The sequence below is a fragment of the Curtobacterium sp. LFS079 genome, assembly GCF_047977865.1.
In the GTDB taxonomy this organism is placed as follows: Bacteria; Actinomycetota; Actinomycetes; order Actinomycetales; family Micrococcaceae; genus Arthrobacter.
Map to the genome: position 1 here is coordinate 1 of NZ_JBFPFO010000008.1, position 112,921 is coordinate 112,921.

Below are 112,921 nucleotides of genomic sequence, written 5' to 3' on the forward strand. Positions count from 1 at the left end.
GCTGTGGCCCCGGGAACCGCGGATTCCGGGGCCACAGCTGTACGTTCGCGCTTGTCTCGCGGGGGTGTTTGCGGGTGCCGGGGATCAGTATCCGGAGGTCCCGATGAAGACGTTGATGAACGCGAAGAAGATGCTCGCCACTACGGCCACGTAGAGCAGGGCCACGATGATCCAGCCGTAGTCGCCCAGCACCTTCACCAGTCCTGCCGGTGCCGGGATGACGCCGTGCACCACATTGCGGATGGTCACGAAAACGAACAACGGGATCATGCATGCCCAGACCACCATGCAGAACGGGCACAGGATGTGGATGGCGTAGAGCGCCTGAGACCACAGCCAGACAATGAAGACGAAGCCCAGGGTCACGCCAACCTGCAGGCCGATCCAGTACCAGCGCGCCAGCTTGGCACCCGCGAACAGTGCCATCGCCGTCGTGATGATCACCGCGAACGCCACGATCCCGATGAACATGTTGGGGAAGCCGAACACCGAACTCTGCGGGGTTTTCATCACGTCTCCGCAGGAGATCCACGGGTTGATGTCGCAGACTGTCGCATGGTTGGGGTTGGCCAGAACCTGGAGCTTCTCAAGAACCAGGGCACCGGATGCCAGCCAGGCGATGGCGCCTGTCAGCAGCAGGAGCCAGGCAAACGGAACATCCCGTGACATCCTTGGCAGTTCCGCCTCCGCCCGGGAGGGTCCGCTTGCGGAGGCACTTACGGGGGCCAGGTTGTCGCTGGCGGGGCTTGGCATGGGTGATGGTCCCTTTCTGGTTGCCGCGCGGGTGCCCGGCGCTGCTCAGCTCCGGAACCGGTCTTGGGAGGATTGTAGCGCCGCCGCCTTGGCGCAACTCCCAGATGGAAGCGGACACTTCCGTGCATCACGGCAGGGGTGTGAGAGAATGAACGTGGCCGGAGCCCGTTCCACATGCGGAATCCGGTCCGGCATCTTGCTCCCAAGACCGCCAGCCCTGAGCAGGGCATGCCCGGAACTGAGATCCCCGGCACGCCCGCCAAGGCATGGGACGGCACCTCGTTGTGGTACTAGAACAACGGGTTCGCAGCAGAGCCGGCTTTCCGCGATTGCCGCACCCCCACGCTGGTGCGAACCGGAAAGACAACTGACGACTTCTGTCAACGCCTGCGGGTATTGACAATATGTGCCCCACTGGGCGCCGGATGTGGCGGTTGCACAAGGGCAGGAGTGTTGCCACTTATGGATAACGATCAAGCAGTACCCGCCGCGGAAGACGCGGCAACGGCAGCCGAAGAGGCACCGAAGAAGACCACCCGGACCCGGCGCAAGGCCGCTCCGAAGACAGAAGCCCCGGCCGAAGCCGTGGCGGCTCCGGACACGGATGCGGAACCGGAAGAAGCGCCCAAGGCTCCTGTCCGGCGCAGCCGGGCCCGCAAGAAGGTAGAGACGCCTGAACTGCTTCCGGCCTTCGCCGAAACCGGCGCTGAAGCCGTCTCCGAACCACCAGCCACCTCCGAATCACCGGTCGAAGCGGAGGCTGCCCCCGAAAAGCCGGTCCGCCGTCGTCGGACCAGCAAGGCCAAGGCGGCAAGCGAGGAGGCTGTCCCGGCTGAAGAGGCACCTGAAACGCCGGCGGCCGTCGTCGAAGCGGCGGAAGCACCCGAGGCGGAGGCTCCTGCTGTGGAAGCTGTGGCCGAAGAAGAGGCCGCCCCCGAAGAAGAGACTGCTTCCGCGGAAGCAGCAAGCCCCCTCGCGTCCCTCTTCCTGGAACCCGCATCCGTCACGTCCATGATCTTCCAGGCGCCGGACCTGAGCACTGTTGTCCGCCAGGCGCCCCCCGCCGCCGCAGAAGAGGACGAGGCGGAAGAGAGCGACGAGGATAGCGACCTCGACGAGGCGGGCAACCGCCGCCGTCGCCGCAGCCGCGGCCGGCGTGGCCGCCGCAGCGTCGAACGCGAAGACGGAGGCGAAGAGGACGCCGCAGGAGACGAGGGCGAGGCCGAGGCAGGCGAGGCCCTTGAAGACGGCGTCACCTCGCGCCGCCGGCGCCGCCGTCGCCGCGGCGACCAGGATCTGGAGCTGAGCGGCGGCGGGGAAGACGACCCGCCCAACACCGTGACCCGGGTCCGTGCCCCGCGCACCCACACCGAAAGCGCCGGACCGGACCGCGTCACAAGCGTCAAGGGCTCCACCCGCCTGGAGGCAAAGAAGCAGCGCCGCCGCGAATCCCGCGAAACCGGACGCCGCCGCCAGGTCATCACCGAGGCCGAGTTCCTGGCCCGCCGTGAATCCGTGGACCGCCAGATGATCGTGCGCCAGCGCGACGACAGGATCCAGATCGGTGTCCTGGAAGACGGCGTGCTGGCCGAGCATTTCGTGTCCAAGACCCAGCAGGATTCCCTGATCGGCAACGTCTACCTGGGCAAGGTCCAGAACGTCCTGCCGTCGATGGAAGCTGCGTTCGTCGACATCGGACGCGGCCGGAACGCCGTCCTGTATGCCGGCGAGGTCAACTGGGATGCCGTCACGCTCGAAGGCAAGCCACGCCGCATCGAGAACGCCCTGAAGTCGGGCGACTCGGTGCTGGTGCAGGTCACCAAGGACCCCGTGGGCCACAAGGGTGCGCGCCTGACCAGCCAGATCTCCCTTCCGGGACGTTACCTCGTGTACGTGCCGGGCGGTTCCATGACGGGCATATCCCGCAAACTGCCGGACGTCGAACGCAACCGGCTCAAGCGGATCCTCAAGGACCGCCTCCCGGAGAATGCCGGCGTGATCGTCCGCACTGCGGCCGAAGGCGCTTCCGAGGAAGAGCTGACGCACGACATCAACCGCCTGCGCGCCCAGTGGGAGGGGATCGAAGGCCAGTCGTCCTCCAACAAGGTCCTGGCCCCGGAACTGCTCTACGGCGAACCTGACCTCACCATCAAGGTTGTCCGTGACGTCTTCAACGAGGACTTCTCCAAGCTGATCGTCTCCGGCGAAGAGGCATGGGACACCATCGAGGCTTATGTCACCTACGTGGCCCCGGACCTGGTGGGCCGCCTGGAAAAGTGGACATCCGGGCAGGACATCTTCTCGGCTTGGCGCGTGGACGAGCAGATCCACAAGGCCCTGGAACGCAAGGTGTTCCTGCCTTCCGGTGGTTCCCTGGTGATTGACCGTACCGAAGCCATGACCGTGGTGGACGTCAACACCGGCAAGTTCACCGGCAGCGGCGGCAACCTCGAAGAGACCGTCACGAAGAACAACCTCGAAGCGGCCGAAGAGGTGGTCCGCCAGCTGCGCCTGCGCGACATCGGCGGCATCATCGTGATCGACTTCATCGACATGGTGCTCGAATCCAACCGCGACCTCGTCCTGCGCCGCCTGGTGGAATGCCTGGGCCGTGACCGCACTAAGCACCAGGTGGCGGAAGTGACGTCCCTGGGCCTGGTCCAGATGACGCGCAAGCGCATGGGCACGGGCCTGCTGGAAGTCTTCGGCGAGCAGTGCGAAACCTGCGCCGGCCGGGGCGTGGTCACCCACGACGAGCCGGTGGAGCATCGCCGCGCCAACGTGGTGGCGGCCGAACACCATCGCCCGCACATCGAAACCCAGCAGCCTGCCCGCACTGAGCGCAAGCGCCGCCGCGGCAAGGGCGGGGGTCAGCCCGCCGTCGAGGCCCCGCCGGTTGCTCCCGTGCCGGAGGGTGCAGATGTTCAGCGTCAGGCCAAGGCCGACGCGACGCGCGCCGCGTTTGCCAACATCGCCGCCGCGGCGCACGCTGCGCACCTGCACGACGAGGAACTTCAGCACGCCGCCGAAGCCCAGGCTGCCGTCGCCGTCGCGGACGTGTCCGACGCCGGGTCTCCGGCTGCCGATGCCGCTCCTGCTGCTGCCTCGGACGCTCCGGTGCTGCCGGTCCTGCGTTTCGGCGGGGAGGAAGTGGCCCTGCCGCTTGGCGTCCATCACGAGGAACCCGTGCGCAACGAACCTGCGATGAGCCTTGACCTGTTGGCGCAGGCCTTCGCCGGACTTGGCCGGCCTGCTTCCGAAGAAACCGCTGCCAATGGTGCTGCTGCAGAGGCGCTGGCAGAGGGTGGCGCCGAAGATCGCCCGCGGGGACGCCGGAGCCGGCGCAGCCGCAGCGCGAGCCGTGCCCAAGGCGCTGCCAACGCAACCACTGTGGAACAGCGCGGGATGTCTGCGGCCAGTGGCGGCACCGCCCACGAGGCCAAGGTCCCTGTAAAGCAGCCGGACAGCGCGACGCAGCCGCAAAAGAAGGCCGATGAACCGATAATCCTCGGCGTAGGCGTTCCCAAGTCCGAGCTCTAGGAATCCTTGAAGGCCCCGGTGCCCCCGCTTTGATTGCGGGGGCGCCGGGGCTTTCCTGTTCCCGATGGTCTTATTCCCGGGCGCTCCGGGGGGCCGTCTAGACTTGGTTCCCTGACACGGGGTGCCGCGCACCGATGCCGGCTGAGACCAGACCCGTTGAACCTGCCCGGTTAGTACCGGCGAAGGGATGTCCGCTTCATGGCACTCGCACCACTCACCCCTGTCTATCCGGTTGACGCCGCTGCTGCCCGGCCGCCCCGCGTGCTGAGCATCGCCGGGTCCGATCCGTCCGGCGGGGCCGGAATCCAGGCGGACCTCAAAAGCATCGCGGCCAACGGCGGATACGGCATGGCTGCCATCACTGCGCTGACGGCACAGAACACCAAGGGCGTGCGCTCCGTCCATGTTCCTCCGGTCGAATTCCTGCGCGAACAATTGGACGCGGTCAGCGACGACATCACGGTGGACGCCGTCAAGATCGGCATGCTGGGCGACGCCGAGGTGATCGGGGAAGTCCGGCGCTGGCTCGTCAAGGTGCGGCCCGCCGTCGTCGTCATCGATCCGGTGATGATCGCCACCAGCGGCGACCGGCTGCTGGAAACTTCCGCCGAGGAAGCCCTCCGGGAACTGCTCCGGCTCGCGGACCTGATCACGCCGAACCTGCCCGAGCTGGCGATGCTGCTGGGCGAAGACGAGGCCCGCGACTGGGCTGCGGCATTGGCGCAGGGCAATCGCCTCGCTGCGTCCACCGGGAGCACCGTTCTGGTCAAGGGCGGACACCTGGCCGGCGAAGACTGCCCCGACGCCCTGGTGAACACCTCCGGCCTGCTCAGCCAGGATGTGGTGGAGGTTCCGGGGCCGCGCATTGCCACAAGCAACAGCCATGGCACCGGATGCTCGCTCTCGTCCGCGATGGCTACGGCCAAGGCCCGGCTGGGCAGCTGGGAGGAGGCCCTTCGCGAGGTGAAGCCCTGGCTGCAGGAAGCACTCGCCCGTTCAGAGGTGCTGGAAGTGGGCCAGGGCAACGGACCCGTCCACCATTTCCACGGACAGGAAAGGCTCCGGCCCGGTGGCTTCGCCGCGCAGCTGTGGGACGCGGCGGAGCTGGAACTTGCCGAGATCCACGCGCTGGAGTTCATCGGCGGCCTGCAGTCCGGTGCGCTATCGAAAGGACACTTCGGCTACTACCTGGCCCAGGACGCCCTCTACCTGAACGGCTACTCCAGGGTCCTGGCCCGGGCCGGGGCATTGGCGCCGAGCGAAGATGAACAGCTGTTTTGGGCGAAGGGTTCCCAACAGTGCCTGGAAGTCGAATCGGAGCTGCACCGGAACTGGCTCGGCGGCCGGATGGCCACGGAGGCCGGCCCCGTCACGAAGGCCTATGTGGACCACCTGCTCGCGGCCTCCGCATCGGGCAGCTACGGGGTGCTGGTCGCGGCCATCCTGCCGTGCTACTGGCTCTACGCCGAGGTCGGCCAGCGCCTGCACCATGAATTTGTCGCAGCCGGGGAGCCATCCGGCCACCCCTACGCGGACTGGCTGCGGACTTACGCGGATGAAGCCTTCGCCGAGGCCACGCGGAAGGCGATCGACGTCGTCGACGGTGCCGCACGTGCGGCGTCCGCCGCTGAACGGGCCGCCATGCACGAAGCATTCGCGCAGTCCTGCCGCTACGAGACTGCGTTCTTCGACGCCCCGAGGCTGCACGCCTGAGCGTGTCGGAGCGTGCCTGCACAGCTGGAGCGCCCGGAAACGGTAAGCTTGACGGGCACGGTACCGGATGGCGGCTTGGCCGCTGTGGCAGCCATCACATGGCACGTTCCGGACCCGGCCTCATTTGCAGCCGAAGGCGAAACTAGCGTAATCTGGATCTTCGGTGCTTACGCCAACACTTGGGTTATGCCCCCTGGATCTGTTCAGGGATGACTCACGGGCTTCTTTCCGAAGTTCACGGCGTTGAGGCACAGCGCGAATCAGGACCGCAATGGCTCCGGGGTTCCGCACGCAAATTTTGTAAGAAACGTCGAGAGAAGTGAGTGCCCAAGTGGTGTACGCGATTGTCCGCGCAGGCGGCCGCCAAGAAAAGGTTTCCGTTGGAGACTACGTAACCCTCAACCGCGTCCCCGGTGAAGTCGGAAGCACCTTCGAGTTGCCCGCACTGCTCCTGGTAGACGGCGACAAGGTCACCTCCGCTGCTGCGGACCTGGCCAAGGTCAAGGTTACGGCTGAGATCCTCGAAGACCTCCGTGGTCCGAAGATCGTCATCCAGAAGTTCAAGAACAAGACCGGCTACAAGAAGCGCCAGGGTCACCGTCAGGAACTGACCAAGATCAAGATCACCGGCATCAAGTAACCACTGGTTGCTTTCCGGGTTTCACCAGATTTCCCAAGAACCTTAGAGGCAGGCATTTCAAATGGCACATAAAAAGGGCGCGAGCTCCACTCGCAACGGTCGTGACTCCAACGCACAGCGCCTCGGCGTGAAGCGCTTCGGCGGCCAGGTTGTTTCCGCCGGCGAGATCATCGTCCGCCAGCGCGGCACCCACTTCCACCCGGGCGCAGGCGTCGGTCGCGGTGGCGACGACACCCTGTTCGCTCTGCAGGCCGGTGCTGTCGAATTCGGCACCCGTCGCGGCCGCCGTGTCGTGAACATCGTTGCTGCTGCAGCTGCAGAGTAACAACACATTCTGAGCGGGTGGAGCGGGCCGGACGGCCCCCTCCACTTGTCTTTTAACAGCATTAGAATCTTTTAGAGTTTTTGCATACACAGAGGAGAAAATCGTGGCCACCTTCGTAGACCGGGTAGTACTTCACGTATCCGGCGGAACAGGCGGCCACGGCTGTGTATCGGTCAAGCGGGAGAAGTTCAAGCCGCTCGGCGGTCCCGACGGCGGTAACGGCGGCAACGGCGGCGACGTCATCCTGCGCGTCGACGGCCAGACCACTACCTTGCTCGACTACCACCACGCCCCGCACCGGCACGCCACGAACGGCGGCCCGGGCATGGGTGACTGGCGCGGCGGCAAGAACGGCGAGACGCTGGTGCTCCCCGTGCCGGACGGCACGGTGGTCAAGAGCAAGGACGGCACCGTGCTGGCCGACCTCGTCGGCATCGGGGCCGAGTACCTGGCTGCCGCAGGCGGCATCGGCGGACTTGGCAACGCCTCGTTGTCGTCCCAGAAGCGCAAGGCTCCCGGGTTCGCGCTGCTCGGCATCGAAGGCGAAGCCAGCGACATCGTCCTGGAACTGAAATCGATCGCCGACATTGCCCTGGTCGGTTTCCCCTCGGCCGGCAAGTCCAGCCTGATCGCCGCCATGTCCGCCGCCCGGCCGAAGATCGCCGACTACCCCTTCACCACCCTCGTCCCGAACCTGGGCGTGGTCCAGGCCGGCGATGTCCGCTTCACCATCGCCGACGTCCCTGGCCTCATTGAGGGCGCCAGCGAGGGCAGGGGACTGGGCCATAACTTCCTGCGCCACGTCGAGCGCTGTGCCGCCCTCGTCCATGTCCTGGACTGCGGAACGCTCGAATCGGACCGGGACCCCCTGTCCGACCTCGCGATCATCGAGGCCGAGCTCGAGAAATACGCCGTGGACATGAGCTATGCCGGTGTGGACGGCGAGGTGGTTCCGCTCAACGAACGCCCGAAGCTCGTGGTGCTGAACAAGGTGGACCTGCCCGACGGCAAGGACATGGCCGAGTTCGTGCGCCCGGACCTTGAAGCCCGCGGCTACCGCGTTTTCGAGGTTTCCGCCACCAGCCACGAGGGCCTGCGTTCCCTGAGCTTTGCGATGGCCGGGATCGTCCAGGCTGCGCGCGACGCCGTGCAGGCCGCGCCGCCGAAGGTGGCTGCACCGGTGCTGCGCCCGCGCGCAGTCAACGAGACCGGCTTCACCATCCGCCGCGAGGAAAAGAACCTTGAGCCGCTCTTCCGCGTGCTCGGCGAGAAGCCCGTGCGCTGGGTCAAGCAGACCGACTTCACCAACGAAGAAGCTATCGGCTACCTGGCCGACCGCCTGGCCAAGCTCGGCATCGAGACCGAACTCTTCAAGATGGGTGCCAAGCCCGGCGACACCGTGGTGATCGGTGGCGAGGACGGTGTCGTCTTCGACTGGGAGCCCACCATGATGGCCGGCGCCGAACTCCTTGCCACTCCGCGCGGCACCGACATCCGAATCGCTGACATCGGCGATCGCCCCACCCGTTCCCAGAAGCGCGAGGAACAGATCGAACGCCGCGAGGCGAAGGCCGCTGCGCGCGCCGAACTCGAGGCAGAGCGCAAGGCGGGCATCTGGACGGAGTCCGTCAGCCGCCGTCGTGCTGCCCGCCCGGTGAGCGAAAGCGGCCTGGAAGACGGCAATGACGACTAGCGCGCAGGCGCGGCCCGTCGCTGCGGAACCTGCCGGCCGTGAGGCGCTGGCAGCGGCCAGGCGGATCGTGGTCAAGGTCGGTTCCTCCTCGCTCACCAGCATCAAGGGCGGCATCTCCGAACGCTCCCTGACAGCGCTCGTCGATGCCCTTGCGCGCAAGCGCAATGCGGGCAGTGAAATCATCCTGGTTTCCTCGGGGGCCATCGCTGCCGGGCTCGCGCCTTTGGGCCTGGCCAAGCGGCCCAAGGACCTCGCCACCCAGCAGGCCGCGGCCAGTGTGGGTCAGGGCCTGCTGATGGCCCGCTACACCCAGGCGTTCTCGGCTCACGGCGTGACAGTGAGCCAGGTGCTGCTCACGGCAGATGACCTCATGCGGCGCACCCAGCACAGCAACGCCTACCGGGCGCTGGACCGGCTGCTGAACCTCGGCGTGGTGCCGGTCGTGAACGAAAACGACACCGTGGCCACGCACGAGATCCGCTTCGGCGACAACGACCGCCTGGCCGCCCTCGTGGCGCACCTGGTGCGCGCGGACGCGCTCGTGCTCCTGTCCGACGTCGACGCCCTTTACGACGGTCCGCCGGCCAAGGGGGCTAAGCGCATCCCCTTGGTTACCGGCCCCGCGGACCTCGAAGGGGTGACGATCGGCAAGGCCGGCAAGGCCGGCGTCGGGACAGGCGGCATGATGACCAAAGTCGAGGCTGCCACCATCGCGGCCGGCTCCGGGATCCACGCCCTCGTCACCTCCACCGCCAACGCGGCAGCGGCACTGGCAGGGGAGGACGTGGGAACTTGGTTCTCGGTCAATGCCGGACGCAAGCCGGTCCGGCTGCTGTGGCTGGCGCACCTTGCTTCCGTGCGCGGCCGCCTGGTGCTCGACGACGGTGCGGTCCGGGCCGTGCGCGACCGCCACACCTCGCTGCTGCCCGCCGGAATTTCTTCCGTTGCCGGAGACTTCGAGGCCGGCGACCCCGTGGAAATGGTGGCCGGCGACGGAACCGTGATCGCCCGCGGCCTGGTTAACTACTCCGCGGAGGAGCTTCCGCGGATGCTTGGCCGTTCCACCAAGGAACTAGCGAAGGAACTCGGCAGCGGATATGACCGCGTGGTTGTCCATGTTGACGACCTCGTGCTGGTCACGTCGGCCGGCTCCACTAAACTTGGAGCATGACTGAAGCACTGACTCCCCATGCCGTTTCCGACGCAGCAACCACCGGAACTCTTTCCGGTGCCGTTCCGCCTGCGGGAACCCCGGAGTCACTGACGCCGCAGGAGCTTGAGGCTGCGGTCCACGCGATCGCCGACCGCTCCCGCAAAGCCGCCCGCCGGATGGCGCAGGCCAACCGGGCCTGGAAGGACCGGGCGCTGCGTGCAATCGCCGACGCCCTGGTGGGCCAACAGGCCGCCATCCTCGCCGCGAATGCCAAGGATGTCGAGGCAGGCCGCGCCAACGGCACGTCCAAGGCCCTGCTGGACCGGCTTACCCTGAACCCCGCACGCATCGAGGGGCTCGTGGCCGCCCTGGAAAACCTTGCCGGCCTGCCTGATCCCGTGGGTAACGTCGTGCGCGGCCAGACCCTGCCCAACGGCCTGCGTCTGCGCCAGGTCAACGTGCCCATGGGTGTCGTGGCAGCGATCTACGAGGCGCGTCCCAACGTCACCGTGGACATCGCCGGCCTTGCGCTGAAGAGCGGCAACGCAGTGATCCTGCGCGGAGGTTCGGCTGCGGCTCGCACCAACGCAGCCCTCGTGGTGATCCTGCGCGAGGCGCTGGAGTCGGTGGGCCTGCCCGCCGACGCCGTCCAGAGCGTTGACCAGTTCGGCCGCGAAGGCGCCAACGTGCTGATGCGCGCCCGCGGCCGCGTCGACGTCCTCATCCCGCGCGGTGGCCGGGACCTCATCCAGACGGTCGTGAACAACTCCTCCGTGCCGGTCATCGAAACCGGTGAGGGAAACGTGCACATCTTCATCGACGAATCGGCCGGCGAGGAAATGGCCGTGGACATCCTGCTCAACGCCAAGACCCAGCGGCCCAGCGTCTGCAATACGGTGGAGACCCTCCTGGTCCACTCGGGATCCACGGTGCTGCCCGCCGTCGCCTCCGCACTGAAGGCTGCCGGAGTGACACTGCACGTCGATGATCGTGTGGCACAGGCACTTGCGGGCAAGGTGGAGACCGTGCCGGCCGACGATGACGACTGGGCCACCGAGTACATGGACCTGGATCTCGCCGTGGCCATGGTGGACAACCTGGACGCCGCGGTGAGCCACATCCGCAAGTGGACTACCGGTCACACCGAGGCGATCCTGACGAACAACCTCGCCAACGCCGAGAAGTTCATTGCCGAGATTGACTCCGCGGCCGTGATCGTCAACGCCTCCACCCGTTTCACCGACGGCGGGGAACTGGGCCTGGGTGCCGAGGTGGGCATCTCGACCCAGAAGCTCCACGCACGCGGCCCCATGGGCCTGACGGAACTGACCACCACCAAATGGATCGTCCAGGGCGAGGGCCAGGTCCGCGCCTAAGCCACACTGGTACGGCGGGCATCGCCGTAACGCCAACGCTGTAACATAGAACAGAAGTCCGGGACGGCGGGAGGATCCGCCGTCGAAATCCTTTGAACCACTAGGGGAGAACATGCAGTTTCACCAGATCGCCATTTCGATTGCCGCGCAGGGTGGCGAAGGTGGCCATGAGGAACTGGCGCCGCTGTGGGCTGAACCGTGGGTGTTCGGTGTTTCGATGTTCGCCATCCTGTGCGTGCTGATGTTCGTGACCCTGTCCTACACCAACCTGGGCAACCGCCACGAGCCCGTCGACGAGCACTCCGATCCGCACCGCCAGCACCCGGCCAAGCACTCAGGGTTTGGCCACTAAGATTTCCGCTGCAAAACCCTTCGAGGTCACGGGGCGCAGGGTCCGCCTTGGCGTGATGGGTGGGACGTTCGATCCCATCCATCACGGCCACTTGGTTGCCGCGAGCGAGGTTGCGGCCAAGTTCCATCTGGACGAGGTAGTCTTCGTGCCCACGGGACAGCCGTGGCAGAAGTCCAGCAGGCAGGTCAGTGAGCCCGAACACCGCTACCTCATGACGGTGATCGCCACGGCATCGAACCCGAACTTCACGGTCAGCCGCGTGGACGTGGACCGTCCCGGTCCCACGTTCACCATCGACACCCTGCGTGACTTGCGCGCACAGCGCCCCGACGCCGACCTCTTCTTCATCACCGGCGCGGATGCCTTGGCCCAGATCCTGTCCTGGAAGGACGTGGATGAGCTCTGGGAGTTGGCGCATTTCGTGGGCGTCACCAGGCCCGGCCACGTGCTCGATGACATGGGCAGGGAGGACGTCAGCCTTCTCGAAGTTCCGGCCATGGCGATTTCCTCAACTGATTGCCGTGCCCGCGTCGCCGATGGAAACCCCGTGTGGTACCTCGTCCCCGACGGAGTGGTGCAGTACATCGCCAAGTATGGCCTTTACGCGGACAAGCAGTCCGCAGAGTCCATGCCGTCATTGACCGGACCAGCCCGCCGAGCACTTACTGAGTGAGTTTGAATGAGCCAGGAACAGCCCCCCATCCCTAGCCGGCGTGAGCTTCGTCGAGCCCGGGAACAGCACCTGGAACAAACGGCGCCGGCCAGTCCGGCCACCGAGGGCGCAGCCGCCGAGGCTCCGAAGAAGTCCGGCCCTGAAACCAAACGCGTCCGGCGGGTCGCCGACGTTCCTTTGGACGCGCCGACCAGCGCGGAGCGTTCGTCTCAGATCCGGGCGAGAGATCGCGCGGCGCTGCGGGCCATCAAGGAACTCGCGGACAAGGAAGGGCAGCTGTCCAAGGGCGGCCCACCCACGCGCAGGCAGCTCAGGCTCCACCAGCTCCAGGAGGAACTGGCTCCGGGTACGTCAATGATCCCGGTGATCGCTCCAGCCGCGGCGGCACCTTCTGCCGACGCGCCGGCCACAGCGATCCCGGTTGTGCCGGGCGCTGTTCCGGCCGGCGACGACGGGAAGCCTGCGCAGGCAGGTCCGTTCCGCACCGCTCCCGACGGCGCCATCCGGGTCACTGCCGGGCCCCCGGTTCCAGTCCCGGAAGCTTCCGCGAAGAAACCGGAGATGTCCGTGGAGCAGGCGCTTGCCGCCCGCGAACTGCTGACCGCCCAGGCCCGCAACCAGGCCAACAAGGTTGAACATATCGCCTCGCTGGAGGACACCTCCCGGGCGGCGGCTGAAGCGCAGGCTGGGGCAGACGCCGCCGAGGACCAGCAGGCCCTCGCCCGGCAGATTGCCCAGGCCGAGCGTGAGGCCATCCTCAACAAGCGTGCCGAAGCCAAGCAGAAGCTCGCCGAACAGGCAGGGCGTCCCGCAACGCTCAAGACAGGTCCGGCAACGGCGAACAACCTGGCCATGGTGACGCCGCTTGAGTTCATCAAGGTTCCCGGCGTCGACCGGCCCATGATGAAGGCTCCGGCAACCAGCTTCGTCCCGTTGGTCACTTCCGCTGGACCGAAACTGGACAAGGAACAGGTATCAGCCGCGAAGCAGCGCAAGCGGGGCCGGGCTTCGGTCTTGGCCCGCGCCGAAGCCGCCGCAAAGGCGGGACGGATGCGCACGGCGGGGGACGCCGTCGTCGACTCCGGGGACGGGTCGCCGGCAGCGCCCGTCTCCGCACGCAATGCCTATGGCCTCGAACCGCTCGACGCCGCAACCGCCGGCTTGGCCCGGGCACGCCGCCAGCAGCTGCTGATCCTTTGCCTGGCCGTCATCGCCGCTGCCGCCGTCATCGCCGGCATTGTGTTTCTCGCCGGCGGTATGTCCCACTGAGTTCCCAAAACGTTGGCAGGCGCCTGCCTGCACCCTATTGAACACCACACAAGGAGTCCCGTGACTGCACATGAATCATCCATCGTCTTGGCCCGCCATGCCGCCCGCGCGGCAGCCGACAAGCTCGCCGAGGACATCGTTGCCCTGGACGTCAGCGAACGCCTCGCCCTCACCGACGTGTTCCTGATCGCCTCCGCGCCCACCGAGCGCCAGGTCAACGCCATCGTCGACGGCATCGAAGAGGAACTGCTCAAGCAGGACCTGCGGCCCGTGCGCCGCGAGGGCCGTTCCGAAGGCCGCTGGGTCCTCCTGGACTACGCGGACATCGTGGTGCACGTCCAGCACAGCGAAGACCGGGTGTTCTACGCCTTGGAGCGCCTCTGGAAGGACTGCCCGGTGGTGGACCTTGAGCTCAACGGCAAGGACCGCGGCACGCCTGCCCTTCAGGAAGGCGCCTGAACCCGAACCCCGGAATGACGGGGCGGAACGGCCAAAGTATGCCCGATTTGGAATTTTCGGAAAGGCTGTTCTAAGATATTGGAGTTGCTTCGCCGAAAGGCAGGGCGGGAGAGACTTTTCCCAAGTCTTTCTGCGTTGAGGGAGCAGCGAAAATATGGGGGTATGGCGCAGTTGGTAGCGCGTCTGCATGGCATGCAGAAGGTCAGGGGTTCGAATCCCCTTACCTCCACCACAGTGGTCTTATTCGAAAAATTGGCATGACAAATGCCTCTGAATAGGTCCTGAACGAGCACTGAAGGGAACCGTCAGATTTGGCGGTTCCCTTTTTCGTGTCGGTGGAGATCTTGTGGGAGTCGCGGGTTCGCTCAAGTGCTTCTTCCATCCCTAAGGGCCTGATAGCCCTGTGCTGTGGCAGCGAGCGCGGCAAGAGCGACAGCAACCTGGCCGGCATCGTCGCGACCATCATTGCCGCCACTGCACGTGTGTGGTCCAAGATCGGGGCGCTCGGAGTCGCGGTAGTCGGCGCCGTCGCCCTGCTGGACTAGATGTAGTGCTGCTGGCCATGCGCCAAGCTTTGATCATCCTGCTTATGGCGTTCCCGGATGCGACATGGCTCAGGGGGTCTGCTTCGTGAAGTCATTTCAAGTTGAGAATGAAACCAAAGACTATGCGCTGTCTGCCTTCATTTTTGGACTCATCGCGCTACCCGCTGCAGTCTCTGCGGTGATTCCGCTTGCTGGGATCCTAACGGGCCCACCATGTTTGATTTTTCTCCACTCTCGCGATCGTTCTCGGCGTCGTCGCACTTTACGTTCGTACGCATCGTCAAGTTTTTGCGAGTGCTCGGGTGAGATTTCCGTGAGGTCACTGGGGTGTTGTTACCTGTAGGTAGGCGTTCACTGAGTCCGGCTGGCTATCGAGGCCATAGGCAAGTCTCAGAAATGTTGTTTCCAATGAGGTTCATGTTGATATCGTTCTTGCGGCAATCATCGAGCAACAAAGCTGTGCACCACAATGCCTGTTGCGAAAATAGGCGGCGTGTTACGAGTGCTCCTTCCTGCGCAGGAAGATGGTCGGTGCTTGCTAATTCCCTGATGAGAAGTGGGCGCGCGGTCAGATCCGGGCTTCTGCTTGTCTCTAACGGCGCAGAGTGATCAATGTGAAGTGCCGCGTGGTAGATGGCAACACGGAGATATCTCGAGTCTGGGTAGGCGCCGACCTTTTTGAATGCGAATGTTTCAGAAAAGTGAGAGATCACGGCACGCTTTTCATCTGCATGCGATGCTGCGGCTTTCGCGGGAACAGATGCCGTTGACAATCCTCCGAGTCACTGGCAATCTCGGACCGATACTAGGAGGATCCTGGTGCGGGAGATAGCTGCATTGGCACACATCGATCTCTGTTGCGACGACAAGTTTGGACGGGCATCTGTTTGATGATGGCCTGAGGCGGAATATATGGAGGATGGTAAGCCTCGCCCATGCTGTCTCTGCCTTATCTGAATATCTGTAATTGAATGCTTGATAAGTGGGGGAAAGTGCAAGCACATCGAAGGATCTTTTCATGTCTGCTCGCGGCTGGAGTTTTGGCCGGCCTTGTTTCTGCTTGCGCGCCGTCTTCGGATGGTGCAAGCAGTGGGGCTGGGGCGACGCCGTCCAATGCGGCGCCTGGCACGTGCGTCGACTATCTCAAGCTTACTGCGGCACAACGTGATGAGGTGTTCAAGGGGAAGACCCTGAAGGTATACGGTGAGGCGGGGCTCACGGATACGCCAGCGAGCAAGGTCTACGACACGCAGTGCCCGGGCCAATCAGGCAACGGGCAGTCGCTTTCGGACATCGACAACTCGGCGACGGATCCCAACTGCAACCGCTTCCTGAAGCTCACATCAGTCCAGCAGCAGACGTGGATCCCGGCTCTGAGGCAAGAGCAATACTGGGGAATGGATCCGGCGTTGACCACAGCTGAGAATCTCGTAAGGGCCTGTAGGGACTTTGGAGCTCAAAACATGGTCCGCCTTTCCAATGAACTCAAGGGCATCACTTCGTATGCTTCGTGGGGCAGTGAGACCAAGCTCGGATTCACCTGGCGTTCCTCGATAGCCATTGGATCACCTAAGACTGGATCAGATGTGCAGGTACTTGGTGGCGGAACTTCAATGGACAACAAGCCGATTCCGACCTATTCTCCGGGGTCTGCTTGCGGCTTCGATCCAACGACGGATGCGGTTATCCCGCTGACTCTTTTCATGGCGAACACCACGGCCGGCCGAGACACGATTCCCACCGCAGCCAAGTGGAGCCTCAGCATCGTCAAGGGGGCCACTCCGGTGACCACCGCCTACCTTGAATCGAACTTCTCCGACAGCGGTACGAAGTGCTCCGACTCTGCCGACGCGACATCAGGCGCATCGATGGGAGTCAAGTACGCCGAAACCTCAGACTTCAGAGACGCGAATTCCTACTCAGTCGTCCTTAAGAACTGGATTTCTCCACGATACCCGGAAGGGGCCAAGCAGGATCTTGCAGCGTATGTATTAACTGCGCAGTCCGATTCAACCGGTTCTGAGGACCCTGTTCTGAACGCTGGCAGCGCATCCATTCTCCTTGATGGCTCGGTAAAGCCATGAGAGGGTCTTCGCCCGCTCCCCGGTCATCGCGGGCACTTCTCGCAGGCGTTGCCATTGCCTTTGCGATCGTCGGCAGCGGATGTCAGCAGGCATCCACAACCACTTCCGCTCCGGTCGCCACTCCCACGCAGGGAGCCAGTACGGCCACGGACACCCAGGCGCCGACGAAAGAGCCAACCCCGTCCCCCACAGCGACTGCCACCGTACTGGCCTCTGACCCAGGGAACGATGTTGTAGGGCACTTCTTCGTGAACCATGTGTTCATTGACAATGGACGACCATGGGTCCGCGGCGAAGCAGATCTCACGTTTCCGACCTTGGGCAAGGTTCAAGTCTCAGCGAAGAAGCTCTTCCCTGGCAGGGAGATTACCGGACAGGTGTACACGAGCATTGGCTCAGCGGCTCGACCGCTGATCGGCGCGGTCATCGAGTACCGACAGCCGGCTACAGGTTTAGATGAGCAGAAGTACAAAACCGATGTCGTGGCAGTCGACCCAGTGAACCTGAGCGTTTTGAAGGACACAGAGGTGCAGAGTCTGGACACGAGCACCTCAAATGACACCCCGCTGTCCGGTTCAATGTCGAACGTGATGGCCGTAAGCCTGCCATCAGGGGAGGACGGCATCACGAGAGGGTATGACGCTCTGACCGGCGCGCGAGTCTGGGAGCGCGGCGGGACGTTCTATCAAGCAGCTCTCGGGACAGTTGCTATGTGGAGTGACGGCAACGGCACCTATATGAATCAGTCATGCGCGAAGGCTACCGGGGTCGACGTTGCGACAGGACGAGATGTCTTCACGGTACAGACGGTCGACGTATGGCCTGAATGGTGTACGGAGGCCAGGGGGAGCACGGAGCTGGGCAGCCTTTTGCGGTTCTCGGGGAAGACAGCGCCTCGGTACGTTGATTTCCAAACCGGGACGGTAGTGAAAGCAGCCGGCAAACCTCTCATGGTCGACCCCGAACGCAGATTCATAGTCACTGACGTGGACGGAGCTATCCAGGTCGCCGAGTTGGCCACGGGAACGGTCAAGTGGCAACTGGGGAAGGATAAGGCATCGAAACTTCAGGCGCGGGCTCTTGGGTTCTACAATGGAAAGCTATATTTGCAAACTACTGACCAAAGTCCTGTCGTGGACGTTGCCACAGGAAAGACCATTGTTAATGTTGCGGCACGATACCCGATCGCCGTGATTGACGACTGGGTCGTGTTCAGCGACCGCGCCGTTGAACCAGCGTCAATGGCTAAGGGTGAGCCGACCGCCGCGACTCCCTCAGCAGGGGCTACCCCTGGTTCAACCTCGAGCTCCGGGTGGTCTACGTTGTCTCCGTCAGGAGGATGAGGCTGCTGGCCGCGCGTCTGAAGCAAATTGATGTCCGGGTTGGTTAGTACGATGCGGCCATGCCGACTCTGAAACGGAAGACCGGCCCACCAGGATGCGGTAGCACTCGGCTCGCTTTTGGCGGTGCCCGCGGCATATCAATATTCTGAGGGATCGCCGAAACTCGAGCCAATCTCGTACATTCGGGCGAGCTCTTTGATGCCCATCCCCGCTTTGTTATACGCGACCAGCTGCTGGACCTCCTCGGGCTTCATCTGCGGGAATCGGCGGGGGAGTGACGGCTCTATCGGAAGCTTGGCTTGGAACCCTTCTTATCAAGGAATGAAGATTGACAACCTCGCTACTTGGTTTCGAGTAGTTTCTAGGACGCCCACCACAATGAAGTCCCGCGGATCGAATCCGCGGGATTTCTTGGTTTCCGGAGGGCGGGCTCCAAGGCGCCGATTGCTGTGGCCGTCGTTCTCCCTTGCTGCTACAACCGCTCGAACACCATTGTTGCCTGGAAGCGGTCGCCTCCGCCCATCCCTTTGCTTCCTGGTAACGCTGTGGAGCCGGTAACCGAGAGCAGCTTGGGCATGGAGCGCCTTTTCCAATTCGGCAGGGTTTCCGGATCCGGTTCCCCAGATTTTTTCCTTGAGGATGACCTGCAGCACAACGTAGTTCATATCTTTGCGGCGTGCGCAGCGGGATAACTCGAAGCCGAAACGTTTCGATGCGGCCGGCCATGGCCTATCAAGTTAACGAGTACGAGCCCCGTCCTTCGGGACGGGGCTCGTACTTGTTTCTTCACGCAGCGTGGGGCGAAGGCTGGACCGGGCTAACCGATCGGCGTGGGCGGCTGTTCGCCGCGGAGCACGGCGAGCGTGTTGTCGGCGGCGAGCACTGCCATGGCGGTGCGCGTTTCGACGGTGGCAGAGCCGAGGTGCGGCACGAGTGCCACGTTCTCCAGCTCGAGCAGGTCCGGGTGGACCTGGGGCTCCTGCTCGAAGACGTCCAGCCCGGCACCGGCGATGACTCCGTCGCGGAGGGCGGCGGCGAGGGCTGCTTCGTCGATGATGGGTCCGCGTGCCGTGTTGACGAGGTAGGTCGTGCTCTTCATCGCCGCGAGTTGTTCTGCGCCGATCAGGTGGTGCGTGGCGGGTCCGTACGGGCAGTGCAGCGAAATGACGTCGGAAACAGTCAGCAGTTCGTCGAGATCGACGCGGCGGGCGCCCAGTTCCGCGGCGATCGCGGGGTCGATCTCGCTGCGGGACTGGTAGACGATCTCCATGCCGAAGGCCTTGGCCCGGCGTGCGGTCGCCTGGCCGATGCCGCCCATGCCGACGACGCCGAGGGTCTTGCCCTGCAGGCTGGACCCGAGCAGGAAGAACATGCCCCATTTCCAGGCCTGGCCGGCGCGGATGAGCCGTTCGCCCTCACCGAGCCGGCGGGTGGCCATGAGGATGAGCCCGAACGCGATGTCCGCCGTCGCCTCGGTGAGCACGCCGGGCGTGTTGGTGGCGACGACACCGCGTGCGGTACAGGCCGGCACGTCGATGTTGTCATAGCCGACGGCGACGTTGGAGACGACCTTGAGCTGCGGGCCGGCGGCGTCGAGCAGTTCGGCGTCAATGCGTTCGGTGAGCAGGCTCACGATGGCGTCTGCGCCGGCTACCCGGCGCAGGAGCTCCTCGCGGCTGATGGACTCCGGTCCGGCCCAGGCATCGACCTCGTGTTCGGCGCGAAGCTTTTCGATCGCGGCTTCGGGCACCCGTCCCGTGACGACAACCCGGCTCATGCGGACTCGATCCACTGGCGCAGGCGGCCGAGGCCGTCGAGGATGTTGTCGACGTCGATGCCTGAGTAGGCGAGGCGGATGTACTGCCGCTCCTCGCCGGGCTGGCGCCGTCCGAAGTGCTCGCGCGTGCAGAAGGAGACGCCGGTGTTGTAGAGGGCGTCAGTGGCGAAGTCGCCGACCGCCGTGTAGCCCAGGCGATCCATCACCTCGGTGACGTCGGGGAACAGGTAGAAGGTCGACTGCGGCACGGCGACGTGCATGCCGGGGATGTCGTTCACGAGCTTGCATGTTGCGTCCCGGCGTTCGCGCAGGATGTCCAGCATGTTCTGCACGGAGTCCTGGGGACCCCGGAGCGCTTCGATGCCTGCCCATTGCACGTAGTGCGTGGTGCAGGACTCGTCGTTGGTGTTCAGCGTGCTGAGCACCTTGGCGATCTCGACCGGCGCGACGGCGCAGCCCAGGCGGGAGCCGGTCATGGCGAACTTCTTGCTGAACGTGTAGAGGATGACGGTACGTTCGGCCATGCCCGGGAGCGATGCGATCGAGCTCGAGACACCCTCGTAGCGGGTCTCGAAGTAGGCCTCGTCGGAGAGGACCCAGAGATCGTGTTCCTGGGCGAGCTGGGCGATGGCCTCGCGCTCGGCCGCGGTGGACTCAGCCGAGATGGGGTTCTGCAGGTCGTTGTAGATGATGGCGACCGTGTTCGCGGTGATCGACGCGCGCACCTGGTCGATGTCGATCGCGAAACCCTCGCTCGTGGGGAGGTAGCGGTAGGGCACCGCAGTGCCGCCGAGGTACTCGATCTGCGATTCGTAGATCGGGAAGCCGGGGTTGGGGTAGAGCACTTCCTGTCCGGGGTTCATGACCGCCTGCAGGAACTTCGTGATCACGGGCTTGCCGCCGGTCATCACCACCACGTTCTCGGGGGTGAACTCGATGCCGCGGCGGGAGCCGAGGTCCTCGGCAAGGGCTTCGCGCAGCTGCGGGATGCCGGGTCCGGGGCAGTAGCCGGTGTAGCCGTCGGCGATTGCCCGGTTCATCGCTTCCACGATGTTCGGGGCGGTGGGGATGTTGATATCGCCGAGATGGAAGGGGTACACCAGGTTCCCCTTCGCCTTCCAAGCGGCTGCGGCCTGCGCGACGCTGAAGGCGGTTTCGGTGCCCAGGCGTTCGAGCCGTTGCGCGAGTTGCTGCATGCTGTTCACTCCTCTTCGAGTTGACGATCGATCCTCCGGAGGATCCACATCTAGTATGTAACTAATATATCAGATTTCGATATGATCAATGTCACACGTAGCTATGGTTGTGGCTCCAGCCAATCCGTGCGTTCGGGTACCGTCCACTGGCTGGAAAGGGTATTACCTGAAATCCCGCGACCTGGGCGCGGCCGGCAGGCCAAGGGCTTCCAGCCGGTCCGCCACCAGGTTGGTTACGCCGTCCGGCGAGCGCTCCAGGAAGCCGCGCACCACCAGGGCCACTGCTTCCCGCGCCACCCGGCGGTGCCGCTTCCAGAGCCCCACGCTGCAGATCACGTTGAGGATGCCGCTTTCGTCCTCGAGGTTGACGAAGGTGATGCCCTGCGCGGTCTGGGGCCGTTGCCGGTGCGTGACGAGCCCTGCGGCTTCGATCCGCGTGCCGGAGGCAACTTCGGCAAGGCTGTCGATCCGCAGCACCCCGCGTTGCTCCAGGCTGCCGCGCACATGCCGCATGGGGTGGTCATCGGTGCTGACCCCGGTGGACCAGAGATCCTGGATGACACTCTCCTGCGGCGATAGTTCGGGCAACAGCGGCAACTGGACAGGCACCTGCGTTCCCGGCAGCTGTCCCTGCCGTTCCAAAGCCGCGCTGCCCGCCTGCCACAGAGCTTCGCGGCGGCTCAGCCCCAGGGAATCGAGGGCACCGGAGGAGGCGAGCGCTTCCAGTTGTTCGGAGCTGAGAACCGCACGGCGGGAGAGGTCCGCCATGTCCCGGTAAGGGCCGTTCTCCTCCCGCTCTGCAACGATCCGTTTGGCCACGTCGGCTCCGATGTTCGTCACCCCGTCCAGGCCGAGGCGCACGGCATGGGAGCCGTCCCTGCGGTGCAGGTGGTCTTCTGCCGGCAGTTCCGGGCGGAACGGTCCGGGCTCGGGCTGCGTGGCAAGCAGGCAGGAATCCATCCCGCCGCGGCGGGAGGCGGCGGGCGCGCCTGATTCCGGGCCGCCGTCGTTCTCTTCGAGAGGTTCAAGCGTCGCTTCGGCCCGGGAACGGAGGATATCCGGCCGGAGCACCCTGACCCCGTGCCGGCGGGCATCGGCCACCAGGCTCTGCGGTGAGTAGAAGCCCATGGGCTGGGCCCGGAGCAATGCCGCAAGGAATGCCCCGGGATAGTGCAGCTTCAGCCAGGAACTCGCGTAGACCAGCACCGCGAAACTGAGCGAGTGCGATTCGGCGAAACCGAAGTTGGCGAAGGCTTCGATCTTGGCGTAGATCTGGTCGGCGTCGTCCTTGCTGATCCCGTTGGCCGCCATCCCGGCGTACAACTTGGCCTTGAGGGACTCGATCCTTTCCACCCCGCGCTTGGAGCCCATCGCCCGGCGCAGCAGGTCGGCGTCTTCCGCGGTACAGCCTCCGACGGCGACGGCCATCTGCATGAGCTGCTCCTGGAACAAGGGGACACCCTTCGTCCGTTCCAGCACCGGTTCCAGCAGGGGGTGAAGGTAGGTGACGGCCTCTTCCCCTGAGCGGCGGCGGATGTAGGGATGCACCGCGCCACCCTGAACCGGGCCGGGGCGGATCAGGGCGATCTCCACCACGAGGTCGTAGTACTCCCGCGGCTTCAGCCGGGGCAGCGTGCTGATCTGGGCGCGGGATTCCACCTGGAACACCCCGATCGAATCGGCCCGGCACAGCATGTCGTACACCGCCGGCTCTTCCTTGGGGATGGTCTCAATTTTCCAGTGCTCCCCGAAATTGTCCGCGACCAGATCGAAGCAGTACTGCAGGGCCGCGAGCATCCCCAGACCCAGGAGGTCGAACTTGACCAGGCCCATCCATTCGCAGTCGTCCTTGTCCCACTGCAGCACCGTGCGGTCCTCCATCCGGGCATGCTCGATCGGCACCACTTCGCCAACGGGCCGTTCCGTCAGGACCATCCCGCCCGAGTGGATGCCCAGGTGCCGCGGGAAGCCCATGATCCGTTCGGCCAGTTCCAGGACGGGCTCCGGGATGCCGTCCTCCTTGCCTTCCTCGACGCCGTTCCAGCGGTCGATCCGCTTGGACCATGCGTCCTGCTGGCCCTGGCTGTAGCCCAGCGCCTTGGCCATGTCCCGGACGGCGTTCTTCGGCCGGTAGCTGATGACGTTGGCCACCTGCGCCGCGTTGAACCGCCCGTACTTGCCGTAGACGTACTGGATGACTTCCTCCCGGCGGTCGGAATCGAAGTCGACGTCGATGTCCGGCTCCTCCTCCCGGAGGCTTGAGAGGAACCGTTCGAACGGCAGCTTGTAGAAGATGCTGTCGACGGCGGTGATCCCCAAGGCGAAGCAGACGGCGGAATTCGCCGCCGAACCACGGCCCTGGCAGAGGATGCCGCGGGACCGGGCGAACTGCACGATGTCATGGACGATCAGGAAGTAGCCGGGGAAATCCTTCGCCTCGATCACGGCAAGTTCCTTTTCGATCCGGGCATGGACATCCTCCCTGGCGCCCGGATACTTCGCCGCGACCCCTTGCCGGACGAGTTCCCGGAGCCAGGAGATGGGGGTGTGCCCCGGGGGGACATCGAGCTTCGGAAGTCTCGGCCGCGCGGCCCGCAGCTGGAAAGCGAGCTCGTCGGCCAGTTCCACGGTGCGCTCCACGGCGCCCGGGTAGCGGGCGAAGCGCGCGGCCATCTCGGCTCCGCTGCGCAGGTGAGCGCCGGAACTGGCCGGGAGCCAGGCATCCAGCTCGTCCAGGCTCCGCCGTGCCCTGACCGCGGCGAGCGCCGTGGCCACGGGGTACTGTCCGGGCGCTGCGTAGTGCACGGCGTTGCTGGCCACCAGGGGAACCCGGGCCCGCGCCGCGATCCGGGCAAGGGCATCGTTGTGGTCCGTGTCCAGCGGGTTGCCGTGGTCGAAAAGCTCCACCACCACATTCCCGTGCCCGAAGCGGTCCAGCAAGGCATCCAGTTCCCGGGCTGCGGCCCGTTCGCCTTCGGACAGCAGCGCCCGGCGCACCGCTCCCTTGCGGCAGCCGGTCAGGACCAGGCAATGCCCGTGGAGTGTTCCGGCCAGGGAATCGAGGTCGTAGACAGGTTTGCCCTTCTCCGCACCGGGAGCCAGATGGGCCGCGGTCAGGGCGGAGGCCAGCCGGTGGTAGCCTTCCTCCCCGCGGGCGAGGACCAGGAGGTGTTCGCCTTCGGGATCGGCTTCGCCCTGCTGGGGCTTGCCCAGGCCGAGGGAGAGCTCGCTGCCGAACACGGTTTTCAGCTGGTAGGCCTCCGCGGCTTCGGCCATCCGCACGATTCCGTAGAAACCGTCGTGGTCGCTGAGTGCGAGGGCGTGCAGGCCCAGTCGTACCGCCTCCTCCACCAGTTCCTCGGGCGAGGAGGCGCCGTCGAGGAAGCTGTAGTGCGAGTGGGCATGCAGTTCCGCGTAGGGAACCGATCCCTGCACCAGGGGACGCGCCTGGGCGGGCAGCGGATGGTAGGGGCCGCGTTTCCGGGACCAGGCGGGACTGTCCCCGCCGTCGCCCTTGCGCCCGTGTTCCCCGGCGGGGAGCCTGCCGGAGAGGGTGCCCTCGAACTGTGCCCAGGTGAGCGGTGAATTGTGCCAGCCCATGTTCGGTCTTTCTTGCTTGGTATTGCTGGGGCCAGGGGGAACGGAGCCCCTTAGTCGTAGCGGGCTTCGGCCCACCAGCGGTCTCCGGTCAGGAGCAGGAGCCAGGCGTCGCCGTCGCCGTCGACGATTTGGAAACGTTCAGCATGACGACGGCGGCCCTCGTCCCACCAGCGCTGCCGCAGCGGCCAGGGGCCGGTCCATTCGGCCACCGGCCGGCGCTCCACTCCGCTTTCGGTGCCGGCTTCCGGGCAGAACCAGGCCGGCGGGGAAACCAAGGTGCCGCGCTGGTCAATGCGGACTGTCTCCCCGGACGCATCCAGCAGAAGGACCGGCACAGGGGAGGCGAAGACCGTGGCAGGCTGGGGATCCGGAATGCTCCCGGGCCAGGGCCGGGCCGCCTGGATGGCAGCTTCCCGCGGAACGGGGTCGCCCCAGGGGGTGAGCAACCGCCGTTCATGGAGAACCCGGCCGCCGGAGACGGCAGGAACCAGCACGGCCTCCTGCCCGAGCATGCTCTGGAGCCGGCTCAGTCCGTGGTGGATCTTTTCCTCGGCACCTTCCCCGAACAGGTCCTGCCCGTGGCCGGTAATGGAGTCGATCCGGCCGGGGACCAGTTCCACCCGGATGATCGCCGAGGTGATGCCGCCCGCGTTCTGGCTGCCGGACGGGTCCGCGGAACGGGGCTGAAGCTGCCAGCGCACGCGGTCGACGACGTCGTTCGCCGTGAAATGGCGGGGATGGCCCCATAGGCGCTCCGTGCGCGTGCCGGAGTCGTCCAGGAGGATGACCCTGAGTTCCGTGCACACCAGTCCTGCTTCCCGCAGCCCCGCAATGAACTCTCCGGCAGGTGCCCGCAACTGGAACGCGATCTGGTCGATGCGGTCCAGCCCGGGTTCGAAATCCACCTGCCGGTCCAGCTTCCGCGGCGGAACCCGGGGCACCACCGATCTGGGATCTTCGCCGCCCGCCATGGCATGGGCCAGGGCTCCGGCCTCGCCGAAGCGGGCGCGGACATCGGAAAGGGGGAGCCGGGTGAAATCGCCGAGAGTGTGGATGCCCAGCCGTTTCAACAAGGAGGCCAGCTTCGGTTGTTCCAGTGCTTCCACGGGGAACGGGGCCAGGAAATCCTGCGACGTTTGCGGCGGCAGCACCAGGAGCGCGAGGCTTTCGGTGGTGCTCCGGGCAGCCTGCACGGCGGCAAAGACGGAATCCGCAACCCCCACCCGGGCCTCAACGCCCAGGGAATCGGCTGCGTCAAGCACGGCCCCGGCTGCTGATTCCTCGCTGCCGTAATACCGGGCGGCACCCCGGACCCGGACGGCGCACAAGCCCGGACGCAGCACCTGCACCCCCGGGCTCCGCTCTTCCAGGGAGGCAAGGACAGGCTCGAATTCCCGGGCATCCCGCAACGGGTCGGCCGGGCATACCGCCAGCGAAGTGCATCGGGTCTGGGCTTCCCGGAGCCGCAGGCCCCGGACCACGCCCTCCCCGTGGGCCTCTGCCGAACACGCCGCCACCTTGCCCTGGGAAATGACTGCCGCCGGAACATCGGCCGGAAGCTCATCCGCCAGGCGGGCCGCAACAAGCGGCCAGTCCGGGAACCAGGCCACCATCACCCGTGAAACCGTTCCGCCAGGCATGTGCTCAGGCCCCGATCCGGTATGCGGAGGGTTCTTCCGGGACTCCTCCGGTAAGGTCCACGACGGCGGTCCGGGAAGCGCCCCGAAGGGCCACCTCGAGCCGGAGCTCCTGGCGGGCAAGGTGTCCGTGCCCCTGGCCCAGGCCCTCCCATTCGTGGCTGCTGACCCGCAGGATTGCTTCGCTTTGCGGCCAGTGCCCTGCCACGAGGAGAACGGAGCCGCGCTCGCGGAGCCGTGCCCCCAGGCGGGCGGCTTCTGCCGGGGCTGCCCGGGCCGGGGCGCAGGCAAGGACAACGGGGAGGACATCAGCCAGGGCGGCGAGCACCTGCATCCAGCGCTCGCCGGGATCGGGAACCAGGACCAGCCGTTCCAGTGCGATGCCGAGCCCCGACGCCGCTTCGATCCCGAAGTCCGGCAGTCCCATTACTCCGCACCAGGCACCCTGCAGCGACGGGCCGGCCAGCAGGGCCATGGCCAAGGACATGGAACCCTGCAGTGAGTACACGGCTCCGGGCCGGAGGCCTCCTGGCAGGACTCCCTTAAGCGCCGGAAGCACCGGCAGGGAATGTTCCCGTGCGCGCCTGCCCTGCATGAGGTGGATCCTGGCCTGCAGGTCCTCGCCCGGCGAAGTGCGCAGGGGGTCGGGAGGAAGATCGGGCAGTGCTGCTGGCATACTTCAATATTCGAATATATGTTCGAATACGTCAATCGGCGCGGGGCTGACGGAAGGGCAGGGGTTCCGTTCCCGTCCTCGCCTTGGCATGGTGTTGGGACAGGTGGGGCCCGTGTGTTTGAAAAACCGGGTGAACCGATAAAATTTGGACATTTACGGGTCGAGAATATGGGGCACATCGAATTGGATGAGCAGAATGCGGGCAACGGCCCGGGGCAGGCTGAAGCGCTGTTCGAATCCTCCGTGCAGCGTGGCTTGGTCCACAAGCTTTCCCTTTCGGAAGTTTTCCTCACGGACTTCGTCCAAACGGGACCGGAGCGTTTTGCGGCAGGGGCCCAATGGCCGCGCTGGCATGTCTTTTACGGATCCCGTGACGGGCTGCCGGATTCGGCGCTGATGGCGGAGACGCTGCGGCAGTCAGTGATCCTGCTGGCCCACCGCAGCGGCGTCCCCATGGACCATAAATTCCTGATGCCCAGGCTCGGCGTATCCATGGAAGACGTGATGCTGGATCCTTCGGTCCCGACGCAGCTCTCGGTGGACCTGGAGCTCCGGGACGTAAAGCTCAGCGGCGGCAAGCCCGCGTCGCTCAGCGTGGATGCGACGTTCACGGTGGAGGGCGAAACCATCGGCCGGGGCAGCGCCGGGGCCAGGATCGTCACCCCTGCCGGTTACGAACGTTTCCGCCGTTCCGCCGTGGTTGAGCAGCCGAGCTCCGAAGGTGCACTGCTTGATGCCGCGGTGGTGGGCCACTCCACGCCCAGGAACGTCATGCTGGGGGAGGAGGTCCGGCCCTCCGTCTGGCCGCTGCGCGTGGACACGAGCCATCCGATCTTCTTCGACCACCCGCTGGACCATGTGCCGGGAATGCTGCTGATCGAAGCCGCCAGGCAGGCCGTACGCGCTGCCACCGGCCGCCCGGACGCCGACTTTTCGCGCTTTGAAGCAGAGTTCGTGAAAATCGCCGAGCTCGCCGATCCGGTGGAGCTTGCCGTCACCCTGCCCGGCCCCGGGGAGGGCGGGGCACCCGCGGAACCGGGCCCGGGCGGCCAGGATTCACTCCAAGTCAAGGTGCTCAACGGCGACGACGTCCTGATGGTCATGCAGGCGGCTGTCCGGAACTGAGGCAGGGGACCCGGGGCCGGAACTCAGCTCTGCCGGTCTCCGTGCTGCCGCGGAACGATGGCGGGCATCATGAAGTCCCACATGTCATCGATCCGCTTCAGGACATCCTGCCGGCCCGTCATTACATTGGAAACCATCTGGCTTCCCGTGAATGAGGCGACCAGGTAGTGGGCGAAGTCGCTTGCGTCGAGGTCCTCGCGGATATCCCCTTCGCGCTGGGCCTGCTGGGTCAGGAACTCCATCGTGGCCATCCAGTCCCGGTAGGGCCCCTTCACGTCGCCGTTGAATGCCGAGGCTTCGAAGGTCAGGCGGATGCCTGCACGCACCACCGGCTCGTCGAGCAGCTGCTGCCCGAAGGTCCTGCACATCGTGATCATTGTTTCCAAAGCGGGAAGCCCGGCTGCCGCAATCTTCTCACCGGCAATCCGCACGATGTTGTGTTGTTCGGCGATGACTGCCAAGGCGAGGTCTTCCTTGGACTTGAAATGAAAATAGAGCGCCCCTTTGGTGACGTTGGCGCGCTTGGTGACATCGCTCAGGCTCGCATTCCCGTATCCGACTTCCTCGAAGATGGAAGCGGCTCCTTCGATGACGGCCGTTCGGGTGGCTTTGGCTCGTTGTTGCATAGTCAGCTCCAGGACCTCTCCGGTTCCCCATCCGGGATACTTGAGTTCATGATTCCATCGATAGCCGGGGTCCGTGGAGCATGACAACTGACGTTGACGGACTCCCCGGAGTCGTGGTGCTGGGCTCCTCGGGGTTCATCGGCCGCCGGGTCGTAGGGTCGTTGGCCGGGAAAGCCCGGGTGGCCGCGCTTTCCCGGAATCCGGGTGGCCGGAATCCCGATGGCCCCGCCGGGCCACAGGGACACCACGCTACCAGCACCGTGGCGGACATCGCCGTGCCGGACATCACGGTTCCCGGAGCCCTCCTGCCCATCCTGCGGGACCTGAAAGGCGCGGGCACCGTGGTCCACGCTGTCTCCTACGTCGGCTCCGATCCCGACATCGCCCGCGAGGTCAACGAGGCCGGCACCCGGAATGTCATCGAACAATGCCGGGAGTCCGGCAATCCGCGCCTCATCTACCTCAGCACTGCCAGTGTCCACGGGATGGGTCCGCACCGGGGCGTCGGTCCGTACCCTTACCTGCCGGCTTCGGCCGCCAGTGCGGCCCGCGCCGCCGCCGAGCGCATGGTCCTCGACTACGGCGGCGAAGTCGTCCGGCCGAACCTCGTCTTCGGGGAGGGCGACCGCTGGCTGGCGCCAGGCCTGCTGCGCATCATCGACGTGGCCGGCGGGTGGCCGGGGGACGGCGCCGCCCGGTTGTCGGTGATCGACGCCGGAACGCTGGGTGCCCTCGTGGCCGGACTGGCGCTCGCGGAGCCGCAGCCTGGCCGCGCCTTCTACGCCGCCTACCCGGAGCCGGTGCCGGTTTCCGTGCTCGTGGAATGGCTCTGCCGGGGGTCCTGCAGACCGCTGCCGCGTCTTCTGGGTGATGCCCCGACGGGGCGGCAGGCCCTGCTCGATGCCGGGTTCAGCAGGCACCAGATCGACCTTGTCACGGTGGATCATTTCTACCCTTCCGAACAGCTGTGGCGGATAAGCGGCCTGGTCCCCGGTGACGTGGCCGCCGTCGGGATTTTCCGGTCATGATCCGCCCGGCAAGGCGGCACCTGCCAAAACCGGATGCATGGTTTGTTTAACTAAGATTATGACCCTACACTGGAAGGCAGGCCAGTGGTGGTTTGCCCGCCGTGGGCCTGACAGCAGAAATGGGGGGAGGTGCGGCCGATTCGTCGACCGCACCTTATCTGCGTCACCTGTCGGTATGCCGTCGCCAGGACTTCCCGGCGCCGATTTCCATCTCACACCGTTGTGGTTTAGTATTGACGAGTTGCTTCGGCGGGAACGGAAAGATTCTGCCGGGTGATTTCAGGGGCTGTGGCGCAGCTGGTAGCGCACCTGCATGGCATGCAGGGGGTCAGGGGTTCGAGTCCCCTCAGCTCCACTGAAGAAGAAACACCCCGCCCTGTTGGGCGGGGTGTTTTTCTGTTCCGAGGGAAGGTGGGTCGGCCTGATGCAGGACGTGGAACTGGACCGGGTTTTCGCCCTGCTGAGGCGGTTTCCGGATGTCGAAGCCCCGAACCTCTTCGCCCACGATGCGAGCGACAGGCTGCTCCTGGAAACCGCTGCGGAACACCTGCACGCAGGAACCCGGATCGCCGTGGTCGGGGACCGCTACGGCGCCCTGACACTTGGCGCCCTGGCTGCCTTCGATATCGGCGGGGTCCGTGTAGCCCAGGACCTTCATTCCGGCCGCAGCGCCCTGCATCGCAACGCGGCAGCGGCCGGCCTCGAGGGGCGCTTCGAATCCTGTCCGCCGGGCCCAGGGCTGTTCAGCCAGGGCCTGTTCGACGGCGCGGGGCTGGTTCTGCTCCAACTCCCGCGTTCGCTCGCGGAACTGGAGGAGATCGCCGACGCCGTTGCGCGGCACGCGCCCGAGGATACGGTCCTGCTGGCCGGCGGCAGGGTCAAGCACATGTCCCTCGGAATGAACAGCATCCTGGAACGCTACTTCGACAGCGTCCGGCCCCAGCTCGCCCAGCGGAAGTCCCGCGTGCTCGTGGCCCGCGGCCCGAAGCGCCCGGTTGGCGGACCTCGCTTTCCTGTCCTGGAACAGCTGCCCGAGCTCGGCATCACCGTGGCCTCCCACGGCGCGGCCTTTTCCGGCGGGAAGCTGGACATCGGTACCCGTTTCCTGCTGTCCTTCCTGGACCGGATGCCGGATGCGCGCCACGCCATCGACCTTGGCTGCGGCACCGGGATCCTTGCCACGATGTACGCGCGCCGCCATCCCGCCGGCCGCGTCACCGCAACAGACCAGTCCGCGGCCGCCGTTGCCTCGGCCGCGGCCACGGCGGCGGCCAACGGTCTGGCGGCCCGCATCGCCGTCGTCCACGACGACGCCATGTCCGGATTCGAGGCAGGCAGCGCCGACCTCATCCTGCTCAACCCGCCTTTCCACCTGGGCGCCAGCGTCCACGCCGGAGCGGCACTGAAGATGTTCGAGGCCGCAGCACGGGTCCTCGCGCCCGGAGGCGAGCTGTGGACGGTTTACAACAGCCACCTTCAGTACCGCCCGGCCCTCGAGCGGCTGATCGGCGCCACCACGGAAATCGGCCGGAACCCGAAGTTCACGGTCACTCGCAGCGTCAGGCCCTGAAAGGGCCTAATAGTCCGTGCGTCAGCGCCCGGATTCCCCGCCGAGCAGCTGCCGGAGCGCGAAGCGCCCGGTTTCGTGCGTCACCGGGTTGTCATCGGAGTTGCTGAGCATCGCCGTGGCGAGGACCAGCGCCCAGCCCCTGGCCCGTTCCCAATCAGCCCCTCCGGCACCGCAGGCCGCCATGAAGCGCTGCCGGCCGGCGTCGTCGAACATCAACCAGGCGACGGCGAGATCGACGGCCGGGTCCCCGGCCCCGAGGTCTCCGAAATCGATCACGGCCGCCAGGCCGTGTCCTCCCGCGGCATCCCGAAGCAGCACATTTGACGGGTGCAGGTCCCCGTGCAGCCAAAGGGGAGGTCCTGCATGCAGCGGGGCGGCCACCGCTGCTGCCCACAGTTCGCGGAGCCGTGCGGCCTGCGGGTACCGAGCCGTGTCCGCCAGCCGTTCCAGCACTACCGCCGACCGTGCTGCCAGCGGCACCCCGCGGACCGGGTTGACCGGTGCACCTGCAGGGGCGGGCACGTGGATCGCCGTGAGGAATGCCGCCAGCTCCGCCGCGATGGGGCTCCGCGCGACCGGGGGTACCTGCGTGGCGGAGACGCCGTCGAACCAGGGGACGACGCTCCAGTGCCAGGGGTACCCGGAGGCGGGCCGGCCGGCGAACAGCGGGGCCGGGACCGGTACGGGGGAGCGGCGGGCGTAGTCCGGCAGCCAGCGCTGCTCATGCAGTACCAGCCCGGCCGCGGCCTCGCGGCGGGGCAACCTCACGGCCATGGTGCTGCCAAGCCGGTAGACCGCATTGTCCCAGCCGTTCGCCACAAGCTCCAGCGGCTCCCCGGCGAGAGCCGGTACCTGGGCGCCGAGCAGGCGGCGGACAAGACCGGCGGTGATTTCGACGTCGGCGGCCGGCATCAGCGCCATGGTGCCCGCGCCGCTTCGCTCGGGGCGCCTTCGCGGGGACCCGCGTGTGAGCATACCGGCGGAAGCGCGGGTGACGTACGATGCAGATGCAAGTACCGCATCCGAATGATTTTAGGGGAATCCTTGACTGAGATCCGCCAGCCCACCCCGAGGCGCGGAACGAATCTGCCACGCATGGGTGACTTCAACCTCACGGTCATCTTGGATGCGATCAGGCGTTCCACGGGCGGGTTGAGCCGGGTGGAACTCGCCCAGATCGTCGGACTGTCCCCGCAGACCATCTCGAACATCTCGCGCCGCCTGCTGGACCAGAACCTGATTGTCGAGGCCGGCAAGGAGGGTAGCGGACCGGGAAAGCCGCGGACCATCTTGCGCCTCAACCCCAAGGGCATGTACGCGGTCGGCGTGCACCTGGACCCCGCCGTCATCACCTTCGTCGTGCTCGACCTGGTGGGTGACGTCGTCAAGCATTCGCGGATCGCGACCCCTGCCGGTCCCCCGCCCGTGGTCATCGCAGCCATCGCCGACGAGATCAAGTCCCTGATCAAGGAATCCGGGGTGGACCCGGACAAGATCGCCGGACTCGGGGTCGCGGCGCCGGGCCCGATCGACCTTGACGAGGGCGCTGTCGTCGACCCGCCCCTGCTCAATGGCTGGCACCGGGTGCACCTGCGCGACGCGCTCGCCGAGGCCACCGGCCTGGAAACCTTGGTGGACAAGGATGTCACCAGCGCCGCCGTCGCCGAGACCTGGGCCGGCGGTGCCAGCGGTACCGGCAGCTTTATCTTCATGTACATGGGTACCGGCATCGGCTGCGGGATCGTGATGAACGACGAGGTGGTCCGGGGAACCTCGGGCAACGCCGGCGAAATCGGCCACATCATCGTGGACCCGGGCGGACCCGCCTGCGACTGCGGGCTCAACGGCTGCGTCAAGTCCTCCGCGATTCCCCAGGTCTTGGTGACCGCCGCCGAGGAACAAGGTGTGATCGACGGCGGGCGGCAGGGCAGCGACGGGCCGGAAGTCCAAGAGAGCTTCGCCCGCTTGTGCGACGCCGCCGACGGCGGGGACGAGCGGGCCCTGGCCATCATCGACAGGTCCGCGGTGCTCGTCTCCCGCGCGGTCGCCGTCGTGACGAACACGCTGGACGTCGAGCGCGTGGTCTTCGGCGGGCCGTTCTGGGGCCGCCTGGCGTCCCGCTACCTCGACCTCGTGCCGCCTCTGCTCGCGTCGAACAGCGCGGCCAACAGCATCCATGGCATCGAAGTGGTGGGGACGGGCGTGGGCGAGGACGTCGGCGCCATCGGGGCCGCCTGCCTCGTCCTTGAACATACCTTGGCACCCCGGGCGCAGCGCCTGCTCCTGGAAGGCTGACGGTTCCTGCCCCGGACGGCGGGAGACTCTTGAACTGCGAACATCTGAATACCGGAAATGGCTGGGCCGACTGGAGTGTGGGGGCTGCAGCCGCGTGAAGATCGGAGCGCCTTGACTAATCGAGCCCAGCCTAATCCAGCCCAAACCAATCGGACCCGGACCACCCGAGCCCAGACCACCCGAGGCAAACTCCGTACGGGCTCGGCGCTGCTGGCGGCATTCGCCCTGCTGGCTTTGTCTGCCTGTTCGCCCGGCGCACCGCAGGGAACGGAATCAAAGAGCCTGAAGGTGGTCTACCAGAAGACCGATTCCTACACTGCCCTGGACGACGTCCTCAAAGCGGCCAAGGCGGAGTTCGAGGCCGCGAACCGCGGCGTGACCGTTGAACTGGAGCCCATCCAGGCCAACGATGATGACTACGGAACCAAGCTCGCCCTGTCCCAGCGATCGGCCGAAACAGCACCGGACGTGTTCTACGAGGACACCTTCAAGGTCCGCTCCGACGTCGACGCCGGCTATCTCCTCAAGCTGGACGATTACCTCGCGTCCTGGGCTGAATGGGGGAACTTCACCGAAGCGGCCAAGGCAGCTGGGCGGGCCGACGACGGCGGCATCTACGCCGTTCCGCTGGGCACCGACACCCGGGCCATCTGGTACAACAAGACCGTGCTGCAGAAGGCCGGCATCCCGGTGCCCTGGCAGCCGAAGACCTGGGATGACATCCTCACGGCGGCGCGGAGAATGAAGACTGCCGATCCTTCGCTGGTGCCATTCAACATGTACGCCGGCAAGGCCACCGGCGAGGGGACCGTGATGCAGGGCTTCTACGAGCTCCTGTACGGGACGGGCAGCAGTCTCTATGACGAGCAGGAAAAGAAATGGGTGGTCGGCTCGCGGGGCTTCACCGACTCCCTGCAGTTCCTGAAAACCCTCTACGACGAAAAGCTTGCCGTCACGCCGGCCGAGGCGCTGGATGCGAATGTCTGGAAGCGGGTGTTCGGCGAGTGGCTGCCGAAGGGCAGGATGGGCGCCACCGTGGAGGGTTCCTACACGCCGTCGTTCTGGCAGAAGGGCGGCGCCTACGAATGGCCCGGCTACACCAAGGACATGGGCGTGGCGATGTTCCCCACCCAGCACGGCCAGGCGCCGGGCGGGGTGAGCATGTCCGGCGGCTGGACCCTGGCCGTCGGCGCGAAGTCGAAGAATCCGGACCTTGCCTTCAAGTTCCTCTCCACCGCCCTGAACCGCAAGAACGCGCTGGCCTTCGACGTCGACAACTCCCAGATCGCCGTCCGCAGCGACGTCGCGGCGGATGCCGGCTACCAATCCGCCAATCCCTTCGTGAAGGACGTCTCCGCGCTGGTCGGCGTCACCCACTTCCGTCCGGCGACGGCGGATTACCCGCGGATTTCCAGTGCGGTGCAGGAAGCCACCGAAGCAGTGATCACCGGCAAGCAGAGCCCCGCCGAGGCGGCGGCGTCCTATGACGCGGCCGTGACGAAGCTCGTCGGCGAGGGCAAGGTCATCCGGAAGTGACCCATGGCCTCCCCTGAGGGCCGGCCTTCCAGTAAGGGCCGGCCTTCCCCCGGAAGCCGGCGCACAGGCAGGATCCGGCGCCGGCTCCGTCTGCTGCCGGTCCTTCCCTCGGTGCTGCTGCTCGCCCTTTTCCTGCTGGCGCCGGTGGCGTGGTCCTTCTACGCCTCCTTTACCAACGTCGCCCTGAGCGGCAAAGCAGCCCGGGACCCCTCGTGGATCGGACTGGACAACTACACGCGGATGTTCAGCGAACCGGGCTTCCCGCTGTCGCTTTGGCTCACCGTTGTGTTCGTGGGCGCGTCGGCCATTGTGGGCCAGAACGTCCTGGGCCTGACCCTGGCCCTGCTGATGGCCCGCGGAAACCGGTCTGTGTCCCGCGCGGTGGGGACCGCCGTCGTCGCGGCATGGGTGCTGCCCGAGATCGTGGCGGCATTCGCTGCCTACGCCTTCTTCAGCCGGGACGGCACGGTCAACCAACTGCTGGGTTTCGCCGGTGTGCAGGGGGCTGACTGGCTGTACTCGTTCCCCATGCCCGCCATCGTCCTGGCGAACGTCTGGCGCGGGACCGCCTTTTCGATGCTGGTCTACCGTGCGGCGCTGGCCGAAGTCCCGGGGGACGTCATGGAGGCGGCCGTCATGGACGGCACGGGAAGCCGGCAGCGGCTGCTTTTCATCACCCTGCCGATGATCCGCAGCAGCATCGCGAGCAACCTCATGCTCATCACCCTGCAGACACTCGCGGTTTTCACGCTCATCTGGGTGATGACCGCAGGCGGCCCCGCCGGCGCGAGCACCACCTTGCCGGTGCTTGCCTACCAGGAGGCGTTCAAGTTCGGCGACATCGGCTACGGCACGGCCATCGCCTCCGTGCTGATCGTCATCGGCATGGTTTTCGGAATCATCTACGTCCGCGTGCTCCGTGAGGCGAAACGGTGAGGACCGGGCCGACGACGGCGGCCCCGGCCGTGCGCGGGCGGCGCCGTGTCCGCTGGGCTGCCAATGCCGCACTCACCGTACTCGGAGCGTGCTTCGTGCTGCCGCTGCTGTGGTTGGTTCTTGCGTCCCTGGATGCTGAAGCAGGATACGGCACGAAGCTTCCCCGTCAGCCGTCGCTGGAGAACTTCGCGGCGGTTCTGACTCCCGACCTGTTGTTCGTGCCGCTGCTCAACAGCTTTCTGCTCGCGGCCGGGACAGCCGCGGTGAACCTGCTCGCGGCCGTGCTCGCCGCGTACCCCCTGTCGCGTCACCGTTCGCGGTTCAACACACCGTTCCTGTACTCGGTGTTGTTCGGCACTTCGCTGCCCGTCACGGCGATCATGGTTCCCGTGTATGGCTTGTTCGTCCAGCTGAACTTCCTGGATTCCGTTCCGGCGACCGTCTTCTTCATGGCAACAACCACGCTGCCCATGGCGATCTGGATGACCAAGAACTTCATGGACTCCGTGCCGCGTGAGGTGGAGGAAGCGGCCTGGGTGGACGGGGCCTCCGGAATGGCGGCCTTGCGGACCGTGGTGCTCCCGCTGATGCGCCGGGGCCTCGGCGTGGTGTTCATTTTCGTGTTCATCCAGGCCTGGGGGAACTTCTTTGTCCCGTTCATCCTGCTCTTGTCCCCGTCCAAGCAGCCGGCAGCCGTCTCGATCTTCAGCTTCTTCGGCCAGCACGGCGCCATTGCCTACGGTGAGCTGGCCGCCTTCTCCATCCTGTTTTCGCTGCCCGTCCTGCTGCTCTACACGGTGGTGTCCGGCCGTTCCGGGGACGCCTTTGCGATGGCCGGTGCGACCACGGGCTGACCGATCCTGCGGAACGGTTGCCAGGAGGTTGTTGAGCAGGATCGTCACCGGGGCATTGGTTCAGTCGATGTCCTCCACGATGGTCCCGAAAGGGAGGTTTTCGTCGAGGTGGGCCTGGTGGCCTGTCGGTCCGGGGTTGTAGGAGATCCGGACGCCGTGGAGCTTGTCCGCGGCTGATTGCATCAGGACCGGGCGGATGGCCTGGACAACCCGCTCGCTCTGGCCGTCGAGGTACGTCTTGTAACTGTCTGGGAGCTCAATCATGGCTAAAGGATAGTCCTGCGGCCCCCGCATGGGGAGGGCTCCCCATTGCCGCTTCAGGCAGGAACGGTTTGGCTGTTAAAACCGGTCTCCTGCCCGTCCGCGGCCAGGAAGGCCGGGTTTCACATCGGGAAATCCAGCGGAGGGACCACGGGTGCTTCAAAACACCGCCACTGTCAGCATTGGGGCGAATGAGATGGCCCGGGCCCAGCAGCTTGTTGCCGCCATTTCACGCAGTTTCGAAGCCAAGGTGGTGGGCCAGGCCAGGCTGCGGGAAACCCTCCTGATTGCCCTGCTCACCGGCGGACACGTCCTGCTGGAAAGCGTGCCCGGGCTGGCGAAGACCACCGCCGCGCAGGCCATCGCGGAGTCCGTCAGCGCTGACTTCCGCCGCATCCAGTGCACCCCGGACCTGCTTCCGAGCGACATCGCCGGCACCCAGATCTACGACGCCGCCAAAGGCACCTTCGCGACACAGCTCGGACCGGTGCACGCCAACATCGTCCTTCTCGACGAAATCAACCGCTCCAGCGCAAAAACCCAAAGCGCCATGCTCGAAGCCATGCAGGAACGCCAGACCTCCATCGGCGGGCAAAGCCACCCCCTGCCGTCCCCGTTCCTGGTGCTGGCCACCCAGAACCCGATCGAGCAGGAAGGCACCTACCGCCTCCCGGAAGCCCAAATGGACCGCTTCATGCTCAAGGACGTGCTCGACTACCCGGACCCGGCCGAGGAAGCGGAAATCATCCGCAGGATCGACGCCGGTGTCTACAGTCCGGCGCAGAAGCTCCCGGCCGCCGTGTCCCTTGGCGCCGTGATCGAGGCACAGGAACTGGTGCGCAGGATCTACATCGACCCCGCGATCGTGCGCTACATCGTCGGGGTGGCCTATGTGACCCGCAATGCGGCCCAGTACCTTGATCCACGGCTCGCTTCCCTCGTGGAATTCGGGGCCAGCCCCCGGGCCAGCATCGCCTTCAGCCAGGCGGCCCGGGCGCTGGCGCTGCTCAACGGTCGTGACCACGTGATCCCGGAGGACGTGAAGGACCTCGCCCACCGCGTCCTGCGCCACCGGGTGGTACTGGGCTTTGACGCCGTCGTGGAAAACATCCGGGTGGAAGCGGTCATCGACGCCGTGCTCGCCTCGGTGCAGACCCCCTGAGGCTCCTGTGGCGAGTCTCCTCAAACGGGTGCAGTCCAAGATGTTCGTCTTCGCGCACCGCAAGGCCCTCGGTCTGCTGGACGGCGAATACGGTTCCGTCTTCAAGGGCCGGAGCCTGGACTTCGATGAACTCCGCGCCTATATACCGGGGGACGAGGTGCGTGACATCGATTGGAAAGCGACGGCGCGGCACGGTGCGCCCCTTGTGAAGCGCTACGTCGCAATCCGGCGGCAGACCCTGCTGCTGGTGACGGACACCGGACGGAACATGGCCGCGCTCGCAGCCTCGGGGGAACGCAAGTGCGACATCGGCGTGCAGGCCCTCGGCGTCTTGGGCTATCTCGCACACCGCCACGGGGACGTCGTCGGGCTCGTTCACGGCAACGCGGCGGGATCGCGGATCCTTCCTCCCCGAAGCGGCGAAGACCATCTCGAACGCCTCCTGCAGCAGGTGGACCGCAGCACAGTGCTCGACGGCGGCCCCAGCGGGATCGCGTGCCAGCTCGACTATGTGCTGCGAAACTTCATGCGCAGGATGCTCGTGGTGGTGGTCGCCGATGAGCTCCTGCCCGACGCGGCCGTGGAATTGCTGCTCCGCCGCCTCCAGGCCCGTCACGAGGTCCTGTGGTTCACCGTCCGCGACGCCGAACTGGCAAGCCACCCGGGTGCCGACGCGTTCGAGGTGGCGGACGGCTCGGGCATCCCGGCAGCCATCGCCGCAGACCCCGCAGTCCGTGCCGCATACCTTCAGGCCGGGCTCGGGCGCGAACACCGCAGGCAGGGGATCTTCCGGCGGCTGGGGATCGCCGAAGGCAGCGCCGGCAGCAGCGCGGAGGTGCTGCCGGCACTCTTCGCCCTGCTGGAACGCCACAGATCCCGCGCAAGGCACAATTCAAGGGAGCAACGGCATGCAGGATGAAGCAGGCTTCTACGCACCCATCCAGTACGGGGCGCATTGGATGTGGCTGGGCCTGCTGCTGCTCGTGCTTCTCGCCTCAGGCCTCGTCTGGCTCCTCCGCCCGGCCCGCAAGGCCGGCAAGCCCGCCCGGCCGGCCGGGCCGCCGCCTGACCTGCCCGGCCTCCGGGCACGCTACCTGGCGGCCATTGACGCCGTCGTTGCCGACGCCGGATCCGGCCGCCTCCCGCACAGGGAAGCGCACCAGGTGCTCAGCAGGGTGCTGCGCGGGTTCGCGGGGGAGGTGCGCGGGATCCGCGCCACCCACATGACCTTGGCGGAACTGCAGACCCACGGGTTCGGCCAGGTAGCTGACGGCGTCGCCGGGATGTACCCTGCCGAATTCGCAGCAGCCATGCCGGATACGCTGGAACGCTCGGCCGAGCTCGCCCGCCAGGCGGTGCGCACATGGAGCTGAGCTTCTGGTGGATCCTGCCCCTCGCCGCCGTCGCGCTGGCCGTCGCCCTGTACCTGGCCCGACGGCACATCCGCGGCAAGGAGGTACGGCCCGTTGCGCACAGCCAACGGCTCACCGCCCTTCCCGAATACCGGCGTGCGTTCCGCCGGCACCGCATGTGGCTCGCAACCGCCGTCGCTTCCTGCTTCGTGTTCCTGGCGGCGACGGCGCTCGCCGCCGCCCGCCCGGCCGAACGGAGCACCACCAGCCCCGAGCAGCGGAACCGGGACATCATCCTGTGCCTGGACGTCTCCGGCTCCATGGCCGGTACCGATGCCGCCATCACAGGAGTTTTCGAACGGCTCGCCAAGGAATTCGACGGCGAACGCATCGCCATGGTCATGTTCGACAGCCGGGCTGTGCAGCTCTTCCCCTTGAGCGACGACTACGAGTACATCGCGGGGGAACTGGCAGCCGCACGGAAAGCCTTCGACGACGGCGGGGATTCCTTCTTCAGCGGCACCTGGGGAGGCAACGGGTCGTCCCTGGTCGGCGACGGGCTGGCCAGTTGCATCCGCAGCTTCCCCGGCTCCGGCAACGGCCAGGACGCAGGCCGCTCCCGCAGCGTCATCCTGGCCACGGACAACTACGTCTCCGGGGCGCCGGTCTTCACCCTTGAGCAGGCCGCCCAGCTCGCCAGACCCAGGGGAATCAGGATCCACGCCCTCAACCCCGGCGACCTCGACTACGGGAACGACAGGAACCAGCCCGGAACCCGGCTCAGGGCGGTGGCCGAGGCGAGCGGTGGCGGCTACTTCGCGCCGGACAGTCCGGACGCCGTCCCCGGAATCGTGCAGAAGGTCCAGGAAAGCGAAGCCACGGCGCACCAAGGCGCACCGCAGCTCGTTGTCCCGGTCCGGCCGGAAATGCCGATGCTCGTGGCCCTGCTTGCCGGCGCCGTGCTCCTGCTCGCCGGATGGAGGTTGGAGCGGTGAATCCCGTCCCGGTCACCTTCGTTCCCGTGCTGCCGTGGTGGATCATCGCCGCTGCGGCGCTCGCCGTCGTCGTCTCCGCCGCCGTCCTGCTGTCCCGGAAAAGGGGCACGAAGCTTGCCGTAATGCTGCGCACTGCCGCCGTGCTGCTCCTCCTCGCAGCGGCCTTGCGGCCCGGCTGGCCCGGCGGGGATGCCCGCATCGCCGCCGCCGAACTGGACGTCTTCTTCGTGGTGGACAGCAGCACCAGCATGGCCGCCGAAGACTATGGCAATGCAGCCCCGCGGATGGACGGTGTCCGAAACGACATTGCCGCCATTGCCCGGGAACTCGCCGGCGCCAAGTTCGCCCTCATCGCCTTCGACGGGACCGCGGGGGTGCGGGTGCCGCTCACCCAGGACGCAGACGCCCTGGCCGCTGCCGTGGAAGTGCTGCAGCCACAAGCCGTCCTCTACGCCCGGGGGAGCAGCGTCACCGTCGCCGGCCCCCTGCTCAAGGAACGGCTCACGGCGGCCAAGGAACAGCACCCCGGCCGTCCCGCCGTCGTGTTCTATCTGGGCGACGGGGAGGACACCGCCGCGAAGCAGGGCGCAGCGGACCTCGGGCTTGATCCCGGCCTCGTGGCCGGGGGAGCGGTGCTGGGGTACGGCACCAGCCAAGGCGGACGGATGAAGGACACCGGCAGGGACGGCGGGTACCTGAAGGAGAACGCCGACGGCGGCAGGCGGGACGCGCTTTCACGCATCGATGAGGGGCAGCTCCGCCGGATCGCGGACGGACTCGGCGTCCCGTACGTGCACCGCGAATCCGGGGACCCCGTCGGCCCGGCCCTCAGCAAATCCAGGCCGGGGACCCTCAACGCCACGGAGCAGGACGGCCGGGGCCGGACCGAGTTCTACTGGGTTTTCGCGCTCCTGGGCTTCGCGGCCGCCCTGCCCGGGGCAGTGCGGCATGCCGTGGCCTTGAATCGTCTCCGCGGCGGCAGGCTCCGGACGAAACCCCAGGGAAGGGCGGCATGAGTTCCGTCGAAAGGGCGCGCGGAACCGCCGGAACCAGGGGGCACCGGCTGCTGCGGGCTGCAGTCCCGGCCGCCGTGCTGCTCGCCGCCGCCGCCAAGCTGCTCTCGTTGGCCCCCTTGGGAACGGCGGCAGAAGCCGCCTTCAAAGCCGACGACAGGGCTGCCGTGGCCGCAGCCGCGGACTGGCTCGGAACCGTCAACCTGATCGAGCCCTACAAGGCGGACTTCGCAAGGGGAGACGCGCACGTGCTCCGCGGCGACTTCGCCGCGGCCAGGACCTCCTTCGAAACGGCGCTCCGCGCGGCACCGGAAAGTGATAGCTGCAGGATCCGGGTCAACCTGGCGCTCAGCATCGAGAAGCTCGGCGACGGCCGCCGCGACGCCGGTGACGACGCGGGCGCCCAGGCGCTGTACCGGGACGGGCAGGCAGTCATCAACGCCGCCCCTCCGGGGTGCTTCGAATCCGGCGGGCCGGGCAACGCCACCGGGGAAGGGGATGCCCTGTCCGACGCCCGGGAACGCCTCGAAGCCAAGGCCCGCAACGGCGGGAGCAAGGGCGACGACAGTAGCGGAAACAAGCCGGAAAACCCGGCCACGCAGGAACGGCTCGAACAGCTCGAAAAGGCCGAACGGAAGGCCCGGCAGGAACGGCTGGAGAGCGAGCAGCGCGGCGAATACCTGCGGAACACGGATGACGGAGTTCCCGTCGAGCGGCCTTGGTAAGGCGGGCATCGAACAATATTCTGGAAACCGGGGCAAGACGGCCGTAAGAATGCGTCTTAATTCGGTCAAAGATTTGTGGGCCCGCGGCTCCGGTCATAGAGTCATACACAAGTTACCGCGGTAACGTGTCAGCGATCCTCCTCAGGAGGGTGTGGGTGCCCCCATGTGGGCCTGACATTTGCACACGGTCGGCTTCATTCCAGGCGTAACAGTCGCGGCTGCGTCCTGCTGAAGCCCGTCCCGTGTATCCCCAAACTAAATTCACGGACCTCCCGCCGGATCCATGGCAACCCCTGTCAAAGGGCAAACCCTGGTTGAGCACGGTCCGATGACTCACAGCCAAGGACGCAAATGTCACCACCAAGCCTCATTGAAGCACATCCCAACCTCGCCACCTCGGCGCCGCTCGCCCTGTCCTACGAGCTTTTCCCGCCCCGTTCCCCCGCGGCCGCGGAATCGCTCTGGACTACCATCGGCGAACTCGAAGCCACTGATCCTGACTATGTCTCGGTCACCTACGGCGCCAGCGGCTCGAACCACGACACCGCCATCGAGCTCATCAACCGGCTCCTGCTGGAAACCACTCTCCGTCCGCTGGCCCACCTGACCTGCGTGGGCAACACCCCGGAAGAACTGGCAGAAATCATCGGCGACCTGCTCGACCAGGGCGTGCGCGGCATCCTGGCCCTGCGCGGGGATCTGCCCAAGGACAGCGGCAAGCCCGTGGACGGTTCCCTGCGCTACGCCCAGGACCTCATCGAGCTGATCCGCCGCGTCGAACAGCGCCGCTCGGCACTGCTCTGCGCCGGCAAGATCGCCGTGGGCGTGGCCGCATACCCCACGCGGCACCCGGAATCGCCGAGCGAGGCCCATGACGTCGAGGTGCTCCTGGCAAAGCAGCGCTCCGGTGCCGACTTCGCCATCACCCAGGTGTTCTTCCACCCCGAGCAGTACACCGACCTGCTGTCCCGTGCCCGCCGTGCGGGCGTCACCATCCCGATCATTCCGGGCGTCATGCCCCTGACCAGCCTGCGCCGCCTCAAGCGGCTCGGTGAGCTGGCCGGCGTCGAGCCCGCCGCGGAACTGATCGACAAGCTCGCCGCCGCGGACACCGACGCCGAACGGCGCCGGATCGGTGTCAGGGCCACGGTGGACCTGGCCAATGCAGCGCTGGATGCCGGGGCCCCCGGCATCCACCTGTACACCTTCAACGAGCACACCTGCGCGCTGGACGTGTTGGACAAACTGGCCCTGCCCCGGCCGGCACGTCCCGCCAGCCGGCTCAACGCGTTCGCCCGCCGCCAGGAACTGGTCAGCTGACCCCTGCCTGGCATCTGCCGTCCCTCCATCCTCTGGGGTGACGTGACCCGTTCGGCCCCCATCACGGTGGCCTGGGCCGAATATGCCCAGTCCCTCACCGAGAAGCCGATGAAGGGCATGCTGACCGGCCCGGTCACCATCCTGGCCTGGTCCTTCGTCCGCGACGACCAGCCCCTCGGTGAGACTGCCAACCAGGTGGGCCTGGCCCCTGCGCGACGAGATCGCGGATCTGGAAGCCGCCGGTATCAAGGTGATCCAGGTGGACGAGCCCGCCCTCCGCGAGCTCCTGCCCCTGCGCAAGGCCGACCACGCCGACTACCTGAAGTGGTCCGTGGACTCCTTCCGCCTGGCCACCGCCGGAGCAGGGGACGCCACCCAGATCCACACCCACCTCTGCTACTCCGAGTTTGGTGTGATCATCGACGCGATCGACGGCCTCGACGCCGACGTTACCTCCATTGAAGCAGCCCGTTCCCGCATGGAGGTCGTCCACGACCTCGAGTCCCACGGTTTCGGCCGCGGTGTCGGTCCGGGTGTCTACGACATCCACTCGCCGCGCGTTCCGGGCGAGGCTGAGGTCACCGAGCTGCTCTCCACCGCCGTCAAGCACGTGCCGTCCCGTCAGCTCTGGGTCAACCCGGACTGCGGCCTGAAGACCCGCGGCTACGCCGAGACTGAAGAGTCCCTGCGCAACCTGGTCAAGGCAACCAAGGCTGTCCGCGCGGACCTGCTGGAAGCCGCCAAGTAAGGCGGACAGGAACACGGCGTCGGCCGCTCACCGGAAGGTGGGCGGCTGTCGTCGTTGTTAAGCAGTCGTTGTTAAGCAGAATCCTCAGGATTCCCAGAGGATCTCGTCGTCCACCACTCCGTCCTCGTCGGCGGCCACCACCAGGACTTCGTCCGTGAAGTGGGAGCCGAGGGTGAAGTCGAGGACGAAATAGCGCTCGGGCTGCCCGGGGTAGATGGCTACGTGCCCGAGCTTGAGTGCCTTGAGGAATACGTCGTGGGTCAGTTCGTCCCTGTCGCGGACGCCGAACACGGCCTCCAGCTGCTCTTCCTTGAGCTGCGTGGAGTGGAAGTGCAGGAACTGCTGCGAGTTGGTGCCCTCCTGTTCGAGTTCGCCCGCGATCATGTCGCGGACCTGCTCGACCAGTTCGGAAAGATAGCCCAGACGGTAGTCCACCTTGTGCATGGCGCGCTCGTCGAAGTGGTCGTGCGCACCCACATTCAGGTCAAGTTCCAGGGGAGCTCCGGCGAGCTCGTGCGAGGCCACATAGCAGTGTTCACGCCCGTGGTTGAGCTCAATCTCCCCGAAATGTTTGCTCGCTACCTTGCTCATGCCATCAATCTAGACCCAAGAACCAGCCGGTTCCAGCATCCCGCGGGAATTCACGGACGGCGTCCTGACTGTGACTTTGGAGCGGGGCGCCGGGCCCCGGGCTGTGTTTTTGCCGCGGGGGCCTGCGAGGTGTTGTGCAGCGTGTCGGCCAGCAGTTCCGTGAAGAGCTGCACCTGCGCGGTGCGCTTTTCGTTGATGAGCAGCGCGAAGACGTTCCGGGCCAGCCGGATGTCCGGCACGTCCAGGACGACGACGCCGGCCGGCCGGTGCCGCAGCGCCAGCTCCGGTACCAGCGCGGCGCCGAGGCCCGCTGCCGCCATTTCGAGGCTGGCGTGGAAGTCGTCGCTGTAGGCCACCACTCGCGGATGCAGGTTGCAGCTGGCGAAAAGCCGCTCGATCACCAAGGCATCGCTGGTGCCCGGGTGGTGGATGATCCACGGCATGTCCGAAAGCTGGGTCGCCTGCATCTCGGCATCCTCGCGGATTCCCCAGGTGGCGGGCAGGACAACCCGGAAGTCGTCGTCGCCGATCCACTGGCGGTCCAGGGTGTGCGGCCAGGCCAGTCCGGACTGGCCAACCTGGTAGACGAGCGCAACGTCCAGCTCGCCGCCGGTGCGCAGGCCCTGGATGGTCTGGGCCGGCTCGGCCACGGAGACCCGCAGTTCGATGCCGAGGTCGTTCCAGCGCGGGTTCCGCAGGATGTCCGGCAACACGTAGGTGGCCAGGCTGGGGAAGATGCCCAGCCGGAGTTCCTGGGTGGGGGAGTCCTGGCTGCGGGAGGCCGCGGCCAGCAATGCCTCGACGTCGGTGAGCACCTTCGAAGCGTGCCGGACCATGGTGAAGGCTGCTTCGGTGGGCACCACGCTGCGGGCGGAGCGGTGGAAGAGCTCGACGCCGGTGTCGCGTTCCAGCGCCGCCATCTGTTGGGAGACCGCCGACGCCGTGTACCCCAGCCGTGCGGCCGCGGCGGCAAAGGATCCAAGCCGCGTCACTTCGAGGAGCGTGCGCAGGTGGAGGAGGTTGACCATCAGTGATCCTTCGGCTGGGGCAGGCGGATTTCCGTGCCCAGCCAGTGTAGCCGGGTCCCTCCGGCTTCCTGCGGCCCACCTCGGGCCAGGGCCTGCGCCGTCCACGACACGCCCGGCGCGCCGCGACACGCGGGAACCCGACATGTGATTAACCCATCCACAGGGTGTGGATTGAACTACCACTTTTGGCGGATTTCCGGCCATTTTCCGCACCCCTGCCTGTGGACTACCGGTGAGTTAAATGACATACTTGTAATACATCATCTTGGGGTCCACGCCAGCCGCTTGCACTACATGTAGTATCGATTTACGGATTGGGCGGGAAACCAGTGCAAGACACACCCAAGACAAAACAGAGCATTGGCTGCCATAGCAGCAAGTGGGCCGGCATCGGATTCAGCAACCGACACGGGCCTGCCGAATACGAAGAAGACTCCAACTGAGGGGACAGGGATCATGACCGTCACGGTTTACACGAAGCCGGCCTGTGTTCAGTGCAACGCCACCTACCGGGCGCTGGACAAGAAGGGTATCGCCTACCAGAGCGTCGACATCTCCCAGGATGTCGAAGCCCTTGAGCGGCTGAAGGCCCTGGGCTACATGCAGGCCCCCGTTGTGGTGACCGAAAAGGATCACTGGTCGGGATTCCGCCCGGACAAGATCGAAGAGCTGGCCGTCGCGGCCGCTTCCGTGGCCTAGTTTTCCGGTGATTTGATCCCGGTACCGGCCACCACCAAGGATTTACAAGGATGAGGTGACCCCATGGCAGCGCTGGCAACAGCATCTGCGCGTGCTGACGCTGAAGCCGTCAGCACGAGGAGTCACCTCATCTATTTTTCCTCCACCTCGGAGAACACGCGGCGCTTTGTCCGGAAGCTGGGCAGGGACGCGGCCCGGATTCCCCTTTATGCCAAGGACGCCCCGCTGCTTGCACTGGAGCCCTACGTATTGGTGGTGCCCACATACGGCGGCACCAACGGCGAAGGCTCGGTGCCCAAGCAGGTCATCAGGTTCCTGAACAACCCGCAGAACAGGGCGCTGATCCGCGGCGTCATCGGAGCCGGGAACACGAACTTCGCGGACAACTACTGCGCTGCGGGCGACATCATCGCCGCAAAGTGCAAGGTTCCGCACCTCTATAAATTCGAACTCATGGGAACCCCGGAAGACGTTAGCCGGGTGAGCCAAGGATTGGACAAGTTTTGGACACTACTGTCGCAGAAGCAGAAGTAACGCAGTCCGTGGAAACCGGCCAGGACAAGAAGCCGCTTCCTGAGGCCTACAAGGGCCTGGGCTATCACGAGCTCAACGCGATGCTGAACCTCTACGGTCCGGACGGCAGCATCCAGTTCGAGGCCGACCGTGAGGCTGCACACCAGTACTTCCTGCAGCACGTCAACAACAACACGGTTTTCTTCCATGACTTGGAGGAGAAGCTCGACTACCTGGTGAAGAACCAGTACTACGAGCGCGAAACCCTCGATCAGTACACGATGAACTTCATCCGTGAGCTGTTCAACCGTGCCTACAAGAAGAAGTTCCGCTTCGAGACCTTCCTGGGCGCCTTCAAGTTCTACACCTCGTACACGCTGAAGACTTTCGACGGCAAGCGTTTCCTGGAGCGCTACGAAGACCGCGTCTGCATGGTCGCCCTGCACCTGGGTCGCGGCGACGAGGAACTTGCCACCCGCCTGGTGGACGAGATCATCGACGGCCGCTTCCAGCCTGCCACCCCCACGTTCCTCAACGCGGGCAAGGCCCAGCGCGGCGAGCTGGTCTCCTGCTTCCTGCTGCGCATCGAAGACAACATGGAGTCGATCGCCCGCGGCATCAACTCCGCCCTGCAGCTGTCCAAGCGCGGCGGCGGCGTGGCGCTGTCGCTGACCAACATCCGCGAGCACGGCGCTCCGATCAAGCAGATCGAGAACCAGTCCTCCGGCGTCATCCCCGTGATGAAGCTCCTCGAAGACAGCTTTTCCTACGCCAACCAGCTCGGTGCCCGCCAGGGCGCAGGCGCCGTGTACCTGCACGCCCACCACCCGGACATCTACCGCTTCCTGGACACCAAGCGCGAGAACGCGGACGAAAAGATCCGCATCAAGACCCTCTCGCTCGGCGTCGTGATCCCGGACATCACCTTCGAGCTCGCCAAGAAGAACGAGGACATGTACCTGTTCTCGCCGTACGACGTCGAACGCGTCTACGGTGTGCCGTTCTCCGACATCTCGGTCACCGAGAAGTACTACGAGATGGTGGACGACTCCCGGATCAAGAAGACCAAGATCAACGCCCGCGAGTTCTTCCAGACCCTCGCGGAGATCCAGTTCGAATCCGGCTACCCGTACATCATGTTCGAGGACACCGTGAACCGGGCCAACCCGATCGCCGGCAAGATCACCATGAGCAACCTGTGCTCGGAGATCCTGCAGGTTTCCACGCCGTCCATCTACGGCGAAGACCTCAGCTACGAGACCGTCGGCAAGGACATCTCCTGCAACCTGGGTTCGATGAACATCGCCAAGACCATGGACTCCCCGGACTTCGGCGCCTCCATCGAGACGTCCATCCGTGCGCTGTCCGCTGTGTCGGACATGTCCTACATCAACTCGGTCCCGTCCATCGCGCAGGGCAACGCCCAGAGCCACGCGATCGGCCTCGGCCAGATGAACCTGCACGGCTACCTCGCCCGCGAGCGGGTCCACTACGGTTCCGAAGAGGGCCTGGACTTCACCAACATCTACTTCTACACGGTGCTGTTCCACGCCCTGCGCGCCTCGAACAAGCTCGCCATCGAGACGGGTGAGAAGTTCGGCGGTTTCGAGGACTCCAAGTACGCCAGCGGCGAGTTCTTCGATAAGTACACCGAGCAGGAATGGGCTCCGGAAACCGAGCGCGTCCGCGACATGTTCGCCGGCCACCACATCCCCACCCAGGATGACTGGCGCGAGCTGAAGGCCTCCGTCATGGAGCACGGCATCTACAACCAGAACCTGCAGGCCGTGCCGCCCACCGGTTCCATCAGCTACATCAACAACTCCACCTCGTCGATCCACCCGGTGGCCGCCAAGATCGAAATCCGCAAGGAAGGCAAGATCGGCCGCGTCTACTACCCGGCGCCGTACCTCACCAACGACAACCTGGACTACTACCAGGACGCGTACGAGATCGGCTACGAGAAGATCATCGACACCTACGCCGCCGCCACGCAGCACGTGGACCAGGGCCTGTCGCTGACGCTGTTCTTCAAGGACACCGCCACCACGCGTGACATCAACAAGGCCCAGATCTACGCCTGGCGCAAGGGCATCAAGACGCTCTACTACATCCGGCTCCGCCAGCTCGCGCTGGAAGGGACCGAGGTTGAGGGTTGCGTCAGCTGCATGCTCTGACGCGCTTTCTTGTGGGGGACCAAAACTGAAGAGTACGACGCCGGGCGCGTGCCCGGCGTCGTACGCTTACCTTAAAGAACACATACGTTAAGGGGACGAAATGACCGAAAAGGTCAAGCTGCTCAGCCACGTCGAGGCGATCAACTGGAACCGCATCCAGGATGACAAGGACGTGGAGGTGTGGAACCGCCTGGTCAACAACTTCTGGCTGCCGGAAAAGGTGCCGCTGTCCAACGACGTCCAGTCCTGGCACACGCTTACTCCGCAGGAGCAGCAGCTCACCATGCGGGTGTTCACCGGCCTGACGCTGCTGGACACCATTCAGGGCACGGTCGGTGCCGTGTCGCTGATCCCGGACGCGCTCACCCCGCACGAAGAAGCGGTGTACACGAACATCGCCTTCATGGAGTCGGTGCACGCCAAGAGCTACTCCTCGATCTTCTCCACCCTGTGCTCCACCAAGGAGATCGACGACGCCTTCCGCTGGTCCCTCGAGAACGAGAACCTGCAGAAGAAGGCCCAGATCGTCATGGACTACTACCAGGGCGACGACCCGCTGAAGCGCAAGGTGGCCTCCACGCTGCTGGAAAGCTTCCTGTTCTACTCGGGCTTCTACCTGCCCATGTACTGGTCCTCCCGCGCCAAGCTCACGAACACGGCCGACCTGATCCGCCTCATCATCCGCGACGAGGCCGTGCATGGTTACTACATCGGCTACAAGTTCCAGAAGGGCCTCGAGAAGGTCTCCGAGGAGAAGCGCCAGGAAATCAAGGACTACACTTTCGAGCTGCTCTTCGAGCTGTACGAAAACGAAGTCCAGTACACGCACGACCTCTACGACGGCGTCGGCCTGGCCGAGGACGTCAAGAAGTTCCTGCACTACAACGCCAACAAGGCCCTCATGAACCTCGGCTACGAGGCCATGTTCCCGGCCTCTGTTACCGACGTGAACCCGGCGATCCTGTCGGCCCTGTCCCCGAATGCCGACGAGAACCACGACTTCTTCTCCGGCTCTGGCTCCTCCTACGTGATCGGCAAGGCCGTGAACACCGAGGACGAGGACTGGGAGTTCTGAGTCTCACGTTCCAGTGAACGACGGCGGTAACGCCCCTGCGATGCCCGGCACCTTTGGAGATGCCGGGCATCGCTGTTTCGCTGATCTGTCTCGGGACCCGTCGACCGCTGCCGCGAAGGGAACCATCTGGTTTGCCATGTTCTCTTGGGCTTTACTGAGATTGTCCGTACAGCCCAGCAAGAAAGAGGGAAGCGTCGATGGACACAACCACAGTTCTTTGGATTGTCGTCGGGATCGTCGTCCTACTCATCGTTCTAGGATTGGTCTTTTTCTTCGCCCGCAAACGCAGGCAGGAACACGAACGTGCCCAGCGGGCCGAGGATCAAAGGCGGGCAGCCGAGTTGCGCAAGCAGGCCGAGGATGCCGAGCTGAACGCCCGCGAATCCGAGGTTCAGGCGGCCAGGGCCCAAGCGGAGGCCGATCAGGCCGCGCTGGACGCCGAGCGGCTCCGCAAGGAGGCCGAACAACACCAGGCGGACGCCGGCGACCTCCACCGTGATTCCGCGGACCAGATGCAACATGCTGACGCCATGGACCCGGATGTCGATGCCGGTATGGCTGCCGGCGGGAACCCCGAAAGGGAGCGGCAAGCGGCTGATCCGCGCCGGGCTGACGGTGGGTCCTCGGATGCTGATGGCAACCCGCCGGAGGGTCCCAACCGGCAGCCCGGCCCCTGAAATCTGATCCTCTTCCACCAGGCATGCCCCGGGCGTAGATTGCTGGTATCACAGCGCTGACTCCCGCGGCGTGTCTGTGGGACGGGCAGCGCCCGAGTAGAGGGAGGAATAGTCATGGGTGACTTCATGCGGAACCTGCCTTTCGAGGTTCCGGAGCAGCTGCGCCGTTTCCTGCAGGGAGAAGGCGGTGCCTGGCTGCGTGCAGAGGAATACCGCGATGGGTCCGTAATGGTGGTCCGGGTCGAGGTGCCCGGCGTCGATCCCGAACGGGACATCGACATAACCATCTCGGGACGCACACTCACCATCGAGGCCCGCCGCGAAGAGGAATCCTTCCGTGAGACCAAGGGCGATTACCGCACGGAATTTCACTATGGCGCATTGACGCGTAGTTTCCAGCTCCCGGCCGGGGTCAACGAGGACGACATCCAGGCCTCCTACAACAGCGGGATTCTTGAAGTCCGCGTGCCCTCCGCCGGACAGGATTCCGGACCGCGACGGAAAGTGCCGGTGCACCGCACCGACACAACGGCAAGCAGGGCCCCTGACGGTTGGGACGCCGGGCTGGACGGCATGGGCAGCAAGGTCGATCCGGACTTCATCCCTGATGAAAGCGGTGAAACTCCGGAGCAAAAGCGGGCCAGGGAGCACCCCGAAGAGACCGGAAGCTGATCCCGCTACTCTCCCGGCCAGGCTGGGAGCCTTCCGACGCGGCTGCCGTCCAAGCCCCGGAGTAGGGCCTTGGGATCCGCATGGACTTCGACGGCGCCGGCCGAGAGGAGTTCTGCTTCGCCGATCCCTCCGCGAGTCAGGCCGGGGGGTGCCCGTGAAGCAAGATACTAAGTAGACTTAGTTATGTCCTTTCATGCGTTGGTAAACATCGATGAACCAGGAGGAGGACAACATGTCAGGGTATTTCGAACTGGTTGACGCGCCCGGCGGCGGCTTCAGAGTCGCGCTGGTGGGCGGCGATGGCGAGCTGCTGGCGATGTCCATCACGTACCCGAGCAAACAGGCCGCGGTCAAAGGGATCTGGCGAACCAGGGAGGTTGCCGGTACAGGATTGATCCGTGACCGCAGCCACGGGCACGGTGAGGTGGCCGCAATCCGGCACTCACACGGACTTCGCCTGGTTCCCGACCATGGCCGGGCCGCACACGGTGTGTGGAGCAACAACGGCCACTAGCTCGCTGCCGCTTGGAGGCGGCACCGGCCATAACGGAAACAACTCCTATGTCCAAAACCAAAGGAGCCGACACCATGCCCAATAAGAAGAATCCCAGCTTGAAGGACCCCGAGCTCTACGAGGAACTGCGCGACGAAGGCGCATCGAAGGAAAAGGCGGCGCGCATCTCCAACGCTGCAGCCAAGGAAGGGCGCAAGAAAGTCGGCAGCAGGGGCGCGAACGCGAAGGACTATGACGAGCGCACAGTCCCCGAGCTCAAAGCCCGCGCCAAGGAACTGGGCCTGAAGGGCTATTCCTCCAAGACCAAATCCGAACTGATCGACGCCCTCCGCAACCACTGACACAAGCACCCGAACACCTGCACCGGCCCGCGAAAGCCGCGGGCCGCCGTCGGACCACAAGGGCCTGGACGGCAAACCCAAAGGAAGCGAGAACATCATGGGATTCTTCGGATTTCTCCTGCTCGGCCTGATCGCCGGCGCCATCGCCAAGCTGCTCATTCCCGGAAAGCAGGGCGGTGGTTGGTTCATCACCCTGATTCTTGGCGTGCTCGGCGCTTTGCTGGGTGGCTGGATTGGCGGACTCATGTTCGGCGGCGGTCTCCAGGAATTCTTCTCCTGGCGGACCTGGCTGCTGGCGATCGGCGGTTCCGTGATCGTGCTGTTGATCTACGGACTGATCGCCGGACGGCGAAGCCATGTCTGAAGAAGCAAAGCCTGAAGACCGGCGGGAAGTGCGGCCGGAAGACGAAGAACGGGGCCGCTACACCGAAGACGACTACGGCGAGACCGGCTATGTCGCCCCTGAAGACCGGGAACCGGCGGGCGACGACCCCGATATCGCCGTCCGGCCGCCGGACGAGTAGGACTGTATGCCAGAGCTGATGTCCAGTACTGCAGGGAGCCGGCACGGCTATGCCGCGTCGGCTCCTTGCAGCCCGGGATCGTAAGCGCTGAACCCTTCGCGCAGCGTGACCGTCTCCGGTCCCATCACCTCAATGTCCTCCCACAGGACAAGGAACGATCCCCGGTGCCACCACTCCAGGGTCTGCGCCAACGGCCATGGGCGGTTGACGCTGGTGCGCTCGTAACCCATGAACGAACCTGCGGAATGCGGGCTGACGATCAGGCCCAGCAGGCGGGCCCCGGCGAGCAACTGCCCGGGAGGCGACTGGTCCAGGACGAACCGTGCGTCCGCCACGCGCCCCAGCAATGCGCCATCGGAATCGCGCACGTGCGAGCCGATGATGTCACTTAGGATCATGCCTTCCTCCCGGTATCCGCGTGATGATCTTGTCCCGGATCCAGCGCTCCACCCAGCTCGCGGCGAGGCCTTCGCCGCGCACACCCAGCCTGATGGTGATATCGACGGCGGACACGTCCCGCCAGGGCAGGCGGATGAGCCTGCTCGACGGCGGCCGCCCGCCGAAGATCCGGGTGCCGAGCACCGGCCCGGTCAGGAGAGCTGAAATCACCGGAGCCGGGGAGCCCAATGTAATAGGGGTGTCCTCCTCGACTCCATCGAGTTCGAGGTCGTCCACAGTGGTGACAGGGAGGCCTTCGACGTCGATAACTTGCCGGTCCAGCAGGTGTAGCTGGGCATCGAGTACCTGCCCGCTCACGGGCGGCGTTGGCTTCAAGGTGGCCGGGGTCTTCCGTGGCTTCTTCATGCTCCGGCTCCGGTGATGATCATGAGGGGAATGGCGCAGATGGATGCCGCGAGGATGACCACCAGATAGATGTTGGCGACCAGGTTGATCCCGCGGTTGTTGACATTCGAGCCCATGTATTGCGGATCGTTGGCAACGATCAGGATCGGCAGATAGGTCAGCGGGAGGGCTATCGCGGAGAAGACCACCGAATATTCGGTGATCAGGATCGGATCCGCACCCGTGGCCAGTACCGCCAGCGCCACCAGCACACAGACGATCATCGACAAATGGAAGCGGGCGGCCCGGACCGGGCTTCGGAACTTTCCCCACGACCAGCCGAAGAACTGGGCAAGCGTGTAGCCGCTGGAGAGGGTGGTCTCCAGTGCCGCACCAAAGGTGGCCGCCGTGATGCCGACGAGCGCGAACGCCAATGCCAGCTTTCCGCCTGCCTCGGCCACCGGAAGGACGATCTGCGACAGGGAGGTCACCTCGATGCCCGCGGGCAGCAGGACGACGGCGGCGCATCCGGCGATCGCCACCGACAGCAATCCGCCGAGCGGGAAACCGGCCAGGACGTTGATCCGTGACTGGATCAGGTCCTTGGGTTTCCATCCTTCCTCGACAGCCCCGGAAGAGAAGAAGAACACCTCGTACGGCGTCATTGCCGCGCCGAACAAGCCAACAGCGTAAAACCAGTACACGGCGCCGTTTTCGGTTTGCGGGACGGAAGGAGCCAGGGCCTGCCCGGCCAGCTGGCCCCAGTCCGGATTCAGCAGGAACAGCGCCACGGCGAACACCACCAGGCACAGTCCCAGCAGCCCGGCCACGTTTTCCATGATCTCGAAGCGCACCCGCCAAATCACCAGCCACACCGCGAACGCTGCCAGCGGAATCCAGAGCAGGTAGTTGACGCTCGTGGCCAACTGAAGAGCCAAGGCCATGCCGCCGATTTCGGCTGTTACGGTCATCAGGTTGATGAAGAAGGATGCACCGAGATTGGCAAGGCCGGCCCGCGGTCCCAGCCTCTCGCGGATCACCTCGAAGGTTGCCCTCCCGGACACGGCGGCCACTCTGCCGGACATGTCGGCGAACAGGCAGATGCCAACCACCCCGATGCCTACCACCCAGACCAGCGACATGCCGAAACGGGAGCCCACGACGGCGTTTGTCACCAGGTCGCCGATGTCAACGAATCCGCCGATCGCCGTCAGGACCCCGAGGGCGACTCCGAGGAGGCGCTTCACCGTCCGGTCCCTAACTGTTGCCGGAGTTCGTCGAGCTCCTTCGCGGAGTCCGCCAGCGCGGTCCGCGCGTTTTCCAAGGCAGGAGTGCTCTGCGCTCCGTCGGGGGAGTCCTTCGCCGCCAACGCCTGCCGGGCAAGGCTCAGCGCGCCTTGCGCCCGCTCGAGTGCGCTGTCCACTTCCCGGTGAAGGCTGCGCTCGTCGGCGGTGGCGGGCACGTTGTCGAGGAAGTCCTTGCGGACCTTCTCCAGTTCGTCCGCCATGTCCTCAAGGCTCGTCTCGACCACGGGCTTTCCGGCCCGTTCCCGCGCGAGGAGGTCGAGTGACAGGGCGCTGGCGCCGACGGCCGACGAGCCTTGGTTGACGGCGCTGGCCGCCGCCTGGTCCAACGGAGCCGAGCAGCCGCTGATCCCCTGGGCCAAGGCGAAGAACAGGACGGCGGTGGACAGAAATCGTCCGCCAGGCCGTCCTGGCTCTTGTTCGGGTTCTGCGGAGCAGTTCAAACGCGTTCCTCAACTTCCCGCGAGCGGATCCTGCCGATCAGCGCGAGGGCTGCGGCAATTCGCACCCCATCTTCGGGTTCACGCCGAGATAGTTCAGCGGACCGGCTACTATGACCACGGCTATGGTTGCTGCCTGGGAGCAGCGTTCCGGCGGTTCCCGGAAGTAGCCCCGTTGGGCGGCCGCGGCAATCCCCGAGACCAGCCACAGAATGACCACGATCCCGAGGATGCCGCGGAAGATTCCCATCTGTGTCCCGCTACGGTACCCGGCTACCCCGGCTTCGGCCGAGGATCCAGCCGAGCACGGCGAGGACCAGGAGGATCAAGCCAACCCAGAGGAGGAAACTGAGGGCCTGGTTGATCCCTCCGACGAGCAGCAAAACGATCGCGATGATGCCCGCGATCACCAACAGTGTGTTCATGACGGGTGCTTCCTTTCGGGTGGGGGAATGGGATGCTGCGGTCCGGGTCAAACGGATGCGGTTCCAGTCCTGCGCGAATGTCAGTCCTGTTTGAACGCGTCCTTTGTGTCCTTCGCGGCGTCCTTGATCTTTTCCCCGGCCTGTTTCACGTTCGCCTTCATCTGGTCGGCCTTGCCTTCAGCTTCGAGCTGTTCGTTGTCCGTAGCCTCGCCGGTCTTCTCCTTGACCTTGCCGGCTGCCTCTTCGGCGGTATTCCTGATCTTGTCGTCCAGTCCCATGGGGTTCTCCAACGGTCTCTTTCAGCGATCGGTGCTCTTGCACCCAAGAATGATTATAAGCATGCTTACTAATCAGCGGAAGGCTGCACTCATTCTTCGGGGGCGTCGGGCTCGGGAGGGGTGCCGGGTCAGTGGCGGCCCGCGGGTGCAGGGAGTTGCTTCCCGCCGTCGGCCGCTTGATCTGCCGGGCGCCTCCCTCGCCGGACGGGAGCCGGAAAAGTCAGGACGAAGAGGCTGCCGATGATAAGCGCAGCACCCGTCCACGCCAGTGCGGAGAGCTGTTCGCCCACCACCAGGACAGCCAGCACCGCGGCCACCGCGATTTCAGACAAGGTCAGGGTGGTGGCGGTTCCGGCGCCGACCCGGGCGAGGCCCCAGCCGAATAGGACATAGCCGATGAACATGGGCACCGCCGCCATGTAGGCGCCGACCGCAAGGTTCTGCCAGGAAGCAAACAAGGGAGCGCCGGTGACTGCGAGCACGGGCATCAGCAGCAGGCCTCCGATACCGAAGACCGAACCCATTGCCGCCGCCGAAGGGATTCCCGTGTCGATCACGCGGTGGGCCGCCCAGGAGTAGACGGCATAGCAGAGCCCGGCGATCAGTCCGAGGCCAATACCGAGGCTTGTGGCCCAGCCGGGGGTCTCCGCGCCGGATCCCGCGTGGACAGGCCCCGCGAGGCACAGCAGCAAGGCGCCGCCCAGGCCGGATGCGCTGCCGAGGGCCCACCGTGCGGTGAAGCGACGTTTGTCCATGACCCGTTCGATGACGGCCGATGCCAGGGGAGCGGAACCCAGTGACACGACGGTTCCGATCGCCACCCCGGCCAGCCGCATCGAGGAGTAGAAGGCCAGCGGATAGGCTGCGACGGCGAGGGCGCCGACGGCGACCACGGGCCAGTGACGGCTGAGGTGCGAACGGAAGGCGGCGATGGACCGGGCGGCAATTGCCGCCTGCAGCAGGCCGCCGACGCCCATCGCTGCGGCTCCGATCGCGAGCGAGCCGACCTCGGGGGCGAAGCTGGCCACGGTTCCGGTGGTGCCCCACAGGACGGAGGCAAGCAGGATTGCCAAGGCGCCCCATCCCCGCCCCGCATAAGCCGAGGCGTTCACAGTGCGCCGATCAGGTCCAAGGCGATCCGGCGCGCTTCCCGGATGCACCGGTCATTGCCTTCGAGTCCCGCACGGGCCATCGACCCTTCCAACAGGAACGCAAGGTGGCGTGCCATCGGGGCAACGCCTCCGGACTCCGGAAGAAGCTCTGCAAGGTGCTCCGCAAGCAGGGCCTCAACCTCCTCCTTGTGACCGCGGACGGCTGCCCGGCCGGGATCGCCTGCAGGCAATTCGGCGGCGGCGTTGAGAAGCCCGCAGCCGCGAAAACCGTGCTCATAGGCCAGGCCCGCGTGATCCGCATAGGCGTCAAAGACCGCCAAGATCCGTTCCCTGCCGTCGGCTGCGCCTTCCAGCCGTGCATGGTAGAGCTCCAGCCATTCGGCGTGGCGGGCTTCCAGGTAGGCACCGACCAATTCGGCTTTGGACGAGAAGTTGTTGTAGAGGCTCTTCTTGGCCACTCCGGCTTCGGCCGTGATGGCATCGATGCCGGTTCCGGCCAGCCCGTCGGCATAGAAGCGCCGGGCAGCAGCCTGCAGCAGGGCCTCGCGCGCCCGTTTGCGGGGTTGCTTGCCCGTTGGAAGATCCTGCTTGGTTGCCGGCATGCTTTGTTCCCCTCGCTAGTAGGTAGGCCAGTCTACCTACTAGCTGGGTTTGGCACTAGCCTTACTCCGCACCCTGCCGCCGGAGCTCCGACTCCAGCAACGTGATGCTGGGCAGGGTGGAGGCAAACTCCTCGGGGAGGGAGGCCACGATTTCGGCCTCCCATTCCGCGACGCCGATGGGTTTACTGAATCCCCGAAGCGCGTACTCGGCCACCACGTTGTTCTTGGTCTTGCACAGCAGCAGGCCGATGGTCGCTTGGTCGTCCGGATGCCCGAGCAGGTCATCGACGGCGGACATGTACAGGTTGATCTGCCCCAGGTATTCGGGCTTGAACGCGGTGGCCTTGAGTTCAACGACCACGAAGCAGCGCAGCTTGAAGTTGTAGAAGAGCAGGTCCGCGTAGAACTCGTCGCTGCCTACGGTCAGCCGCACCTGGCGTCCTACGAAGGCGAAGCCCCGGCCCAGTTCCAGCAGGAATTTTTCCACGTGCACGATCAGCTGGTGTTCCAGGTCCCGCTCATCCCGTTGCCCGGTCATCGCCACGAAGTCGAAGACGTAAGGGTCCTTGAAGGCCTGCACAGCAAGGTCCGAACCCGGCGGGGCCAAGGTCTCCCGGAAGTTCGTCACGGCCTTGCCTGAGCGTTCCCGGACCTTGCTGTCGATTTGGAGGGCGAGGACGTTGCGGGACCAGCCCTCGGCCAGAGCCCGTTCCGCGTACCAGAGGCGGCTCTCCTCTTGGTCCAGTTTGTCCAGCAGGACGACGTTGTGGCCCCACGGCAATGTTGCAACAGGCTGTTGCAACATTGGGAAGTCCGGCCAGGCCTGGGCGAATGACTTCATATAGCGCAGGTTGCGGGGCGAGAATCCCTTGGCCTCCGGGAACGCGGATCGCACGTCCGCTGAGAGCCGGGTGACGACCTTGCTGCCCCATCCTTCCGCGTTTTCCCGTGCGGACAGTTCCCTTCCGATGTTCCAGTAGGCCAGCAGCATTTCCCGGTTGGCGGCGGAGATGGCCCGTGACCGGCCGGCATTGATCTGGCTCGAAACCGAGGCGAGCAACTCCGGGTACCAAGCGGGCATGGAGGACGCTGCGGGGGTGGCTTCGAAGCGGGCTGTTTCAGACATACGGACGGTTCCTTCCGGAAAAACGGGTTCAACCGGAACCTAGCCTGCACCACCGACATTTCTGCAGGTGGTGCAGTACCGCTGCTTTCGTGGCCCGATCCCATTCCCTCGGCGCGCCGGGGCCCCTACGCTGATGTACGGAGGTGGTTGCCGTGGAGGCTTCCCAGGGAGACCGGATCATCATCCGGGGCAGGACCGTAGGATCGAGTGACCGTCACGGGGAAATCCTCGAGGTGAAAGGCGAGAACGGGGCGCCGCCTTACTTCGTGCGCTTCGACGATGGGCATGAAACGATGCTCTACCCAGGCGGCGATTTCGCCGTCGAGCGCAAAACCACCAGCTAGCGCGGGATCCCCGAGCGAGCGCAGCGAGATTTGGGCAGCGCGATGCGCTAGCCCGCCAGGACTGCCGGTTCCTGTCCGTACTCTGCCGTGACCATGATCGGCAGGTGGTCAGACCTGCCCTGCGGAAGGGTCTCCACCTTGCTGATGTCCAGGCCGAGGGACGTGGCAAAGTCGAAATGGCCCCGGAAGACTTTGTATCGCAGATAAGTCTTACGATCGCTCAGCGACACTGAATAGCCCGAGTTCTTCACGTGTGCATGCAGTTTGTCCGTGAAGAACGGGTAGTTGAAATCGCCGACCATCAGTGTCATGAGCCCGTCGCCCATTGCCATCAGTTCGGCGTGGGCCGCGTGGATCTGCTTGCGGCGCAATGAGTTCGATGCCGTCAAGGGTGCGGCATGGAAGGAACCGATCACCAACTCGTGGCCCGTGCTGTGGTCCGTCATCCTGGTGCCGAGCAGCCTTTCGTGCGCCGGCGCCAGCACCCGGTCATGGATGGATTTCTGCAGGGCGAAGGATTTGCTTTCCAGCGGGCTGAAGCGCTCGGCGCGGTAGTAAATGGCCAGGCCCAGGCGGTTTCCCTTGGTGGAGTCGGCCATGCGCAGCGGGCCCAGGCTCGTCGGGAGATCGGCGGCGTCGCATTCCTGCAGGCAGAGCGCATCGAGATCGAACTCACCGGCAAGCTGGTTCAGCTCGTTGCTGGCCCTGTGCTTGCGGAGGTTATAGCTGATTACCCGGATCAGAAGAAAACCTCCTTGGACTTGCAGCAACGGATTGTCCCTTCGCCAAAGTTAGCAGCTTTCCATGGGTTACCCGGGAATCCGAAGCAAGGGAAAAATTCTTCCACGCCTGGCCGGGCCACCTCCACGCAGCCGGTCCGGGCCAGCTTGCAAAAGCTGAGACACTGGAGGATGGAAGCGCGTTTGATTGGCTGGGAGGCCGGACCATGGATGACATTCTGAAGCTCCCGTTCGGCGTAGCGTTGGCCATCCTGTTCGGCATTGTGATGATCCGGGTCAATGTCACCTACTGGTTGGGCAGGGGAGCCGCCGCCGGCGTCGAACGGAGCCGCTTCGCCGCCCGCTTCCACACGTCCAAGGCAGCCAAAGCCCAGGCGCTGATCCAGCGCTGGGGACCGTTCGCCGTCGTGCTTTCCTTCCTCACGGTGGGAGTCCAGACGGCCATCAACTTCGCCGCGGGCGCCGCCGTGATGCCCTTGCGGCGCTACCTTCCCGCCGCCGTCGTCGGTTCCGCGGCGTGGGCCTTGCTGTACGCGACGATCGGCTTTGCGGCGATTGACGCCTGGCTGGCCCTCGGGGCCGGTTCGCCAGTGACCGGAGTGCTCCTCCTTGTCCTCGCCGCGGGTGTGGTGGTGTACGTCGTTGTGCGGCGGCGGCGCCGTGCTGCCGTGGCGACCGACGCCCCCGCCGCAAGGGATACAGTGGTCTGAGTTCCAGCAATTACGAGGATCCGGCAACGGGCGTTGAAAGGGCATGCGTGGGCACTGAGCTTCCCGAACTCGCAGAGGGCAATTTCTACTACGAGACGCTTGGCGGCGGGCGCTACCGTTCAACTATCCACGTCCAGGGGGCCTGGAACCCCCACGAGCAGCACATGGCGCCGGCTTCCGGAATTCTGGCCGAGGTCCTGCTTCGCCACGAGCCCCGCGACGACATGCGGATCGCCCGGATCAGCTACGAGATCCTGGGCTTGATTCCAGGCGGTGAATTCACAGTTACGAGCACCACCCTGCGTCCCGGGAAGACGATCGAACTGATCCAGGCCGAGCTTTCCGCCGGCGGACGGACCGCCATCCGGGCAACCGCCTGGCGGATGGCCACCAGCGACACCAGCGCGGTCGCGGCCATCGAAGATGAACCCATGCCCCCGCCCGACGAATGCAAGCCCTGGGATGGAGCCAGTGTGTGGCCTGGCGGCTATATCCGTTCCCTTGAGATGCGCATCGCCGAAGGCCACCGCCCGGGCTCGGGCAAGGTGTGGATCCACACGGACGTAGCTTTGACGGACGCCGGGGACAGCCGCGACTTCGCCCGCCTGATCGGTCTCGTGGACACCGCCAACGGGATTGCCGCGCGGGTTTCTCCCGGCAAGAACAGCTACCTGTTCCCGAACCTGGACCTTCAGGTCCACATGTACCGGGAACCTGCGGGGGACTGGCTTGGACTGGACAACAAGGTTTCCTTCGGTACCGACGGGATCGGCCTGACGTCGACCGTACTGCATGACCTCAAAGGCCCCTTCGGCAGGGCTGAGCAAATCCTCACCCTGAGGCGCAGCTGATGACCGCCGCAGTGACCGGCGGTGCCGGAACCCTGACCGTGATGCGGCAGGGCGAATCCCTGGGTGCACCCGAAGACCTCGATTTCGGCATCGAGCTGCTTAACCGCGCCCGCCGCGGGCAGCTGGAGCCGACCCTCAGGCTGTACCGGCCGGAGCCGACCGTTGCCTTCGGGCAGCGCGACGCCAAACTGCCCGGCTTCGGGGCCGCGGCCCAGGCCTGCCGTGACCTCGGCTTCGAACCCCTGGTACGAAAGGCCGGCGGCCGGGCAGCTGCCTACCATCAAGGCACCCTCGTGGTGGACCACGTGGAGCCGCATCAGGACGCGATCGCCGGCGCGAAAGGGCGCTTCGCGTACTTCGGCGAGTTGCTGGCAGGTGCGCTGCGAAGCGTCGGGCTCCACGCCGCCGTCGGCGAAATTCCCGGGGAGTACTGTCCCGGCGAGTTCAGCGTGCACGGCGTGGACCCGGAGTTTCCTGCCCACAGGGTCAAGCTGATCGGCACTGCCCAGCGCGTTGTATCCGGCGCTTGGCTGTTCAGCTCGGTGGTGGTGGTCCAGGATTCTGCTCCGATCCGCGCGGTGCTGGCGGCGAGTTATGAGGCGCTCGGCCTTGACTGGGATCCGGCAACAGCGGGCGCCGCGGACGACCTCCTGCCTGGAGTGGATGTTCCGGCGGTTGAGGAAGCCATCATCAAGGCGTATGCGGGGCATGCGGAACTGCGCGACGGCGACTTCCGGACACTGCTGGGCTGACGCGCCCGCCCGCATCTCCCGCCCGGGCCGGACGTTGTCGCCGGCCGGTGCCGGGACTAGGCTTGGTGCCGGAACGCGCGATTCCCATGGTCTTCCCGGCGAGGGAGGTGGTGCACCGTGGATCGGAAAGCACCGGAAGTCCAAGACTCTGACGCACGGCTCAAGGTCGGCGCCCCCGGGCGTTCGGCAGCGGGGCTGCCCAGCCTGGCCGAGACGGTGCCGCGCGCCGTCGGCGAAATGGGAGTCGGCCGGGCCTGGAAGGCACTCCGCGCCGTCAACCAGAAGGACGGCTACGACTGCATGGGGTGCGCCTGGCCGGATCCGGACCACCGGAAAGCAGCGGAATTCTGCGAGAACGGCGCCAAGGCAGTCGGCTGGGAAGCGGGCATGCTCACGGTCCCCGCGACTTTCTGGGAAGAGAACGACGTCGGATCCCTCGCCTCCCGCACGGAGTACTGGCTTGGCCAGCAGGGCCGGCTGACAGAGCCCGTCTACAAGCCGGAGGGATCGGACCACTATCACCCGGTTGCGTGGGACGAGGCGTTCCGGATCATCGCCCAGGAACTGAATGCGCTGGATTCTCCCGACGAAGCGGCCTTCTATACGAGCGGCCGCACCAGCAACGAGGCAGCCTTCGCCTATCAGCTCTTTGCACGCGCCTTCGGAACCAACAACCTGCCGGACTGCTCCAACATGTGCCACGAATCGTCCGGCGTGGCGATGACGGAGACCATCGGGGTCGGCAAAGCCGCTGTGAGGTACGCCGATTTCGCCAAATCCGAGTTGATCATCGTGATGGGACAGAACCCGGGAACCTGCCACCCGCGGATGCTCACGGCATTGGAAGAAGCCAAACAGGCCGGTGCTTCGATCGTGGCAGTCAATCCGCTTCCGGAGGCCGGACTGATCAATTTCAGGAATCCGCAGAGCGTGCGTGGGCTGGTGGGCCGCGGGACCGACCTCGCCGATCAGTTCCTGCAGATCCGCCTTGCCGGCGACATGGCCCTGCTGCAGGCTCTGTCCAAGCGCGTCCTCGACGCCGAAAGGTCTGCGCCCGGAACCGTCCTGGACCACGATTTCATCAAGAAGCACTGCCAGGGCCTGGACGGGCTCCGGGCGCACCTCGAAAACCTCGACGAGCAAGAGGTGCTGGCCGCAACGGGCCTTGGCGCAAGCGAGATCGATGAGCTCGCGCAGCGGTACCTGGGCGCGCGGCGCGTCATCGTCACCTGGGCCATGGGACTGACCCAGCACCGCAAGGCGGTGGACACGATCAAGGAGATCATCAACCTGCTGCTGCTCCGGGGAAACATCGGCAAGGCAGGGGCGGGGCCATCGCCCATCCGGGGTCACAGCAACGTGCAGGGTGACCGGACGATGGGTATCTGGGAGAAGATGCCGGCGTGGTTCCTGGATGCCCTGCAGCGCGAGTTCGGCTTCGATCCGCCCCGCACGGACGGCGTCGATGCCGTGGACAGCATCAGGGGCATGCGGGACGGCAGGATCAAGGTCCTCGTTGCACTCGGCGGGAACCTGGTGCATGCCATCTCCGACACCGGATCCGCGGAGGCCGCAGTGCGCAGGACCCGGCTCTCCGTGCAGATCTCGACCAAGCTGAATCGTTCACATGCCGTGACCGGCGCTCAGGCGCTGATCCTGCCCACCCTGGGCCGCACCGAGATTGACATGCAGGCATCCGGGGCGCAATTTGTCACGGTAGAGGACACGGTCTGCGCGGTGCACCGTTCAGAAGGGAACCTGGAACCGGTCCCGGCCGACGCCAGGTCCGAGGTGGCGATTGTTTGTGCGCTGGCGCGGGCGGTGCTTGGCGGCAAGGTCGCCGTCGACTGGGAGGGCCTCAGCGCCAACTACGACCGCATCCGGGATCACATTTCGCGTGTGGTGCCCGGTTTCGAAAACTTCAATGCCCGGGCGCGGACCCAGGACGGCTTCGTCCTGCCGCACGGGCCGCGGGATTCGCGGACGTTTCCCACTGCGAGCGGCAAAGCCATGTTCACCGTGAACAGGCTTGAGACCATCCATGTGCCGGCCGGCCGTCTGTTATTGCAGACCGTCCGCTCCCACGACCAGTTCAACACGACCACTTACAGCATGAACGACAGGTACCGGGGCGTGAAGAAAGGGCGGATGGTGCTCTTTGTCCACCCGCAGGATCTTGCGGATCTTGGCTTGGCCGACGGCGGCTACGTGGACGTCCACAGCGAAGCGGCCGACGGCGTCGACAGGGTCCTGCGCCAGCTGCGCCTGATTGCGTACCCCAGCGCCCGCGGATGTGCCACCGCGTACTACCCCGAGGCGAACGTCCTGGTGCCGCTGGATTCAACCGCCGAGGGAAGCAACACCCCGGCGTCGAAATCCGTGATCATACGGCTCGAAGCGGCCGCCGCCCCGGACCTGGTCCGGGTGGCCGGATCCACTTAGGCTGCGAGGCGCTCGACGATCTCCGCGGCGGAGGGATTGGTGGCGGCGGTTCCATCCGGGAACAGCACCGTGGGAACGGTGCGGTTGCCGCCGTTGATCTTCTCCACGATTTCGGCAGTGCCGTCGACCTCTTCGATGTTGATCTCGGTGTAGCCGATGCCCTGCACATCCAGCTGCTTCTTCAGCCTCTTGCAGTAGCCGCACCAGGTGGTCGAGAACATGGTGATGGTGCCGGAATCGGGGGTGAAGTCCAAGATTGCTCCTGTCGCCGTTGTTGTGAACTACTCGCACCAACGGTACCCCGGGCCAGGCTATTCCCATGCGCAACGGCAGGCGCCGGACGTCACATGACGTCCGGCGCAGCAGGACCGGTGATTTCAGAGGCTTTCGGTCACCGGAACACCGGACTGGAACTCCCGGCCGTCCGCTTCGCTGAAGGCGGTGATCACGTGGCCTTTGCCCAGGCCGTTGATGGCCGAAATCGGGAAGTTCGCGGTGATCGTGTTGCCGGTGTGTGCAACGTCCTTGAGGTCGTAGTTTTCCTCGGTGCCCTGGTCGTGGTTGAAGGCGAAGAACGCGATCGCTTCGCCGTTCATGAATTCGACGCCGAGCCTGCGCTGCGAGGAATAGTCCGGGCTGGCGGCCATGAGGCCCACTACATAGGCGCCCGAGCCGGGAATACTGCCGTCGATCTCAAAGCGGGCCACCAGGGTGGCCTCGGTTGCCGTGATGCTTGCCTGCTTCAGGAATGCGTCATGGGTACTCATGGCTCAATCCTGCTCCCCGGCCCCGCCGCCGTCCACCCCTAAAAGGGTTCCGGTCCCGCTTTCCGGCGGCCCGCAAGACAGTCTGCCCGGGGCCCGCGGGGCAGCTTTGGACGCCCTCGGCCGAACCGATACGATGGACGGTGGCTGGCTGTGGTCCCCGTACGCCACAAGCTATGAAGCCTCAACAATGAATAGGAGACCCCCGTGTCAGATGCCCAGCAGATCACCCTCATCGTCGATGGCGAAGAGACCAAGGTGACGGAGGGGACTACCGGGGCGGAACTCTTCTTCGAACGGCGCGACGTCGTCGTCGCCCGGGTGAACGGTGAACTCAAGGACCTCGACCAGGTGCTGCCCGAAGGCGCCGACATCGAAGGCGTCACCATCGACTCCCCGGACGGACTCAACGTCCTCAGGCACTCCACCGCCCACGTCATGGCACAGGCCGTGCAGCAGTTGCGTCCCGATGCGAAACTCGGCATCGGCCCGTACATCACAGACGGCTTCTACTTCGACTTCGACGTTGCCGAACCCTTCACCCCGGAGGACCTGCGCACCCTCGAAAAGATGATGCAGAAAATCATCAACCAGAACCAGAAGTTCGTGCGCCGTGTGGTCAACGAGGACGAAGCCCGCGAAGCGATGAAGAACGAGCCCTACAAGCTCGAACTGCTCGGCAAGAAGAATGACGCCTCCGACGCCGGGGAGGGCGTCAATGTCGAGGTGGGCGCCGGAGACATCACCATCTACGACAACGTTGACCGCAAGAGCGGAGAAGCTGTCTGGTGTGACCTCTGCCGTGGCCCGCATCTGCCTAACACCAAGCTGATTTCCAACGCCTTCGCGCTGACCCGTTCCTCGGCGGCATACTGGCTGGGCAACCAGAACAACCAGCAGCTGCAGCGCATCTACGGCACCGCATGGCCCACCAAGGATGCGCTCAAGGCCTACCAGGAGCGCATCGCCGAGGCCGAGCGCCGCGACCACCGCAAGCTCGGCGCCGAACTGGACCTGTTCTCCTTCCCGGACGAACTGGGCTCCGGCCTGCCCGTGTTCCATCCCAAGGGCGGCATCATCCGCAAGGCCATGGAGGACTACTCCCGGCAGCGCCATGTGGACGCCGGCTACGAGTTCGTCTACACCCCGCACATCACCAAGGGCCACCTCTACGAGGTTTCCGGACACCTTGACTGGTACCGCGACGGCATGTTCCCGGCGATGCACATCGACGCCGAGCTGAACGAGGACGGCACCGTGCGCAAGCCCGGCCAGGACTACTACCTGAAGCCGATGAACTGCCCCATGCACAACCTCATCTTCCGCTCGCGCGGCCGCTCCTACCGCGAGCTGCCGTTGCGGCTCTTCGAGTTCGGTTCCGTCTACCGCTACGAGAAGTCCGGCGTCGTGCACGGCCTGACCCGGGTCCGCGGCATGACACAGGACGACGCCCACATCTACTGCACCAAAGAGCAGATGAAGGACGAGCTCACCTCCACCCTGAACTTCGTCCTGGGCCTCCTGAAGGACTACGGGCTGGATGACTTCTACCTGGAACTGTCCACCAGGAACGAAGACAAGTTCGTCGGTGACGACGCCATCTGGGAAGAGGCAACCCGCACCCTGGCCGAGGTGGCCGAGGCCTCCGGGCTGGAGCTGGTTCCGGATCCGGGCGGAGCGGCGTTCTACGGCCCGAAGATCTCCGTGCAGGCGAAGGACGCGCTGGGCCGGACCTGGCAGATGTCCACCATCCAGTTGGACTTCAACCTGCCCGAGCGTTTCGAACTCGAGTACCAGGCCGCCGACGGCACCCGCCAGCGCCCGGTCATGATCCACCGCGCGCTCTTCGGCTCCGTGGAGCGTTTCATGGGCGTGCTGACCGAACACTACGCGGGAGCCTTCCCGGCATGGCTGTCACCCGTCCAAGTGGTCGGCATCCCGGTCGCCGAAGCGTTCAACGACTACATGTTCGACGTCGTGGACCAGCTCAAGGCCGCAGGCATCCGCGCCGAAGTGGATATTTCCTCGGACCGCTTCCCGAAGAAGATCCGCACCGCCAGCAAGGACAAGATCCCCTTCGTCCTGATCGCCGGCGGCGAGGACGCCGAGGCCGGGGCAGTGTCGTTCCGCTTCCGCGACGGCAGCCAGGACAACGGCGTGCCCGTTGCCGAAGCCGTCCGCCGGATCGTCGACGCCGTCAAGAACCGCGAGAGCTGACGGGCAGCCAGCGTCCACGTCAGGAGAACAGTGCAGGAGGACACAGGCGTGAGCCCTGAATACCCTGGTGATGCCGAAGTAACCGACGACTTCGGCCTGGCAGGCGTTCCCGACGCCTTCCAGCGCCTGTGGACTCCGCACCGCATGGCATACATCAAAGGCGGCCAGCAGCAGTTCAAGGACCAGGACGACTGCCCCTTCTGTGTGGCGCCATCCCGCAGCGACGAGGAGTCGCTGATCGTGCACCGCGGCAAGACCTGCTTCGTGGTACTCAACCTCTTCCCGTACAACCCCGGACACCTGTTGGTCTGCCCGTACCGGCACGTCCCCGACTACACGGACATCACGCTCGAGGAAACCGCGGAGATGTCCGAGCTGACGCAGACCGCGATGCGCGTGCTGCGGAAGGTGGCCAACCCCAGCGGCTTCAACCTGGGCATGAACCAGGGCGTCACCGGTGGCGCGGGAATCGCAGCCCACCTGCACCAGCACGTTGTTCCGCGCTGGGGCGGGGACGGGAACTTCTTCCCCATCATTGCCCAGACCAAGGCCATCACCCAGACCCTCGACGAGGTCAGGCAGCAGGTGGCCGACGCCTGGCCGGGGGAGTCGGATGCTCAATAGGCATGCCCGCGGCTTCTTCACCGCGATCTTCGCCCCCATAGCCCGTTTCCTCCTCAAACACGGAGTCTCGCCGGACGCCGTCACGATCGTCGGCACGTCCGGCGTCGTGCTGGGTGCCATCGTGCTTTATCCGCTCGGCGAGCTCTGGTGGGGATCCCTGCTGATCGCGGTCTTCGCCTTGTCCGACGTCGTGGACGGAATCATGGCACGCCAGCAGGGCCGCAGCGGTGCATGGGGAAACTTCCTTGACTCCACCCTGGACCGGATTGCGGACGGGGCGATTTTCGCCGGCGTCTCCATCTGGTTCTTCACCGGCGGCGCTGACCGCCCGATCGCCCTTGCCTCCCTCGCCTGCCTGGTGCTGGGCATGGTGGTTTCCTACGCCAGGGCGAAGGCGGAATCCCTTGGCTTCCACGCCAACGTGGGCATCGCGGAGCGCGCCGAGCGGTTGATTTCGGTGCTTCTGGTCACCGGCCTCACCGGGCTCGGGCTGCCGCCGGTGGTCCTGTTCGTGACCCTTGTTGCCCTCGCCGCCGCCACAGCCGTCACCGTCGTGCAGCGCATGGCGGCCGTGCGCCGCCAGTCCCTCGCGGCAGTCGACGGCGGCGCCTCAGCCTGAGCCGGACCCGCGCCTGCCGTCCCGGAACAGCGGCAACGGGCACCTTTCCCGCGCCCGTTCATGAAGTGCAAACGCCCTGCCGCTGGGGACTAGTATGGAAGTACTTGGTCAATACGGCCTGGAAATCCGGCGCGCTTCGAGTGGCTCCCGTCCGCATGCGCCCCGGGCAGAAGGTCTTCTATCTACCCATAGGGGTTTTTGTGTCTACACCAGATGTAAGCAACGAAGCCGGCTCGTCCGCAGCGTCCGTGACGGGCAGCAGCCGCGTGAAGCGGGGCATGGCTGAGATGCTCAAGGGCGGCGTCATCATGGACGTTGTCAACGTCGAGCAGGCCCGCATCGCCGAAGATGCCGGTGCCGTGGCGGTCATGGCCCTCGAGCGTGTTCCCGCTGACATCCGCGCCCAGGGCGGCGTGTCCCGCATGTCCGATCCGGACATGATCGATCAGATCATCGAAGCCGTGTCCATCCCGGTGATGGCCAAGGCCCGCATCGGCCACTTCGTCGAAGCCCAGGTGCTGCAGTCCCTGGGTGTGGACTACATCGACGAGTCCGAGGTCCTGACCCCGGCCGACTACGTCAACCACATCGACAAATGGAACTTCACCGTTCCCTTCGTCTGCGGTGCCACGAACCTGGGTGAGGCGCTGCGCCGCATCAACGAGGGCGCCGCGATGATCCGTTCCAAGGGCGAGGCCGGCACCGGCGACGTGTCCAACGCGACCGGGCACATGCGCCAGATCCGTGCCGAGATCGCCAAGCTCTCGGCCCTGCCCGAGGACGAGCTGTACGTCGCGGCCAAGGAACTGCAGGCCCCGTACGAGCTGGTCAAGGAAGTTGCTGCGACCGGCAAGCTTCCCGTGGTGCTGTTCACCGCCGGCGGCATCGCCACCCCGGCCGACGCTGCGATGATGATGCAGCTGGGCGCTGACGGCGTGTTCGTCGGCTCGGGCATCTTCAAGTCCGGCAACCCGGCCCAGCGTGCCGCCGCCGTCGTGAAGGCCACCACCTTCTACGACGACCCGGACGTCATCGCCAAGGTCTCCCGCGGACTGGGCGAAGCCATGGTCGGCATCAACGTCGACGAGATCCCCCAGCCGCACCGCCTGGCCGAGCGCGGCTGGTAGGGCTTACCTAGGTCTCGGGTAGCGGCAATCCTCTGCGTGCTATCCCCGCGCTCTGTTAGCACCTAGGTCTCTGCTCAGGGCGCGGGGCCCTTTTACGCAGGGTGCGTTTTTACGTCCCGCCCTCTGCTTGTGGTTTTTTTTTTATTGAGGTGGGGGGGCTGACCCTTTTTGTGCGCCCGCCCGCCGTCGTTGGTTTAAGGGGTGGGGACGTTACTCCAGGCCGCGGCGCTTTAGGAGCGGGGTGATGTCCGCGTCGCGTCCGCGGAAGGCCCGGAAGGAATCCAGGGGGTCGCGGCTGTTGCCGCGCGAGAGGAGCTCGGCGCGGAAAGTGTCGCCGTTTGCGCGGGTGAGGCCGCCGTTGTCCTTGAACCATTCGACCGTGTCGGCATCCAGCACCTCGCTCCAGATGTAGGAGTAATAGCCGGCCGAATAGCCGTCGCCCGCGAAGATGTGCTGGAAGTAGCCTGTGCGGTAGCGCGGCGGGATCAGGGCGTGCGCCACGCCGGCAGCGGCAAGGGCCTTGGCTTCGAAGTCGAGGACGTCTTCCGGGATGCTGGAATCGTCGAGCACATGCCACGCCAGGTCCAGCAGCGCGGCTCCGAGGTATTCCGTGGTGGCGAAGCCCTCGCCCCAGAGCCGGGAATCCTCCAGGCGGGTGACGGTTTCGCGGGGGAGCGGCTCGCCGGTGCGGTAATGGCGCGCGTAGTTGGCAAGCACTTCCGGCCACATGATCCACATTTCGTTGACCTGGGAAGGGTACTCCACGAAGTCCCGCGGCACCTCCGGCCCGGAAAACCGCGGGTAGATGACCTTGGAAAGCAGGCCGTGCAAGGCGTGGCCGAACTCGTGGAAAACGGTGCGGACTTCGTCGAGGGTCAGGAGCGTTGCCTCTCCGGCCGGCGGTTTGGAGATGTTCAGCGTGTTGACCACCACCGGCTTGGCGGCCAGGAGAACCGACTGTTCCACCAGGGCATTCATCCACGCCCCGCCGCGCTTGGTGTCCCTGGTGTAGTAGTCACCCAGGAAAAGGCCCAGGCCGGTGCCGTCTGCGTCGAAGACTTCCCAAACCCGCACGTCCGGGTGGTAACCCGAGAGGTCGCTGCGCTCCTGGAATGTCAGGCCATAGAGCTTGTTCGCCGCGAAGAAGACCCCGTCCGTGAGCACGCGGTCCAGTTCGAAGTACGGCCGCAGGGCCTGCTCGTCCACCTCGTACCGTTCACGCCGCACCTTGGCTGAGTAGAAGGCCCAGTCCCACGCCTCCAGGGGGTGCCCGGCGCTTTCCGCCAATGCGGCGGCTTCGGCGTCGGCGTTTCGGACGGCGGCCGGTGCCAGGCGGTTCAGCATGCTTTCGACGGCGGCATAGTCCGGCGCGGTCTGCCGTTCCACCACCAGTTCGGCGTAGTTCGCGAACCCCAGCAGTGCCGCCTTCGCCGCGCGCAGGCGGACCAGGGCGAGGACCAGTTCCCGGACGTCCAGCGCCCCGCCGTCGGTGCCCCGGCCAATGGACGCCTCGTAAAGGCGCCGCCGCAGCTCCCGGTTTTCGAGCGAGGCCATCGCTGCCTGGTTGCTCGGCTGGATCAGCGTCAGCAGATATTTCCCGTCGTGGCCGGCCGCCCGCGCGGCCTCGGCAGCGCTGGCGATGTCGTCTTCAGGGAGTCCAGCCAGTTCTTCAGGGTCCGCCGCGAGGACCGCGCCCGCCTTCATTGCCTCCTTGGTCCGCTGGCCAAACTCGGTGCCGAGCCGTGAAAGCTCCGCGTTGAGATCCCGGAGCCGGTTCTGGCCCTCCGCGTCCAGCTGGATCCCGGACTGCCGGAACTCGCGCAGGTATTCCTCCACCAGGCGGCGCGACTCGGCGTCAAGACCGGTGGTGTCGATCGCGGCGAAACGCTCGTACAGCGCTTTGTTCAAATAGATCGCATCCCGGTGCGCCGCCAGCTTGGGCATGAGCGCAGTTTCGAGCTCCCGGATCGATTCACTGGCGTCTGCCGAAACAAGGGTGAAGAAGGAGTTCACGGCACGCCCCAGGAGCTGGCCCGAGCGTTCCATGGCGGCAGCGGTGTTCTCGAAGTCCGGCATCCCGGAGCCGGCAAGGATCGCGTCGATTTCCGCAAGCTGCCCGGTCAGCCCGGCCTCGATGGCTTCCGCATAATGGCTGTCTTCAATCGCTGCGAACGGCGGCAACTGGTAGGGAAGATCGCTGGGTGTGAGCAGGGGATTGCTGCTGGAAATCGTCATGAAGGAACACTTTCACGGCTGCGGTCCAGCTCACAAGGCAATGTCCCCGGGATGCAACAATTGGCCCTATGGCGGACAACTCCACGGAAAGCAGGGCACCGAGGATTGCGGTCATCGGCGGCGGAATCGCCGGACTCGCAACGGCGGCAGGGCTCGCCAGGACGGGGGCCGCCGTCGAGGTCTACGAACGTGCCTCACGGTACGCGCTGCCCGGGGCCGGGATCTCGCTGTTCCCGAACTCGCGGGCCGCGATGCGCACCCTCGGCCTGTTGGACGGCTACGATCAACTGCCGCACGGCCCGGGTCCCGGAATCCGCACCGTCATGCGCCGGCCCAGCGGCAAGGTTGCGCTGTCCTTCCCTGCCTGGGCGCGCCCCAAGGTGCGCATGTTCCACCGCAGCGCGCTGCGGGAGTTCCTGCTCGAGTCCTGCCGCGGTATCCCCATCCACTGGGACACTGCGGTCACCGTGGACGACGACGGCGATAATCTCCGCCGCGCCGTGCTCACCGCCGCTGACGGGCAGCAGAGTTCCTGGGACCTTGTGGTTGCGGCCGACGGCCTGCGCAGTGCGACCCGGCGCTTCCTGTCGCTGGACCCGGGCCTGCGCTACGCCGGATACACGGCCTGGCGCGGAGTGACCCGCGACCCCGCGGACACCGGCGGGATGGCGGGCGAAGACTGGGGCAGCCGCCAGCGCTTCGGCACCGTGCCCTTGGCGGACGGCCGGGTCTACTGGTTCGCCGTCGCCACGAAGGACGAAGGCAGGACGGCGGACGTTGAGGGACTGGCCTCGGAAAAGGACGCCGTGGGCCGGGAATTCGCTTCCTGGTATCCGGCAGCGAGGGCCCTGATCGCAGGCACCGACGAAGCCGACGTCCTGCGGCACGATCTCTACGACCTCACCAGGCCCCTGTCCGTGTTCCACCGCGGGCGGGTGGCGCTTGCCGGAGACGCGGCGCACGCCATGACACCCGACCTCGGGCAGGGCGCCGGCGCCGGCCTGGAGGACGCGGCTGCACTGACCGCACTGGTGCGGAGCGCGCTGGCGGGCAGGGCTGCGGGAGCGGGCGCCGACGTCGTCGGGCTGCTTGGGAAGTATTCGCGCCTCCGGGCGCCCAAGGCCGCGAGGATGCTCCGCGCCTCCAGGCTCATGGGCCGGCTGGCCCAACGCGAACGGAAAGCCTGGAGGCCCGGCGGCTAGTTCTGCTTGAAAACGCTAGTTCTGCTTGAAAACCAGGGACATCGGGGTTGCCTGGGCGCCCTGTCCCTGCGGGTTGTCCTTGAAGATCGCCTGGATGGTGTCCTTCGGCAGGTCGGTGTCATGGCCCATCGCCACCACGCCGAGGTCGTTGGCGTCCATGATCGACGTTCCTGCGAAGTTCGCGGCGTACTCGGCCGGGACCCGCTCCCGGACCAGGGCGCTGATCCGGCGCGCGACAGCTTCGGGGTCCTTCGGCGCCAGCTTCACCGAGTTGGCGGAGGAACCAAGGCTGTAGGGCGTGGCGCCGTCGATCGCGTTGATGTTGTGGCCGACCACGTCGTAGAAGACGCCGCTTTTGCCCTGCAGCTTGCCGACGACGCTCGCGGCGGCGGCCTTCGCGATCAGGGGCAGGCCGACCTCGTTGATGGCGATCTGCATGGACCAGGGACTGCCCAGGCCGATGCCGGCAGGAGTCCGCTTGACGAACTTGCTCAGCACCCGGGCGGCGGGGGTCACCTTGATTTCCCACACCGGGAAGGAGCGGCCCTGGGTGATGGCCACGATCTTCTCGCTTACCAGCAGGTACCACGGGGCCGAGGCGACGGCTTTGCGGGTTGCCTCGTCGGCCGCTTCCAGGCCGTCGAAGAAGCGGTTCACGTAGGACAGCACTTCCGGATCAAGGTCGGTTTCGCGCTTGAACACGCCGGTCTGCAGCGGGTAGCGGCGGAACGTCTCGCCACCCACGGCCTCCGGCACCGTGATGTCCAGTTCCTTGCCGGGGTTCGCCTCGTAATCGCTCTTGTTCTCCTTGACGTCCGCGGGCGTTTCGTTCTCGTCGATGAACTCGCGGAACCACAGCTCGACGTTCAGCAGGCGCCAGAAAATCATGGTGTCGGCGTCGTTCTTGTCGTTGAGGTACTCCTCGAACGCCGTCAGGACGGCCTCACGGTTCCAGTACGGGCGCTCGGCGAAGGAGTTGGACATGAAGATCTTGTACAGCCGCTCCTTCATCAGCTTGAACCATTCGGCCTCGGGCGTGGTGAAGCCGATCTTGTTCCGGCGGTTGCTGATCTTCTCCGGCAGCAGGCCCCGGGTGGCATCGCGCAGGATCCGCTTGTTCCAGCCGCCCTTGATGATGGCCTCGTCGGAGAGGCTGAAGAGGAATTTGACCACTTCCTTGTCCAGGAACGGCACGCGGCCCTCCAGGGAGAAGCGCATGGTGTTCTTGTCCTCGTAGCGCAGCAGCGAGGGCAGCGACTTGTGGAAGAGGTCGTCGATCAGGCGCAGCTTCATGTTGTCCGGGATGTTGCTGAAGCTTTCGGCCTTGAAACGGCCCGTGAAGCTCTTGTTCAGCAGGGAAGACATGGCCACGGTCTTTTTCGCGGTCAGCTTGCCCTGCAGGCGGAAGCGGCCCAGTCGGTAGAAGATGTCCAGGGAGGAGGTGGCCTCCTTCAGGAGGGTCTTGTAGTCGCCCTTGGCTTTGAGCTGGCGCAGGTAGGCGAAGTAGTAGGGGATATACCCGGCCATCATTTCGTCCGCGCCCTGGCCGTCCAGGAGCACTGTGACGTGCTTGGACGCTTCCTTCATCACGCAGTACTGGGCGTAGGGGCCCGAGGAGATGATGGGCTCCTCCATGGTGCGCACGAAGTCGTCAAGGTCCGCGGCGAAGCCGTCCGGCGTCGGCAGGATCTTGTGGGCCTGGATGTTGCCGCTGCACTTGGCGATCGCGGCGTCGGCGTAGTGTTCTTCGTCGTTGATGGAGTTCGGGAAGACCGCGCTGAAGGTGTTCTGCTTGGCGCCCAGGGAATCGGTGGCTTCGGCCTTTTCCTGCATGAGCTTGTTGATCGTCACCACCACGGCGGAGGAATCCAGCCCGCCGGACAGCGCCGAGCCCAGCGGGACCTCGGACTTCAGTCGCATGCGGATGGCCTCGGTGAAGCGCGTCCGGTACTCCTCGGTGACCTCGGGTGTGTACGGGCGGTCGACCTTGGAAAGCTCCTCAAGTTCTTCGCGCAGCCGGGTGTAGGCGCTGATGCTGTATTTGCCCGTGGCGTTGTCGATGGACATCATCTCGCCGGGCTGCAGCTTGGAGACGCCGGCGAAGAAGGTCTCGGCGGAGTCGTCGTGGATGCGGTACTGCAGGTAGCGGTACAGGATCCGCTCATTGGGCTTGCGTTCGATCTTGCCGCTCTGCAGCAGGGGCTTGATCTCGGAAGCGAAGATGATCTTGGGAGCTTCGTCCGTGCCGGCGTTGGCCCAGTACACCGGCTTGATGCCGAAGTGGTCGCGGGCCAGCACAGTGACGTTCTTCTTCTTGTCCAGGATGGCCAGGCCGAACATGCCGTTGAAGCGGTCGAACGCCTCGGTGCCCCACTGTTCGTAGGACTGCAGCACCACTTCGGTATCCGACTGGGTGGCGAAGGCGCGTCCCAGCCCTTCGAGTTCGGCGCGGAGCTCCAGGTAGTTGTAGACCTCGCCGTTGTAGACCAATACGGTGTCGCCATCGGCGCTGATCATCGGCTCCTGGCCATGCGCAACGTCGATGATGGACAGCCGGCGGTGGGCCAGGCCTACGTTGCCTTCGGTGAAGTAGCCCTCGCCGTCGGGGCCGCGGTGCTCGATGCAGTCATTCATGACCTTCAACAGAGCTTCGTCTTCCCCAAAACCGTGGTAACCGGCGATTCCGCACATAGTGCCTACCTCTTCAATCGTCCTCTGAATCCTTGTCAATGCTACTTGCTGACCGCCGGCGGGCCTCGCGGCGACCGGCCCGCGTGCCCTCCACCCCTAGAATGTTCTGGTGAACATTCCACAGATTTCCTCCCCGCTGGTGGGTGTGCTCGCGCTGCAGGGCGACGTGCGCGAACACCTCCACGCCCTCGAAGCAGTGGGCGCACGCGCCGTCGGCGTCCGCCGCCCGTCGGAACTTGCCGCCGTCGACGGCTTGGTGATTCCCGGCGGGGAATCGACCACCATCGACAAGCTCTCGCGCATCTTCGAACTCGCTGAGCCCATCAAGGAACGGATCGCCGCCGGAATGCCGGTGTACGGCTCCTGCGCCGGCATGATCCTGCTCGCCAACGAGATCGCGGACCCTGCCAAGGACCTCGAAGGCCGGCCGCAGCAGAGCTTCGGCGGCCTGGACATCACAGTGCGCCGCAACGCCTTCGGCCGGCAGCGGGAATCCTTCGAAACGGACCTTGACTTCAAGGGCCTGGATTTCAGCGCGGGCGAGGCCGGCGTGGACCCGGTGCACGCCGTGTTCATCCGCGGCCCGTGGGTGGAACGGGTGGGCCCGGAGGTCGAAATCCTGGCCCAGGTGGACCCGGACAACGCACGCCACACGGATACTTTGCACGGATTGGCTAGAATTGTTGCCGTGCGCTCCGGCCGTTTGCTGGCCACCTCCTTCCATCCGGAAGTGACGGGGGAGAAGCGTATCCACGAACTTTTCATTCGAATGATCAGAGGAGAAGCGTAAGAGCATGTCAGGCCACTCCAAATGGGCGACCACCAAGCACAAGAAAGCCGTCATTGACGCGAAGCGTGCAAAGTCGTTCGCCAAACTGATCAAGAACATCGAAGTCGCCGCCCGCATGGGCGGCCCGGACCTCGCGGGAAACCCGGGCCTGGAACTGGCGGTCACCAAGGCCAAGAAGACCTCGGTGCCCAACGACAACATCGACCGCGCCATCAAGCGCGGCGCCGGCCTCACCGGCGAGGTCATCGACTACACCGAAATCATGTACGAGGCCCGCGGCCCGCAGGGTTCGGCGCTGCTCATCGAATGTCTGACGGACAACAAGAACCGTGCGGCCTCCGAAGTCCGCCTGGCGATTTCCCGCAATGGCGGCACCATCGCCGACCCGGGTTCCGTGAGCTACCTCTTCACCCGCAAGGGCGTCGTCAGCCTGCCGAAGAACGGCCTGGGCGAAGACGACATCCTCATGGCCGTGCTCGAAGCCGGCGCCGAGGAAGTCAAGGACAGCGGCGACAACTGGGAAATCCACTCCGAACCCGGTGACCTCCAGGCCATCCGCGACGCCCTGGCCGAGGCCGGCATCGAGTACGAAAGCGACGAAGCCGAGTTCGTGCCGTCCATGGAGGTCCAGCTCGACCTTGACGGCGCCAAGAAGTTCCTCAAGCTCGTCGACGCCCTCGAAGAACTCGACGACGTCCAGAACGTCTACACCAACGCCGACATGAGCGATGAGGTCCAAGCAGCCCTCGACGCCGAATAAGCTGGGAGCTCCAACAAGCAGCAACAGGAAGGCCCGGAATTGACTCTTCGCGTATTGGGAGTCGATCCGGGCCTTACCCGTTGCGGCATCGGAGTCGTCGACGTCGAACGGAACCGCCGGGCGACGATGGTCGCCGTCGGGGTCGTGGGGACGTCCCCGGACGAGACGCTCGACCGCCGCCTGCTGGTGATCGCCGAGGCGATCGACGAATGGCTCGATCTGCACAAGCCGGACGTGATGGCCGTGGAACGGGTCTTCTCGCAGCTCAACGTCAGCACGGTGATGGGCGTGGCCCAGGCGTCCGGCGTCGTGATCGCTGCCGCCGCGCGCCGCGGCATCCCGGTGGCGCTGCATACGCCGTCGGAAGTCAAGGCCGCCGTCACCGGCAGCGGCGGCGCCAACAAGGATGCCGTCACCAAGCTGATCACCAAGATCCTGCGCCTTGACGCGCCTCCGCGTCCCGCCGATGCCGCTGATGCCCTCGCGTTGGCCGTGACGCACGCCTGGCGCGCGGGAAGCGGAGCCGCCGCGGCCACCACCGGACCGGGCAGCAGCGCCTTGACACCGGCCCAGCGCGCCTGGGCCGAGGCCGAGGCCAAAGCGCGCCGCGGCCGCTGAATGTCTGCGGCCCTTGCTAGGGTATTCGTAGATATGTTCGGATAGTCAGTTTTGACTTCAGTTGACGCAATTCAGTTCAGGAGCCGGCTTTGATCAGTTTTCTTCGCGGAACCGTGGCGCACGTGGGCCTGTCCACGGCGGTCATCGACCTCAACGGCGCCGGAATGGCTGTGTTCGCTACGCCGCAGACCCTCAGCCGCCTGCACGTCGGCGAGGAAGCGAAGCTGTTCACTTCCCTGATCGTCCGGGAAGACTCGCTGACCCTTTTCGCCTTTGCCGACGACGACGAACGCGAGGTTTTCGAGGTTCTGCTCAGTGTGAGCGGGGTTGGGCCCCGGCTGGCCCTGGCGGTTCTGGCCGTCCACGATCCCGAGACAATCCGCGTAGCCGCGCACAGCGGAGACGGCAAGGCCTTCACGAAGGTTCCCGGCATCGGGCCGAAGGTGGCCGGGCGGATCGTGCTGGAACTGTCCGGCAAGCTGGTGCCCCGTGGCACGGGCCCGGCACCCGTTCAGGCAGCTGCCTCGCAGGCCGAATGGAAGCCGCAGGTCGTCGCGGCGATGACCAGCCTCGGCTGGTCCGAGAAGGACGCCGGCGGCAGCATCGACAAAGCCATGGCCGATTCCCCGGACCTCGCCCAGGCCGGCGACGTCGCCCAGATCCTCCGCGCCACCCTGCGTTGGCTCGGCCAGGATGGCGCGCGCGCAGGCAACAGAGTAGGCAGCCGTGGCTGAGGCCTCCCTCGTCTCCGGCGGCGAAGAGCCGGAAGAGCGGATCATTGAGGCGGCCCTCCGCCCGAAGAACCTGCACGATTTCGTGGGCCAGCACCGCGTACGCAAGCAGCTCGCACTGGTGCTGGAAGCCTCCCGCATGCGCGGCCGCAGCGCGGACCATGTGCTGCTCTCCGGACCGCCCGGCCTCGGCAAGACCACGCTGTCGATGATCATTGCTGCGGAGATGAACGTACCCCTGCGGATCAGCAGCGGCCCGGCCATCCAACACGCAGGTGACCTCGCCGCGATCCTGTCTTCCCTGTCCGAAGGCGAGGTTTTGTTCCTCGACGAAATCCACCGGATGTCCCGGCCGGCGGAGGAAATGCTCTACATGGCCATGGAGGACTTCCGTGTGGACATCGTGGTGGGTAAGGGTGCCGGTGCTACGGCCATCCCGTTGGAACTGCCGCCGTTCACCCTGGTTGGCGCCACCACCCGTGCGGGCCTGCTGCCCGGGCCGTTGCGCGACCGTTTCGGTTTTACCGGGCATCTGGAGTTCTACTCCGTTGAGGAACTTGAACTCGTCCTCCGCCGTTCGGCCGGGCTGCTCGACCTCAGGGTGAATTCGGCGGGCTTCCGCGAAATCGCAGGCCGTTCGCGGGGAACCCCCCGTATCGCCAACCGTCTGCTCCGCCGCGTGCGCGACTGGGCGCTCGTGCACGGTGTCGAGCAGATCGACGCCCGCGCCGCGTCGGCCGCCCTGGACATGTACGAGGTGGACCAACGAGGGCTGGACCGCCTGGACCGTTCAGTCCTGGAGGCCCTCATCACCAAGTTCAACGGTGGCCCGGTGGGCCTGTCCACCCTGGCGATCGCCGTCGGCGAAGAACCCGAGACCGTCGAAACCGTCGCCGAACCCTTCCTGGTACGGGAGGGGCTGCTGGGGCGGACGCCGCGCGGGAGGATCGCCCTGGGCCCGGCTTGGACGCACCTCGGCTACGCAGTGCCGGTCGGCGTGTTCGGCCAGGACCCGCTGGAACTTTTCGGCGAGGAAGGCAACGCGGAACAGCCCGTCGAATCCGGTTTGTAACCCTGCTCCCAGCTTTTCCCCCTAGACTGGTATGACGCTCGGCACGTTCGAGCCCATGGAGCCATGCCCGCCATCCGGCGGTGCACCGTCCGGCCTGTCGGGGGATTTCCCCGCTGCTGGACCCCAGGGGAGCGATGCCGTGAACCTCAACGTATGCAAAGAAATGGAACTTCCCCGTGGATGTAATGAACATTCTGCTGTTTGTCCTTCTTGGCGTCTTCATCTTCATGATGTTCCGCCGCAACAAGAAGACCCGGGAGCAGCAGACCAAGCTGCAGTCCCAGTTCGCCCCGGGCGTGGACGTCATGACCAGCTTCGGGCTGTTCGGCCGCATCGTGTCGATGGATGACGCCGAGAACAAGGTGGTCCTCGAACTGTCTCCCGGAAACCTCGCCACCGTGCACCGCCAGGCCGTGACCAAGGTCATCGAAGCCCCCGAGGCCGTCGACTCCGTCGAGGTCCCGGACGACGCATCTTCCCTTGCTGAGCCGTCCCTCGGTGAGCGGGCCCAGGCCGGTCCCGTGGTGGATCCCGCGGAGACTCCCGAGGAGTCCATCAAGCGCCTCAACGGTGAGGACAAGAAGGACAACTAGTCCTGCGCCTCTTTCAGGGCAGACACGTTCCAAGGCAATGACCTGCCGCCGGCCAGTGCTTACAAGTGACGGCCGGCGGTAGATCCGTCACAACAGGAAGATCGAACATGGCACGAACCGGCCGCAAGAACCCAGCCCGCAGGGTGCTGATCTGGCTTGTCGCAATTTTCGCTGCGCTGACCGCCGTCCTTGGCGGCGGTGTCATCGCGGGCCACGCAAGCTGGGCTCCGAAGCTCGCACTGGACCTCGAAGGCGGGACCCAGATGATCCTGGCGCCCAAGGTCGAGGGTTCGTCGGAAATCAACGAGGACCAACTGAACCAGGCTGTGGCGATCATCCGCCAGCGCGTGGACGGCTCCGGCGTCGCCGAAGCCGAAATCAGCACCCAGTCCGGACGCAACGTGGTGGTCAGCCTCCCGGGTACCCCGTCCAAGGAAACCCGCGCCCTGATCCAGGCTTCTGCCGACATGAACTTCCGCCCGGTCATCGCAGCCGGGGACGGTGCCGCCGTGCCCGTGGCGTCCCGGACCAAGGAAAAGGACCTGCCCAAGCCGACGGCGAAGCCCACCAACGCCAGCGACAACAACTGGGTCACGGCCGACGTCTACAAGGCTTTCGAGGCCCTGGACTGCGTCAACCCGTCCCAGGACAAGCAGGAGCGCTCCGACCCGGCCAAACCGCTCGTCACCTGTGAACCTGCCACTGCCCAGTCCCCGGCCGTCAAGTACATCCTCGGCCCGGTTGAAGTGAAGGGCCAGGACATCACGTCCTCGACCTTCGGCCCGGTCCAGGGTGCCCAGGGTTCCGTGACCAATGACTGGGGTGTGAACATCACCTTCAACGAGGCGGCCACCAAGACCTTCAAGTCGGTAACCGAGCGCCTCAACCAGTTCTACGTCGCATCCCAGGCCCAGGGCGGCAACGACCCCAAGGCCCAGTTCGCCATCGTCCTGGACGACCAGGTCATCTCCGCGCCCCGCTCGCTCGCCGTCATCACCGACGGCCGCCCGCAGATCACCGGCAACTTCACCGAGCAGACCGCCAAGGCACTGTCCGATCAGCTGCGCTACGGTGCGCTGCCCATCAGCTTCGACATCCAGTCCGAAGAGCAGATTTCGGCGACCCTCGGCGGCGAGCAGCTCCGACTAGGCCTCCTGGCCGGCGTCATCGGCCTGCTGCTCGTGGTGGTGTACTCCCTGTTCCAGTACCGGGCGCTCGGCTTCGTCACCATTGCCTCGCTCGTCGTGGCCGGCGGCCTGACCTACCTCGCCATCGCCATCCTCGGCTGGACCGAGAACTACCGCTTGTCCCTGGCCGGCGTCGCGGGCCTCATCGTCGCCATCGGCCAAACGGCGGACTCGTTCATCGTCTACTTCGAACGCATCCGCGACGAACTGCGCGAAGGCAAGGGCCTGGTCTCTGCCGTCGAGAACGGCTGGAAGCGCGCCAAGCGTACGGTGCTGGCCTCCAAGGCGGTCAACCTCCTCGCCGCGCTCGTGCTGTACTTCGTGGCCGTCGGCAACGTCCGCGGCTTCGCGTTCACCCTCGGCCTGACGGCCCTGGCCGACCTCCTCGTGGTCTTCATGTTCACGCACCCCACCCTGCAGGTGCTGGCGCGCACGAAGTTCTTCGGCGAAGGCCACCGATTCTCCGGACTGGACCCCGCGCGGCTCGGCGCTGTCCCGCTGTACCGCGGCGCCGGCCGGCTCCGCACGCCTGCTGAGAAGCCCGCCGTCGTGCGCCCGCGCAATACCGGTGCGGCCGCCGAGGCCGAACGCCGCATGACCATTGCCGAACGCCGCCTTGCCGAGAAGCAAGGCGAACTGTCCGGATCTTCGAAGGGCAGCCGTTCTTCCAGCGGAACCAAGGAAGGCAAGTAATGACCAGCAGCTTTGCACGCTTCGGCAACGAGCTCTACACCGGGAAACGCTCCTACGACTTCGTCGGAGCCAAGAAGATCTGGTTCCTGGTCGCGGCCGTAGCAATGGCCGTGTCCATCTTCCTGCCGGCCGTCAAGGGCGGTTTCAACCTTGGCATCGAGTTCCGTGGCGGCTCGGAGTTCACCGTCTCGAACGTCAAGACCACCGACTCGACGCTCGGCGAAAAAGCCGTGCACGCTGTGGTTGCCGGTGCCGTGCCGCGCGTGGCCAACGTCGCGGGCAGCACCATGAGGATCCAGACGGACAAGCTCAGCGACGACGAAACCCTGCGGATCAAGGAAGGCCTGACTTCTGCCTACGGCGTCACCGAAAACGAGGTCACGTCGACCTTCATCGGTCCGACCTGGGGCCAGGACGTCACCAAGCAGGCCCTGATCGGCCTCGCGGTGTTCGTCGGCCTCGCCGCCGTCCTGATGGCGTTGTACTTCCGTACCTGGAAGATGTCCGTCTCGGCCCTCGCGGGCATGGTGGTGACGATGGTCATCACCGCCGGCGTGTACTCGGCGAGTGACTTCGAAGTCACTCCCTCGGCGATCATCGGCTTCCTGACGGTGCTGAGCTATTCGCTGTACGACACCGTGGTGGTCTTCGACAAGATCCGCGAAAACACCTCGGACATCGGGAGCTCCACGCGACGGACCTTCGCTGGAGAGGTGAACCTCGCAGTGAACCAGACCCTGGTCCGTTCCATCAACACCATGATGGTCGCCGTCCTGCCGGTTGCCGCGATCCTGTTCATCGGCGCTGGCCTGCTCGGCGCCGGCACCTTGCGTGACCTGTCGCTGGCCCTGTTCGTGGGCATCCTGATCGGTACGGCTGCCACGATCTTCATCGCAGCGCCGCTGTACGCCTGGCTGCGCCAGGGCGAACCGGAGCTGGTCAAGCAGGCCAAAAAGGTCGCCTCCCGCCGGGCCGAAGGTGCAGCCCAGGCAGGCGAACCCGCCACCGCCTGAGCCCTCCGCTCCCATGAAGGGCCGGCCACCGCACGCCGCGGTGGCCGGCCCTTCGGCGTTTGGTGTTTCCGTCATGTTGACGGCGGTTCCCGAAGGATGCCCGGGCAGGAATAGACTGGGTTAATTAATTCGTTCGTGAGGGGACACTTGTGGAGGAACGTACGACGTCGGCGCCACCGGCTGGCGGGGACAACGGCCTGGACCGTGCCTCCGGAGTTGCCTCCGCACCGTCGGCAGGTACCGCAAGCGGGGTGCCTGTGGACAGCTTCGGCATCCGCCCGACCTTCCCCGGCCGGCGCGAACGGACGCGGTCCCGGCTCGCGCGGCTGACGGGCCGCGGCGTCGCCAGCTACTCGCCGATTCTCGAACCCCTCCTGCGGACCGTGCGCGCGAACAACCCGAAGGAAGACTTCGACCTCATCCAGCGTGCCTTCGCGGTGGCCGAGCGCAGCCACCAGGGCCAGAAGCGCAAGAGCGGCGACCCGTACATCACCCATCCGGTCGCCGTAGCCACGATCCTGGCCGAGCTCGGCATGACCGGAACAACGCTCGCGGCGGCCCTGCTCCACGACACGGTCGAGGACACCCCTTATACCCTGGGTGACCTCACCCGGGATTTCGGACCCGAAGTCGCCATGCTGGTGGACGGCGTGACCAAGCTGGACAAGGTCCAGTTCGGCGACGCCGCCCAGTCGGAGACTGTCCGCAAGATGGTCGTAGCCATGGCCAAGGACATCCGGGTCCTGATGATCAAGCTCGCCGACCGCCTGCACAACGCCCGCACCTGGCGTTTCGTCTCTGCTGAATCCTCCTCCCGCAAGGCCCGCGAGACCCTGGAAATCTTCGCGCCCCTGGCCCACCGCCTCGGCATGAACACCATCAAGTGGGAACTTGAGGACCTGTCCTTCGCGGCTCTGTACCCCAAGGTGTACGAAGAAATCGTCCGCATGGTGGGGGACCGCACCCCTGAGCGCGAGAAGAGCCTCAGTGTCATCCGCAACCAGATTGCCGATGACCTGCGCCTGGCGAAGATCAAGGCCACCATCACCGGCCGGCCCAAGCATTACTACTCCATCTACCAGAAGATGGTGGTCCGCGATAAGGACTTCGACGACATCAACGACCTCATGGGCGTGCGCGTCCTGGTCGATACCGTCCGGGACTGTTACGCGGCACTGGGCACCCTGCACGCGCGCTGGAACCCGCTGCCCGGCCGGTTCAAGGACTACATCGCGATGCCGAAGTTCAACATGTACCAGTCGCTGCACACGACCGTCATCGGGCCCGGCGGCAAGCCGGTGGAAATCCAGATCCGCACACATGAGATGCACCGCCGCGCCGAATATGGTGTGGCCGCGCACTGGAAGTACAAGGACCAGCCCAACCGGACCGCCGTCGGACCCGGCAGCCCCCGCGACGGCGACATGGGCTGGCTGCGCTCCCTGGTCGACTGGCAGCAGGAAACCTCCGATCCAGGCGAGTTCCTCGATTCCCTCCGCTTCGAGATCAACGCCCGCGAAGTCTTCGTGTTCACCCCGAAGGGCGAGGTCATGGCGCTGCCAGCGGGCTCCACGCCCGTGGACTTCGCCTACGCCGTCCACACCGAGGTGGGCCACCGGACCATTGGGGCCCGTGTCAACGGCAAGCTCGTTCCGCTCAACAGCGAACTCAACCACGGCGACTGGGTGGAGATCTTCACCTCCAAGGCCGAAGGCGCCGGTCCCAGCCAGGACTGGCAGCATTTCGTCAAGAGCGCCCGGGCACGCAACAAGATCCGTCAGTGGTTCAGCAAGGAACGCCGCGAGGAAGCCATCGAACGCGGCAAGGACCTCCTGACCCGCGCGATGCGCAAGCAGAACCTGCCGCTGCAGCGGCTTATGACCCATGACGCCTTGTCCACCGTCGCGGAGGACTTCCACTACGTTGACATCTCCGGCCTGTACGCCGGGGTAGGTGATGGGCACACCTCTGCCCAGTCCGTCATGGAAAAGCTCATGGAGCACCTTGGCGGGCAGGAATCGCCGGACGAAGAACTGGACGAGGTCAGCGTCCCCACCCAGGTTGCCAAGACCCGCTACTCGGATTCCGGCGTCATTGTCCGGGGAGTGGGCGATGTCTGGGTGAAGCTGGCACGCTGTTGCACCCCGGTGCCACCCGATCCCATCCTCGGCTTCGTCACCCGTGGTTCAGGTGTCTCGGTGCACCGCACCGACTGTACCAACGTGGCCGGGCTCCGGGACGAGCCGGACCGGATTGTGGAAGTGGAATGGGCGCCGACCCAGTCGAGCGTGTTCCTCGTGGAGATCCAGGTGGAGGCCCTCGACAGGAAGTCGCTGCTCTCCGATGTGACCCGCGTGCTCTCGGACAACCACGTCAACATCCTCGCCGCGTCCGTGCACACCTCGAGCGACCGCGTCGCGATTTCCCGCTTCGCCTTCGAAATGGGCGACCCGAAGTACCTGCACCACGTCCTCAGCGCCGTCCGCAGGATCGACGGCGTTTTCGATGTCTACCGGACCACCGGCAACCGGCGCCGCAGCTGACAGGTCGCCGAGGCTGGCATTCATCGGGCTCACGCCGCGGTAACCGCTGGCAGCAACGCCAGTTTTGCCAGGGCGGCCTTCTTGTGGGGCACCCTGGGGGTGGCCTCCACGGCGAGGGTGACCAGGCGCAGCCGGATTCCCAGTTCAGCCTTCTCCAGGAGCGCCCGCAGCGCCGGGACGGCCCGTTCGGCCTCCACATGGAGGGCGACGTCGACGGCGGTGCGCAGCGGGCTGGTGACCAGCAGCCCGCCGATGCTCACCACGTCCAACTGGCCGAGACGGACCTCGTGCAGGATGCAGCCCCGCGTTGAACGGAGGCTGGAAACCCGGTGCTTGGCATCCACCAGCAAGGAGAGGCGCTCCGGGACGCCTCCGCACCCGTAGATCCAGGCCGCCGTCATGCGCCCTGCAACCACCTTCTGCCGGATGTTCTCCGGCACCACCAGCCCTGCCGCCCTGGCACGCAGGCGAGGCGTGACACTTACATCCTGGGTGGTGAAGCTTTCGCCGTACAGGGGTTGCAGGACGCCGTCGAACGCCATGGACTGCAGTTCGGCGTGGCTGAACACGTCGTTGGGGGAGTACAGCTCCTGGAACGGGGGTCCCGGCTCCGTCGGCGTTGGCGTGGCGTTCATTGAGCCATCATGGCCCGCCGGCCTTAACGGGTACAGGCCAGGTTCCGGTTATGTGGATAACCGGAACCTGGCCTGTACAGGCGGTTCGGAGGCTTAGCCGAGGTCGCTGGCGGAGCGCTGGATCTGGTCGAGCCAGGCCTGCCGGGCCTCCAAGGCTTCGCGTGCTTCCTTGATGCCGCGGGCATCCCCGGACTCCTCAGCTTTCTCCAGGTCGTCCTTCAGCCCGGCGATGGCGGCCTCAAGCTGGGCGAGGGCGCTGTTGGTGCGTGCCTTGGTTTCCGGGTTGCTGCGACGCCACTTGTCGTCTTCGGCCTCACGGACGGCGTCCTCAACCTTGCGCAGGCCCGCTTCGATCCGGCCCATGTCGGCGCGCGGAACCTTGCCTGCTTCATCCCAGCGGTCGCGGATGGACTGCAGGGCCTTCTTGGCGGCGGCAAGGTCGGAGATCGGCAGCAGCGCCTGCGCCTCCGCGATCAGTTCTTCCTTGACCACGAGGTTCGCCGCGAACTGCTGGTCGATTTCCTCGTTGGCGGCCTGCCGCTTGCTGAAGAAGACGTCCTGGGCGGCGCGGAAGCGGAGCCACAGGGCGTCGTCGTCCTTGCGGCTCGCGCGCGGGGTGGCCTTCCACTGGTCCATCAGGCGGCGGTATTCGCCGGCGGTGTATCCCCAGTCCGTCGAATCCGACAGGGCTTCGGCTTCGGCAATCAGCTTCTCTTTGGCAACTTTCGCAGCGGAGTTGGTGCTGTCGAGCTGGGAGAAGTAGGCGCGGCGGTGCCGGTCGAACACTGTGCGGGCGGCACGGAACCGCTTCCACAGCGCGTCTTCGTTGCTGCGCCCGAGGCGGATGCCGTTCTTCTGCGCCGTCTTCCAGCTTTCGAAAAGCTCGTTCATGCGGGCGCTGGAGGTCTTCCACTGCACCTGCGACGGGTCCTGGCCGGAAATGGCTTCGGCTTCGGCGACGATGGCCTCGCGCGCGGCGAGTTCGGCGGTGCGTGCGGCGTCGTGCGCCGCCTTCTCGGACTTCTCAAGCTCGGTGATCTGGGCGGTCAGGGTGTCGAGCCGGGCCTCCGCGGAGCGGATGTCGCCAACCATGTTGCGCTCGGCGAGTTGCTCGCGCAGGTGGTTTACGGTCTTCTGCATGTCCGTGGCCGGGGCCTTCGATTCGACGCGGTGTTCCAGCAGCACGACCTGTGCCAGGATGTCCTCGAACTTGCGTGCGAAGTAGCCTAGGGCCTCCTCGCGGCTCACGCCGGGGTACTGGCCCACCGGCTGCTCGGCGCCGTCGATGGTCAGGAAGACATGGCCGTCCTCCTCGGCGCGGCCCCACTTGGAAGCCTCCGCCAGCGAAACTGCGGACGGAGCGGCAGCAGGAGCTGCGGGGATGACGCTCGGTGCGGCCTTCGGCCGGGCTGCGAACGCGGCCGGCGACGGGGCGGCCGGACGCGGAGCCTGGGGGGCCTCGGGCGCGGGCGTTTCCGTTGCAGGGAGCTGCTCTTCTTCGTTGGCCGTTACTGCAGTTTCGTCGGATTGCTGACTGTGTGTCACCGCTAAAAGTCTTTCGCTTGGAGGGATTACTAAGGTAAGGCGCCGCGCGTGGTGGCCCGGCTGTTTACTTCAGGGAAAACGAGTCTATCGTGACTGTTGCCACAGGGGCGCCGTCCGTGCCGGATCCGCCGGCCTTGATCCCTGCCTTGGCGATTTTCGCCACGGTGTCCAGCCCACTGGTCACCTTGCCCACAATTGTGTAGCCGCCCGCGCTGTCCGCCGGGATCACTGTGTCCTTGTAGACGATGAAGAACTGGTGCCCGTTCCCGTAGGCGTTGTCACCGCTGCGTGCCACCGCGATGGTGCCTGCCGGGTACTTGTTGTCCGCGGGGGTGTTCTCCAGGGGGCCCCAGCGGTAGCTGGCGTCGTCGCCGGTATCCGCGGGCTTGGTGCCGCCGCATTGCAGCACGGCGAACGTGCTGCCCGTGGTGACCCGGGGGCAGAACAGGCCCTTGTAGTAGCCGGAGTCGGCCAGGGACTTCAAGACGGCGGCGGCCTGCGGGGCCTTCTTACCGTCCAGCGAAACACCCAGGGTGGCGCCGTTGAGCTTGAGTTCACCGGTGAAGGTCTTGCCGGCCGCTGTCTCAGGCTTGGGGATGTCCGGTCCGTTCGACGGCGACGCACTTGCCGTCGGCGAGCTCAGGCCGGCCTGCGCGGCGGCGTACTCCGCCTCCGTGGGGTTGGAGTTGAAGACCGTGAGCTGGAGGACGACGGCGGCAGCCAGGACGGCGGCACCGCCGGCGGCCGCGACAATGTTGTCGAAGCGGCGGCGTTTGCCTTGCTCCTGCCGCAGCTGGCGCCTGGCCTCCATCTGCCGGATGCGCCGTTTGGCTTCACGGGTCTCCCGTGGCCTTGTTGCCAAGAGTCCTCCTGCTTGTCTGGACAGCTTCCATTCACGCCGGCCGGCCCGGGCCCGCCGCATTGGATGTGCGGGCACCGGGAAGCATAAACTGGCTGCCGCACATAGTTTATGCATGACTGACTGGACGCACGCAGGACACGGCTGCTGATTCGGCGCCTGGTCCCGGCCCGTCCCGCTGCGCGCAACCTTTGAGGAGAAAATTCCACCATGGCACGTACCGCCTCCCTGTCCGGATTCCCCGAGTGGCTTCCCCAGGAGCGGTTGGTGGAGCTGCATGTGCTCGACACCCTGCGCCGCGTCTTCGAACTCCACGGGTTTTCGTCCATTGAAACCCGCGCGGTCGAAACAGTCGGCCAGTTGCTGCGCAAGGGCGAGATCGACAAAGAGGTCTACGGCCTCAGCCGCCTCCAGGAAGAAGAGGAAACCGCAGGAAACGGCAAGGGAGACCCCAACGCGCTTGCCCTGCACTTCGACCTGACGGTGCCGTTCGCCCGTTACGTCGTCGAGAACGCCGGCTACCTGGCCTTCCCGTTCCGCCGCTACCAGATCCAGAAAGTCTGGCGCGGCGAACGCCCGCAGGAAGGCCGCGCCCGCGAATTCACCCAGGCCGACATCGACGTCGTCGGCGACGGCGAGCTGCCCTTCCGCTATGACGTCGAGATCGCCCTGGTGATTGCCGAGGCCCTGAGCGCCTTGCCGATCCCGGACTTCCGCCTCCGGATCAACAACCGCAAGCTCGCCGAGGGTTTCTACCGCGGCATCGGCCTGGACGACACCGCCGGGGTGCTGCGCAGTATCGACAAGCTTGAGAAGATCGGCGCCGAAAAGGTCGCGGAACTCCTCAAGAGCGAACTGGGCGCCAGCGATGAACAGGCACAGCTCGCCCTCAGCCTGGCGACGATCCGCACCGAAGACACCTCCTTCGTGGAGCAGGTCCGTGCCCTCGGCGTCAAGCACGAACTGCTTGAGGAAGGCCTCAGCGAGCTGGAGCAGGTCATCGCGGCAGCCGTCCTGCGCGCGCCGGGCAAGGTCCTCGCGGACCTCAGCATCGCCCGCGGCCTGGACTACTACACCGGCACCGTCGTCGAAACCGTGCTGGTCGGCCACGAGCAGCTCGGCTCCATTTGCTCCGGCGGCCGCTACGACGCCCTCGCCCGCAAGGGCAACCGCACGTTCCCGGGCGTCGGTCTGTCCATCGGCGTGACGCGTTTGGTCTCGCGCATCCTCAGCCAGGAATTCGCCACGGCATCACGTTCGGTCCCGACCGCCGTGCTCGTCGCGCTGAACAATGACGACAGCTGGATCAGCGCCCAGGACGTCGCCGCACAGCTTCGCGCCCGCGGGATCTCCACCGAGGTGGCCGCCAAGGCCGAGAAGTTCGGCAAGCAGATCAAGTTCGCTGACCGCCGCGGCATCCCCTTCGTCTGGTTCACGGACGACGACGGCAAGCACCAGGTCAAGGACATCCGCAGTGGCGAGCAGACCGACGCGGACCCGGCCAGCTGGTCGCCGCCGGCCGAGGACCTCAACGTCCGCATCACCACCGCCTGACGACACGGCGGCGATGGCAAACAACTCCGGCGGGACACTCGCCCGGCGCCTCGGCACCGCCGACGCCGTGACGATCGGGCTGGGGTCGATGATCGGCGCCGGCGTGTTCGCGGCCTTCACCCCCGCTGCCCAGTCCGCGGGAGCCGGGCTGCTCCTCGGTCTGTTGATCGCTGCCTTCGTCGCGTATTGCAACGCCACCTCCTCGGCACAGCTAGCCGCCGCGTACCCGAGCTCCGGCGGCGCGTACCTGTACGGCCGGAAGCAACTGGGGGAGTGGCCCGGTTTCCTGGCCGGGTGGGGCTTCGTGATCGGCAAGACCGCAAGCAGCGCGGCGATGGCCCTCACCTTCGCCGCGTATCTCGCACCTGCAGGCTGGGAACGGCCCCTTGCCATAGCCGCGGTGCTGGGTCTGGCCGCGGTCAACTACCGCGGCGTCACACGGACCGCCCGGCTGGCGCGGATCATCGTGGCCGCCGTGCTCCTGGTGCTGGTTCTGCTCGTCGTCGCGTGCTTTGCGGGCGCGGCATCCGGGCCGGGTTTTGGCAGGATGTTCGACGGCGGACTGCCCGCGGCAGGCTGGTACGGAACCTTGCAGTCGGCGGGACTGCTGTTCTTCGCCTTCGCCGGCTACGCGCGGATCGCGACGATGGGCGAGGAAGTCATCCGGCCCGAACGCACCATTCCCCGGGCAATCACCGCCTCCCTTGGCATCACGGTGCTGGTCTATGCGGCCGTGGCGACGGGCATCCTCGCGGTGCTCGGACCCGGCGGAGTGGCCGGCACGCCCGCGCCCTTGGCTGCCGCTGTCGCCGCTGGTCCCTGGCCCTGGCTCGTACCCTTCGTGTCCGTCGCTGCGGCACTCGCGGCGCTGGGTGCCCTGCTCGCGCTCATCGCCGGGATCGGCAGGACCGCCCTCGCCATGGCCAGGGACGCCGAGCTGCCCGTCTGGCTCAGCGCAGTGCACCCCCGCTTCAAGGTTCCGCACCGGGCCGAGGTGGTCCTCGCCGTCGTCGTCTGTGTGGTGATCGCGGTGGCGGACTTGCGCGGCGCGATCGGTTTCTCGTCCTTCGGGGTCCTGCTGTATTACCTGGTGGCGAACCTCGCCGCCCTCACGCAGACGGGGGCGCAGCGGCGCTACCCGAAGGCACTCCAGGTGCTGGGGGCGCTGGCGTGCGTGCTGCTCGTGGCGACCCTTCCGGCGTCGTCGTTGCTTGCCGGGGTGGCGGTATTCGCCGTCGGGATCGTGTACCGGCTGGTGCGGCTGCGCCTCGCTGGCGCCCGATCCTGAACCCGGTGGCGGCTGCCGCGCATCCGGGCGGGTAAACTCAGACGGGATCGTTTCGCCGCGATCGGCCAAAAATCATGCTGAAAGGAATGCTGTGCTGCGCACACATGACCTCGGATCGTTGCGTTCCGAGCACATTGGACAGACCGTTACCCTGGCAGGCTGGGTCGGCCGCCGCCGTGACCACGGTGGTGTGGCCTTCGTTGACCTGCGGGACGCTTCCGGTGTCGCCCAGGTGGTTGTCCGCGAGGAAGAGGTCTTCCACGGGCTCCGCAACGAGTACGTGCTGCAGGTCATCGGCACCGTGAACAAGCGCCCCGAAGGCAACGGGAACCCGGCCCTGGCCACCGGCGAGATCGAAGTCATCGCCGAAAAGGTCGTGATCCTCAACACCTCGGACCCGCTGCCGTTCCAGATCGACGAGCACGTCGAGGTCGGCGAGGAAGCCCGCCTCAAGCACCGCTACCTGGACCTGCGCCGGCCGGGCCCTGCCCGCAACATGCGCCTGCGTTCGGAGGCGAACCGTGTTGCCCGCGAGCTGCTGCACCAGCAGGGTTACGTGGAGATCGAAACCCCCACGCTCACGCGTTCGACGCCGGAAGGCGCCCGCGACTTCGTGGTCCCCGCCCGACTGGCGCCGGGTTCCTGGTACGCCCTGCCGCAGTCCCCGCAGCTTTTCAAGCAGCTGCTGCAGGTGGGCGGTTTCGAGAAGTACTACCAGATCGCCCGCTGCTACCGCGATGAGGACTTCCGCGCGGACCGCCAGCCCGAGTTCACCCAGCTGGACATCGAGGCGAGCTTTGTTGAGCAGGACGACATCATCGAACTCGGCGAAGCACTGATCAAGGTGCTGTGGCAGCTGATCGACGTCGAAGTACCCACTCCGATCCGCCGCATGACCTACTGGGAAGCCATGGCCAAGTACGGTTCCGACAAGCCGGACCTGCGCTTCGGCCTCGAACTGACGGAACTGACCGAATTCTTCAAGGACACCAACTTCGGCGTCTTCAAAGCACCCTATGTTGGTGCCGTCGTCATGCCCGGCGGTGCCTCGCAGCCCCGCCGCACCCTGGACGCCTGGCAGGAATGGGCCAAGCAGCGCGGGGCGAAGGGCCTGGCCTACGTCCTGTACAAGGAAGACGGCGAGCTTGCCGGCCCCGTGGCGAAGAACCTGACCGACACCGAGCGTGCCGGCCTGGCCGAGGCCGTGGGCGCCAAGCCCGGTGACTGCATCTTCTTCGCAGCCGGCGAGGTCTCGCCGTCGCGCGCGCTGCTCGGCGCGGCACGCGTGGAGATCGGCCACCGCACCGGCCTGATCGATCCCAAGGACTGGGCTTTCGTCTGGATTGTCGACGCACCGATGTTCGAGTCTGCAGCCCAGGCCACGGCGTCCGGCGATGTGGCCCTCGGATACTCCGCCTGGACGGCCGTGCACCACGCCTTCACCTCGCCGAAGCCGGAGTTCCTGGACACCTTCGACGAGAACCCCGAAGCCGCCCTGGCGTACGCCTACGACATCGTGTGCAACGGCAACGAGATCGGCGGCGGGTCGATCCGTATCCACCAGAGCGACGTCCAGGAACGCGTCTTCAAGGTCATGGGCATCAGCCACGAAGAAGCACAGGAGAAGTTCGGCTTCCTGCTCGAGGGCTTCAAGTACGGCGCACCTCCGCACGGCGGCATGGCGCTTGGCTGGGACCGCGTGGTCTCCCTGCTGGCCGGCGTCGACTCGATCCGCGACGTCATCGCGTTCCCGAAGTCCGGCGGCGGCTACGATCCCCTGACTGCCGCGCCGGCACCCATCACGGCGCAGCAGCGCAAGGAAGCCGGCGTGGACTTCAAGCCCGAGGCCAAGCCGGCAGCCAAGTCGGAATAACGAACATCCCAAAGCTCCCCGCTCCGCGTCCTGCGGAGCGGGGAGCTTTGGCTTTTTCATTCAGGAGTGTTCATGGGGCCGGAGGCGGCTGCGACGGAAACCGGGGTGCTCGGAGAACTCATGGACCAGGCCTGGCCTGCACCGGACCGTGAAGAACTCTCCGGTTGGGTGATGCGTGCCGCGGGCGGCGTCACCCAGCGAGCCAACTCGGTGTGGCCGCGCGGCACTGCCGTCGATCCCGCCGCGCTCAGCAACGCGACGCTTTGGTACCGGCGCCGGCGCCTGCCGCTGATCTTCCAAGTATTCGACGATCTCCGGTACGCGGAGCTGAATGACCTGCTCGATGCCGGACGCTTCACACGGCAATCGGAAACCCTCATCATGGCCCGCGCGGCGGAGGGGATTCTTTCCGGGAGTGTGCCCGGCGTCGAGATCTCCGGCACGCCTTCGGAGGAATGGCTTCGGCTCTGGTGGTCGGTGGACGGCCGCGGCGGCGACGGGGAACTGGAGATAGCCCGCCGCATCCTCGCCGGCTGCCCGTCGCTTTACGCATTGCTCAGGGACGACGGCGGCGTGCCCGCCGCCGTCGGGCGCCTCGCCCTGCCGTCGGGTGCTCTTCCGGTGGAGGCTGCAGGGGGCTGGGGCGGGCTGTACTGCATGGCGACCAGCCGGGAGCACCGCCGCCAGGGCTTCGCCCGGCGCATCCTGGACGCCCTGCTGTCCGCCGGCGTCGACGGCGGAGTGGCGAACTTCTGGCTCATGGTGACCGCCGGCAACAGTGCGGCGCAGGCCCTGTACACCGGGGGAGGTTTCCGTGAGCAGGGCCGGTATCTGTACCGTCAGGCGCCACTGCAGCGCGCAGTGAGCGGTTGCTGACGCCAGGCGACCGGCGGCGGTGGCGGCAATTACCGGGGCACCTCCAAGGTGAGGGCGAATTGCTTGCGGTCGCCGGGTGCTCCCGCGAAACCGCTGAAAAGGAGTTTGCCATCGTGGATGATGGCTGCTCCGATGTCCAGGTTTTCGCCCGAGAGCGCCTCGTGCTTGAGCTCCTTGGGCTGGAACGCCGTGCCGTCCGGGCTTGTGTAGAGGAATGGTTTGCGATCCTGCGCCGTTCCTTGCGTCCCGACGACAGCGAAGCCGTCCCCGTCGCTGAGGAGATGGACTGAGCCGTAGGCGGCTTCGCCGAGGGCTTCGGGCAGTGCGGTGCCGGCCGTCCAGCCCTTGCCCTGGTCCGTGCTGCGGTAGAGGGTGTAGCGCGTTCCCTTGCCTTCCTGTTGCGCGTACACCAACGCCACGGTGGTCTTCGTACCGGACTCAAGCGCGAGGACCTCGGAGTCGGTGTATCCCGGGACCTTGGCCAGAGCCACCGGTGCCCAAGTCTTCGCATCCGTCGAGCGCCAGACCACCGGGGCGTTCTTGACGTCCTTTTCCATGAAGCCACCGGCGAGCAGTGTCTTTCCGGAGGTTTCCGCCAAGGCGTGGATGGCGCGGTCGTTGTCGTACTTCCCCTCAAAGGAAGGCACAGTGATCCTCGTCCAGGTTCGTCCGTCCTTGGACATGGCCAAGGCCGCACTGGTGGAAATCTGCCGTGCATCCGGATGACTTCCCGCTGCGAGGAAGCCACGGGAGGTGGCCAATGCTGCGTTCACCGGAGGAGTGTCCCGCGGGCTTCTCGCCCCGAACACATCGCCGTTGTAGGAGAACCAGTCACCGCCAGGTTTCCGCGTCCACAAGAGGGGTTTTGTGCTGTTCCATGCGTCCTCGTACCCGAACAGCAATTCCCCATGGACTGTGCTGCTCAGGCCGGAGAGAATCTGCGGCCCGGCGAGTTTCAGCGCCGTACGGTCTTTGAAGTTCCTTCCGTCCTCCGATCTCCACAGTCCGGCATCCAAACCACGGGAACCCAGGGCGAGCAGGGTTCCCTCGGATACAGCAAACTGGCTCAGCGCCGGCGATTCCGGAACAGGGCCGGCCAGCGAAGGGGTGCGGTCCTGGGCTGATCCCTTTCCGTCCAGCAGCAGTACCTTCGGGGCGACGGTCCCCTTCCCGGAGACGGTGCTGGCGACGAGCGTGCCGTCAGCGACCTGGGCAACGTCGGCGAGATAATTGTGCTGGCCCTTGTCCGGCGCCGGTACATGCACTTGCTTCCATGGCTGCGCGCCACGACGCTCGAACAGGCGGTAATCGGCGAGCGTCCCGTCCCCGGTGCGGGTCATCAATGCCTGCCGGGAGTCGGACCCCGTAAATTCCTTAACCGTGGGGAACTGTTCCTTCCCGTCCGCCCACTGCGCGTCGACGGCCAGGGTCCATTTGCCGCCCGGGACCCAGTGAGCGTCCAGACCCCGCGCCTGGCGTTCCGCGGTCTGCAGTCCGTAGGCAGTCACGGGCGGGTACCCGAAGCCCAGCAGCCGGAACGCCTTGCCATCCCAATGCGCGGCCCGGAAACCGCTGTTGCCTGGCGCGATTTTGGATGCATCAGGACTGATGTCCTTCCAGCTCAAACCGCCGTCAGCCGAGGAATAGGCAATGGCGTCGATCGCCCCTGATGCGTCGCCCCGTTGACCGGCGAGGATCATGGTGGTGCCGTTGCTCGCCGCAGCGAGCAGGTGGATCCCGCGACCGACCGGAAGCCCCTTCGCCTTGACGGTGGTCCACTCGGCGTCGCCGTTGCTGCGGTGCACGCGGAAGGCGCCATCCGACTTGCTGAGCACTGCCCAGTCCTGGCCCAGGCGAAACGCCATCGCGCCGTCGTATTGAGGATCCAGCACGATTCCTTTTCCGATGGCCGTGAATTCCCGCCCGTTCGTGCTCACATAGGGCATCAGCCGGGTGTTTTCCTGGGCGAGGGCAAGCCATTCTTTGCCTGCGTGCTCGAAACTGTTCGGGGCATGTTTCGCCTCCCTGCCGCCGAACCGGACTTCTTCCCAGCTCTTGCCACTGTCCGAAGAATGCCTGATGACGGAACGGGCCCCACCTGCGTCTCTGCCCGACATGCTTAGCATTACCTCGGGCCCGTCGCTGGCAATGACATCGGCGCCGATCCGCACGAACGGCGTCTTCGCAGCCTCCGAGTCCATACCCGAGGTATTGAACTCCAAACGGTCCTGCTGGAAGATCCCGCCGCCGGTGCAGCCCGTGAGGGCAAGGACAAGTACGGCAGCCGCCGCGGCAAGAGGGCGTCGCGTGGTTTTCATGTGTTCCCCCGAAAATCTGTGAGGACCTCCGGCCCCCGGCTTTTCTGGAGTCTAGGCAGCCGGGCGCATGGTTCGCGCGGGGGAGACGCCCGCTTGTGGATAACTTGCCCGAAAATGCCGCCTAGTCAGGGTCGGTCACCAGGATACGGAGCGAACAGGCATCGAGCGCCGCTTGCCGGAGCACAGCGAAGTTGGGGTCCGGTACTGCCATGAAGGCCAGCCTGCTCCGGCGCGCGTGCCCGCGCAGTGCCGGATCGGCAAGGACGGCCGCGGCCAGGGCAGCGTCTCCGCCGGGCAGGAGGTATTCGATGGCGTGGCCGTCGAAAACGGTGGCGGCGTGTGCGGCAACGGCTGACGCCAGGGCGTCGGCCTGGTTGGCGCGGCGACGGGCGAAGCGCTGCTGGGAACTGCCGCCGGCCGCGGAGCGGGACTGCACGTAACGGCTGCCGGTCTTGGAGGCCAGGAGCTTCCCTCCGCTGGCGACGCCGACCGCGAACCCGCCGCGCCGTACCAGGACGAGGCCGATCTTCCGTTCCTGGGACGCGAGGGAAATGAGCCGTTGCACGCCGTCGGCGCCGCGTCCCGGGCGCCCGTCGTCAGGCCACGGTGCCTGGAGCGCCGCAGTGGCGCCGTCGGACGCGCGCAGCAGCAGCCCGCCGTCGTACAGTTCCTCCCGGACGCTGCCGTGGCTGGCCGCGAAACGCTCCACCCAGCCGGCGAGCCTGGGCGCCGGAACGACTGCGGTCCTGGACGGTGCCGCCTTGGATCGGCTGCTGTCCACTGCGATGCCTCCTTCGCCGGAATCCATGAGTAGCCTAGTCGGTGTGGAAGATCTCTTTGGTTCCGGCGACGACAGCATGGACGACTCAGTCGGCCGCTACACGGACCAGGACACAGGCGACAAGGGCAGGCAGGCCCCGCCGCTGGCCGTCCGAATGCGCCCGAAGAACCTCGACGAGGTGGTCGGCCAGCAGCACCTGCTCGGACAAGGCTCGCCGCTGCGTCAGCTCGCCGCCGGCGCCGAAGCTGTGGGACCGGCCGGTCCCAGCTCGGTGCTGCTCTGGGGTCCTCCGGGCACGGGCAAAACCACGCTCGCGCATGTGATCGCACGCGGGCCCGGCCGGAAGTTCGTGGAGCTCTCCGCCATCACGGCGGGTGTCCGGGATGTCCGCCGGGTCATGGACGAGGCCCTGACCGCGCGGGACCTGTACAAGACCACCACAGTCCTCTTCCTCGACGAGATCCACCGCTTCAACAAGGCACAGCAGGACGCGTTGTTGCCCGGCGTCGAAAACCGCTGGGTGGTGCTGGTGGCGGCCACCACCGAAAATCCGTCCTTCTCCGTGGTGTCCCCGCTGCTGTCCCGGTCGTTGCTGCTCACTTTGAAACCGCTCACCGATCAGGACATCGAAGGACTGTTGCTGCGCGCCGTCAGCGATCCGCGCGGCCTCGGCGGGACGGTGGAGCTGAGCCCCGAGGCGCTCGAGCATCTCGTCCGGCTTTCGGCCGGCGACGCCCGCCGGGCCCTGACGGCGCTGGAAGCGGCCGCGGGCGTCGCCTTCGGTGACCGGCACGACCACCCGCAAAAGGACGACGACGGCGGCGCTCCGGCGGGTGCCGGCGCGGACTCCGCGCTCGTCGTCGAACTCCGGCACACCGAACGCGCGCTGGATTCGGCCGCCGTGCGGTATGACCGCGCGGGCGACCAGCATTACGACGTGGCCAGCGCATTCATCAAGTCCATCAGGGGCTCGGACGTCGACGCGGCCCTGCACTACCTGGCGCGCATGCTTGAAGCGGGTGAGGATCCGCGCTTCATTGCCCGCCGCATCGTGATTTCGGCGTCCGAGGACATTGGCATGGCCGATCCCACCGCACTGCAGACCGCGGTCGCGGCCGCCCAGGCAGTCCAGCTCATCGGCATGCCCGAAGGGCGCATCATCCTCGCCGAAGCGGTGGTGCACCTCGCAACAGCGCCCAAGTCCAATGCCGCTTATATGGGCATCAACGCGGCGATTGCCGATGTCAGGGCCGGCCTCGGCAGCGGGATCCCCATGCATCTTCGCGATGCCCATTACCAAGGCGCCAAGGGCCTCGGGCACGGGCAGGGCTACAAATACGCCCACGATGCCCCGCACGGAGTGGCCCCCCAGCAGTACCCGCCCGACGACCTGGTGGGCAAGGACTACTACAAGCCCACCGCGAACGGCGCCGAACGGGAGATGGCTACCCGGTTGGAGAAGCTGCGCCGCATCATCCGGGAGAAATAGCCGCGTCGCGCCGGGAGAGAATGCTTGGCGCCGCGCCGGGCGGGGCGCCCGGCCGGGGGATGCTAGGATGGATGTTTGTCTGGCATGGTCCGGGCGCAACCTCCTTCGAAGATTTCTGTGACGGAGCTGTGCCGCGGAGCAGTAGCAAAAGGCAGCGGTTGGCCGATGCTCTCCCACATGGAGGCCAGTTACATCAACACACCGCAGTAATTTGGAAGGACACAAGTGGCTAACAACACTCGTGCTCGCCGTACCGCACGCCTTTCGCGTGCGCTCGGCATCGCTCTGACTCCCAAGGCCGCCAAGTACATGGAGCGCCGTCCGTACGGCCCCGGTGAACACGGTCGCGCCCGCAAGAAGCAGGACTCCGACTACGCCGTTCGTCTGCGCGAAAAGCAGCGTCTGCGTGCCCAGTACGGCATCCGCGAAGCCCAGATGACCCGTGCCTTCGAAGAAGCACGCCGCACCAAGGGCCTGACCGGTGAAAACCTGATCGAACTGCTCGAAATGCGTCTCGACGCCCTCGTGCTGCGTGCCGGTTTCGCCCGTACCATCGCCCAGGCCCGCCAGCTGGTTGTGCACCGCCACATCCTGGTTGACGGCGTCCGCGTGGACCGCCCGTCGTTCCGCGTTTCCGAAGGCCAGCTCGTCCACGTCCACAGCCGCAGCGAGGTCATGGCTCCGTTCCAGGTCGCCGCAGCAGGTGCACACGTCCTGAACGTGACCCCGCCGTACCTGGATGTCAAGATCGACGCGCTCCAGGCCCGCCTGGTTCGCCGCCCGAAGCGCTCCGAGGTCCCCGTGACCTGCGAAGAGCAGCTCGTCGTCGAATTCTACGCACGCTAAATTCCAGCGAACGTATACAAAGAAGCCCGTGGCACGCGCCGCGGGCTTCTTTGTATGTAAGGTACTTGGGGGAGAACAGCAGGACAGCCGCGGGAATTTCCGCAGCCGGCCCGCCAAACACGTAACGCAAGGAGATGAGAGAACATGACTGGTGGCGATATCGCAGGACTGATCGCAGCCGGGGTTTTCGCCCTCCTCGTCCTCCTGCTGGCGGTGCCGATCCTCAAGCTCGGACGGGTTTTCGACGAGGTCCGCACCTCCATCCGAAGCATCAGCGACGGCGCCACCCCCCTGATGGACGAAGTGACGGCCACCGTTTCCACCACCAACCAGCAGCTGAAGAAAGTCGACGGCATCGCCTCGAACGTCTCGGACGCCTCGGCCAACATCTCGGCCCTTTCTTCCTTGGTCGCTGCCACGCTCGGATCCCCGCTCATCAAGGTCGCTGCCTTCAGCTACGGCGTCCGTTCCGCGTTCACCGCCCGCCGCAAACCCGCATCCGGCCGCCGCAGCCGCTGAACCGCATCAACCAGGACCCGTAAGTCAGGAACATCGTGAAAAGAATCGTCTGGATGGGAATCGGCGTTGCGATCGGCGTGATCGCGTTCCGAAAGATCAGCGAAGCCAAGGACGGCCTCGGCCCCGAAGGCCTCAACCGAGCCGTGGCCAGGCTGGCCGACGGCATTTACGACTTCGCCGATGCCGTGCGGGCAGGAATGGGCGAACGGGAAAGTGAGCTCCGGGCCGCCTTGGGCTTGGAGGACGACGGCGCCACCCGCCGCTAGGCCCCGCGGTTCGCCCTACCGCCAACAACAGGGCAGAATTGGAAGCTGCGGGAATGGCATCTGCCGCCCGCGCATTGAGTCAGGTTTCAGAAGGGTAAGTAATCAGCTAATGAAGTCGCAGGAGATCACCAAGCGCTGGGTGGACTTTTTTGTCAGCAAGGGCCACACCGCTGTTCCTTCGGCGTCGCTCGTGTCCAGCGACCCCTCGCTGCTCTTCACCGTGGCCGGCATGGTGCCCTTCATCCCGTACCTGACCGCACGCGAAGAGCCAGCCTTCAATCGTGCCACGAGTGTGCAGAAGTGCATCCGCACCGGCGACATCGAAGAAGTGGGCAAGACCGCCCGCCATGGCACCTTCTTCCAGATGTGCGGCAACTTCTCCTTCGGCGATTACTTCAAGGAAGACGCCATCAAGTTCGCCTTCGAACTGCTCACCAGGAGCGTTGACGACGGCGGTTACGGCCTGCCTGCCGAGCGCCTTTGGGTGACGGTCTACGAAGAGGACGACGAAGCCAAGGAACTGTGGCTGAAGAACACCGCCATCCCGGCCGAGCGCATCCAGCGCATGGGCAAGGCCGACAACTACTGGTCCACCGGCCAGCCCGGCCCTGCGGGCCCGTGCTCCGAGATCTACTACGACCGCGGCCCTGCATACGGCGTCGAGGGCGGCCCGATCGCCGACGAAACCCGCTACATCGAAATCTGGAACCTGGTCTTCATGCAGTACCAGATCGAGAACGTGCGCTCCAAGGTGGACTTCGACATCGTGGGCGAACTGCCCAAGAAGAACATCGACACCGGCCTCGGCATGGAACGCCTCGCCATGATCCTGCAGGGCGTCGAGAACATGTACGAGACCGACCAGGTCCGTCCGGTCATCGACAAAGCCGCCGAGCTCTCCGGCAAGGAATACACCTCGGCCGAGTCCGACGACGACCCGCACCACACCGACGACGTCCGCATGCGTGTTGTGGCCGACCACATCCGCTCCGCCCTCATGCTGATCTCCGACGGCGTGGTCCCCTCCAACGAGGGCCGCGGTTACGTGCTGCGCCGCCTCATCCGCCGCGCCGTCCGCGCCATGCGCCTCCTCGGTGTCGAAAAGGCCTGCCTGCCCGATCTGCTCCCCGCCTCCCGCGACGCCATGAAGGGTGTCTACCCCGTGGTGGAGACCGACTTCGAGCGCATCAGCCGCATCGCCTACGCCGAGGAAAGGGCGTTCCTGCGCACCATCGCCTCGGGCACCGCGCGGCTCGAGGAAGCCGTCGTGGCCTCCAGGGCCGCGGGCACCCCGCTCTCGGGCGAGGACGCCTTCACCTTGCACGACACCTACGGTTTCCCGATCGACCTCACCCTCGAAATGGCGGAGGAAGCCGGGCTGAAGGTCGATGAAGCCGGATTCCGTGGCCTCATGCTCGAACAGCGCCAGCGGGCCCAGGCCGATGCCAAGGCCAAGAAGGGCGGCCACGCCGACGTCGCCGTGTTCCAGGAACTCCTGGGCGAGGGCGCGACCGTCTTCACCGGCTACGGTGAGCTGGAAAGCGAGTCCCGGGTCCGCGGCATCGTCAGCGGCGGCAAGCGCCTCGGCCACGCCTCCACCGGCGACGAGATCGAGCTCGTACTCGCCGAAACCCCGTTCTACGCCGAGGCCGGCGGCCAGTCCGCAGACCAGGGCCTCATCACCGGCGACGGCTTCGTCGTCGAGGTCCTCGACGTGCAGCGCCCGGTCAAGGGCCTGAGCGTGCACAAGGCGATCGTCCGCGAAGGCGAGATCGCCGAATCCTCGCTGGTGCACGCCGCCGTCGACCGCGAACGCCGCCATGCCGCCGAGCAGGCGCACACCGGCACGCACATCGTGCACGCCGCCCTGCACCAGATCCTCGGCCCGGAGGCCACCCAGCGGGGTTCCTTCAACAAGGCCGGCTACCTGCGCTTCGACTTCGCCTGGGGCGAGGGCCTTAGCCCCGCCACAAGGTCCGAGATCGAAGAAGTCTCGAACATTGCCATCCGCAACAACTTCCGCGTGGACACCAAGGTCATGGGCCTGGCCGAGGCCAAGGCCCTTGGGGCCATGGCCCTGTTCGGCGAGAACTACGGCAGCGAGGTGCGCGTTGTCGAGATCGACGGCGCCTGGTCCCGGGAACTCTGCGGCGGCACCCACGTGGCAAACACCTCGCTGATCGGCAGCCTCTCGCTGCTGGGCGAGCAGTCCGTGGGGTCCGGAAACCGCCGCGTCGAGGCCTTCGTCGGCCTTGACGCCTTCCGCCACCTCGCCGCTGAGCGTGCCCTCGTCACCGAACTGACCGAAATGCTCAAGGTCCCGTCCGGTCAGCTCGCCGACCGGATCTCGGCCACCCTGAACAAGCTCAAGGCCACCGAGAAAGAACTCGACCGCCTCCGCAAGGAGCAGCTCGCCGCGCAGGCCGCGAACCTTCTTGCCAGCGCCCGGGACGCCGCGGGCGTGCGTGTCATCGCGCACGACGCCGGCCAGGTCGGGGGAGCGGACGACCTCCGCGGCCTCGCGATGGACCTGCGCAACCGCCTCGGCTCGGAAGCCTCCACCGTGGCGGTGGCCGGCGTCAGCAACGACCGTCCGGTCATCATCGTGGCCACCAACGAAGCCGCCCGCAGTGCCGGCGTGAAAGCCGGTGCCCTGGTGCGCGTGGCCGCCGGGATACTCGGCGGCGGCGGTGGCGGCAAGGACGACGTCGCCCAGGGCGGCGGCACGGACGCGGCCAAGGTCGGGGCCGCCCTCACCGCCGTCGTGGACGCGATCACCGCGCGGTGATCCCGGACTCCATGCCGGACAACAGTACCTACCCCCGGGGCGTGAAACTGGGGGTCGACGTCGGAACCGTCCGGGTCGGGCTTTCGGCCTGCGACCCGGACGGCATCCTGGCCACTCCGATCAGGACGTTGAGCCGGGACGTGAAGAAGAATTCCGACGTCGGAGTCATCGTCAAGCAGGCAGCGGAGCGCGGTGCCGTGCAAATTTTCGTCGGGCTTCCGCGGACCTTGAAAGGCCAGGAAGGGCCGTCCGCCCGGATGGCCGCCGACTATGCGCTGCTGCTCGCGGAGGCCATTGGACGCGCCGGTTTGGATGTTCCCGTCAACCTCATCGACGAACGCCTCAGCACGGTTTCGGCGCACCGGAGCCTGCATGAAGCTGGATTGAGCGGCAAAGATCACCGTAAAGTGGTGGATCAGCTTGCTGCGGCCGGAATCCTGCAGCACGCCATCGAGATGCAGAAATCCAGAGGCCAGGATGTCGGCCGGCGCGTGTTGGCGCCCGCGCCGGCCGAGAAGTCTGTGCAGCCCGGGGGAGCCGGCGCGGACGGGTCTGGTCCAGCAACTGAGACAGATTTCCAACGAGCGGAAGGCAATCGTGAGCCCGGTCAATCATGACCCCTCCGGTGAAACACCCGAGCCCGACGGACGTCCCCTGACGCGCCGGGAAATGCGTGCCAGGGAGCGCTACCTGGAAACCCAGCAGCAATTGCTGGTTCCCCTCCCCGCACCAGTGCCCGCCGTTTCCAACGGCCCGGCCCCCGAGGTTCCCGAAGCCGCTGGTTCTCCGGCGCCTGTCGGGCACCCGGAGGTTCCCGGGCATGCCGGGCACGGCGCACATGCCGCGTTGCCGGAGTACGTGGAACCTGCCGTGCAAGAAGGCTTTGCCGTGCAAGAAGACGCTGCCCTGCATCCGGATCCTGTTGTGTACGCCGATCCTGCCGTGCACGCGGAGCCGCTTGTGCACGCGGAGCCGCTTGTGCACGCGGAGCCGCTTGTGCACGCGGAGCCGCTTGTGCACGCGGAGCCGCTTGTGCATGCGGAGTATGTGGGCTACGACGAGGAGCGGGGAGCCGTGGCGCATCCGGAACCCGCCGCCTACCGCGAACCCATTGAAGAGCCGGCCGGCCAGGACCACGCTGCGTTCCATGGCCACGACGGCCACGGGTTGCATGCCGGTGAGGCCACCTATACCTTCGATGATCCGCACGCCGTCCACTACGACGATGCACAGCACCATGACGCCGGGTATGGGAACTTCCACGAGGAGCTCCACCACGACGATCACGAACCGCACCCGGTGCTGGCCTCCGTCGACGCCCACCCCCAGCCTTCCAAGAAGGTGCGCCGCCGTCGTCGCGGCCTCGCGTTGTTCCTGACGTTCGTAGTGTTCGTCGCGGCCGTCGCGCTTGGCGCGCAGCTGCTCAAGCCCTTGCTCGGCATGGACAGGTTGAAGGATTACCCCGGGCCCGGAACCGGCACGGTTTCGGTGACGGTAATGCCTGGCGCCGGGCCGAAGCAGGTCGCCGATCAGCTGCAGAGCGAAGGAATCGTGGCCGATTCCAGCAGTTTCCTTGAGGCGTTCTCGGCCTCCGGCGGAGAACTGTCGCCCGGTGAGTTCACGTTCCGCAAGGAAATGAAGAATTCGGATGCCGTGGCGGTCCTGGTGAAGAACGATGCCGGCAAGGTCATCTACTTCGCCCTGAGCGCGGGGCTGCGCATCGGAGAGTCACTGGATGCCATTGCGCAGGGCTCGGGAATCCCGTTGGAGCAGCTCAAATCGCTGAGTGACAGCCCGGCGCAGTTCGGGGTGCCCGCCAAGGCGAAGAATCTTGAAGGCTTCCTCGCTCCGGGAGAATACCGCTTCCCGCTGGGCACCAGTGCCAAGGACATCCTCCAGAAGCTTGTCACGGGCACCATGAACGAACTCAAGGCGCAGGGGATCACGGATCCCACCAAGCAGTACCAGACCATCATCGTGGCAAGCATCGTGCAGGCCGAAGGCGGCCAGGCGGATTACCGGAACGTTGCCGGTGCCATCTACAACAGGCTCAAGCCCAGCAACAAAGAAACCAACGGCCTGATCCAGTCCGATGCCACCGTCACCTACGGCCTGGGCACCAAGACCTTCCACCTGACCGATGAACAGAAGGCGGACAAGGGCAACCCCTACAACACCTACGCCAACGCCGGTCTTCCGGTCGGACCGATCGGTTCACCGGGGAAGACCGCCATCGACGCCGCTGCCAAGCCCGCTGCGAACAACTACCTGTACTGGGTGACCATCAACCTGGACACCAAGGAAACGAAGTTCTCCAGCACCCTGGCCGAGCACAACAAGTACGTCGCCCTGTACACCGCGTGGTGCACCGCCAATCCGGGACGGTGTGTATGAGCCGCCGCGCGGCGGTTCTCGGGCACCCCATCGGCCATTCGAAGTCCCCGGCCCTGCACCGCGCCGCGTACGCTCAGCTTGGAGTGGACATCAGCTACACGGCGATCGACGTGACCGCCGGGCAACTGCCGGAATTCATGGCCGGCATCGCCGGCCAGCCGGAGTGGTGCGGCCTGTCCGTGACCATGCCGCTCAAGACCGCCATGATGGCGGAAATAGACGAAGTCAGGGGTGCCGGTGCACACCTTGGCGTGATCAACACGGTCGCATTCGAGAACGACGGCGGGACGCCCCGCCGGATCGGCTACAACACCGACGTTGCCGGCATCGTCCGGGCTGTCGGCTACGCGGGCGTCGCTGAGCGTCCCGACGCCGTCGTGCTGGGTGGCGGTGGAACGTCCGCCGCGGCGATCGCCGCGCTCCGCGAGCTCGGCTGTGACAGTGCGCGGGTCTATGTGCGCGACGCCGGACGGGCAGGTGAAGCGGTCAAGTCCGCCGCCGCCGTCGGGCTGGCCATTGAGCTGCTTCCCATGGAGGACGCCGCGGAAGGCATCGCCGGCGCGGGGCTGGTGGTTTCCACCCTGCCGCCGCGTGCGGCCGACGGCATCGCCGAACGGCTGTCCGCCCTTGGCGCGGACTCTGCCGGCGGAGTGCTCCTTGACGTCGCCTATGACCCATGGCCCAGCCGGATCGCCGAGGAATGGCAGCGGCGCGGGGGAACGGTGGTTCCGGGCCTGGAGATGTTGCTGTACCAGGCGGTCGAGCAGATCAGGCTGTTCAGCGCCCGTGACGTCGGCGCCGATGTCATAGATGTGATGTGCGACTCAGTCGGGCTTCCCCGGCGGGTCTACTAACCCCCTTACATGGCAGGATTGGATATATGTTGCGTTGGTTGACTGCCGGAGAATCCCATGGGCCGGCACTGCTCGGAATTGTTGAAGGCGTCCCCGCCGGTGTGGAACTGGCCAGTGATGACCTGCGCGAAGCGCTGGCCCGCCGCCGCCTCGGTTACGGCCGCGGCGCCCGCATGAAGTTCGAGCAGGATGAAGTCAGCATTCTCGGCGGTGTCCGCCACGGCCTCACCCAGGGCGGACCGGTGGCGATCCAGATCGGCAACACCGAGTGGCCCAAGTGGGAGCAGATCATGTCCGCCGATCCGGTGGACCCTGAGATCCTTGCCGACCAGGCCCGTAACGCCCCGCTGACCCGCCCGCGCCCCGGCCACGCCGATTTCACCGGCATGCAGAAGTATGGCTTCGACGAGGCACGTCCGGTCCTGGAGCGCGCCAGCGCCCGCGAAACCGCCACGCGCGTTGCCCTGGGCACCGTCGCCGCCCGTTTCCTCAAGCAGCTCGGCATCGAGCTCGTCAGCCACACCGTGTCCATCGCCAGCGTCTCGGTTCCGGAAGGCCGGCCCCTGCCGCTGCCCTCCGACGTCCTGGCCCTGGATTCGGACCCGCTGCGTTGTTTCGACCGTGAAACCTCGGACGCCATGGTGGCCGAGGTGGATGCGGCGCACAAGGAAGGCGAAACCCTCGGCGGCGTCGTCGAGGTACTTGCTTACGGCCTGCCGCCGGGACTGGGAAGCTACGTCCACTGGGACCGCCGCCTGGACGCACGGCTCGCCGCCGCCCTGATGGGCATCCAGGCGATCAAGGGCGTGGAAGTCGGCGACGGTTTCCGGACCGCAGCCCGCCGTGGATCGGCAGCCCACGATGAGATCGTCCGTGACGACAACGGCCGGATCATCCGCAAGACCAACCGCGCCGGCGGCGTCGAAGGCGGCATGAGCATCGGCGAGGTGCTCCGCGTCCGGGCTGCCATGAAGCCGATCGCCACCGTGCCGCGCGCCCTGAAGACCATCGATGTGCGCACGGGCGAAGCTGCCAAGGCCCATCACCAGCGCTCGGACGTCTGTGCCGTCCCCGCTGCCGGCGTGGTCGCCGAAGCGATGGTGGCCCTGGTGCTCGCTGAAGCCGTTACTGAGAAGTTCGGTGGCGACTCCGTGGCCGAAACCGCCCGCAACCTCAAGGCCTACCTGGAGAACATCCCGGCGACCCTGGACACGGTCGGCAACTAGTGGTCCGTGGTAACTCCGGTGCCGGCGACCGTTCCGTCATCGTCCTGATGGGACCGATGGCTGTCGGCAAGTCCGTCATCGGTCATCAGCTGGCACAGCACCTGGGCCTGCCGTTCATCGACACCGACGCCGTCGTCGTCGAACAGCACGGTGCGATCGCCGACATCTTCGCGGGCCGGGGCGAGCACGCCTTCCGTGAAATCGAGGCGCGCACGGTGGCGCGCGCCGTCGAAGGTTCGCGTCAGGGCGGTGCCGTCATCTCGCTGGGGGGCGGTGCAGTCCTCGATTCGGGGACGCAGCAGCTGCTGGCCGGCTGCACCGCCGTCTACCTTGACTGCGACGCGGACACGGTCGCCGAACGGATCTCCCGGAACAGCGGACGCCCGCTGCTTGCCGGCGACGCCATGGCCCGCTGGGAGGCGCTGTTCGCGACCCGGAAGCCGGTCTACACCCGCCTGGCGGACATCACCATCGACGTCCGCAGCGGCACCGTCCCGGAGATCGCCCTCCGGGTGGAAGAAGCGCTGCAAAGCTTCATGGCCTTGAAAGAGGAAGTTCAACAATGAGCACTGGATCGACAATCATCAAGGTCACCGGACAGGCTGCCAACGACAATTACGACGTCGTGATCGGGCGCGGTCTCCTGTCTTCCCTCCCGGAAACCTTGGGGGAGCGGGTCAAGCGCGTCCTCGTGATCCACCCCCGGGCGCTGCGCCTCACCGGTGACGCCGTGCGCGCCGAACTCGACGCCGCGGGCTTCACCGCCGTCACGGCCGAAATCCCGGACGCCGAGGAAGGCAAGCACATCCAGGTGGCCGCGTTCTGCTGGCAGGTGCTGGGCCAGAACGACTTCACCCGCTCCGACGCGGTGGTGTCCGTGGGCGGCGGCGCCGTCACCGACCTCGCCGGCTTTGTGGCCGCGACTTGGCTGCGTGGCGTGAAGGTCGTCCACATGCCCACCAGCCTGCTCGGCATGGTGGACGCCTCCGTGGGCGGAAAGACCGGCATCAACACGGCCGAGGGCAAGAACCTGGTGGGGTCGTTCCACCCGCCGGCCGCCGTCCTGGCCGACCTCGACACCCTGCGCACCCTGCCGAAGAACGAATTGATCTCCGGCATGGCGGAGGTCATCAAATGCGGCTTCATCGCCGATCCCGCTATCCTCGACCTGATCGAAAACAAGGGCTCCGAAGCACTGGACGCGGAGTCCGACGTCGTCCGTGAACTCATCGAACGGGCCATCGCGGTCAAGGCCAAAGTGGTTTCCGAGGACCTCAAGGAATCGGGCCTTCGGGAAATCCTCAACTACGGCCACACGCTGGGCCACGCCATCGAACTGGTGGAACGCTACTCCTGGCGCCACGGCGCCGCTGTGTCGGTGGGCATGATGTTCGCCGCCGAACTCTCCCGCAGTGTCGGGCGGCTTTCCGACGCCGACGCCGACCGGCACCGAAGCATCCTTGAAGGCTTCGGGCTGCCGGTCACCTACCGCAAGGACCGCTGGCAAGGACTGCTCGACGGGATGCGGCGGGACAAGAAATCCCGCGGCGACCTCTTGCGCTTCGTGGTCCTCGACGGCATCGCCAAGCCCGGCATCCTTGATGTACCGGACACCTCCCTGCTGTTTGCCGCCTACCAGGAAATCGCATCATGACACCGACAACCCCGGATGGCATGACGGATTGGCCCACCGCCGGGTTCCCCGGCGTCCGCGTCAACCCGGACACCCTGCTGCCGCATGTGGTCAACGAAGACGCCATGGAAGCTGCCCTCGCCGAATCCACGGACCCGGCCGACCGCATCATGGCCCTGCTGCTGGAAGGCCACTTCGGCGACGCCGCCGAGGAACTGGCCGAGGCGCGCTGCCACGACCCGGAGTCCTTCAAGCTGCGGATCTACGAGGCCGAACTCCACCGCGCCACCAACCGTTTCGACCGCGCCGTGGAGTTGTTCCGGCAGCTTCTGGGCGAAGTGCACGGTACCAGCCGCGAACCGCTGGTCCACCAGTTCCTGGGCCGGGCCTACTTCGTGGCCGGCAATGTGGCCGCCGCAGCTGAATCCTTCTCCAAGGCGCTGGACCTGCGGGTCGCCCAAGCCGCGGACGCGTCCCTGATCTACTCCTCGGCCGTTGCCCTGCAGCGCGCGCGGAACGTGCTCGAACTGGCTTCCTGAGCCGGCCGGACGGCCCCGGACCGCGGCATCTGAACATTGCCGCTAGAATGGTTGTGGACTTTTCACGAAGTACGGGATTTTTGACAATTAAGCGCTGGCGGCCTGTATGGCATACCTGGCGGGCATAGCGGTCTGCGCGAGAAACCAAGAGGATACGAGTGGCTACCACAAACGACATCAAGAACGGAACCGTCCTGAAGCTTGAGGGCAACCTCTGGAACATCATCGAGTTCCAGCACGTCAAGCCGGGCAAGGGCGGCGCCTTCGTCCGCACCAAGATGCGCAACATTCTCTCCGGCAAGGTGGTCGACAAGACCTTCAACGCCGGCGCCAAGATCGAGACCGCAACGGTTGACCGCCGCGACTACACCTACCTGTACCAGGACGGCGCCGACTACGTCTTCATGGACATCCAGGACTACGACCAGCTGACCGTTTCCGGTGAGGTCGTCGGCGATGCCAAGAACTTCATGCTGGAAAACCAGCAGGTCCTGATCGCCATGCACGAGGGTGCCCCGCTGTACCTGGAACTGCCGCCGAGCGTTGTCCTCGAAATCACCTACACCGAGCCCGGCCTGCAGGGCGACCGCTCCTCCGCCGGCACCAAGCCTGCCACCGTGGAGACCGGCTACGAGATCCAGGTTCCGCTGTTCCTGGAGCAGGGCACCAAGGTCAAGGTCGACACCCGCGACGGCAGCTACCTGGGCCGGGTCAACGACTAGTGAGCGCCCGTGGCAAGGCCCGCACCAGGGCCCTCGAAGTGCTCTTCGAGGCGGAACAGCGTTCCGCCCCGGCGCTTGAGGTCATCAAAGCCCGGCGCGAAAAGATGGACCTCATAGTCAACCCCTACACGATGGACATTGTGGAGGGCGTGCTGGCCATGCAGGCCACCATTGACGAGTTCCTGCAGACGTACGCCCAGGGCTGGACCCTTGAGCGCATGCCCTCTGTTGACCGGATCATCCTGCGGATCGGCGCCTGGGAGCTGCTCTACAACGACGACGTCCCGGACGGCGTTGCCGTCAGCGAAGCGGTCGCACTGGCGAAGACCATGTCCACCGATGAGTCCCCGGCATTCATCAACGGACTCCTCGGCCGGCTCCAGAAGCTGAAGCCTTCGCTGCTGGCCTAGCGTCCGCAGCACGCAAAAGGAGGCGGGCATCCCCGTAAGGGATGTCCGCCTCCTTTGCCTTTCCCGCCGTTTCCGCGCGGGCCCTCAGCCCAGCACGGCGGCCCTCAGGGCGGCAACCTCGGCCAGCTGGCGGACCTCGTCCCCCTGGTGCTGGCGGACATCACGTCCGCTCAGGATGCGCTGCCGGGTACAGGCAAGCGCCGTGGCCGCCTTGACGAACTGCCGCATCTGCGCCTCGCGGCCGCGGCCCTGCGCCCAGCGGATGGCCTGCCGCCTGCCGCGCGCGGTGGCAAGCATGTCGACCTCCACCGGGGAGAACCAGCCGGCCCGGGCATATTCGAGCAGCCGCTGCCGGGTCAGCTTGCTTTCGGCGACCCGCAGCAGGATGATCCCGACGGCGGCGGCAAGGAAGAGCGGCACCTGCACCAGGACGTACTGGACCAGGAAATCCCCGCCCATGCTGTTCCAGCGGTTGTGCAGGAACATCGCCGGAAGCAGGCCCACGAAGAATGCAAAGACTGAGTAGCCCGTGTGCCATTTCCGGGCGGCGAAGCCCATGATGAGGCCCGTGGTACCGGTGAAGATGGCATGGGCGAACGGCGACATGATGCCGCGCAGGATGAAGATCCGCACCAGGTCCGTCCTCGGATCCGTGGAATCGGCGATCTCCCGGCCGAAATAGAGGATGTTCTCCGTGAACGCGAAGCCGCCGGCGATCGTGAAGGCGAACACCACGCCGTCCACCGGGCCGTCGAAGTATTTGCGGGCAGCCAGCAGCAGGAGCAGGAGCCCGAGCGACTTCGTGAACTCCTCCACGACCGGCGCTTCAACCGTTGCCATGAAGAGGCGGTACTCCGCCTCGCTCGTCCGTGGCGCCGCGAAGGCGAACAGCGGTTGGATCAGCAGCGTGCCGGCGATGGACACTGCCGCGCCCCACGTGAACGCGAAGCCCAGCAG

The 112,921-nt window shown here is 65.9% G+C and carries 107 protein-coding genes, 2 tRNA genes, 1 pseudogene and 1 riboswitch (1 of these 111 cut by a window edge); of the genes and pseudogenes, 77 read left to right on the plus strand and 33 right to left on the minus strand.

The window, feature by feature from the left end; all coding sequences use genetic code 11:
• Positions 1-84 precede the first annotated feature (84 nt).
• Positions 85-753, minus strand: coding sequence for a vitamin K epoxide reductase family protein (locus ACNQPB_RS13700; RefSeq protein WP_498752556.1), 669 nt, complete (start codon positions 751-753; stop codon positions 85-87).
• Positions 754-1,215: 462 nt separating this feature from the next.
• On the opposite strand from ACNQPB_RS13700, the gene ACNQPB_RS13705 reads away from it, so the two are divergent.
• The 15 genes from ACNQPB_RS13705 to ACNQPB_RS13775 all read left to right on the plus strand — a co-directional run bounded on the left by ACNQPB_RS13705 (position 1,216) and on the right by ACNQPB_RS13775 (position 17,918).
• Entirely contained in the window at positions 1,216-4,293 is a 3,078-nt protein-coding gene (locus tag ACNQPB_RS13705; RefSeq protein ID WP_498752557.1) for an Rne/Rng family ribonuclease, read from the plus strand.
• 107 nt (positions 4,294-4,400) lie between these two features.
• A riboswitch (TPP riboswitch) is annotated at positions 4,401-4,498 on the plus strand.
• Positions 4,492-6,006, plus strand: coding sequence for a bifunctional hydroxymethylpyrimidine kinase/phosphomethylpyrimidine kinase (gene thiD / locus ACNQPB_RS13710; protein WP_498752559.1), 1,515 nt, complete (start codon positions 4,492-4,494; stop codon positions 6,004-6,006). (Overlaps the previous riboswitch by 7 nt.)
• Before the next feature lie 331 nt (positions 6,007-6,337).
• Positions 6,338-6,646 (plus strand): 50S ribosomal protein L21, encoded by a 309-nt coding sequence (rplU, locus tag ACNQPB_RS13715; RefSeq protein WP_498752829.1) that lies wholly within the window; start codon positions 6,338-6,340, stop codon positions 6,644-6,646.
• 61 nt (positions 6,647-6,707) lie between these two features.
• Positions 6,708-6,971, plus strand: a complete 264-nt coding sequence (gene rpmA, locus ACNQPB_RS13720; protein WP_070347479.1) for a 50S ribosomal protein L27 — start codon at positions 6,708-6,710, stop codon at positions 6,969-6,971.
• A gap of 103 nt (positions 6,972-7,074) precedes the next feature.
• A complete protein-coding gene (gene obgE, locus ACNQPB_RS13725) occupies positions 7,075-8,664 on the plus strand; it encodes a GTPase ObgE (RefSeq protein WP_498752561.1) in 1,590 nt (529 codons plus the stop codon).
• Positions 8,654-9,835: a glutamate 5-kinase gene (proB, locus tag ACNQPB_RS13730; protein WP_498752562.1), complete on the plus strand. Its 1,182-nt coding sequence runs from the start codon at positions 8,654-8,656 to the stop codon at positions 9,833-9,835. Before obgE ends, proB begins: the two co-directional genes overlap by 11 nt.
• On the plus strand, positions 9,832-11,193 hold the full coding sequence (locus ACNQPB_RS13735) for a glutamate-5-semialdehyde dehydrogenase (protein ID WP_498752564.1): 1,362 nt from the start codon (positions 9,832-9,834) through the stop codon (positions 11,191-11,193). The genes proB and ACNQPB_RS13735 overlap by 4 nt, the downstream gene beginning before the upstream one ends.
• Positions 11,194-11,305: 112 nt before the next feature.
• Positions 11,306-11,545 carry a hypothetical protein gene (locus ACNQPB_RS13740; RefSeq protein ID WP_498752565.1) on the plus strand — a complete coding sequence of 80 codons (240 nt, stop codon included), beginning with the start codon at positions 11,306-11,308 and terminating at the stop codon, positions 11,543-11,545.
• Between the two features lies 1 nt (position 11,546).
• Complete coding sequence (nadD, locus tag ACNQPB_RS13745; RefSeq protein WP_498752831.1) at positions 11,547-12,218, plus strand: nicotinate-nucleotide adenylyltransferase; 672 nt, start codon at positions 11,547-11,549, stop codon at positions 12,216-12,218.
• A gap of 6 nt (positions 12,219-12,224) precedes the next feature.
• A complete protein-coding gene (locus ACNQPB_RS13750; RefSeq protein WP_498752567.1) occupies positions 12,225-13,487 on the plus strand; it encodes a hypothetical protein in 1,263 nt (420 codons plus the stop codon).
• 60 nt (positions 13,488-13,547) lie between these two features.
• Positions 13,548-13,946, plus strand: a complete 399-nt coding sequence (gene rsfS / locus ACNQPB_RS13755) for a ribosome silencing factor (protein WP_498752568.1) — start codon at positions 13,548-13,550, stop codon at positions 13,944-13,946.
• Between the two features lie 156 nt (positions 13,947-14,102).
• Positions 14,103-14,178 (plus strand) — tRNA-Ala (locus ACNQPB_RS13760).
• A 79-nt stretch (positions 14,179-14,257) separates the two neighbouring features.
• Positions 14,258-14,491: a hypothetical protein gene (locus ACNQPB_RS13765; protein WP_498752570.1), complete on the plus strand. Its 234-nt coding sequence runs from the start codon at positions 14,258-14,260 to the stop codon at positions 14,489-14,491.
• 971 nt (positions 14,492-15,462) lie between these two features.
• Complete coding sequence (locus tag ACNQPB_RS13770; protein ID WP_498752572.1) at positions 15,463-16,575, plus strand: hypothetical protein; 1,113 nt, start codon at positions 15,463-15,465, stop codon at positions 16,573-16,575.
• A 317-nt stretch (positions 16,576-16,892) separates the two neighbouring features.
• Complete coding sequence (locus ACNQPB_RS13775; RefSeq protein WP_498752574.1) at positions 16,893-17,918, plus strand: hypothetical protein; 1,026 nt, start codon at positions 16,893-16,895, stop codon at positions 17,916-17,918.
• Positions 17,919-18,735: 817 nt separating this feature from the next.
• On the opposite strand, the gene ACNQPB_RS13780 is transcribed toward ACNQPB_RS13775, so the two are convergent.
• The 5 genes from ACNQPB_RS13780 to imuA' all read right to left on the minus strand — a co-directional run bounded on the left by ACNQPB_RS13780 (position 18,736) and on the right by imuA' (position 26,804).
• Positions 18,736-19,695 carry a 2-hydroxyacid dehydrogenase gene (locus ACNQPB_RS13780; protein ID WP_498752575.1) on the minus strand — a complete coding sequence of 320 codons (960 nt, stop codon included), beginning with the start codon at positions 19,693-19,695 and terminating at the stop codon, positions 18,736-18,738.
• Positions 19,692-20,891, minus strand: coding sequence for a pyridoxal phosphate-dependent aminotransferase (locus tag ACNQPB_RS13785; protein WP_498752577.1), 1,200 nt, complete (start codon positions 20,889-20,891; stop codon positions 19,692-19,694). The genes ACNQPB_RS13780 and ACNQPB_RS13785 overlap by 4 nt, the downstream gene beginning before the upstream one ends.
• A 162-nt stretch (positions 20,892-21,053) precedes the next feature.
• On the minus strand, positions 21,054-24,491 hold the full coding sequence (locus ACNQPB_RS13790) for an error-prone DNA polymerase (RefSeq protein WP_498752579.1): 3,438 nt from the start codon (positions 24,489-24,491) through the stop codon (positions 21,054-21,056).
• Between the two features lie 50 nt (positions 24,492-24,541).
• Complete coding sequence (locus ACNQPB_RS13795; protein ID WP_498752581.1) at positions 24,542-26,131, minus strand: DNA polymerase Y family protein; 1,590 nt, start codon at positions 26,129-26,131, stop codon at positions 24,542-24,544.
• Positions 26,132-26,135: 4 nt separating this feature from the next.
• A complete protein-coding gene (imuA', locus tag ACNQPB_RS13800; RefSeq protein ID WP_498752583.1) occupies positions 26,136-26,804 on the minus strand; it encodes a DnaE2-dependent mutagenesis accessory factor ImuA' in 669 nt (222 codons plus the stop codon).
• A gap of 183 nt (positions 26,805-26,987) precedes the next feature.
• Here imuA' and ACNQPB_RS13805 point away from each other — a divergent pair, with 183 nt between their 5' ends.
• Entirely contained in the window at positions 26,988-27,929 is a 942-nt protein-coding gene (locus tag ACNQPB_RS13805) for a ScbA/BarX family gamma-butyrolactone biosynthesis protein (protein ID WP_498752584.1), read from the plus strand.
• 23 nt (positions 27,930-27,952) lie between these two features.
• On the opposite strand, the gene ACNQPB_RS13810 is transcribed toward ACNQPB_RS13805, so the two are convergent.
• Positions 27,953-28,555 carry a ScbR family autoregulator-binding transcription factor gene (locus ACNQPB_RS13810; protein WP_498752586.1) on the minus strand — a complete coding sequence of 201 codons (603 nt, stop codon included), beginning with the start codon at positions 28,553-28,555 and terminating at the stop codon, positions 27,953-27,955.
• Between the two features lie 80 nt (positions 28,556-28,635).
• Here ACNQPB_RS13810 and ACNQPB_RS13815 point away from each other — a divergent pair, with 80 nt between their 5' ends.
• The 3 genes from ACNQPB_RS13815 (at position 28,636) to ACNQPB_RS13825 (ending at position 31,153) form a co-directional block, all read left to right on the plus strand.
• Positions 28,636-29,583: an NAD-dependent epimerase/dehydratase family protein gene (locus ACNQPB_RS13815; RefSeq protein WP_498752588.1), complete on the plus strand. Its 948-nt coding sequence runs from the start codon at positions 28,636-28,638 to the stop codon at positions 29,581-29,583.
• 282 nt (positions 29,584-29,865) lie between these two features.
• Positions 29,866-29,938 (plus strand) — tRNA-Ala (locus ACNQPB_RS13820).
• Positions 29,939-30,007: 69 nt separating this feature from the next.
• Positions 30,008-31,153 carry a class I SAM-dependent methyltransferase gene (locus ACNQPB_RS13825; protein WP_498752590.1) on the plus strand — a complete coding sequence of 382 codons (1,146 nt, stop codon included), beginning with the start codon at positions 30,008-30,010 and terminating at the stop codon, positions 31,151-31,153.
• Positions 31,154-31,174: 21 nt separating this feature from the next.
• On the opposite strand, the gene ACNQPB_RS13830 is transcribed toward ACNQPB_RS13825, so the two are convergent.
• A complete protein-coding gene (locus tag ACNQPB_RS13830; protein ID WP_498752591.1) occupies positions 31,175-32,074 on the minus strand; it encodes an aminoglycoside phosphotransferase family protein in 900 nt (299 codons plus the stop codon).
• A 174-nt stretch (positions 32,075-32,248) separates the two neighbouring features.
• Here ACNQPB_RS13830 and ACNQPB_RS13835 point away from each other — a divergent pair, with 174 nt between their 5' ends.
• The 4 genes from ACNQPB_RS13835 (at position 32,249) to ACNQPB_RS13850 (ending at position 36,774) form a co-directional block, all read left to right on the plus strand.
• Positions 32,249-33,448, plus strand: coding sequence for an ROK family transcriptional regulator (locus ACNQPB_RS13835; RefSeq protein ID WP_498752593.1), 1,200 nt, complete (start codon positions 32,249-32,251; stop codon positions 33,446-33,448).
• 207 nt (positions 33,449-33,655) lie between these two features.
• Positions 33,656-34,984, plus strand: a complete 1,329-nt coding sequence (locus ACNQPB_RS13840) for an extracellular solute-binding protein (protein ID WP_498752833.1) — start codon at positions 33,656-33,658, stop codon at positions 34,982-34,984.
• 3 nt (positions 34,985-34,987) lie between these two features.
• A complete protein-coding gene (locus ACNQPB_RS13845; protein ID WP_498752595.1) occupies positions 34,988-35,920 on the plus strand; it encodes a carbohydrate ABC transporter permease in 933 nt (310 codons plus the stop codon).
• 29 nt (positions 35,921-35,949) lie between these two features.
• Positions 35,950-36,774, plus strand: coding sequence for a carbohydrate ABC transporter permease (locus ACNQPB_RS13850; protein WP_498752835.1), 825 nt, complete (start codon positions 35,950-35,952; stop codon positions 36,772-36,774).
• Positions 36,775-36,834: 60 nt separating this feature from the next.
• Here the strand turns inward: ACNQPB_RS13850 and ACNQPB_RS13855 are convergent, their stop codons facing one another.
• On the minus strand, positions 36,835-37,038 hold the full coding sequence (locus tag ACNQPB_RS13855; protein WP_498752596.1) for a hypothetical protein: 204 nt from the start codon (positions 37,036-37,038) through the stop codon (positions 36,835-36,837).
• 151 nt (positions 37,039-37,189) lie between these two features.
• Between ACNQPB_RS13855 and ACNQPB_RS13860 the strand changes: the two genes are divergently transcribed.
• The 8 genes and pseudogenes from ACNQPB_RS13860 to ACNQPB_RS13895 form a co-directional block, all read left to right on the plus strand.
• Positions 37,190-38,197: an AAA family ATPase gene (locus tag ACNQPB_RS13860; RefSeq protein WP_498752598.1), complete on the plus strand. Its 1,008-nt coding sequence runs from the start codon at positions 37,190-37,192 to the stop codon at positions 38,195-38,197.
• Between the two features lie 7 nt (positions 38,198-38,204).
• On the plus strand, positions 38,205-39,116 hold the full coding sequence (locus ACNQPB_RS13865; RefSeq protein WP_498752600.1) for a DUF58 domain-containing protein: 912 nt from the start codon (positions 38,205-38,207) through the stop codon (positions 39,114-39,116).
• Positions 39,106-39,570 carry a hypothetical protein gene (locus ACNQPB_RS13870; protein ID WP_498752601.1) on the plus strand — a complete coding sequence of 155 codons (465 nt, stop codon included), beginning with the start codon at positions 39,106-39,108 and terminating at the stop codon, positions 39,568-39,570. The genes ACNQPB_RS13865 and ACNQPB_RS13870 overlap by 11 nt, the downstream gene beginning before the upstream one ends.
• Positions 39,561-40,544 (plus strand): vWA domain-containing protein, encoded by a 984-nt coding sequence (locus ACNQPB_RS13875; protein WP_498752603.1) that lies wholly within the window; start codon positions 39,561-39,563, stop codon positions 40,542-40,544. Before ACNQPB_RS13870 ends, ACNQPB_RS13875 begins: the two co-directional genes overlap by 10 nt.
• Positions 40,541-41,560: a vWA domain-containing protein gene (locus ACNQPB_RS13880; RefSeq protein ID WP_498752605.1), complete on the plus strand. Its 1,020-nt coding sequence runs from the start codon at positions 40,541-40,543 to the stop codon at positions 41,558-41,560. Before ACNQPB_RS13875 ends, ACNQPB_RS13880 begins: the two co-directional genes overlap by 4 nt.
• Positions 41,557-42,282, plus strand: coding sequence for a hypothetical protein (locus tag ACNQPB_RS13885; protein ID WP_498752607.1), 726 nt, complete (start codon positions 41,557-41,559; stop codon positions 42,280-42,282). The genes ACNQPB_RS13880 and ACNQPB_RS13885 overlap by 4 nt, the downstream gene beginning before the upstream one ends.
• A gap of 351 nt (positions 42,283-42,633) precedes the next feature.
• Positions 42,634-43,602: a methylenetetrahydrofolate reductase gene (locus ACNQPB_RS13890; protein ID WP_498752609.1), complete on the plus strand. Its 969-nt coding sequence runs from the start codon at positions 42,634-42,636 to the stop codon at positions 43,600-43,602.
• An 18-nt stretch (positions 43,603-43,620) separates the two neighbouring features.
• Positions 43,621-44,350 (plus strand): annotated as a pseudogene (locus ACNQPB_RS13895) (5-methyltetrahydropteroyltriglutamate--homocysteine S-methyltransferase); the annotation flags it as partial.
• Positions 44,351-44,434: 84 nt separating this feature from the next.
• Here the strand turns inward: ACNQPB_RS13895 and ACNQPB_RS13900 are convergent.
• Positions 44,435-44,941, minus strand: a complete 507-nt coding sequence (locus ACNQPB_RS13900; protein ID WP_498752611.1) for a DUF2004 domain-containing protein — start codon at positions 44,939-44,941, stop codon at positions 44,435-44,437.
• A 50-nt stretch (positions 44,942-44,991) separates the two neighbouring features.
• On the minus strand, positions 44,992-45,969 hold the full coding sequence (locus ACNQPB_RS13905) for a LysR family transcriptional regulator (RefSeq protein WP_498752613.1): 978 nt from the start codon (positions 45,967-45,969) through the stop codon (positions 44,992-44,994).
• Between the two features lie 456 nt (positions 45,970-46,425).
• Here ACNQPB_RS13905 and nrdH point away from each other — a divergent pair, with 456 nt between their 5' ends.
• The 4 genes from nrdH (at position 46,426) to nrdF (ending at position 50,433) form a co-directional block, all read left to right on the plus strand.
• Positions 46,426-46,668: a glutaredoxin-like protein NrdH gene (nrdH, locus tag ACNQPB_RS13910; RefSeq protein ID WP_070348093.1), complete on the plus strand. Its 243-nt coding sequence runs from the start codon at positions 46,426-46,428 to the stop codon at positions 46,666-46,668.
• A gap of 63 nt (positions 46,669-46,731) precedes the next feature.
• Complete coding sequence (nrdI, locus tag ACNQPB_RS13915; RefSeq protein ID WP_498752615.1) at positions 46,732-47,202, plus strand: class Ib ribonucleoside-diphosphate reductase assembly flavoprotein NrdI; 471 nt, start codon at positions 46,732-46,734, stop codon at positions 47,200-47,202.
• Between the two features lie 8 nt (positions 47,203-47,210).
• Complete coding sequence (nrdE, locus tag ACNQPB_RS13920) at positions 47,211-49,358, plus strand: class 1b ribonucleoside-diphosphate reductase subunit alpha (RefSeq protein WP_498752837.1); 2,148 nt, start codon at positions 47,211-47,213, stop codon at positions 49,356-49,358.
• Between the two features lie 100 nt (positions 49,359-49,458).
• Positions 49,459-50,433, plus strand: a complete 975-nt coding sequence (nrdF, locus tag ACNQPB_RS13925) for a class 1b ribonucleoside-diphosphate reductase subunit beta (protein ID WP_120521948.1) — start codon at positions 49,459-49,461, stop codon at positions 50,431-50,433.
• A 254-nt stretch (positions 50,434-50,687) separates the two neighbouring features.
• Here the strand turns inward: nrdF and ACNQPB_RS13930 are convergent, their stop codons facing one another.
• Entirely contained in the window at positions 50,688-51,128 is a 441-nt protein-coding gene (locus ACNQPB_RS13930; RefSeq protein ID WP_498752617.1) for a hypothetical protein, read from the minus strand.
• Positions 51,129-51,224: 96 nt separating this feature from the next.
• Here ACNQPB_RS13930 and ACNQPB_RS13935 point away from each other — a divergent pair, with 96 nt between their 5' ends.
• The 5 genes from ACNQPB_RS13935 (at position 51,225) to ACNQPB_RS13955 (ending at position 53,161) form a co-directional block, all read left to right on the plus strand.
• Entirely contained in the window at positions 51,225-51,782 is a 558-nt protein-coding gene (locus tag ACNQPB_RS13935) for an Hsp20/alpha crystallin family protein (protein ID WP_498752619.1), read from the plus strand.
• A 232-nt stretch (positions 51,783-52,014) separates the two neighbouring features.
• Positions 52,015-52,296, plus strand: a complete 282-nt coding sequence (locus tag ACNQPB_RS13940) for a YegP family protein (RefSeq protein ID WP_498752621.1) — start codon at positions 52,015-52,017, stop codon at positions 52,294-52,296.
• Positions 52,297-52,370: 74 nt separating this feature from the next.
• On the plus strand, positions 52,371-52,637 hold the full coding sequence (locus tag ACNQPB_RS13945; protein ID WP_498752623.1) for a DUF7218 family protein: 267 nt from the start codon (positions 52,371-52,373) through the stop codon (positions 52,635-52,637).
• 97 nt (positions 52,638-52,734) lie between these two features.
• Positions 52,735-53,001, plus strand: a complete 267-nt coding sequence (locus ACNQPB_RS13950; protein ID WP_498752625.1) for a GlsB/YeaQ/YmgE family stress response membrane protein — start codon at positions 52,735-52,737, stop codon at positions 52,999-53,001.
• Positions 52,994-53,161 carry a hypothetical protein gene (locus ACNQPB_RS13955; protein ID WP_498752627.1) on the plus strand — a complete coding sequence of 56 codons (168 nt, stop codon included), beginning with the start codon at positions 52,994-52,996 and terminating at the stop codon, positions 53,159-53,161. The genes ACNQPB_RS13950 and ACNQPB_RS13955 overlap by 8 nt, the downstream gene beginning before the upstream one ends.
• Before the next feature lie 47 nt (positions 53,162-53,208).
• Here the strand turns inward: ACNQPB_RS13955 and ACNQPB_RS13960 are convergent, their stop codons facing one another.
• The 10 genes from ACNQPB_RS13960 to ACNQPB_RS14005 form a co-directional block, all read right to left on the minus strand.
• The gene (locus ACNQPB_RS13960) at positions 53,209-53,559 is read right to left on the minus strand and encodes a PRC-barrel domain-containing protein (protein WP_498752628.1); all 351 of its coding nucleotides are present in this window, start codon (positions 53,557-53,559) and stop codon (positions 53,209-53,211) included.
• Positions 53,546-53,965, minus strand: a complete 420-nt coding sequence (locus ACNQPB_RS13965) for a hypothetical protein (protein WP_498752629.1) — start codon at positions 53,963-53,965, stop codon at positions 53,546-53,548. The genes ACNQPB_RS13960 and ACNQPB_RS13965 overlap by 14 nt, the downstream gene beginning before the upstream one ends.
• Positions 53,962-55,191 carry an Nramp family divalent metal transporter gene (locus ACNQPB_RS13970; protein WP_498752631.1) on the minus strand — a complete coding sequence of 410 codons (1,230 nt, stop codon included), beginning with the start codon at positions 55,189-55,191 and terminating at the stop codon, positions 53,962-53,964. Before ACNQPB_RS13970 ends, ACNQPB_RS13965 begins: the two co-directional genes overlap by 4 nt.
• The gene (locus ACNQPB_RS13975; RefSeq protein WP_498752633.1) at positions 55,188-55,691 is read right to left on the minus strand and encodes a hypothetical protein; all 504 of its coding nucleotides are present in this window, start codon (positions 55,689-55,691) and stop codon (positions 55,188-55,190) included. The genes ACNQPB_RS13970 and ACNQPB_RS13975 overlap by 4 nt, the downstream gene beginning before the upstream one ends.
• Positions 55,692-55,728: 37 nt before the next feature.
• On the minus strand, positions 55,729-55,938 hold the full coding sequence (locus tag ACNQPB_RS13980; RefSeq protein ID WP_498752635.1) for a hypothetical protein: 210 nt from the start codon (positions 55,936-55,938) through the stop codon (positions 55,729-55,731).
• Between the two features lie 10 nt (positions 55,939-55,948).
• The gene (locus ACNQPB_RS13985; RefSeq protein WP_498752637.1) at positions 55,949-56,113 is read right to left on the minus strand and encodes a hypothetical protein; all 165 of its coding nucleotides are present in this window, start codon (positions 56,111-56,113) and stop codon (positions 55,949-55,951) included.
• An 80-nt stretch (positions 56,114-56,193) separates the two neighbouring features.
• Positions 56,194-56,391 carry a CsbD family protein gene (locus tag ACNQPB_RS13990; protein WP_498752639.1) on the minus strand — a complete coding sequence of 66 codons (198 nt, stop codon included), beginning with the start codon at positions 56,389-56,391 and terminating at the stop codon, positions 56,194-56,196.
• A 128-nt stretch (positions 56,392-56,519) separates the two neighbouring features.
• Positions 56,520-57,464: a DMT family transporter gene (locus tag ACNQPB_RS13995; protein ID WP_498752641.1), complete on the minus strand. Its 945-nt coding sequence runs from the start codon at positions 57,462-57,464 to the stop codon at positions 56,520-56,522.
• A 35-nt stretch (positions 57,465-57,499) separates the two neighbouring features.
• Positions 57,500-58,105 (minus strand): TetR/AcrR family transcriptional regulator, encoded by a 606-nt coding sequence (locus tag ACNQPB_RS14000; protein ID WP_498752643.1) that lies wholly within the window; start codon positions 58,103-58,105, stop codon positions 57,500-57,502.
• A 61-nt stretch (positions 58,106-58,166) separates the two neighbouring features.
• The gene (locus ACNQPB_RS14005) at positions 58,167-59,231 is read right to left on the minus strand and encodes a PDDEXK nuclease domain-containing protein (RefSeq protein WP_498752645.1); all 1,065 of its coding nucleotides are present in this window, start codon (positions 59,229-59,231) and stop codon (positions 58,167-58,169) included.
• A 152-nt stretch (positions 59,232-59,383) separates the two neighbouring features.
• Between ACNQPB_RS14005 and ACNQPB_RS14010 the strand changes: the two genes are divergently transcribed.
• A complete protein-coding gene (locus tag ACNQPB_RS14010; RefSeq protein WP_498752647.1) occupies positions 59,384-59,575 on the plus strand; it encodes a DUF1918 domain-containing protein in 192 nt (63 codons plus the stop codon).
• 47 nt (positions 59,576-59,622) lie between these two features.
• Here the strand turns inward: ACNQPB_RS14010 and ACNQPB_RS14015 are convergent, their stop codons facing one another.
• Entirely contained in the window at positions 59,623-60,315 is a 693-nt protein-coding gene (locus ACNQPB_RS14015; protein ID WP_498752838.1) for an endonuclease/exonuclease/phosphatase family protein, read from the minus strand.
• 206 nt (positions 60,316-60,521) lie between these two features.
• Between ACNQPB_RS14015 and ACNQPB_RS14020 the strand changes: the two genes are divergently transcribed.
• The 4 genes from ACNQPB_RS14020 (at position 60,522) to ACNQPB_RS14035 (ending at position 65,070) form a co-directional block, all read left to right on the plus strand.
• Positions 60,522-61,025 carry a DedA family protein gene (locus ACNQPB_RS14020; RefSeq protein WP_498752649.1) on the plus strand — a complete coding sequence of 168 codons (504 nt, stop codon included), beginning with the start codon at positions 60,522-60,524 and terminating at the stop codon, positions 61,023-61,025.
• A gap of 47 nt (positions 61,026-61,072) precedes the next feature.
• Entirely contained in the window at positions 61,073-61,876 is an 804-nt protein-coding gene (locus ACNQPB_RS14025) for a thioesterase family protein (RefSeq protein WP_498752651.1), read from the plus strand.
• Positions 61,876-62,628, plus strand: a complete 753-nt coding sequence (locus tag ACNQPB_RS14030; RefSeq protein ID WP_498752653.1) for a lipoate--protein ligase family protein — start codon at positions 61,876-61,878, stop codon at positions 62,626-62,628. The genes ACNQPB_RS14025 and ACNQPB_RS14030 overlap by 1 nt, the downstream gene beginning before the upstream one ends.
• Before the next feature lie 117 nt (positions 62,629-62,745).
• Positions 62,746-65,070 (plus strand): FdhF/YdeP family oxidoreductase, encoded by a 2,325-nt coding sequence (locus ACNQPB_RS14035; protein ID WP_498752655.1) that lies wholly within the window; start codon positions 62,746-62,748, stop codon positions 65,068-65,070.
• On the opposite strand, the gene ACNQPB_RS14040 is transcribed toward ACNQPB_RS14035, so the two are convergent.
• Positions 65,067-65,324, minus strand: a complete 258-nt coding sequence (locus ACNQPB_RS14040; protein ID WP_498752657.1) for a mycoredoxin — start codon at positions 65,322-65,324, stop codon at positions 65,067-65,069. The genes ACNQPB_RS14035 and ACNQPB_RS14040 overlap by 4 nt on opposite strands.
• A 123-nt stretch (positions 65,325-65,447) precedes the next feature.
• Positions 65,448-65,837, minus strand: a complete 390-nt coding sequence (locus ACNQPB_RS14045; RefSeq protein WP_498752659.1) for a hypothetical protein — start codon at positions 65,835-65,837, stop codon at positions 65,448-65,450.
• A gap of 204 nt (positions 65,838-66,041) precedes the next feature.
• Here ACNQPB_RS14045 and thrS point away from each other — a divergent pair, with 204 nt between their 5' ends.
• From thrS to pdxS, 4 genes are all read left to right on the plus strand, one after another.
• A complete protein-coding gene (thrS, locus tag ACNQPB_RS14050) occupies positions 66,042-68,051 on the plus strand; it encodes a threonine--tRNA ligase (RefSeq protein ID WP_498752661.1) in 2,010 nt (669 codons plus the stop codon).
• 30 nt (positions 68,052-68,081) lie between these two features.
• On the plus strand, positions 68,082-68,675 hold the full coding sequence (locus ACNQPB_RS14055; protein WP_498752663.1) for an HIT family protein: 594 nt from the start codon (positions 68,082-68,084) through the stop codon (positions 68,673-68,675).
• Entirely contained in the window at positions 68,665-69,294 is a 630-nt protein-coding gene (pgsA, locus tag ACNQPB_RS14060) for a phosphatidylinositol phosphate synthase (protein WP_498752665.1), read from the plus strand. Before ACNQPB_RS14055 ends, pgsA begins: the two co-directional genes overlap by 11 nt.
• A gap of 200 nt (positions 69,295-69,494) precedes the next feature.
• The gene (pdxS, locus tag ACNQPB_RS14065; protein WP_120521924.1) at positions 69,495-70,421 is read left to right on the plus strand and encodes a pyridoxal 5'-phosphate synthase lyase subunit PdxS; all 927 of its coding nucleotides are present in this window, start codon (positions 69,495-69,497) and stop codon (positions 70,419-70,421) included.
• Between the two features lie 210 nt (positions 70,422-70,631).
• Here the strand turns inward: pdxS and ACNQPB_RS14070 are convergent, their stop codons facing one another.
• A complete protein-coding gene (locus ACNQPB_RS14070) occupies positions 70,632-72,656 on the minus strand; it encodes a M3 family metallopeptidase (RefSeq protein ID WP_498752667.1) in 2,025 nt (674 codons plus the stop codon).
• Between the two features lie 68 nt (positions 72,657-72,724).
• Between ACNQPB_RS14070 and ACNQPB_RS14075 the strand changes: the two genes are divergently transcribed.
• On the plus strand, positions 72,725-73,858 hold the full coding sequence (locus tag ACNQPB_RS14075; protein ID WP_498752669.1) for an FAD-dependent monooxygenase: 1,134 nt from the start codon (positions 72,725-72,727) through the stop codon (positions 73,856-73,858).
• Positions 73,859-73,873: 15 nt separating this feature from the next.
• Here ACNQPB_RS14075 and asnB read toward each other — a convergent pair whose 3' ends face one another.
• A complete protein-coding gene (gene asnB, locus ACNQPB_RS14080) occupies positions 73,874-76,549 on the minus strand; it encodes an asparagine synthase (glutamine-hydrolyzing) (RefSeq protein WP_498752672.1) in 2,676 nt (891 codons plus the stop codon).
• A gap of 109 nt (positions 76,550-76,658) precedes the next feature.
• Here asnB and pdxT point away from each other — a divergent pair, with 109 nt between their 5' ends.
• The 9 genes from pdxT to ACNQPB_RS14125 all read left to right on the plus strand — a co-directional run bounded on the left by pdxT (position 76,659) and on the right by ACNQPB_RS14125 (position 86,549).
• Positions 76,659-77,339 carry a pyridoxal 5'-phosphate synthase glutaminase subunit PdxT gene (gene pdxT / locus ACNQPB_RS14085; protein ID WP_498752674.1) on the plus strand — a complete coding sequence of 227 codons (681 nt, stop codon included), beginning with the start codon at positions 76,659-76,661 and terminating at the stop codon, positions 77,337-77,339.
• A 4-nt stretch (positions 77,340-77,343) separates the two neighbouring features.
• Positions 77,344-78,099 (plus strand): YebC/PmpR family DNA-binding transcriptional regulator, encoded by a 756-nt coding sequence (locus ACNQPB_RS14090; RefSeq protein ID WP_498752676.1) that lies wholly within the window; start codon positions 77,344-77,346, stop codon positions 78,097-78,099.
• Between the two features lie 39 nt (positions 78,100-78,138).
• Positions 78,139-78,717: a crossover junction endodeoxyribonuclease RuvC gene (gene ruvC, locus ACNQPB_RS14095; RefSeq protein WP_498752678.1), complete on the plus strand. Its 579-nt coding sequence runs from the start codon at positions 78,139-78,141 to the stop codon at positions 78,715-78,717.
• An 89-nt stretch (positions 78,718-78,806) separates the two neighbouring features.
• Positions 78,807-79,451 (plus strand): Holliday junction branch migration protein RuvA, encoded by a 645-nt coding sequence (ruvA, locus tag ACNQPB_RS14100; RefSeq protein ID WP_498752679.1) that lies wholly within the window; start codon positions 78,807-78,809, stop codon positions 79,449-79,451.
• Entirely contained in the window at positions 79,444-80,520 is a 1,077-nt protein-coding gene (gene ruvB, locus ACNQPB_RS14105; protein ID WP_498752681.1) for a Holliday junction branch migration DNA helicase RuvB, read from the plus strand. Before ruvA ends, ruvB begins: the two co-directional genes overlap by 8 nt.
• A 185-nt stretch (positions 80,521-80,705) precedes the next feature.
• Positions 80,706-81,113 (plus strand): preprotein translocase subunit YajC, encoded by a 408-nt coding sequence (yajC, locus tag ACNQPB_RS14110; RefSeq protein ID WP_498752839.1) that lies wholly within the window; start codon positions 80,706-80,708, stop codon positions 81,111-81,113.
• Positions 81,114-81,220: 107 nt separating this feature from the next.
• A complete protein-coding gene (gene secD, locus ACNQPB_RS14115) occupies positions 81,221-82,993 on the plus strand; it encodes a protein translocase subunit SecD (RefSeq protein WP_498752683.1) in 1,773 nt (590 codons plus the stop codon).
• The gene (gene secF, locus ACNQPB_RS14120) at positions 82,993-84,006 is read left to right on the plus strand and encodes a protein translocase subunit SecF (protein WP_498752684.1); all 1,014 of its coding nucleotides are present in this window, start codon (positions 82,993-82,995) and stop codon (positions 84,004-84,006) included. The genes secD and secF overlap by 1 nt, the downstream gene beginning before the upstream one ends.
• Before the next feature lie 149 nt (positions 84,007-84,155).
• The gene (locus ACNQPB_RS14125; protein WP_498752686.1) at positions 84,156-86,549 is read left to right on the plus strand and encodes a RelA/SpoT family protein; all 2,394 of its coding nucleotides are present in this window, start codon (positions 84,156-84,158) and stop codon (positions 86,547-86,549) included.
• 29 nt (positions 86,550-86,578) lie between these two features.
• Here the strand turns inward: ACNQPB_RS14125 and ACNQPB_RS14130 are convergent, their stop codons facing one another.
• The 3 genes from ACNQPB_RS14130 to ACNQPB_RS14140 form a co-directional block, all read right to left on the minus strand.
• Entirely contained in the window at positions 86,579-87,184 is a 606-nt protein-coding gene (locus ACNQPB_RS14130; protein ID WP_498752688.1) for a hypothetical protein, read from the minus strand.
• 93 nt (positions 87,185-87,277) lie between these two features.
• Positions 87,278-88,729: a DUF349 domain-containing protein gene (locus ACNQPB_RS14135; protein WP_498752690.1), complete on the minus strand. Its 1,452-nt coding sequence runs from the start codon at positions 88,727-88,729 to the stop codon at positions 87,278-87,280.
• 64 nt (positions 88,730-88,793) lie between these two features.
• Positions 88,794-89,591, minus strand: a complete 798-nt coding sequence (locus ACNQPB_RS14140) for a peptidylprolyl isomerase (protein WP_498752692.1) — start codon at positions 89,589-89,591, stop codon at positions 88,794-88,796.
• A gap of 207 nt (positions 89,592-89,798) precedes the next feature.
• Here ACNQPB_RS14140 and hisS point away from each other — a divergent pair, with 207 nt between their 5' ends.
• The 4 genes from hisS to ACNQPB_RS14160 all read left to right on the plus strand — a co-directional run bounded on the left by hisS (position 89,799) and on the right by ACNQPB_RS14160 (position 95,179).
• A complete protein-coding gene (gene hisS / locus ACNQPB_RS14145; protein ID WP_498752694.1) occupies positions 89,799-91,142 on the plus strand; it encodes a histidine--tRNA ligase in 1,344 nt (447 codons plus the stop codon).
• A gap of 13 nt (positions 91,143-91,155) precedes the next feature.
• On the plus strand, positions 91,156-92,430 hold the full coding sequence (locus ACNQPB_RS14150) for an APC family permease (RefSeq protein ID WP_498752696.1): 1,275 nt from the start codon (positions 91,156-91,158) through the stop codon (positions 92,428-92,430).
• A gap of 91 nt (positions 92,431-92,521) precedes the next feature.
• On the plus strand, positions 92,522-94,303 hold the full coding sequence (gene aspS / locus ACNQPB_RS14155; protein WP_498752699.1) for an aspartate--tRNA ligase: 1,782 nt from the start codon (positions 92,522-92,524) through the stop codon (positions 94,301-94,303).
• A 72-nt stretch (positions 94,304-94,375) separates the two neighbouring features.
• Positions 94,376-95,179 carry a GNAT family N-acetyltransferase gene (locus ACNQPB_RS14160; RefSeq protein WP_498752701.1) on the plus strand — a complete coding sequence of 268 codons (804 nt, stop codon included), beginning with the start codon at positions 94,376-94,378 and terminating at the stop codon, positions 95,177-95,179.
• Between the two features lie 29 nt (positions 95,180-95,208).
• On the opposite strand, the gene ACNQPB_RS14165 is transcribed toward ACNQPB_RS14160, so the two are convergent.
• A complete protein-coding gene (locus tag ACNQPB_RS14165; protein WP_498752703.1) occupies positions 95,209-97,497 on the minus strand; it encodes a WD40/YVTN/BNR-like repeat-containing protein in 2,289 nt (762 codons plus the stop codon).
• Positions 97,498-97,618: 121 nt separating this feature from the next.
• A complete protein-coding gene (locus tag ACNQPB_RS14170) occupies positions 97,619-98,305 on the minus strand; it encodes an acVLRF1 family peptidyl-tRNA hydrolase (protein WP_498752705.1) in 687 nt (228 codons plus the stop codon).
• Positions 98,306-98,354: 49 nt separating this feature from the next.
• Between ACNQPB_RS14170 and ACNQPB_RS14175 the strand changes: the two genes are divergently transcribed.
• The 14 genes from ACNQPB_RS14175 (at position 98,355) to nusB (ending at position 111,964) form a co-directional block, all read left to right on the plus strand.
• Positions 98,355-99,767, plus strand: coding sequence for a replication-associated recombination protein A (locus ACNQPB_RS14175; RefSeq protein ID WP_498752841.1), 1,413 nt, complete (start codon positions 98,355-98,357; stop codon positions 99,765-99,767).
• Between the two features lie 225 nt (positions 99,768-99,992).
• Positions 99,993-100,613, plus strand: coding sequence for a 30S ribosomal protein S4 (rpsD, locus tag ACNQPB_RS14180; RefSeq protein ID WP_498752707.1), 621 nt, complete (start codon positions 99,993-99,995; stop codon positions 100,611-100,613).
• A gap of 144 nt (positions 100,614-100,757) precedes the next feature.
• Positions 100,758-101,132 carry a DUF948 domain-containing protein gene (locus tag ACNQPB_RS14185; protein WP_498752709.1) on the plus strand — a complete coding sequence of 125 codons (375 nt, stop codon included), beginning with the start codon at positions 100,758-100,760 and terminating at the stop codon, positions 101,130-101,132.
• A gap of 53 nt (positions 101,133-101,185) precedes the next feature.
• The gene (locus ACNQPB_RS14190; RefSeq protein ID WP_498752843.1) at positions 101,186-101,398 is read left to right on the plus strand and encodes a hypothetical protein; all 213 of its coding nucleotides are present in this window, start codon (positions 101,186-101,188) and stop codon (positions 101,396-101,398) included.
• Between the two features lie 109 nt (positions 101,399-101,507).
• A complete protein-coding gene (alaS, locus tag ACNQPB_RS14195) occupies positions 101,508-104,186 on the plus strand; it encodes an alanine--tRNA ligase (protein WP_498752710.1) in 2,679 nt (892 codons plus the stop codon).
• Between the two features lie 11 nt (positions 104,187-104,197).
• Positions 104,198-104,803 (plus strand): Holliday junction resolvase RuvX, encoded by a 606-nt coding sequence (gene ruvX / locus ACNQPB_RS14200; RefSeq protein ID WP_498752845.1) that lies wholly within the window; start codon positions 104,198-104,200, stop codon positions 104,801-104,803.
• Positions 104,784-106,580, plus strand: a complete 1,797-nt coding sequence (mltG, locus tag ACNQPB_RS14205) for an endolytic transglycosylase MltG (protein WP_498752712.1) — start codon at positions 104,784-104,786, stop codon at positions 106,578-106,580. Before ruvX ends, mltG begins: the two co-directional genes overlap by 20 nt.
• Positions 106,577-107,434, plus strand: a complete 858-nt coding sequence (locus ACNQPB_RS14210; RefSeq protein WP_498752713.1) for a shikimate dehydrogenase — start codon at positions 106,577-106,579, stop codon at positions 107,432-107,434. The genes mltG and ACNQPB_RS14210 overlap by 4 nt, the downstream gene beginning before the upstream one ends.
• A gap of 26 nt (positions 107,435-107,460) precedes the next feature.
• Positions 107,461-108,660 (plus strand): chorismate synthase, encoded by a 1,200-nt coding sequence (gene aroC, locus ACNQPB_RS14215; RefSeq protein WP_498752715.1) that lies wholly within the window; start codon positions 107,461-107,463, stop codon positions 108,658-108,660.
• Between the two features lie 47 nt (positions 108,661-108,707).
• Positions 108,708-109,226 carry a shikimate kinase gene (locus ACNQPB_RS14220; RefSeq protein ID WP_498752846.1) on the plus strand — a complete coding sequence of 173 codons (519 nt, stop codon included), beginning with the start codon at positions 108,708-108,710 and terminating at the stop codon, positions 109,224-109,226.
• The gene (gene aroB / locus ACNQPB_RS14225; protein ID WP_498752716.1) at positions 109,223-110,314 is read left to right on the plus strand and encodes a 3-dehydroquinate synthase; all 1,092 of its coding nucleotides are present in this window, start codon (positions 109,223-109,225) and stop codon (positions 110,312-110,314) included. Before ACNQPB_RS14220 ends, aroB begins: the two co-directional genes overlap by 4 nt.
• Positions 110,311-110,832 carry a tetratricopeptide repeat protein gene (locus ACNQPB_RS14230; RefSeq protein ID WP_498752718.1) on the plus strand — a complete coding sequence of 174 codons (522 nt, stop codon included), beginning with the start codon at positions 110,311-110,313 and terminating at the stop codon, positions 110,830-110,832. The genes aroB and ACNQPB_RS14230 overlap by 4 nt, the downstream gene beginning before the upstream one ends.
• Positions 110,833-110,990: 158 nt before the next feature.
• Complete coding sequence (efp, locus tag ACNQPB_RS14235; RefSeq protein WP_498752720.1) at positions 110,991-111,554, plus strand: elongation factor P; 564 nt, start codon at positions 110,991-110,993, stop codon at positions 111,552-111,554.
• Complete coding sequence (gene nusB, locus ACNQPB_RS14240; protein WP_498752722.1) at positions 111,554-111,964, plus strand: transcription antitermination factor NusB; 411 nt, start codon at positions 111,554-111,556, stop codon at positions 111,962-111,964. Before efp ends, nusB begins: the two co-directional genes overlap by 1 nt.
• Before the next feature lie 84 nt (positions 111,965-112,048).
• Here nusB and ACNQPB_RS14245 read toward each other — a convergent pair whose 3' ends face one another.
• A protein-coding gene (locus ACNQPB_RS14245) for a PrsW family intramembrane metalloprotease (protein ID WP_498752724.1) crosses the window boundary here: on the minus strand, positions 112,049-112,921 show its 3' portion. Its footprint extends 381 nt past the window's final position; only the last 873 of its 1,254 coding nucleotides appear in the window; its start codon lies beyond the right edge, outside the window — the gene reads right to left on this strand; the stop codon is at positions 112,049-112,051.

Excerpts from the sequence above, each read along its gene's own strand:
- asnB (WP_498752672.1), bottom strand. The coding sequence starts at position 76,549 with ATGTGCGGAATCGCCGGTTACCACGGTTTTGGGGAAGACGAAGCTCTG.
- ACNQPB_RS14230 (WP_498752718.1), top strand. The coding sequence starts at position 110,311 with ATGACACCGACAACCCCGGATGGCATGACGGATTGGCCCACCGCCGGG.
- ACNQPB_RS14160 (WP_498752701.1), top strand. The coding sequence starts at position 94,376 with ATGGGGCCGGAGGCGGCTGCGACGGAAACCGGGGTGCTCGGAGAACTC.
- yajC (WP_498752839.1), top strand. The coding sequence starts at position 80,706 with ATGAACATTCTGCTGTTTGTCCTTCTTGGCGTCTTCATCTTCATGATG.
- ACNQPB_RS14030 (WP_498752653.1), top strand. The coding sequence starts at position 61,876 with ATGACCGCCGCAGTGACCGGCGGTGCCGGAACCCTGACCGTGATGCGG.
- ACNQPB_RS13965 (WP_498752629.1), bottom strand. The coding sequence starts at position 53,965 with ATGAAGAAGCCACGGAAGACCCCGGCCACCTTGAAGCCAACGCCGCCC.
- thiD (WP_498752559.1), top strand. The coding sequence starts at position 4,492 with ATGGCACTCGCACCACTCACCCCTGTCTATCCGGTTGACGCCGCTGCT.
- ACNQPB_RS14170 (WP_498752705.1), bottom strand. The coding sequence starts at position 98,305 with ATGGATTCCGGCGAAGGAGGCATCGCAGTGGACAGCAGCCGATCCAAG.
- ACNQPB_RS13960 (WP_498752628.1), bottom strand. The coding sequence starts at position 53,559 with ATGATCCTAAGTGACATCATCGGCTCGCACGTGCGCGATTCCGATGGC.
- alaS (WP_498752710.1), top strand. The coding sequence starts at position 101,508 with ATGAAGTCGCAGGAGATCACCAAGCGCTGGGTGGACTTTTTTGTCAGC.
- ACNQPB_RS14070 (WP_498752667.1), bottom strand. The coding sequence starts at position 72,656 with ATGACGATTTCCAGCAGCAATCCCCTGCTCACACCCAGCGATCTTCCC.
- ACNQPB_RS13855 (WP_498752596.1), bottom strand. The coding sequence starts at position 37,038 with ATGATTGAGCTCCCAGACAGTTACAAGACGTACCTCGACGGCCAGAGC.
- ACNQPB_RS13770 (WP_498752572.1), top strand. The coding sequence starts at position 15,463 with ATGCTTGATAAGTGGGGGAAAGTGCAAGCACATCGAAGGATCTTTTCA.
- secD (WP_498752683.1), top strand. The coding sequence starts at position 81,221 with ATGGCACGAACCGGCCGCAAGAACCCAGCCCGCAGGGTGCTGATCTGG.
- nrdH (WP_070348093.1), top strand. The coding sequence starts at position 46,426 with ATGACCGTCACGGTTTACACGAAGCCGGCCTGTGTTCAGTGCAACGCC.
- ACNQPB_RS14045 (WP_498752659.1), bottom strand. The coding sequence starts at position 65,837 with ATGAGTACCCATGACGCATTCCTGAAGCAGGCAAGCATCACGGCAACC.
- ACNQPB_RS14175 (WP_498752841.1), top strand. The coding sequence starts at position 98,355 with ATGGACGACTCAGTCGGCCGCTACACGGACCAGGACACAGGCGACAAG.
- ACNQPB_RS13870 (WP_498752601.1), top strand. The coding sequence starts at position 39,106 with ATGCAGGATGAAGCAGGCTTCTACGCACCCATCCAGTACGGGGCGCAT.
- imuA' (WP_498752583.1), bottom strand. The coding sequence starts at position 26,804 with ATGCCAGCAGCACTGCCCGATCTTCCTCCCGACCCCCTGCGCACTTCG.
- ACNQPB_RS14165 (WP_498752703.1), bottom strand. The coding sequence starts at position 97,497 with ATGAAAACCACGCGACGCCCTCTTGCCGCGGCGGCTGCCGTACTTGTC.
- rpmA (WP_070347479.1), top strand. The coding sequence starts at position 6,708 with ATGGCACATAAAAAGGGCGCGAGCTCCACTCGCAACGGTCGTGACTCC.
- ACNQPB_RS13830 (WP_498752591.1), bottom strand. The coding sequence starts at position 32,074 with ATGGCGCTGATGCCGGCCGCCGACGTCGAAATCACCGCCGGTCTTGTC.
- ACNQPB_RS14000 (WP_498752643.1), bottom strand. The coding sequence starts at position 58,105 with ATGCCGGCAACCAAGCAGGATCTTCCAACGGGCAAGCAACCCCGCAAA.
- ACNQPB_RS13885 (WP_498752607.1), top strand. The coding sequence starts at position 41,557 with ATGAGTTCCGTCGAAAGGGCGCGCGGAACCGCCGGAACCAGGGGGCAC.
- ACNQPB_RS13785 (WP_498752577.1), bottom strand. The coding sequence starts at position 20,891 with ATGCAGCAACTCGCGCAACGGCTCGAACGCCTGGGCACCGAAACCGCC.
- ACNQPB_RS13990 (WP_498752639.1), bottom strand. The coding sequence starts at position 56,391 with ATGGGACTGGACGACAAGATCAGGAATACCGCCGAAGAGGCAGCCGGC.
- ACNQPB_RS14130 (WP_498752688.1), bottom strand. The coding sequence starts at position 87,184 with ATGAACGCCACGCCAACGCCGACGGAGCCGGGACCCCCGTTCCAGGAG.
- pgsA (WP_498752665.1), top strand. The coding sequence starts at position 68,665 with ATGCTCAATAGGCATGCCCGCGGCTTCTTCACCGCGATCTTCGCCCCC.
- ACNQPB_RS13795 (WP_498752581.1), bottom strand. The coding sequence starts at position 26,131 with ATGCCTGGCGGAACGGTTTCACGGGTGATGGTGGCCTGGTTCCCGGAC.
- ACNQPB_RS14005 (WP_498752645.1), bottom strand. The coding sequence starts at position 59,231 with ATGTCTGAAACAGCCCGCTTCGAAGCCACCCCCGCAGCGTCCTCCATG.
- ACNQPB_RS13845 (WP_498752595.1), top strand. The coding sequence starts at position 34,988 with ATGGCCTCCCCTGAGGGCCGGCCTTCCAGTAAGGGCCGGCCTTCCCCC.
- ACNQPB_RS13750 (WP_498752567.1), top strand. The coding sequence starts at position 12,225 with ATGAGCCAGGAACAGCCCCCCATCCCTAGCCGGCGTGAGCTTCGTCGA.
- ACNQPB_RS13955 (WP_498752627.1), top strand. The coding sequence starts at position 52,994 with ATGTCTGAAGAAGCAAAGCCTGAAGACCGGCGGGAAGTGCGGCCGGAA.
- secF (WP_498752684.1), top strand. The coding sequence starts at position 82,993 with ATGACCAGCAGCTTTGCACGCTTCGGCAACGAGCTCTACACCGGGAAA.
- ACNQPB_RS13780 (WP_498752575.1), bottom strand. The coding sequence starts at position 19,695 with ATGAGCCGGGTTGTCGTCACGGGACGGGTGCCCGAAGCCGCGATCGAA.
- aroB (WP_498752716.1), top strand. The coding sequence starts at position 109,223 with ATGAGCACTGGATCGACAATCATCAAGGTCACCGGACAGGCTGCCAAC.
- ACNQPB_RS13890 (WP_498752609.1), top strand. The coding sequence starts at position 42,634 with ATGTCACCACCAAGCCTCATTGAAGCACATCCCAACCTCGCCACCTCG.
- ruvX (WP_498752845.1), top strand. The coding sequence starts at position 104,198 with ATGCCGGACAACAGTACCTACCCCCGGGGCGTGAAACTGGGGGTCGAC.
- ACNQPB_RS13940 (WP_498752621.1), top strand. The coding sequence starts at position 52,015 with ATGTCAGGGTATTTCGAACTGGTTGACGCGCCCGGCGGCGGCTTCAGA.
- hisS (WP_498752694.1), top strand. The coding sequence starts at position 89,799 with ATGGCACGTACCGCCTCCCTGTCCGGATTCCCCGAGTGGCTTCCCCAG.
- ACNQPB_RS14075 (WP_498752669.1), top strand. The coding sequence starts at position 72,725 with ATGGCGGACAACTCCACGGAAAGCAGGGCACCGAGGATTGCGGTCATC.
- nrdF (WP_120521948.1), top strand. The coding sequence starts at position 49,459 with ATGACCGAAAAGGTCAAGCTGCTCAGCCACGTCGAGGCGATCAACTGG.
- ACNQPB_RS14150 (WP_498752696.1), top strand. The coding sequence starts at position 91,156 with ATGGCAAACAACTCCGGCGGGACACTCGCCCGGCGCCTCGGCACCGCC.
- proB (WP_498752562.1), top strand. The coding sequence starts at position 8,654 with ATGACGACTAGCGCGCAGGCGCGGCCCGTCGCTGCGGAACCTGCCGGC.
- ACNQPB_RS14210 (WP_498752713.1), top strand. The coding sequence starts at position 106,577 with ATGAGCCGCCGCGCGGCGGTTCTCGGGCACCCCATCGGCCATTCGAAG.
- ACNQPB_RS13935 (WP_498752619.1), top strand. The coding sequence starts at position 51,225 with ATGGGTGACTTCATGCGGAACCTGCCTTTCGAGGTTCCGGAGCAGCTG.
- ACNQPB_RS13900 (WP_498752611.1), bottom strand. The coding sequence starts at position 44,941 with ATGAGCAAGGTAGCGAGCAAACATTTCGGGGAGATTGAGCTCAACCAC.
- ACNQPB_RS13825 (WP_498752590.1), top strand. The coding sequence starts at position 30,008 with ATGCAGGACGTGGAACTGGACCGGGTTTTCGCCCTGCTGAGGCGGTTT.
- ACNQPB_RS13985 (WP_498752637.1), bottom strand. The coding sequence starts at position 56,113 with ATGAACACACTGTTGGTGATCGCGGGCATCATCGCGATCGTTTTGCTG.
- ACNQPB_RS13810 (WP_498752586.1), bottom strand. The coding sequence starts at position 28,555 with ATGCAACAACGAGCCAAAGCCACCCGAACGGCCGTCATCGAAGGAGCC.
- ACNQPB_RS13815 (WP_498752588.1), top strand. The coding sequence starts at position 28,636 with ATGACAACTGACGTTGACGGACTCCCCGGAGTCGTGGTGCTGGGCTCC.
- ACNQPB_RS13790 (WP_498752579.1), bottom strand. The coding sequence starts at position 24,491 with ATGGGCTGGCACAATTCACCGCTCACCTGGGCACAGTTCGAGGGCACC.
- ACNQPB_RS14190 (WP_498752843.1), top strand. The coding sequence starts at position 101,186 with ATGGGAATCGGCGTTGCGATCGGCGTGATCGCGTTCCGAAAGATCAGC.
- ACNQPB_RS13735 (WP_498752564.1), top strand. The coding sequence starts at position 9,832 with ATGACTGAAGCACTGACTCCCCATGCCGTTTCCGACGCAGCAACCACC.
- nrdI (WP_498752615.1), top strand. The coding sequence starts at position 46,732 with ATGGCAGCGCTGGCAACAGCATCTGCGCGTGCTGACGCTGAAGCCGTC.
- ACNQPB_RS14220 (WP_498752846.1), top strand. The coding sequence starts at position 108,708 with ATGGGACCGATGGCTGTCGGCAAGTCCGTCATCGGTCATCAGCTGGCA.
- ACNQPB_RS13700 (WP_498752556.1), bottom strand. The coding sequence starts at position 753 with ATGCCAAGCCCCGCCAGCGACAACCTGGCCCCCGTAAGTGCCTCCGCA.
- ACNQPB_RS13705 (WP_498752557.1), top strand. The coding sequence starts at position 1,216 with ATGGATAACGATCAAGCAGTACCCGCCGCGGAAGACGCGGCAACGGCA.
- aroC (WP_498752715.1), top strand. The coding sequence starts at position 107,461 with ATGTTGCGTTGGTTGACTGCCGGAGAATCCCATGGGCCGGCACTGCTC.
- ACNQPB_RS13950 (WP_498752625.1), top strand. The coding sequence starts at position 52,735 with ATGGGATTCTTCGGATTTCTCCTGCTCGGCCTGATCGCCGGCGCCATC.
- ACNQPB_RS14185 (WP_498752709.1), top strand. The coding sequence starts at position 100,758 with ATGACTGGTGGCGATATCGCAGGACTGATCGCAGCCGGGGTTTTCGCC.
- ACNQPB_RS13905 (WP_498752613.1), bottom strand. The coding sequence starts at position 45,969 with ATGGTCAACCTCCTCCACCTGCGCACGCTCCTCGAAGTGACGCGGCTT.
- ACNQPB_RS13875 (WP_498752603.1), top strand. The coding sequence starts at position 39,561 with ATGGAGCTGAGCTTCTGGTGGATCCTGCCCCTCGCCGCCGTCGCGCTG.
- ACNQPB_RS13835 (WP_498752593.1), top strand. The coding sequence starts at position 32,249 with ATGGGTGACTTCAACCTCACGGTCATCTTGGATGCGATCAGGCGTTCC.
- ACNQPB_RS14020 (WP_498752649.1), top strand. The coding sequence starts at position 60,522 with ATGGATGACATTCTGAAGCTCCCGTTCGGCGTAGCGTTGGCCATCCTG.
- ACNQPB_RS13945 (WP_498752623.1), top strand. The coding sequence starts at position 52,371 with ATGCCCAATAAGAAGAATCCCAGCTTGAAGGACCCCGAGCTCTACGAG.
- ACNQPB_RS13980 (WP_498752635.1), bottom strand. The coding sequence starts at position 55,938 with ATGGGAATCTTCCGCGGCATCCTCGGGATCGTGGTCATTCTGTGGCTG.
- ACNQPB_RS14090 (WP_498752676.1), top strand. The coding sequence starts at position 77,344 with ATGTCAGGCCACTCCAAATGGGCGACCACCAAGCACAAGAAAGCCGTC.
- ACNQPB_RS13740 (WP_498752565.1), top strand. The coding sequence starts at position 11,306 with ATGCAGTTTCACCAGATCGCCATTTCGATTGCCGCGCAGGGTGGCGAA.